Origin of the sequence: Desulfovibrio sp. JC010 (assembly GCF_010470675.1) — a bacterium.
Taxonomy (GTDB): Bacteria; Desulfobacterota; Desulfovibrionia; order Desulfovibrionales; family Desulfovibrionaceae; genus Maridesulfovibrio.
In genome coordinates this window covers 344,551-459,893 of record NZ_VOIQ01000001.1, presented here as the reverse complement: position 1 = coordinate 459,893, position 115,343 = coordinate 344,551, and the positions used below count along the sequence as shown (strand labels likewise).

Below are 115,343 nucleotides of genomic sequence, written 5' to 3'. Positions count from 1 at the left end.
GTAAAATAAAAAAAGGCCGGACGTCCCATAGGGATAGTCCGGCCTTTGGAATGACTATTTTTTGTTTTTCATGGCTTCTTGAAGCTTGTCGCCGAGCAGGCCTCCGAAACCGCCTGCGCCACCGGAGGTGGAGGAGGTTTTGGGAGCGGATTTGCGGGAGGCAGACTTCTTGGGTGCGGACTTGGCGTATTCTTTCCAGTCGCTGTCGCCATCTTCTTTTTTAGCATCGCCTGCGGTGAGGGTCACCTTGCGGTCGGCAGTGTTGATCTCTTCGATGGAGATTTTAACCTTGTCGCCGGGCTTAAGGGCTTCAAGCTCAGCCTGCTTTCCGGAACGGGTGATGCGTGACATGGGCAGCAGTCCGGTGATGCCGGGAGCGAGGTTGATGAAGATACCGAACTCAGCACGGTTCTCCACGGTTCCTTCAACTTCCTGACCGACCTTGAAGCTGTCTTCCATGTCTACCCACGGATCTCCGGCAGCGTCTTTCATGGACAGGCCGATACGGCGTTTGACCGGATCAATGTCTTTAACCATGACCGCTACTTCGTCACCGGGGGTAACTTCGTCAGAAGGCTTGTGCACGCGCTTGGTGTAGCTCATTTCGGAAACGTGGACGAGGCCTTCGATGCCGGGTGCGATTTCAACGAATGCACCGAAATCGGCACAGCGGACAACGGTACCGCTGATCTTGTCGCCGGCTTTGAACTTGTCGCCTACTTCGTCCCACGGGTCAGCCTGCAGCTGCTTGAGGGAAAGGCCGATTTTGAGACCTTTGCCGTCTTTGCGCGGCTCCATGGAAAGAATGCGCACAGTTACTTCATCGCCGGGCTGGACAACGTCCTCGGGCTTGGCGGAACGGGACCAGCTCAGTTCGGAAACATGAACCATGCCTTCCACGCCGGGAGTAAGCTCAACAAATGCGCCGAACGGCATCAGCTTGGTGACTTTACCTTCCATGACAGCGTCAGGCTGGACGTCCTGCATGAATGCTTCACGGGCTTTTTCCTGTTCCTGTTCGAGAAGGACTCTTCTGGAAACAACAATGTTGCGACCGTTTTCTTCGAACTTGATGACCTGAAAATTGTGGGTGCTGCCAACGTATGCTTCAGCATCTTCAACAAAAGAAGTGTCGATCTGGCTTACGGGGCAGAATACCTTGCGGTGCATCATTTTAACTCTGAAACCGCCTTTGCAGGTTTCTGCAACCTTTCCTTCAACCGGGACTTTGTTCTCGTATGCTTCACGCAGCATGTTGAGTCCGCCCGCGCCGGACATGGCTTTGGAAAGGACGATTTCATTGTTGTTCATGGAGATAACGTAGAGTTCCACGCTGTCTCCGTCCTTGACGGTCAGTTCGCCTTCTTCATCGGTCAGTTCATCACGGTCGACAACTCCGTCCACCTTGGACCCGGTGTCAACAAACACGGAATCTTTGGTGATGGAAATGACGGTTCCTTTGATCTGGTCTCCGACCTGAAGGTTGTCGTTGGATTCGGACTGGAAGGCTTCAAACAGTTCGGCAAAGTTCTCTTCGCCATTGGTTTCCAAGTTTTTCTCGGACATGCTCTTGGTTCTCCTGAAAGGGCAAATTGGTCCCGGCAAGGTAGGTTTTTTATAGTGCCGTGGACAATGGGAACCTAACGGGAAACTCCGCAATTTTCAAACGATTTATTCATATATTTTTTATGGCCCTTAACACCACTGAAAAAGGGTGGTCAGAATTAATTCCAACCACCCTGTTTATCAATATGGTTTTTGGGGATTACCCGATCATTTCAAGGAATGCTTCAATGCGCACGCGCAGTTGTTCGGTATCAGCGTCGGAATAATCTGTCTCGATGTGCAGGTAGGGCATCTTTTTGTCATCCTGTACATATTTGCGGATATTTTCCGCCTCAACATTGTAGGTATGGCAGGCCTGCCAGGTGAGATCTACGATGGCATCTGCTTTGAAATCAGCGATCATGGTGTTCAGGAGATCGATTCGGCCGGGGTTGGGGGACATGATCGAGCATGGTGTGGCAAGGTATTTTTCCGCCAAAGCCGTGATGGGAGCCTTTTCAGTATCCACCTGCATGGTCTTTTTGTAGCCGGTACAGTTCTCAAAGGCCACTACAACGCCGCCGGCTTCTTCAATAAGCTGGCAGACCTTGTGTGAGCCGAGGCCCATGGGAACGCCGGAAATAATGACGCGGGGACCCTGTTTGGTCTCTTCCTGCGGTGCCTTGCCTACTTCATCAACGATTGCTTCAAGGCATTCCACAGATTCCTGCTTGGAGGCAAAGAAGCCGGACTTGAAGACAATTTCCATCATTTTCATACCGGAAATGGGGGCAGGATTTTGCTGGTTCAGGTCCATAAGTCCTTTGAGGGCGGCAGCTTCACGGTTGGTGAGTTTGATGGCCTCTTTGAGCATCTCATCGGTGATATTGATTCCGCATTCCTGCTCGACCCGTTCCTTGAAACGGACAACTTCACCTTCCCAGAACGGTCCGGTCACATCCAGTTCCTGATTGTGGGGCAGATACATCAGGTGCAGCGGCTTAATCTCGGCCATCTGCTCAAACATCTTCTTTTTACCATCGCATGTGGAGTCTGCAACAATGAGGTCAGCCGATTTGAAATACGGGCAGGAATCTTCCACGGCGAAGCCGAAGCTTGATTTAATCAGCGGACAGAGGTTGCGGGGCAGTGTTCTTTCCGCGGCGGGAATGGGATCATTGCGGGTGCCGCACAGGCCGACCACAATTCCTCCGGCTGCCAAGGCAATTTCAACCGGGGAGTAAAGACAGTAAAACCCAAAGACTTTCGTCCCTTTCTCTTTGGCCTGTGCAACTTCTAAAGGATTTTTTTCCGCTCTCGTAGTCAGTTTATCAATGGATGTGTAGCTCATCTCGTTCCCTCTTTGGTAAAAGATTTATCGTTAGTTATCTGGATGCAATCAGAGCAGCCCCGATGGCCCCGGCGAATGGGGCTAGAACCGGGGTGTTGAGTTCAACACCTATGGCTTCGGAAAAACATTTTGCTAATTCCGCATTCCTTGCAGTTCCTCCGGTAAAGGCAATGGTTGGTGTAAAGGATATTCGCCCGGCAAGGCTGGTCAAACGCTTTGCAATGGAGACTACTATCCCGGCAGCCAAATCTTCACGGGAAGCACCGGATGCCGTCAGGCCGATAACTTCTGATTCAGCGAAGACGGCGCACATGCTTGAAATGGGAACAGGTGTGCCCTTTGCTGCAAAGACACCGAATTCATCGAGGTCGATTCCCAGTGCCGTGGCCATATTGGAAATGAAGCGACCAGTTCCGGCAGCGCACTTATCATTCATGAGAAAATCACGAACGTTGCCCTGCTCATCAAGGGCAATCATTTTGGAATCCTGTCCGCCGATATCCAGCACTGTCATGGCTTCGGGCACTAGATGCTTTGCACCGAGCGCGTGACAGGATATTTCCGTTACCTGTTTATCGGCGGCTGCCATTTTGCGCCCGTATCCAGTGGCAACAGTCCGGCTTATCAATGCGCCGGGAACGTCCAATTTTGAGAGGGCGTCCTCCAATGCTTCCCGGGCTGCTTCTTTGGGGGCCCATCCCGTAGCCCTTTCGGCAACAGCCACAACTTCTTTGCTCACGCCATGGATAATGGCAGCTTTGGTTGCTGTTGAGCCGATATCCAGCCCGGCAAAAAAAAGTGCAGTCTCGCCGGATGGGTCACAAGGCGATTCGTTCGAGTCCTTCCGGTTAATTGTTTCATCTATCGTGCGCATTCAGCCTCCCGATTTGATAATCCGTTTACCATTACATCACGTCTTTCGATGTCTCCAATCAAAATAATAGATATAAAGAGGTTGTACTTATCAGGTCTGCCGATGTTCCGAAGTCTGAATGCTGGTCTAATTTCCGGCTTTAATATAACTCTCCCTCCAGAGAATAAATGTGAGGAACAAATTGAAGAAATCGGATGCAAATTTTTACGCTGACGGCCTGACCCCGGATCGGGAATTCAGCGCAGCCTATATGGATATGCGCAATCTACGCTCCCTGCTGCAAAAGAAGCCGGAATTCGCGGACAATGAAATCGTCCACGCGGTCTGGGATGTGATCATGGAGCAGCGTTACAGCTCCCAGCGCATGTCTCAGCTGCTTTACCGGGAATGCGCCAAGGCCCTTGCCGCAATCGGTCACGGTTGTCCGGATTGTGCGGTTTCCCATTCCGCTCTGCAATTACAGGTTCAGGCTGCATCCAGCTGTAAGAAATACGCATCAATTGAAGCTTCCGGCGGGCTGGGGGTGTTGCCTTTTGATATTTCCCTGCTGGATCCCCCGAAGCCGTTTTCCGGTTTCGCTCCTTCTGTGAAATGGGAAACCCTGCTCAAGAATGCCGAAGTGGTCGGTGAACCCGTTTTTTCCGGGCGTAGCGCGGTCATGCAGGCTGCGGGCGAAAAACGTATTTTTGCCGTTAAAATTCTGCGCAAGGGCGAAGAGCCGCAAGGGTTGCATCTCGAAGGTCGCTGGATGGAACGGCTTTGCAATGAATCCGAGACAGAAGGCGTGCGTTTCGATTGTCCTCAGCCCTACACCATCGGCGGGCACGTGGTTTTTAAGCTCGAAGGGTTGCCCGAATCCGCACCGGAAAATCTGCACGAAGAACTCTACGCCATGGCTTACCACGCCCACAGCGACTATTTCGTATATCCCAATGATGACCGCGAGGATAAACGCTGCTGCGCTGAAGAAATGCTGGAAATCATGGGCCGCAATTCCTTTTTACTCGGACAGCTGGCCGGGCGGGGCATAGTGCATGATGCGCCTATTCCTCTTTTTCATAACCGGGTGCAGGCCACGCGACGCACGGATGAGGGTGTCTACGAATGGCGCAGGTTCGGACGCCTAGACCGCTGGCTTGATTCCTGCCGCTACCCCAATTTCGGACGTTCCGGTCTGCGGGATTTCGAACATCTGCAGGTCATGAAACCGGGCCGCGATCCATTTTACTGGGCCATCGGTTCACATTTCATGTCCATCCTGCTGGTGCTGGGCAGCTGGTTCCGGGTGCAGGAACCGCAGCTCTGCGGACTTGATGCCGACGAAGAACCAATCGATGCCCGCCATCTTTTTGATGCGGATTTTTTCGAACAGGCCGTTAAACACTGCTTTGACAAATATTACCAAGGCTTTACCGGAAAAGAATTTCAGAACGAAATAAACCTGCACATCCCGGAATTGGTGCAGGATATGATCAATGAAATGGGCGTGGACCGTCACATGTTCGAATTCATGCGTGTGGTGGATCAGGAAATTTTAGAAGATGATGAGTTTCGTAAATATCTCATCAAATGCGGCATGGCAGAGGATAAGGCATATTCCATAGAAAAGAATAAGGAAGACATCCCTCTGACCACCGGGCCGCATCTCGGTGACTTCAACAGCACCATATCATTGCCGGAAATTATCGAATGGTCGGCCATGGCTGCCGGGTGCTGTATTGCTTCGCGGGCGTTAGGAGATAGGTGGGGGTAGTGAAATAAAGTTTTTCTTGTTTTAAAACGTCAAAAGCTATATTGAGGTGTGAGGCCGCAGCCGATGGGTTCCTTTCTTTCAAACTGCGGTCAGGAGCAAATGAAAGGAACCGCCAATGGTTTCATTTGCAACAGCTCTTATCTGGCTTTTGAAAGGAATACTTGTGGGCTTAGGCTCGTGGGTAATCAAAAAAGTACTGGATGCTGTAGTGAAAGAAGACGAATAGTCTGAAACGCGACACGGCCACCTGCCGGTCGTGGTAGGTGGCCGTGTCTCACACATGTAAACTAGAGGCATAGGCCCATCGGTAAGACCTTGCTCCGGGGTGGAAGTGTGACCGCACTTCCACCCTTTTTATTTAGATTAAGTATTCTTTGTTCAAATATCAAGTGCGGAGTTAAATTTTATCTCACCTCAAACTCCACAGCATCCACGCGCCCGATCTCATCACTTACCGAAATCCTGTGTTTTCCAACGCTTACTTCGGTGAACAGCTTCTCATCAAATTTACCCTGACTAACCAAGCGTCCATCCAGAAACCAGTACAAAGTCCCGCTGTCCGGTCCGGCTTCGGCTTTGAGTCCGATCTGCTGGAATTTCAGCGGGGTGTCCTTGCGCAGCAGGTAGGGCGTGCCTGCTGCCGGGGAGATGATCTTGGGCGCGATTCCTGCCGGGATTAAATCACAATCAGGGGCCAGCGGCGGCATGTGCGGTACTTCGAGACTGTTTTCCGCCCGCCAGCGGGCCAGCTTGGCCGGGATGGTGCGGATGATTTTTGTTTTGATGCCTTTGCGTCCAAGACATTCTCCGGAAATGCGGTAGCCGCTTTTTGAATCCACGAAAATCTGGCGGCATTCTTCGCAAGGGTGCAAACGTGTTTTGCCGGAAAGGGTGCGCATGGTAGTACGCTCAGTGCAGAACGGGCCGGGAAGCTGGCGGCTGTGTCCGCAGACTTCCACTTCGCTGATACCGGAACCTTCCGGCGGCGGGGGCAGTTTACCGCCCGGTGCGGCCAGACGGAGCAGGTCAAAGAGCAGCGGCCCGGCATGTACTGCGCCGGAGATCCCTTTGCGCGGTCTGCCGTCCGGGTTGCCGACCCAGACCCCGGTGGCGTAATCCCCGGAAACACCCACGGCCCATGCGTCGCGATGCCCGAAGGATGTTCCTGTCTTCCATGCCGTTTCCGGCATGTCGCGGGTCAGCATCCAAGTTTCGTTCATTTCCGGTCTGCTTACCGAAGAAAGCATTTCAAGCACCAACCATACTACTGCAGGCGAAAGAATTTGGGTCCCGAGTTTGTTTATGGTGGCAGTGGCGGTAAAAGGCTTGAATCTGCCTCCATCCGCCAAGGATGCATAAAGATTGGTCAGCTCGGTCAGCTTGATTTCACAGCCGCCCAGCGCGAGAGGCAGGCCATATTCCATGGGAGCTTTATCCAGCGTACTGATTCCGCCTTTTTTGAGCAGGTCGATGAATTCCGCCACCCCGGTTTTGGCAAGGGTGTTTACCGCCGGGATATTTAAAGATTTTGCAAGTGCCTGCCGTACAGTGACCTGCCCGTGGTACATGTGGTCATAGTTTTTGGGTGAATATCCGGCGTAATCTACCGGGATGTCATAAACAAAAGATGCCGGGACCAGTTTGCCCTGATCAAAAGCCAGCCCGTAGATGAAAGGCTTGAGGGTCGATCCGGGGGAACGTTTTTTATCTGCCAGATTGATGGACCCGCCGAATCCTTTTTCAAAAAAGTCCGCTGAACCGACCAAGGCACGTATCTCGCGGCTGGGAATGTGGATGATCACGCAGGCTGCGTTGTCGATGTCGTCTCCGCGTAAGCGGGCCACGTGGGTTTTAACTTTTGCCTGCGCAGCATTCTGTAATTCTGAATCAAGTGTTGTGACAGTCTCAGGAATTTGTCCGTTACGCTCCAGAACCATGCGACAGAAATGCGGAGCTTCCAGCGGAACAGAACGAATGGAGTTCGGCAGGGGCAATTTCATATTGCGTTCAATTTCATCTGGCGGGAAAACTCCCTTCTTCGCCAACTGATGCATAACCCGGTTGCGGCCTTCACGGGCCTGCTGCGGATTGCGCAGGGGATCGTAAAACACCGGACCGCGCGGGATAGTGGTCAGTAAAGCTGATTCCCCCAACGATAAATTATCCGGCCCATGTCCGAAATAAAAATGGGATGCCGCGCCCACGCCGACGATATTTCCGCCGTAGGGCAGCATGTTCAGGTAAATTTCTAAAAGCTCGTCATTGGAATGATGCAGTTTGAGCTGTAAAGCCCGGAACCCTTCAATGGTCTTGGCCCAGAGCGTCCGTTTCTTCGGCTCAGTCATGCGCGCAATCTGCATGGGAATGGTAGAAGCCCCGGATACCACTTTTCCTGCAGCAATATTCATAATCGCCGCGCGAAAGATCGAAACCGGATTTACCCCCGGATGATATTCAAACCACTGATCCTCAGAAGCCAGCAGAGTCTTCTTCAATACCGGGGAAATCTTCGCAAAATCCGCATGCATGCGCCGCGCCCCGTCCGGGGGCAGGAAAATACGTAATACCTTACCATCCCGGTCTTTTACAACCGAGGCCACGGGCGGGTGCAGCTTGTGTTCTGGAAAGGGAAAGAGAAGATCAAGCACAAAAAAACTAATGATGAGAAAAAGGACCAACCCACCAAGTATAAATAAATTCTTCTTTTTCATCACGGCCTGAACTTAACTAACGGTACAACTAAAAGGTTTTGAAGGGATGGGGTCTGGGGAAGGGGAACTTTTGCAAAAGTTTCCCTTCCCCAGACGCCGGAGACATCACTCAATACTCATCTTACCTAATGCCGTTGCTGCGGATTTTTCAGGATCGTACATACCTTCCACCTGCACCGGGGGCACTTTGAACTCCCCGCGGGTGACGGCGCGCAGCAGGGTCACGTTCTCGATCTTGCCCTTGGCGGGGATGTCGGAAAAGACCAAGATGCGGTCATCGCGGATATCCACGTGATCGGGACTGACGTTACCCTTGGCGATCCACGGCAGATCCTCGCGGGTGGCGAGCTTGGTGTTCTCCGGCTCAAGACCGGACGGCAGCAGACAACTGATCACCGCATTGGCTACAGGCTTGGCAGTGGAACTGACCACCGTGCGCATGGCTACCAACTGTCCCTGCTTGATATCGTTTACGTCGAGGGGCTCACCGTCACGTGTGAGAAACTCCCGCTTGATTTCAAGTCCGTTGGAATATGGCTCCCAGCTTTCGATGCTCGGCACGGCTCGGCTGTTGATGGACCAGACAAAGGTGCCTTCCTTGGGAGCAGATTCAAGCTCAATGGAAAGCGGAGCATCGCCAGCTACAATCGCCTGTGCAGTTTCGTTGGTTTTGAACGATGCCAGTTCTTTACCTCCACTCATGATTTTCCCGGCAGGGTGCGGCGCGGATTTGGTCTGAGCGAAAAAACTGCCCAGCGCGACAAAACCGAGCGCGTTATCCTGAGTGATGTTGCGTCCGTTGTCGGCCATGAGATTGTAGAGTTTGTCGGCAAGCTGCGGGATGGCGTCGTCCTTGCGATCGGCCTCCATGCGCACCAGCAGTTCAAGGGCGAGATCACGGACTTCGGAGCTGAGATGCTCGTCTTTGTCCTTGCCTTTAAGCGGTGCAGGCTTGGCGGAGATAAGTTCCCGGTATGCGGCCATGTCGCCGGAAGCGGCAAAGGCTCCGGCCAGCAGGGTCAGGGAGAGTTTGTCCATGTCCGCTGCCTTGCGCTCGCGCAGATAGTTCATGGGACCGTGCATGACCTTGCCGGAACGGGCCAGCACGTACTGGGCGTAGCAGGGCAACAGGTATGAATAGCCGTCGCGAATTGTATCGGCATAGTTGTTGGAGACAAACCGCTTGGCGCGGTTGAGGAGCATGGAATCCACCTGATAACCGGAGATTGCGGCCTGTTGCAGGAAATGCAGCACGTAGACGGATACCCACGGCTCGGAGCGATGTCCTCCGGGCCACATGGCAAAACCGCCGTCCGAGGTCTGCATCATGGAGAGCCTGCTCAGAGCGGACTGAACCATGTATTGCGGGGATTCCTTTTTAAAGGATTGCGGCGAAAGCTCGCGGGCCAGTTCCGGAAATTTCAAAAGCGGGAAAGCCTGTGAAACAGTCTGCTCTGCGCATCCGTAGGGATATTTGAGCAGGTAATCGAGTTTCCCGGCCAGCCTGATCATGGGCTGGTTGCCGATGACGATGGTGCGCTCGGCTGTTGCCACGCGCATGCCTTCCAGCTTGGCAGGAAACACGGTCGATTTATCTTTTATGAAACCGGACTGTGCTGAACGCTGCACAGGCAGGGCCGCGCGGATGTTCAGGTCGATAGATGTCCCGGCCATTTCATTGTTGCCTTCCACTGCGAATTTGAAGGTTGCAGGGCCGAGATCCGTTCCTGTTTCGGTTTTGAAGAAAGCGGTTTTCTGTCTGGATTGCGGAACTATGAATCCTTCAAGTCCCATTTCATTGTGCAAGGCACCGCTGGTTTTGATAGCAATGCTAAAATTGCCGTCTTCCGGGGTATCGTTGCGCACGCTGACCGGGATATCGAATATTTCTTCCGGGGCCAGAAAACGGGGCAGGGTCGGGGTGACCATAAGCGGCGAACGCACGGTCATGATTTTTGAGGCCGAGCCGAATTTCTTACCGTCGCTGACTACAGTCATGATGCGTAACGCACCGCTGAATTCAGGTATTTCAGCATTGAAGACAGCCTTGCCGTGTTTGTCCGCAGTAATGATCCCGGACCAGAAAGTGACCGGCTTGACCCTGCGGATGGCGGAACTGCCTGCAAACTGTTTCATCATGGCCAGTTCCCTGCCGCCGCCTGCCGCGGATTTGTTGATCGGTCCGGCATCGGGCATGAGCAGCCCGAAGGTATCAGACCAGCGCACGCCGAGGGCGCGTTTGGCATAGAAGTAGTCAAAGGGGCTGGGAGTTTTTTGATTGGAAAGACGCAGGATGCCTTCATCCACAGCGGCAATGGTCAGCTTGGCACCGGGTTTGGTCTGTACCTGCAAGGCCACGGTCCGTTCGGGGCGGGTGGTCTTAGGACAGGTGATGTCGATGCCCAGCCTGTTGCTTTCGCGGTCCACGAAAAGAGGCACCGCACCTACCGCCCGGGCACTGGACCCGGCTTCAAGCTTGTTCACCGTGCGGATCAGGGTGGCGGTTACGTAAGCGTTGGTGCTGATTCCTTTTTGCACCGGAACCTTGATGGTGGCGGTATTGCCTTTGACCTCAAGGGTCTTGGTCCAGCGGATGGTGTTATCTTCAATGGCAATGAGCATGCGTCCGGCAAAGGGAGTGCGGATCTGGTACTCGGCCATTTCGCCGGGCTTGTAATCGCCTTTGCGGGTGGGGATGATTTCAAGGCGGGCCGGGTTTTCCAAGGCCCACGGGGAATAGCCCCAGCCGCCGCAGAAAAAGTCAGCCTGTGCGGAAACCCCGGATGCGGGATCGCTGAGGATAACGCGGTAGCTGCCGAATTCCGGCGGGCTGACCTTGAATGATCCCGTGGCGTCGGTTGCGGAAATTTCGCGGGTTTCCATTAGTTGCGGGTCGCGTTCGGTGACATATTTATATGAACCGGACGGAGTGGCCCGCACAATGGTCTGCCAGCGGTCGCGGTAAAGCTTCATGATCAGCTTTCCGGCCTTGGTTTTTTCGCCCTGCGGGGTCAGGGTCACGTAATCGAGTTTGACGGATTCGCCTTGCTCGTAGCCCTGTTTGTCCAGCATTTTCAGGCCGGGGAAGAATTTTGAAATGAGTACAGCATCGGTTTTGCTGGCGGTAACCCCGCGACCTCCGGTCTCGCTGACCCGTGCGGTGAGCCGGGCCTGAATGGCTGAGTCGGATTTGAGACTGGACGGAATGGCTGCGGAGAAAGAAAACTTGCCGGACTCGTCCAGTCTGGCTTCTGTTTTCAGAATTTCGCGGGGTTTGAAGCTGCTCTTATCTGTGTTGAAGCGATAGGTCTCGTAGCCTTCAGGATTGAACTGGGCCGGTTCCAGCATTACCCGTGCAGATACCGGAAGGTCTTCCGCCGGGGGACCGAACAGATAGCGTCCTTCAACTTCGAAATTCAGGTCCTGACCTGCGGAGGCAGATTTTGCGGTGATGATTTCCGCGCTGATGCGGTCGGGCATGAAGTCTTCCACCAAGTAGCGGAAGTTGCCGATCCGTTCCTTTCCGGCCAGCAGTTTGATGTTGAATTGTCCGGTAGGCGAGTAGTCGGGGACGGCCCGTTTGAATTCAATCATGCCCTGATCATCGGTGTGCACGGTGCGGCGGAAAAGTTCCCGTCCGCGCTGGTCGGAGTAGATCAGAATCACGGGCATTTTCTTGGGCGGCTTGAGGCTGCGGTCGCGGACCACGGCAACGCCTTTTACAGTCTCACCGGGACGGTAGAGGTTGCGTTCTCCGTAAGTGAAGGCGGTCAAGCCTTTAGGAGAGAGTCGTTGCCCGGCAATATCAAGCCCGGCCCGGTCGGTGGCAAAACGGTCCATGAGCATGAAAGTCATGTCGTTTTTGCGGGTAACTACAGCCATATACGGGCGGCCGAGGTCCTTGCGCATTTTATTTTTTTTGATGACCAGTATGCCGCGTGAATTGGTGGTCCCGGTTGCAATGAGCTGGTTGCGGTTGCTGATCAGCTGTACTTTGGCATCAACCACGGGCTTGAGATTGGAAAGAGAGGAAATCCAGAACAGGGTTTCATCATCGCCCTGCTTGGCGACCACTCCGAGATCTGTGATCATGACCCAGCGTTGTACGCCGCGCCCTTGCCCCGGGATTGTGGCCGCAATACGGTAAAGTCCCTTGCCTCCTTTGGCAATGAAGCTTTTTACGGACAGCGGAGTGGTGGTTTTTAAGTTCTTTTTGCCGGAGGTTTTAATCCTGCCGGAGAAAATTCTATTACCCAGAGCAGCGGAAATGCCGCCGCCGTAGGTGTTGGGATCAAAGGCCATGTACCCGTAATGGGTGAAGAGCGAGAACAGGTTGTTAGGGAAGACCCGGTCCACGGTGACGTTTACTTCACGGGTGTTAACGGTTTCTATACCGAGGGTCTTGTCTCCGGATTCCGAGAGAAACATCCCGGCAGAAGAAAAGTCGGCGGTGGGGGATATGTCCGGGATGGAGATGTTTTCGGTGATTGTTTTTTCGAGCAGCGCACCGTCAGCTGCGGCAAGTCCTTTTTTCAGGGTGACGGAATATTTTTTACCCGGCTTGAAGGGGCCGGAGAGGATCAGTTTTTTACCGGACGCAGCTGCGGAAACATTGAGCGCGGGATTGATGGAGAGCATCTCAAGTCCCTGCGCCGGGATTACCGGGCTGGAAAAGCCAAGTTCCAACCGGGCCCCGGAAAGGCTGCTTGCAGCTTTGTAACCGGAATAGCCGAGCACGGGATCGAAAACTATTTCGATTTTCTTTTCATAATCTTTGCCCAGCACCATGGCCCCGCGTCCATCGGGCAGATCTTTGTTGATTTTGAGGACGTATGTTTTCGGCTCTAATTCCTTCTCGACCGGAGCACTTACAAAGCGTTGGTAGTAGTCATCATAATTGGTAGTGATGCTTAAGGGGATATCCTTACCGTCCGGTCCGCTCAGGGAAAGATTTTTGAGGGTGTTTTCCGGGGTTACGTAATTGCTGAAATTGATGTGGCCTTCAATGCGGACCTTTCGGCCTTGTCCGGGCAGCGGTTCCGTGCGCAGGCCGATCTCTTTGACTCCGAAGCTTCCGGTCTGCACGTTGAATTTTGTTTCCCCGCGAAGGATCTGGCCGTTCAGCAGGAAGTTTTCAGGCTTCATTTCAATGGTGAAGCGGGTGTCGCCCTTGAACGCCGGGTCGGCGGTGAAGCGCAGGGCATAGGGGTTGATCCAGCGCCATTCTCCTTTTACTTCCGGGGTGATGGTTGCCGGGGCTTTTTTCAGGGCATAGGAAGGTGCTTCCGGGCCGATGGGCATATCAAAGGCAAGCAGCAGTTGTGAATAACCCTGACTGTCGAGACTGACGTCGGTGACCTTTACGCCTTCTCCCGAGTTCATCCTTGCGGAGACTGATTCATGTTTGGTCTTGAGCAGACCTGCCGCCTGAATCATGCAGATCATGAGCAGCAGAGCGATGATGATGTTTTTTTTGTCCTTGAACGGGGTTGGTCCTCTGTCCATGGTGAAATCCTCTTTTTATATATACTATTAATATTGCGTCCGTTTAGTGAATGGATGATGCCATTTTTTTGCAGCACCGTCATCGTGGAAAATATCCAGTCTCCGGATAATAGCACGGCATATCCTTGTTTGTCCGTATCTTCAGTATTGTTTGCAAGATGGTTGTAACTATGTATAGTTATAAAAAATATATTAGTTATGGTTAAGACAGGAGTGTGACGTTGGAAAACCACAATATTGCCATTGTCGGGTTGGGAAGAGTAGGTAAAGCTTTTCTGGAAAAAGCTATGTCCAATGAGAGTGTGATGACCGTAAAGGCGGTCTGTGAAATGTGTGATACTCCGGGCCGGAAACTGGCCGAAGAAAAGGATATCCCGGTTGTTGATCTGGGCGGCATTATTGAAATGGGTATCGATATAGATGTTATTTTCGATCTTAGCGGAGATGAAAATGTTTCCCGTATCCTGCAGGAAAAGCTGGTTGAAGCCCGCAACAGCTATACCCAGGTTGCCCCGGCCCGGCTGGCCCGGCTGGTCTGGTCCCTGATTGCCGACGGCGAATACCTGCCCAACCTCGGCAAAACCAAAAGCCAGATCTATGCTGAGATGCTGCTTGAAGGGTAGCCGGAGCAGGGTCTAGGTCAGTATGGGCAGGCTTATGGTGAATCTGGTCCCTTCACCGGGAGTGGAGTCCGCTGTTATTGTTCCCCCGTGATTCTGGGTGACGATAAAATAGGACACAGAAAGTCCCAGTCCGGTTCCGACCCCCGGTCTCTTGGTGGAATAAAAGGGTTCGAAGACTCGTTTCAGTTTGTCGTTGTCCATGCCCGGACCATTGTCTTCAATTTCCACACGCACGAAGTTCTCATCAGAAGAAGTCCTGATGGTTATGGTTGGAATTTTGTGGGTGTTCTTTTCTTCAGACAGGGCCTGAGCCGCATTTTTGATCAGGTTGAGGATAACCTGACTTATTTCCATCTCCGTAAAATTGAACATGGGTGATGAGTTGAAATCACGGATGATATTTATTTTTTTAAAGTCGTATTTTGTTTTGAAATCGTAGTCGTTTGATGCCAGTGAAATGGCGGTCTCAATTACCGGTTCAATTGTCCCGCTGGATTTTGCGGAAGTGCTCCTGCGGCTGAAATCAAGCATTGATTTTACAATTGCTGCCGCGCGCGTGCCGGCCTCCTGAATGCTGCGCAGATATTCGTTTATCCCTCTTTTATCCATATAGTTACGCAGATTATCCAGATCGATGTCGCACTTTTCAGCAACTGGCAGGTTGCTTTTCAGTGTCGGCGATGTCCTGCGGATTATGTTCTGGGTGACCTGCATGATGATTCCCAGCGGATTATTGATCTCGTGAGCCATGCCTGCGGCCAGTCCGCCCACAGACATCATTTTTTCGGTCTGGACCATAATTTTCTGCATCTTTCGTCGTTCGGTGACATCACGCATTACCACAAGCAGTTTTTTGTCCCCGCCTATGGAGGCTACTCTGGCAAGGTTGTCGGTCCAGAAAGGCTCTCCGGTGCTTTTTCTGACCATCCATTCAAAGTGTACGGATTCACCGGAAAGAGCTTTGTTGAACAGTTCAGCGGCGTACTTGCTGTCGTAAGGCGGGCTGTTGAAACTGATTATCTCCGGGCTCATGCCGATGGCGTCCATTCTTTCCATTTTGAAGAAATCCAGAAAAGCCTGATTCACATCAGTGAAAACCCTCTTCTGCAAATCCAGAACACCGATGGCATCTTTAGTGGAGTTGAATATTTCGCGGTAGGTTATTTCGGATTTTAGCAGTTTTGTTTTTGCGGATTCCCTGCTGTCGATCATGCTGTTGGCCAGTTCTGCCATTTTATCGAATTCGCTGAAGTCGATTTTTGAGCGGTCTATTTTTGTGGTGGATCCCGTATCCTTGCGGAAAAAGTTTTCAAGTGAATTGAAGTTATCCGCCAGCATGGTTTTGAAGTGTCCCGAAAAGAAGATGCTGACCAGTGAAATCAGAAACGCAAGGGCCAGTACTGCCGCAATTTGGAAAAGCAGCGTGTTCCAGAGTTTTTCTTTGCGTTCTTTGAGCAGGAATTCCAGTCTGCCGACATCTATGCCGTATGACAGAAACCAGCCCCATTCCGGAACAGATGAGCAGTAACTCAATTTCTTGTATGACTTGATAGTCGGGCTGAAGGTGGGGGTTTTGTAAGTAATAAAGCCGCCGCCTGTCTTGGCTGTCCTGATCAGGTCCTTGATTATATATACTCCGTCCTGATCTTTAAGGTTAAGCAGATTCTTGCCTTTTGACACTCCAAGCAGAGATCTCCCGTCAAAGGTTCCCGCGAAAATTTCATCTCTGCCCCGGTGCATCAGGGAGAGTCTGCCCAGTATTTCATCCTGAGTCCTTCTGGTGACCGTATCGTAATATATTCCTGTTCCGATGATCCAGTTGAACGGTTTGAATAATTTAATGAATGATGTTTTCTGGCGCGGTGTTCTGTCCTTTCCGGGGCGGGGCCACGTGTATTCTATGTATCCTTCATCTCTTTGTGCAATGAGGTCGATCATATCCTGAATGATCAGTTTGTTGTCCTGCGTTTTCATATTCAGGACGTTCTTTTGTCCTATTTCAGGCATTCCCTGATTCAGCAGACCTGTTCCATCCATTGTCAAAATGAACAGGTATGAATCGGAAAAATCGAAAACCATGGCGTTGAGAGTCTTTTTGATAAGGTTTTTCAGCTCCTTTTCATTCATTGTCTCTTTATATGTGGCGTAAAGATTCTCTGCCAGACTATGGGCTTCCAGAATGGCGGCTTTGATATTTTTTATGCTTGTTTTCTGGTTGTTGTTCAGGGTGAATTCAATTGAGTGCTGGACCCGTGTAACTTCTTTAACCAAACGGTCTTCGACTCCGCCGAAAATTGAAGTTTCAGACTCAAGGATTTCCCGCTGATAATCAGTGATCATAAAATATACCGTCAGCCCCCCGAAAATGAAAATAGCGGAGAAGCACAGGGAGAGCATATAGCGGGACAGTGTGGAGACAATGCTTTTCATATGAATACCGTGTTTGTTTGGTTCCGGATCAGATTAAGAAATTGAACGGAACATGAGTCATCACTTTTGATAGTAACACTCCGGGCAGGCGGTAACAAGGAAGTATTGCCGTATCAGGCTTAAAAAATAGATTTTGTGGATGTGCGGGGGATGGGTATAAAAAAAGGGTTACGATCATTTGATCGTAACCCTTTGAATTTACTTAGTGGCGCGCCTGAGAGGATTCGAACCTCTGACCTACGGATTCGTAGTCCGGCACTCTATCCAGCTGAGCTACAGGCGCGCGTCGAGAAAGAGTGTTTATGTGTATTTCCGAGAATGGTCAAGGGTAAATGCAAAAAAAATGAAAAAAAGTTGTTTTGGATTATTTGGGGAGAGTTTGATTTTGAATTTCAGAGTTAACTGACTGAGTGTGTCTGAAAATGAATTACAAAAGAAAAAAGGGTTACGATCATTTGATCGTAACCCTTTGAATTCACTTAGTGGCGCGCCTGAGAGGATTCGAACCTCTGACCTACGGATTCGTAGTCCGGCACTCTATCCAGCTGAGCTACAGGCGCGCGTTGAAGAGGGTTCTATGGAGAAAGCCTCTTAAGGTCAAGTGTTATTTTAAAATAAATTAGTGTTTTTGTGAATTTATTATTTGGCTACAGTCTGTATTGGTCCGTAATATGTTGTTATTGTTCTGTTTTTGATTGAGTGTTGATTTTGGGGAAGTTTTTTGTGCTTACAATGGACATATCCGGTAGAATCCACATGGCCGCGCAATCCGGGAAATGTTTATCCATGAATTCATTTCCTTTTTTGGGGCCCATGATGAATATCGTGGTTGCCAGAGCGTCGGCGGTTTCCGCGTCCGGCGCGACGGTGGTGGTGGCGATGCTCGCAGCGGATGATTGCAGCAGTGCCGGATCAAAGATGTGGTGTTTCCGTGTTTTTTCGTCTTTGGATACCGGGGTGATGAACTGATAATAATCACCTGATCCGCAGACCGCGCTGTTTTTTACCCTGATATGCCCGATGATTCCTTTTCCGCGCGGGTTGCGGATACCGATTGACCACTCCCGGTCACCGAAAACCATGAAATCGCCCCCGGCTTCGACCATGGCGGTCTTGATCTCGGAAGCTCTCAGGTGATCCGCGGCAGCATCAATAATGGTCCCTTTGGCGAGACCTCCCAGATCAAGGGCCATTCCTTTCTTGGGCAGGAAGACCCTGTTCTCAGCCGGGGCTATTTCCAGCAGACGGTAATTGATCAGCTCTTTGTGTCCGGCAAAGCGGCTTTTATCCAGAGCATAATAAAACGGGGTGGTGGTAATGGCTCCGATTGTTATGTCAAAGCTGCCGCCTGATTTTTCACTGATTTCAAGGCCGCGTTTGATGGTTTCAAAAGCCTTTTCCGAAACACGCACACTTTTTTTGCCCGCTTCATGGTTGACCCGTCCGATTGAGCCGCGCTTGTCGCGGTGGTCTAGGTCTTTTTGCAAGCGGTGCATTATGGCGATCGCTTCTTTGGCATTTATCCGGATGTCTTTGTTTTTGACTTCAGGGATGGTCAGGTTGACCACTGTACCCATGGCTACATCGCTGTAGCGGAAAAATTCGTCGGATTTTTCCTGTTTTAAATTCAGGGGGATGAGCAGGGTCAGCACTATTGCACATAATGCAGCTGTGGCAAGTCCGGCCTTTTTATGCCCTTTTTCCCGTATGCCCTCAGATATTAAAAAGATCGTGCACAAACCCCCGGCAATGGCGGTCAGTTTGAACGGTGTGCCCACGTCTCCGCTGGAGCTGACCATAATTCCGCAGAAAAGCGGCCCGGCCATAAAGCCTATGTTGGCAGCCATATTAGCATATCCCAAAGCCCGGCCTTTGGCGCAGCCCAGCTCCGAGCAAACGGCCATGGATGGGGGCATGGAGATTGCCGCCCCTATGCCGGACAGGATTCCGGTAAAGATGAATCCGGGTATGCCGGAACATCCACCGAGAATATAAAGGGCCAGAGCACTGATCAGCATTCCCGCAGAGGTAGTCAGTTTGCGGTCAAATCCGGCCAGCAGCCGTCCTGAAACGGGCAGCAGCAATACGGTCACCAGACTGGGGATGGAAAAGAGTAAAGCAGTGCTGCCGGGGCTGAGTTGCAGTGATGATTTGAGCAGTACGGGATAAAAAGCAATGAGGCTGCCGATGCCCATGCCGCGTCCGAAAAGGGCGGCCAGTATACTCAGGAAGTGACTCAGGCCGGGGGAAATATCTCCGGTGCAGTCCGGTTCAGCAGTGCTGGTAGGCAGATGCTTTGCGCAGAGCATGAAAACAATGAACGCAAGCCCCATGAAACCGGACATGGCTCCGAGCACGGGCAGGTAGTCCTTATCTATATATAATAGGCCGCCCAGCAGTGGGCCGAGCAGGAAGGATGAGTTCATCACTGCCGAAAGCAGGGCAAAACGGGAGGATAGTTTGTCGCCATCCATGGAAGCACCGATGGCAGCCATGCTCACCGTGCGCACTGTTCCGGCGCAGAGTCCGAGGATAAATTGGATAACGTAAAGGGTCTCGATGACCGGGTGGAGCAGGTAGAGCAGGGGGAGCAGAATCGCCAGCCCGCAGGAAAGCAGCAACGGCTTGGTGCTGCCGTTTTTGTCAGCGTAGTTTCCTGAAAGGGGGGCGATGAGCAGCTTGGCCAGAAAATATCCGGCAAAGCCGCTGCCCAGCCACATTCCCCCGGCCTTTTCGTCGAGGTTCATCAGCGGCAGGGTGAAGGTGAAAACCCCGGTTCCCATGGAAGCGGCAAAGACCGCCCCCATCAGCAGGGGAACATTGAGTCTGCTCAGTCTTTGGCTAAGCTTCGAGTTATGAATCGGCATGCTTCTTTAAAAAGATTGTCTATCTGGAACGGGGTCAGGAATTCAGTTCGGACCGCCCCGACAATATGTCCGTAAACCAGATAGCTGGTCTGCGTCAGCGGAACCTCACGTACGGAGTCGTCCTCCATTCCCTGTCTGATGTAATCTTCAATCTGGTCAATAAGTCTTTTAAATTTTGCTGCAATATGGGTACGGTCAAGGTGCGGGTATTCGTCACTGAAAGGGGAGCTGCGCAGCAGGGTCGGGAAGGTTGTCCTGTGGCTGTCGGTAAAGTCGAAATAGGCCTGTACGAATATGCCCAGTGCTTCAAGCCCGTTTTTACCCTCTTTGGCTTTGTCGGTGAGTACACCCAGCATCTGGTCGATGAGTTCCCCGCCTGCTTCAAGAAATAAATTGTCTTTGTTGCCGTAGTAGTGCGAAACCAGCCCTGAGGCAACCCCTGCCCGGTCAGCCACCATTTTTAAAGTCGTTGCTGTGTATCCATGTTCTCCGAACTCTTCTTGTGCGGCCAGCAGGATCTTTTCTTTCTTGGTCATTGTGAGGCTCCGTTGTTGAGCTGTTGCAGGGGCATCGGGGACTTTTTTTACCATTGTAACAACTGGTTCGGTTGAAAAATTCCTTAATAGATTAATAGTCGTCATTAGGAAAATTAACAAGGCTGAAACAGATATTCTTCAATTAAAATAATATATTTGTTCCGTTTTTTTGCTCTTTTTGTTCTTCTGATAAGAGGAATCTCTCTTGTAATGGAAACAACATCGCGTATTGAAACGAATAAAAGTTAGTAATAATTTTTAGCTATTTCGTAACACGAGAGCTTGTGAACAAAAAAACAAGCAGAAGTCAACAAAAAATTGAAAATTGATTGACCAGCCAATTAGGTGGTGTTAGAAAGATTACAACTAAGTGACAAGGTGGTCCAGCCAAAGATGCATGGATCGCATATTTGACAATGTGAGTTTCAGGTTTTGTGATCTGGTTTAATTAAAGTCTCCCCGAAGAAGCGTGGATGTGATGGGTTTACAATTCAAACTCTTCGGGTGCCGAGGGATGTATGCCAGTTTTCAGTCAAAACATATTCGCGAAGAACGGGGTGGGACCTGTTTTCCGGGAATCAGGAGAGTGCTGTATTCAGGGCCGTCTGGTGCTTTGGAGTCAGTTGCTCCTGTTGCTCGTACATTGTCTTTGGAATTTCTTTTCCATGAACTCTTCTGCCGGACCTGCGCCCGTATTCTCCGGGCTAAACAACTGTTCGGCTTCCATAATACCTTTCTCTGCAGTCTCTACAAACAGCCCGTTTCCGCATGCGGTAACGGATAATTCAGTGTGCTCTTTGCGCAGGTCTCTTTCTCCATTTTCGAAAATATTCCTTTCAAAAGGGATTATGCCATTTAAGCCGGGTATTTAATCCGGTTCCCGGCCGTATTTTATAGAATTCGGTCCGGGCGGTTTTTAAGGGAAGTGGAGCTGTCTGCTTAAGGCAGGCGGCGGATAGGTACCACAGTACTCATGCTGATGAGGTCATGTTGGTAATCCATTAATACGGGAGTAGTCCCGTCAAAGGAGGATGATTATGGCTGTAAACGTAGGTATGCACGTGGCGCGCCCGGGTAAGCGGGATGCGGTTCTCGACTGGATGCAAATGCTTACCGGAGCCGGGCTTGTGGCCTTTATGTGGTGTCACATGATTCTGGTTTCTTCGGTGGTTATTTCTCCCAAGATCATGAACGGTATTGCACATTTCTTTGAAGCCACGTATATGGCTCAGGTTGGTGGTCCTTTGATTTTCTTGACTTTTTTGCTACATTTCGCGCTGGCAGCCAGAAAGATACCTTTCCGTGCGGAAGGGCAGTCAACCATTTGGCAGCATGCACAGATGCTGGGGCATCGTGATACCTGGCTTTGGGTTGTCCAGGCTGTTACCGCAATGATCATCCTCGTGATGGGTGCTGTCCACATGTGGGTTGTGCTCAATGATCTTCCCATTACTGCCGCAAAGTCGGCGGCCAGAGTTTCCGAAGGCGGATGGATGCTTTTCTATCTGGTCCTTCTGCCCTGCGTTGAGCTTCATGTCAGCGTGGGATTCTACCGCATCGGCGTCAAATGGGGATTCATCAGGACTGAGAACAGGAAACAGGCCAAGAAGCTTGAATCCATTCTCTTTGCGACCTTCATGGTCATCGGCATCATCACCCTGATCAGGTTCATCACTTTAAGTTAAACGGGGTTCTTAAATGCAAACATATTACTCAGATCTCCTTGTTATCGGCGCGGGCCTTGCGGGCGAGCGCGTGGCTGTGGAGGCGGCCCAGGAAGGTTTTGATGTAACTTGTCTCTCCATTGTCCCGGCACGCCGATCCCATTCATCGGCAGCACAGGGCGGCATGCAGGCCGCATTAGGGAACTGTGCCAAGGGCGAGGGAGACAATGTAGACGTTCACTTCGGCGACACTGTTCGCGGTTCCGACTGGGGCTGTGACCAGGAAGTGGCCCGTCTTTTCGCAGACGCAGCTCCCATCGAGATGCGCAGACTCGCACACTGGGGTGTGCCCTGGAACCGCGTTGTTCCCGGTAAATCCTTCTATTTCAAAGGTGGCGAGAAATTTGAAAAAGAAGAAAAAGAAGAAAAGCGCGGCCTGATTACCGCACGCTCCTTCGGCGGTACCGCCAAATGGCGTACCTGCTACACTTCTGACGGAACCGGACACGCGGTCATGTGTACCATGGACAACCGCTGTGCCGAACTCGGAATTGATGTTTTTGACCGCAAGGAAGCTATCTCCCTCATTCATGACGGCGATAAATGTACCGGTGCGGTTGTCCGCTGCCTGCGCACGGGCGAGCTGGAAGTGTTCCTTTCCAAGGCCACTGCCATCTGCACAGGCGGCTTCGGACGTATCTATAAAGCAACCACCAACGCGGTTATCTGTGACGGCGGCGGGCATATCATCGCCCACGATACCGGGGTTGTACCCATCGGTAACCCGGAAGCAATCCAGTTCCACCCCACCGGAATTGTCCCCACCGATATTCTGGTAACTGAAGGTTGCCGCGGTGACGGCGGAACCCTGCTTGACGTCAACGAAGAGCGGTTCATGAATATCTACGAACCGGAAAAGGCCGAGTTGGCCTCCCGTGACGTTGTTTCCCGCTGGATGACCCACCACATGCGCGAGGGCAAGGGTGTTAAATCCGCTTACGGCGAACACCTCTGGCTGGATATCCGTCATCTCGGTGACAAGCACATCTCCACTAAACTGCGCGAAGTTGATGAAATCTGCCATCACTTCCTGAACGTTGACCCCCGCAAACAGCTCATCCCGGTCCGTCCGACCCAGCACTACACCATGGCCGGCGTACGTACCAATAAAGATGGTGCGGTTTACGGTCTCAAGGGTCTGTTCTCCGCCGGTGAAGCAGCCTGCTGGGATATGCACGGCTTTAACCGTCTGGGCGGTAACTCCCTTGCGGAAACCGTTGTTGCTGGCGGGATCATCGGTGTCAAAATTGTTGAATTCCTTAAAGGGTACGAAACCGACTTCAAGACCGCTCTTGTTGCGGACGCCGTCAAGAAACAGCAGGATCGCATCGAGAACCTGCGCAGCGGTGCCAACGGCAAGGAGAATGTCTATAAGGTCCGTGAAGAAATGCAGGACGCCCTCATGGAAGGCTGCTTTGTATTCAGAAATGATGCCGGACTCAAAAAATGCATCGACACCTTACAGGGAACTCTTGAAAAAGCGCGCAATGTCGGCCTTGTTTCCGACGGTCTGGGCGCAAACCACGAACTGGCTGCGGCCCTCAAGATTGAAGGTCAGGTCAAGCTCGGCCTGTGCATCGCCAAGGCTGCCCTTGAACGTACTGAATCCCGCGGCTCCCACAACCGTGAGGACTACACCGCACGTGATGACCAGAACTGGCTGAACCGTACTCTCGCTTACTGGCGTGAAGGCGCGGACATGCCTGAACTGCAGTACGAGGAAGCCACTCCCCACTACGAGATTCCTCCGGGAGACCGTGGTTACGGCGGCGGTACCATCATCGAAGCCGACAAGGCCGAGATTGAAGCCAAGACTATCAAGAAATAACCCCTGACAAGGATATTAAAATGAGCAGACAACTCGAATTTGATATATTCCGTTACAATCCTCAGGATAAGGGGTCGGTTCCGCACATGCAGACCTTTGTGCTGGATGAAACCGAGAATATGACCCTGTTCATCGCGCTGAACCGTCTGCGCGAAGAGCAGGACCCCGGCCTGATTTTTGATTTCTGCTGCCGCGCGGGCATCTGCGGTGCCTGCGCCATGGTGGTCAACGGTAAACCCCGTCTGGCCTGCCAGACCAAGACTGTGGACCTGCCCAGTCAGATTACCCTGCTGCCCCTGCCTGTATATCAGCTGATCGGTGACCTTTCAGTTGATACCGGTTCATGGTTCAGGGAAATGTACCAGACCACAGAATCATGGATTCACACCAACAAGACCTTCGATCCCACCGCTCTTGAAGAGCGCATGGAAAACGAAGTTGCCGAGCAGATTTACGAACTGGAACGCTGCATTGAATGCGGCTGCTGCGTTGCCGCCTGCGGTACCGCCCGTCTTCGTGACGACTTCCTCGGTGCCGCCGCACTCAACCGTGTGGCCCGTTTCGTAGTTGACCCCCGCGACCAGCGCACCGACCGCGATTACTTTGAAGTTATCGGTAATGATGAAGGTATCTTCGGCTGTATGGGACTCCTCGGCTGTGAAGATGTCTGCCCCAAAGGCTTGCCTTTGCAGAACCAGCTCGGTTTCCTGCGCCGCAAGATGGGTATCACCGCAATCAAGGAAATATTCAGGAAGTAAGCTATGCGTACCATTAAAGCTGAACAGGTTATCGATGCCGTGGCGAAAATGTGCGTAAGCGCAAACCGCTACCTGCCCGAAGACGTGAAAAAGCGTTTTGAAGAATGCGCTGCTGCCGAGGATTCCCCGGCGGCCAAGGAAGTCTTCAAGCAGATCAAGGAAAACTGGGAGCTGGCTGCCGAATCAGGTCTGCCGCTTTGTCAGGATACCGGACTGGCTGTCTTCATTGTTGAGATGGGCGAAGATGTGCGTGTGGAAGACATGAACATCCGCGAGGCCATCAATGAAGGCGTCCGCAAGGGGTACGATGAAGGGTTCCTGCGCAAGTCCGCCTGTGATCCCCTGACCCGGGCCAATACCAAGGACAACACCCCGGCCATCATTCATTTTGATATCGTCCCCGGTGACAAGATCAAAATCACCTTTATGGCCAAGGGCGGCGGTTCCGAGAATATGAGTCGCGTAACCATGATGGCTCCGGCCATGGGCTGGGAAGGCATCAAGAAGTTTGTCATCGAGCGCGTTGCCGAAGCCGGACCCAACCCCTGTCCCCCGACCATGGTCGGTATCGGCGTGGGCGGTACCTTCGAATACTCCGCTCTGCTGGCGAAAAAATCGCTCATGCGCAAAGTGGGTGAGCCTCATCCCGATCCTGAAATGGCCAAGCTTGAAGCTGAGCTCATGGAAGATATCAACAAGCTCGGCATCGGTCCCATGGGCCTTGGCGGCAAGACCACCGTTTTTGACGTCAAGATCGAAATGCGCCCCTGCCACATTGCGTCCCTGCCGCTGGCGGTGAACATCCAGTGCCATTCTTCAAGGCACGAGGAGGTTGTACTCTAATGGCTGAATACAAGCTGAATACTCCGCTGACTGATGAAGATATGGTCCAGCTGAGGGCCGGGGATGTGGTCAAACTGACCGGAACCATCTACACCGCCCGCGATGCTGCCCACAAAAGACTTTGCGACCTGCTAGACGAAGGCAAGGAACTGCCTTTCGACCTAAAAGGTTCGGTGGTTTACTACGTCGGTCCCAGCCCGGCCCCTCCGGGCAGGCCCATCGGCTCCGCAGGACCGACCACAAGTTACCGCATGGACACTTACGCACCCCGGCTGCACAGCCTCGGCCAGAAGGCCAGCATCGGCAAGGGTAAGCGTAACGATGAGGTCAAGCAGGCCCTGAAGGATCATAAAGCTGTTTATTTCGGAGCAACCGGCGGTGCCGGAGCTCTGCTTTCCATGTGCATCAAGGAAGCGAAAGTTATCGCCTTTGATGAACTGGGTCCCGAAGCCATCCGTGAACTGACCGTTGAGGAATTTCCTCTGCTGGTCATCAATGATACCCACGGTGGCGAACTGTACGCCGTTCCCGACCGCAAGGCGGCTGGTGTTGAATAATAATTTTGTTAATTAAGGAGAAATATTCATGGCTCTTTTCACTAAACAGGAAGCTCTTGATTACCATTCCAAAGGTAGAAAGGGTAAAGTTGAAGTCGTTCCCGTAAAACCCTGCGATACCCAGAAACACCTCTCCATGGCTTACAGCCCCGGTGTTGCTGAATCCTGCAAGGAAATCGCGGAAGATAAAGAAAAATCCTACCTCTACACCGGTCGCGGCAACCTTGTTGCTGTTGTTTCCAACGGTACCGCAGTTCTCGGTCTCGGTAACATCGGCCCCGAAGCGGGTAAGCCGGTTATGGAAGGTAAGGGCGTTCTCTTCAAGGTCTTTGCAGACGTTGACGTTTACGACATCAACCTCGATGTTTCCGATCCTGACGAACTTTGCGCCATTGTTAAAGCTATGGAACCCACCTTCGGCGGTATCAACCTCGAAGATATCAAGGCTCCCGAATGCTTCTACATTGAAGAAAAGCTCAAAAAAGAAATGGATATCCCGGTTTTTCATGATGACCAGCACGGTACCGCCATCATCTCCGGTGCAGGGCTGATCAACGCTGCTGAAATCACCGGTAAGAAAATCGAAGACATGCGTCTGGTTGTTTCCGGCGCAGGTGCTTCCGCAGTAGCCTGCACCAACTTCTACAAGTCTCTGGGCATCAAACCTGAGAACATCGCCATGTTCGACTCCCGCGGCCACATCAACAACAGCCGTGAAGGTCTCAACGAACAGAAGCAGTCTTTTGCCACTGACAAAGAATACAAGGATCTCGCTGACGCCATGAACGGTGCTGACGTATTCCTCGGACTCTCCGTCAAAGGCATGGTCACCAAAGATATGGTTAAATCCATGGCTGATTCTCCCATTATCTTTGCCATGGCCAACCCCGATCCTGAAATCTCCTACACCGATGCCAAGGAAGCACGTCCCGACGCCATCATGGGTACCGGACGTTCCGACTTCCCCAACCAGATCAACAATGTTCTGGGCTTCCCCTTCATCTTCCGTGGTGCGTTGGATGTAAACGCTACCGCCATCAACGAAGAAATGAAGATTGCAGCAGCGAACTCACTGGCAGCCATGGCAAAGACCCCGGCTCCGGATTACGTCTGCGAAGCTTACGGTGTGGACAAGCTCGAATTCGGTATCGACTACATCATTCCCAAGCCGCTTGACCTGCGTCTGATCGAATTCGAATCAGCAGCAGTTGCGCAGGCCGCCATGGATACCGGTGTGGCCCGCAAGAAGATCGACATCGAAGAGTACAAGAAAGAACTGCGCGAGCGTCTGGCTGCTTCCAGAGAACGCGTCGGTGATTTCATCAAGTCTTACGACTTGGATATCTAGGTTTAGGATGGCCTCCGGCGGCCCTGCCGGGGGCCTTAAACCCTTTTGGAAAAGGGTTTAAGAATCCCAAAACTTTTTAGCTGGGCTTCGTCATTTTATTTGGCAAAGCGTCAGTTCTCTTAAAAAGTTTTTTTGCGAACAAACTTTTTCGGTCCTGTGCGGCCGAGAGGGTACAAAACTGGTGGTGAGGTCCTGTATGTAAAGTATCGGCTGTGTGTACGGATTCAGGCAGGATGGTTTGAACTGCGCTGACAACCCGCAAAAGTGCTGACTGCTAACAGCACTGACGGGGCAGTGGGAATCTCCTTATCCGGCATGACGGCCACAAGCTCAAGTGAGGGACTATGAGCGATCAACAAGATAGTGGTAACGGACGTAGAATCGGTTTTTTTCTGGGACCGATAGTATTCCTGATTATGTTTTTAATGCCCGTGCCTTCCGGTATGGAACCAAATGCGTGGAAGGTCGCGGCAGTAACAGCCCTGATGGCGATCTGGTGGATCACTGAAGCGATCCCCATTCCCGCAACTTCCCTGATGCCTATCGCACTCTTTCCGCTTCTGGGTATCATGAAATCCAAAGCGGCCTGTGCTCCTTATGCTAACCATCTTATTTACCTGTTCATGGGTGGCTTCTTTCTCGCCGTGACCATGGAAAGGTGGAATCTGCACAGACGCATCGCCCTGCATACTATTAAAACCGTCGGTACCAGCCCGAACCGTATGATTCTCGGATTCATGATTGCCACCGGTTTTCTTTCCATGTGGGTTTCCAACACAGCAACAACCATGATGATGGTGCCCATCGGTCTCGCGGTTATCCAGCAGGCCACCGGTTTTGATTCCAAGACCCTCAGAGCCTGTGCTACCAGCGGTCCTGAATCCAACTTCGGTAAATGTCTTATGCTCGGTATCGCCTATGCTGCTTCCATGGGCGGTGTCGGTACTATCATCGGTACCCCCCCGAACACCGTTATGGTCGGCATGGTCGACAAAATGTACGGCGTACAGATCGGTTTCGGACAGTGGATGCTCTACGGTGTTCCCCTTGCCGCTCTTATGATCGGTATTTCCTGGTGGATTCTTACCAAGGTCCTGTTCCCGTCCAAGGGTCTGGAACTGGCCGGTGGTGAAGCCATCATTGATAAGGAAATCGAAGCTCTTGGACCCATGTCCAAGGAAGAAAAATACATCGTCGCAGTCGGTTGTTTCGTAGCTGCTTTCTGGCTCTCCCGCGGTTTCCTGAAAAAGATGGCATTCGTGCAGGAACTCTGGCCCAACTTCGGCTTTGTTCATGATGCAACCATCGGTATTCTCGGTGCGGGTATCCTTTTCGCGATCCCGACCAACTTCAAGAAAGGTGAATTCCTGCTTGATTGGAAAACTGCGGTTAAGATTCCCTGGGATGTAATCCTGCTCTTCGGTGGTGGTCTGGCAATCGCCAACGGTTTCTCCAAAACCGGACTGGCGACCTTTATCGCTTCCAGACTGACCATGCTTGACGGCCTGACCATTCTGGCCTTCGTAGCTATCGTGGTCGTTATCACCATCTTCCTGACTGAAATCACTTCCAACACCGCCACCGCGACCCTGCTTGTCCCAATCATGGGCAGTGCGGCAATCGCCATGGGCGTTCACCCCTTTGCAACCATCATCGGTGCCTGCGTGGCCGCATCCTTTGCATTCATGCTCCCGGTTGCAACCCCGCCAAACGCGGTTGTTTTCGGCTCCGGCTGTGTGTCCATCAAACAGATGGCCTCGGCAGGTTTCTGGCTGAACATGATCGGCGCGGTTTTGATCACCTTCTCAGTGGTCTACCTGCTGCCGGTGCTCTGGGGTATTGATTTAAGTGTCCTCCCCGACTGGGCTGTTATGCCTAAGTAACACCCCCTACGTTTCCGGGCGGCTAGTTCCGCCCGGAAACATATTTCCTCAAGCTGTTTAATATAAACTTCTTTTGAAATTTCTCTGCGACCGCATGGTTGCGGATTCCATACTTGCGTCCGAAATTCGGACCGGGAGACACCGGATGTGCCGCAAGCATCCCCCCGGCAGGGTCACAATTTGTTTGCCCGAATAAAGGCAGCATGGCGGACCTCATCAGCACCTCCCCAGAGTGGCCGCTGCCGGGTGTCTCCAAAATAGACACTTTTTCCGTCTCCCATTTACGTGATTAAAAATAAAAGATTTGGTATTGATACACTCACATGCTGTAACTGAATCAGGAGAAAGAATGTCAAAGAGCTTGTACATTGCGGCAACTGAGGCCCGGAGTGGGAAATCTGCAATCGTCCTCGGAGTGATGCAGCTGCTTCTGACCCACCTGCGCAAGGTGGCGATTTTCCGGCCCATCATTCACGACAATTTCCGGGACCGTGACCATGATATTGATCTTATCCTGCGCCATTTCAAACTTCCGCAGGATTATGACACCACCTACGCCTACACCCAGAGCGAGGCCACCCGGCTGCTCAATGACGGCAAACAATCCCTGCTCATGGAAAATATCCTCGACCGTTTCAAGGAGCTGGAGGACAATTACGACTTTGTTCTTTGTGAAGGTACAGATTACCTCGGCGGTGAAGCTGCGCTGGAATTTCAGATGAACCTTGATGTAGCCAGCAACCTCGGCAGTCCTGTGCTGGCGGTGCTCAATGCCATGGACAGTTACGAAGATGAGATCTGCGATCTTGCCAACCGCACCGTAGCCATGTTTGAGGAAAAGGGACTGGATGTCATTTCGGTCATGGTCAACCGGGCTTCAAAGCATTTTTCCCCGGAGCTTGCGAATAATCTGCGCGGTTGCCTGAAGAGCAAGAACAACCCGCTGGTTTACGTGCTGCCCGATGACAAAAGGCTGGGCAATCCGACCATGAATGACGTTGTCAAATGGCTGAACTGTAATGTGCTTTACGGTAAAGACCGCCTTGATACACCTGTTGATAATTATGTGGTCGCGGCCATGCAGATTGAGAATTTCCTGAAATACGTCAATGACGGCAGTCTGATCATAACCCCCGGCGACCGTTCAGACATAATCCTCGCCAGCCTGTCCTCGCGTCTTTCCGATTCATATCCCAATGTTTCGGGAATCCTGCTTACCGGGGGAATCAAGCCGGCCATGACCGTGCATCATTTAATAGAAGGGTGGAAGGGCGTTCCTTTGCCCATCCTCGTGGCACCGGGGCATACTTACAAAACCGCCCAGATTCTGCGCGGGCTGCACGGCAAGATTGATCCGGAAAATCAGGCCAAGGTGCTTTCGGCCATGGGGCTGTTTGAAACCTGTGTTGATTCACATGAGCTGCAGCAGAAGCTGGTTTCCAGCCGTTCCACCCGGATCACACCTTACATGTTCGAGCACACCCTGTTGCACAAAGCCCGTGAGGATAAACGGCATATTGTACTTCCTGAAGGCAAGGAGGAACGCATCCTGCGTGCTGCGGACATCCTGCGCCGCCGTGATGTTGTCAACCTGACCCTGCTCGGCAATGAAGATGAAGTGCGCCATGCTGCTTCGGATATCGGTATCAGTTTGAACGGTATTGAAGTTGTCGATCCGGTTAATTCCGAGCATTTTGACCGTTTTGTGGATGAGTATTTCGAACTGCGCAAACATAAGTGTATTGTGAAGGATGATGCCCGTGACCGCATGAGCGATCCTACATATTTCGGGACCATGATGGTCTATACCGGAGTAGCCGACGGCATGGTTTCCGGCTCCATTACAACCACTGCCCAGACCATTCGTCCTGCATTTGAATTCATCAAGACCAAACCTGGCTTTTCCATTGTTTCCAGTGTGTTTCTCATGTGCAACAATGATAAGGTTATGGCTTACGGTGATTGCGCGGTAAACCCTAATCCCAATGCACAGGAACTGGCCGAAATTGCCATCAGTTCCGCGCACACTGCGGAAATCTTCGGAATAGAACCGCGGGTAGCCATGCTTTCTTATTCCACCGGAGAATCGGGTAAGGGCTTGTCGGTTGATAAAGTCAAGGAGGCAACCAAGTTGATCCGGGAAATGGCACCGGAAATAGCAGTGGAAGGACCGCTGCAATATGACGCCGCCGTGGACCCGGAAGTTGCCGCTGAGCTCATGCCGGACAGCGATGTTGCCGGACAGGCCAGCGTACTCATTTTTCCCGATCTCAATACCGGGAACAATACCTACAAGGCCGTGCAGCGGTCACAGCCGGAATCAGTTGCCATCGGTCCGGTCCTGCAGGGTTTGAAAAAACCGGTTAACGATCTCAGCCGCGGCTGTACTGTGCGTGATGTGGTCAATACCGTGGCAATTACCGCCATTCAGGCCATAGCGGAAAAAAATAATTCCGGCGGTTGAAAATATTTTCAAGATTGAATGTCTTTTCAAGGGCTTTCTTCTGCTTTAGGGCAGGGTTTAGCCCTTTTTTAATGCTTATATTTCAGATGGTTTGAATTTCCGATCAATTTTTTTGCATTAAGCACCCCTGAAGTCCCTAAATACGGGTAGGCAACGCATATGGTCGTGTGCTATACTTTTCGGCGCACGCCTTCCCAACCATAAGACACGGAGTTTAAAAGAATGGCAAAAAAAATGAAAACTATGGATGGTAACCAAGCTGCTTCATACGTAGCTTACGCTATGTGCGAAACCGCCGCCATCTATCCCATTACCCCTTCATCCCCCATGGCCGAACTGGCTGACGAGTGGGCTGTTCAGGGTCTGAAAAATATTTTCGATACCACCATGGAAGTACGGGAGCTGCAGTCCGAAGCCGGTGCTGCCGGTGCCCTGCACGGTGCGCTTGCTGCGGGTAACCTTTCCTGTACCTTCACCGCATCTCAGGGTCTGCTGCTGATGATCCCCAACATGTACAAGATCGCGGGCGAACTGCTGCCCACCGTCTTTCATGTTTCCGCCCGTGCTGTAGCCGGACAGGCCCTGTCCATCTTCGGTGACCATCAGGACGTCATGGCTACCCGCCAGACCGGGTTTGCAATGCTGGCATCCAACTCCGTACAGGAATCCCTCGACCTCGCTCTTGTTTCTCATCTGGCGACTGTTGAATCCAGCATTCCTTTTGTACACTTTTTCGACGGCTTCAGAACTTCCCACGAAGTACAGAAGATCGAACTGATCGATTACAACGACATGGCCGCCGCCCTGAACTGGGATAAAGTCCGTGACTTCCGTGACCGTGCACTCAACCCCGAGCACCCGCACACCCGCGGTACCGCCCAGAACCCGGATATCTATTTCCAGGCCACTGAAGCCATCAACCCCTACCGCGACGCTGTTCCCGGTTATGTTGAAGACGCCATGCTCAAGGTTAAGGAAATTACCGGGCGTGAATATAAACTTTTCGACTATGTAGGTCATCCCGAAGCAGAAGACGTCATCGTCGCCATGGGTTCCGGCTGTGAAGCCATTGAAGAAACCATCGAGAAGCTGGTTGCTGACGGCGAAAAAGTCGGTCTGGTAAAAGTCCGCCTGTTCCGTCCGTTCTCCATCGAACATCTCGGCCGCGCAATCCCCGCCACCTGCCAGCAGCTCACCGTTCTGGACCGCACCAAAGAAGGCGGAGCCATCGGCGATCCCCTGTACCTTGATGTCTGCACCGCACTGAAAGAAATGAACATCGACCTGCCCGTGCATGCCGGACGTTACGGCCTCGGTTCCAAGGAATTTACTCCTGCAATGGTCAAGGCCATCTACGACAACATGAAGTCCCTGTCTCCCAGACACCACTTCACTGTAGGTATCAACGACGACGTTACCCGCCACTCCATCGAAGTGGGCGAGAGCATCGATACCACCCCCGAAGGCACTGTGCAGTGTAAGTTCTGGGGTCTCGGTTCCGACGGTACTGTGGGCGCCAACAAGCAGGCCATTAAAATTATCGGTGACAAAACCGACATGTACGCACAGGGTTACTTTGCCTACGACTCCAAGAAGTCCGGCGGTATTACCGTATCCCACCTGCGTTTCGGTAAAAGCCCCATTAAGTCCACTTACCTTGTTGAAATTGCGGACTTCATCGCCTGTCACAACCCCAGCTATGTAAAACTTTACGACCTGTTGGACGGTATTCGCGAAAACGGAACCTTCCTGCTCAACACCAGCATGGGGCTTGAAGAGCTGGAAGCCGAACTGCCCGCAAAACTGCGCCGCAAGATTGCTCAGAACAAGCTTAAGTTCTACGTCATCGACGGTGTTAAAATCGCAGGTGATGTCGGTCTCGGCGGACGTATCAACATGGTCATGCAGACCGCGTTCTTCAAGCTGGCAAATGTCATCCCCTTTGAAGACGCAGTCAAATACCTCAAAGAATCCATTCAGGATGCTTACGGCAAAAAGGGCGAGAAGATCGTCAACATGAACAACGCCGCAGTTGATCAGGCCGAAGCAAACCTTATTGAAATTAAATATCCCGAAAGCTGGGCCACCGCTGAAGATGAAGAAGCAGTTGAATCCTTCGAACCTGAATTCATCACTGACGTTGTTAAGCCCATCCTCGCCCAGAAAGGTGACGAACTCCCGGTCAGTGCATTCTCCCCTGACGGACGTTTCCCCATGGGTACTTCCCGCTTTGAAAAGCGCGGTGTAGCAATCATGGTCCCCGAATGGATCATGGATAACTGCATCCAGTGCAACCAGTGCTCCTTTGTCTGCCCGCACAGTGCCCTGCGCCCCGTTCTTGTAGATGAAGAAGAAATGAAGATTGCACCTGAGTCCTTTGAAACCATGGATGCCAAGGGCAAAGGCATGGAAGGTCTCAAGTACCGCATGCAGGTCAACGCCCTTGACTGTCAGGGCTGCGGCAACTGCGCCGACATCTGCCCGGCCAAGGAAAAAGCTCTGGTCATGAAGCCGCTGGCTACCCAGACCGAAAAAGAAGTTCCCAACTACGACTTCTCCGAAATCATATCCTTCAAGGACCGCATCCTGCCCCGCACCAGCGTTAAGGGCAGCCAGTTCCAGCAGTCCCTTATGGAATTCTCCGGCGCATGTGCCGGTTGCGGTGAAACACCTTACGTTAAGGTTCTCACCCAGCTCTTCGGTGAACGCATGATTATTGCCAACGCCACCGGTTGTTCCTCCATCTGGGGCGCATCCGCACCTTCCACTCCTTACTGCGAGAACCTTGAAGGTCACGGACCCGCATGGGGTAACTCCCTGTTCGAAGATGCCGCTGAATACGGCTTCGGTATGGAAATGGCTATCTCCAACCGCCGCGAACGTCTGAAAATGCAGATGGAACAGGCTCTTGAGCTGGACATCACCGACGAACTCAAAGCAGCTCTCAAAGGCTGGATTGAAAACAAGGAAGACGCTGCCAAGTCTCTCGAATACGGCGACCAGCTGCGTGAGCTCCTAGCTGTAGAAGCTGACAACTACGACCTGCTGCTTGAAATCGAAGAGCAGGAAGATATCTTCACCAAGAAGTCCGTATGGTGCTTCGGCGGTGACGGCTGGGCCTACGATATCGGCTTCGGCGGTGTTGACCACGTTCTCGCTTCCGGCAAGGACATCAACATCCTCGTTATGGATACCGAAGTGTACTCCAACACCGGTGGTCAGGCTTCCAAGGCAACTCCGCTCGGCTCTATCGCCAAGTTCGCAGCTGCCGGTAAGCACACCTCCAAGAAAGACCTCGGTCGCATGATGATGAGCTACGGCTACGTTTACGTTGCCTCCATCTCCATGGGTGCCAACAAGAATCAGGTCATGAAGGCTTTCCTCGAAGCTGAGTCCTATCCCGGACCTTCCCTGATTATTGCTTACGCTCCCTGCATCAACCAGGGTATCCGCAAGGGTATGGGTAAAACCCAGCTCGAAGGCAAGCTTGCGGTTGAGTCCGGCTACTGGCCGCTTTACCGCTTCGACCCCCGCCGCGAAGAGAACGGCGAGAATCCGCTGGTTGTTGAATACAAAGAGCCTGACGGAACCCTGCAGGAATTCCTTTCCGGCGAAAACCGTTACGCAATGCTTGAGCGCATGATGCCCGAAGCATCCAAGGAAATGCGCGCAGGTCTCGAAAAAGACTGCAAGCAGCGTTACAAGCTTCTCAAGCAGCTTGCTGAACTTGATTACTCTGACGATTAATCAAGCCCGCAGCAGAAATACCTGATAAAATTGAGGCCCCCGTATCCGATGGATGCGGGGGCCTTTTGATGTGATTTGATGCGCTACGCGCTTTTGACGATTTGATTTCGCCTTCAGCGGGACCAGAAGGGCTAAACCCCTCTGGACTCCCTAGTTGTTGTATGTGGGGAGTCTTAGGCAGACTGGCTTTCAAGCAGCGCCAACTCAGCTTGCAGTGCGGCAAGTTCCACTTCCTTGGTCTTCAATTTTTCTGCAGCTTTTTCATCGTTGGTGGCTTCGGCGCGGAGTTGTGTGATTTCATCCTGCAGTGTTTCGATTTCATCTTCTTTGTCTTCTACATCGTCAGTGCTGTCGCTGGATGCTGCCTGCTGGCCTCCTCCTGCTTTACCCGCACCTCCGGGACCTCTGTCCCTCCCGCCTTGGCCTTCTTGCTTGCCTCCGGGATTGCCGCCTTCTCCTTCAGGAGGCATGCCTCCCGGGGGGATTCCGCCGGGGCGGGGCATATTTTCCGGGTCAATGTTGTTTTCCTCGGCAAAACTTTCCATGGTGTCCTTCAGGTCTTCTTTCTGGTCTTTGGTCAGGTCGCCGGGGTTCTGGGCACCGTATTCTTCCAATTTTGATTTAAACAGCTCCATGGCTTCTGCTGAAATTTTAACGGTATCACCGTCTTTAAGCCTTTCATCAATGGCTTTGCGCTGTTCTTCCTGCTCGTTTTTGTTTAATTGGAAAACGCCAGTGGCAGACGAGTTTCCCAGTGAATCAATTGTGACCATCATTGCCTCCTTGAAAGTGTGTAAAATTAATATCGACTTAATTTCAGCAAGTGTTTAGCCAACGTTTATTAAGTTTGAATTAAGAATTATTAAGTTTGCAATAAGGCGTGAGCCGCTTGCAAAAAGAACCGTTTCAGGCAACAAGGAAACCACTTTCTTGAAGGAGTCTGATTTTGACTGATATTAATGCGTCCACCCCCCTTGACGCCAAGGTTGCTCATAGCGCAGGCTTGATGTCCGGTATGCTGGAAATGTATCCGCCGCAGCGGATTGCCGTGGCGTGGACCGGGGGTAAGGATTCCACGGTGGTGCTGGCCCTCTGGCGCGAGGTACTCAAGAATAAGGGCAAGGAAGCATCGCTGGTGCTGGTTCCGCAAGCTCTGTCCATTGATACCGGGATCAAGTTTCCAGAAGTAATGGCTTTCCGCGACCTCACTGCCCTGAAATGGGGAGTGGACGTGAAAGTTCTCCGGCCTGATATTGATCTCGCCAGTTATCCGGTAGCCGAGGACCCGGTGAAATGTTGCGCCGAGCTAAAGATAAAGCCCCTGCAGAAAGCCATAGAAGAATTTGAAATCGACCTGCTCATTACCGGAATCCGCAGGGATGAACATCCCAGCAGGGCAGGGCGCAGATATATGGAAGTGCGTGATGATCCCGACCACACCCTGCTTAATCCCATCCTTGAGTGGACTGAGATGGACATCTGGTCGTTCATCACCATGCACCAGATTCCTCATTGCGAACTTTATGATCAGGGCTATCGTTCGTTAGGATGCAAGCCTTGCACTGTTAAGGGCGGAGAGGGTGAGCGAGCCGGGCGCAGCAGCGAAAAAGAACGCAATCTGGAACAGCTTACTTCCATGGGATATTTTTAAGAAGAGTTTTGATGCGCTTCGCGCTTGTGATGAAAAGATTTTGCCTCCGGCGGCTTAAACCCTTTTGCAAAAGGGTTTAAGAATCCCAAAACCTTTTAGTAGGGGAGGCTAAGTATAAAGAGAGTAGAAAATTATGAGAGTAAATTTTTGTTTGTCATCTTATGAAGTACATGATTCATGGAAAGGATTTTTTAACCTGCCCAGAATGATGGAGCTGGACCGGATCAGCTCATCTATTGGTAAAGACTTTACTCCCAATGCGGATAAAGTTCTGCGTTTCTGCAAGACTGACCTTTCCAAAATGAAAGTCATCATTCTCGGGCAGGATCCGTATCCCCAACAGGGTGTTGCTACCGGCAGGGCCTTTGAAGTGGGTGATATCAAAAGCTGGAACGATCCGGTGAATAATTCACTGGGCAATATGATCAAGCTTTTCCATAAAAATTACATGGACATTGATGAAGTGCTCGGCATCGGCCCGGTGCGAAAGGATATTGCCGAGGGCAAATTTCCGCTCCTGCCGCCGAAGAAGCTGTTCCCGCATTTGGAGGAGCAGGGTGTGCTCTTTTTAAACACCGCCCTGACCTGCAAAATAGGTGAATCCAACAGCCACCGCGATATCTGGCAGAATTTTGCAAAAGAACTGCTGCGTTTCATCCACAAAGCCAACCCGCAGGCCAAATGGCTGCTTTGGGGCGGCAATGCCTGCGAAATGGGTGATTTCGTTCCCGCCGCAAATAAGCTTGAAAGCCACCACCCCATGCTTTACGCCAAGAAGCCCGGCTCATTCCTCGGCGAAAACCACTTCGCCAAATGCCCGGAAATCAACTGGGTAAAATAAAATGATAGACGCGAAGCGTTAATAAAAGGTTTTGGGATTCTTAAACCCTTTTGCAAAAGGGTTTGAGGCCCCCGGCAGGGTCGCCGAAGGCATACTTGGCTCTTATATCAATATATATTATGCTACCGCGCACGTTATTTCTTAATGAGCTTAGAAACTGAATAAATCAGGTGAAATATGATCAATAGAAAAAAGACCCGTGAGCTGTTCATCGGGGATGTGGGTATTGGCGGTGACAACCCGGTAAGGGTTCAGTCCATGTGCAACACGGACACGCGCGATGCCCTTTCCACCCGCGCCCAGATCGACGCGCTGGCCGAGGCCGGATGCGAGATTGTGCGCGTTGCCGTTCCTGATCAGGAAGCTGCGGCTGCATTGCCCCAGATCCGTAAAGGTTCCCCGGTGCCGCTGGTGGCTGACATCCATTTTGATTACCGTCTGGCTCTTGCCGCCATTGAGGCGGGAATCGACGCCCTGCGCATCAACCCCGGCAACATCGGCGATGAAAAGCGGGTGGATGCTGTTGTTTCCGCAGCCAAGGCGAATAATATTCCCATCCGCATCGGCGTGAACGGCGGCTCGCTGGATAAATCCCTGCTGGCTAAATACGGCGGCCCGACCCCGGAAGCCATGGTTGAAAGTGCACTGGAACACGTGGGGATGCTGGAAAAGAGAGGATTCTACAACACCAAGATTTCCCTCAAATCCTCCTCCGTGCTGAACACCATCGCCGCTTATAAGCTGCTGGCTGAGAAAGTGGATTATCCGCAGCACGTGGGAATCACCGAGGCCGGGACTCTGGTGCGCGGCGCGGTCAAATCTTCCGTTGGTCTGGGTATCCTGTTCTGGGAAGGGCTGGGCGATACCATGCGTGTTTCCCTGACCCATGATCCGGTGGCGGAAGTGGGCGTTGCATGGGAGATTCTGAGATCATTGGGACTGCGTGAACGCGGTCCTGAAATTGTTTCCTGCCCCACCTGCGGACGTACTGAAATTGAATTGATTGATCTGGCCCAGAAGGTTGAAGACAACCTGCGCGGCGTTGAAGATGTATTTACCGTGGCGGTTATGGGCTGTGTGGTTAACGGTCCCGGAGAGGCTAGAGAAGCTGATATCGGCATTGCCGGAGGCCGGGGTACCGGACTTATTTTCCGCAAAGGTGAGATTATCCGCAAGGTTAAGGGCGATGAAAATCTGCTGCCTGAATTTATGAAAGAAATCGAAATATTCCTGAAAGAAAAGAGAGGACAATAAATGCGTTTAAGCCGTTACTATATTCCCACATTGAAAGAAGATCCTTCCGAAGCGGAAGTGGTTTCCCATAAACTGCTCATGCGCGCGGGCATGATCCGCAAGCTGACCAGCGGTATCTACAACTACCTGCCGCTGGGCCTTAAGTCCGTGAACAAGGTTGCGGGCATCGTGCGCGAAGAAATGAACCGTGCGGGCGCACTGGAAGTGCTCATGCCCATGGTTCAGCCCGGTGATCTCTGGGAAGAGACCGGACGTTGGGATTACTACGGCAAGGAACTGCTGCGCGTGAAAGACCGTCACGGTCGTGACTACTGCCTCGGACCCACCCACGAAGAAGTCATCACCGACCTCGTGCGCGGCGAAGTAAAATCCTACAAGCAGCTGCCTCTCAATCTCTACCAGATTCAGAACAAGTTCCGCGATGAAATCCGCCCCCGTTTCGGCCTCATGCGCGGCCGTGAATTCATCATGAAGGATGCTTACTCCTTTGATAAAGATGAAGCCGGTGCAGAAGAGTCCTACGCGAATATGTTCGAGGCTTACAAAAAAGCTTTCACCCGCATCGGGCTGAATTTCCGTCCCGTACAGGCGGATTCCGGTGCCATCGGCGGTGATTTTTCACACGAATTTCATGTGCTTGCCGATACCGGTGAAGATACCATAGCAGTCTGCAAGGATGAAAAATGCGGCTACGCTGCCAACCTTGAAAAAGCCAAGGTTGCCGCCCCGGCTGGCGAATCCATGCTTGAAGCTGACTGCCCGGCAATCGAAGAAGTTGCCACTCCGGGCAAGCACACTGTGGAAGAAGTCTGCGAATTTCTCGAAGTAGGTCAGGACAAGCTGGTCAAGACCCTGCTTTTCACCGTGGACGGTGAGCCTGTAGCTGCACTGGTACGCGGTGACCGCGAACTGAATGACGTCAAGCTGCGCAACCTCATCGGCGGCAATGAAATCGAAATGGCAACCGAGGAGCAGGTCAAGGAATGGACCGGAGCACCTGTCGGTTTTGCCGGACCTGTGGGCATCAAGGTTGAGCGTATTTTCGCCGACCATGAACTGCTGTCCGCTACCGACTGGATTGCCGGAGCCAACAAGGGTGATACCCACATCAAGCATCTTTCTCTCGGCCGCGACTGCAAAATCGAGCAGTTCGCCGACCTGCGCGTGATCACCGAAGCAGATCCCTGCCCTGAGTGCGGCGCGGCTATCGAGTTCACCAAGGGTATTGAAGTAGGTCACGTTTTCAAGCTCGGTTCCAAGTATTCCAAGTCGATGGAAGCCACTTTCCTTGATGAAAACGGCAAGACCCAGCCTATGGTTATGGGCTGCTACGGCATCGGCGTATCCCGCATCGTTGCTTCCGCCATTGAGCAGAACAATGATGAGAACGGTGCTATCTTCCCGCCCACCATCGCGCCTTTTGAACTTTGCGTGATCTCCCTCGGAGGCAAGGATGCTGCTGTTAATGAAAAAGCAGAAGAACTTTACAATGAACTCATGGAAATGGGTATTGATGCCGCTTACGATGACCGCAAGGAACGTCCGGGCGTGAAATTCGCAGATGCTGACCTGATAGGCTACCCCATGCAGCTGGTTATCGGCGGCAAGGGCCTTAAGAACGGTATTGTGGAAGCCAAGAACCGCAAAACCGGAGAAAAAATCGAACTGCCCCTCGAAGGTTTCATGGAAGCTTTCAAAACATGGCGTGCCGAAATCTGGCAGTCATGGGGTTTGAACTCATAAATGTCTCCGACGGCTGGGGAAGGAAAAACTTTTGCAAAAGTTTTCCCTTCCCCAGACCCCATCCCTTTCAAAACCTTTTAGTTTGCATCGTATAAATATTTTTAAGACGGCAAAGCCCTATTAAAACGTTTTGGGATTCTTAAACCCTTTTGGAAAAGGGTTTAAGGCCCCCGGCAGGGTCGCCGAAGGCAAAAATGAAAATATTTTCTGTAACTGACATTACCCGTGCCGTTAAGGATGTTCTGGAAACGGAATTTCCGTTTATCTGGGTGCGGGGTCAGGTTACGAATCTGGCCCGGCCTGCGTCCGGGCATATTTATTTTACGCTCACTGACGGTGACGCGGGCCTTTCTGTGGTCTGGTTTAAAGGTAACCAGCGCATGGGCGGTGACGGCGAAGAGTCCGTAAATCCGCTCACCGGGGAGATTGAATCCGGCGGTCCTCTGGAACTTGAGGACGGCATGGAAATTCTCGTTGCCGGACACATGAATGTCTACCCCCCGCGCGGCGTGTACCAGCTGGTGGCTGAACTGGTGCAGGAGCAGGGCGTAGGCGACCTGAAGCTTGCCTTTGAAGCCATGAAACGCAAGCTGGCCGAGAAAGGATATTTTGCCGAAGACCGCAAAATGGAAATCCCCCGTTCCCCGAAAAGGGTGGCGGTGGTCACCGCTCCCACGGGCGCGGCAGTGCGCGATTTCCTGAAAATCGCCGAAGCGCGTGGTACCGGGGCGGAGATAAGAATCTATCCCACACTGGTGCAGGGTGATCTCGCGCCTGCACAGATCGCGCAGGCTCTGGACAGGGTTTACGATGACGGCTGGGCCGAGGTAGTGGTGCTCATTCGCGGCGGCGGTTCACTGGAAGATCTTTGGGCCTTTAATACCGAGCAGGTGGCGGACGCGCTTTTCCGGGCCACTGTTCCGGTGGTCTGCGGGGTGGGGCATGAAGTGGATGTTTCCATTGCCGACTACGTTGCTGACAAACGGGTGGCGACCCCCAGTCATGCGGCGCAGGAACTCTGGCCTCGGCGCGAGACTTTGATGCAGACTGTGGATGAGCTGGAAGGTTCGCTTAAGCGCAGTTTTGAAAATTTTCTGAACAGACGTGAATCCCGGCTGGAAACCCTGCAAAAGGGACTCAGCTGGCTATCACCTGCCCGGCGCATTGAACGGCTGCTGACCTCCTTTGATGAAGAAGGGGAAAGGCTGTACCGGGCTGCTGAAAATTTCATCAATGCAAAGAGTGACAGTGTAAAAGCTTTGTCACAACGCCTGTCCTTTGCCTTTGGCGGGGACCGGATTGAACGCATGGAACACGATCTTGCCGGACTTGAATCCCGGCTGTCCCGTGCAGCAGATATTTTTTTGAAAGACAAACTGGCTGAATTTGAAAATGTGTCCACCTCACTGCGCATGCTGGATCCGGAAAGTCCGCTGGAGCGGGGCTATGCTCTCGTAACCGTGGAAAAGAGCGAAGCATTTTTGCGCAGCCCGGATGAAGTTGCAGATGGCGATGCTATCCGGGTGCGGGTCAAATCCGGTGAGGTCAGGGCGAGGGTTACATCTGAATAATTCTGTGGAGATTATTGAAAATGAATGGATACAAACAATTTCGTATTGCTCTTCTTACTCTGTTTCTGCTCCTGCTCTGCGCGTCCACTGCGCTGGCTTCAGTATTTCTGGCCTATCCGAAAAATGTCGGTCTCGGTGAACCGTTTATGGTCCGGGTTACCTCGGATAAACCGCTGGATTCCGTCTCCATTAAATGGAAGGGCAAATCTGTTGAGCCTGAAATCCGCAGCTGGAAGGGGCGTTCAGTGGCACTGGCAATGTTCGGCACAGACGTGCTTTTTGATAAAACTGGCAAGGATAAACTGGTCATCAAAACGGTATCTAACGGCAAGGAACGTTCTTTCGGCAGAACAGTAAAAATTCATAAAAAGAAATACAAGATCCAGCGGCTGACCCTGCCGGAGAAAATGGTTACTCCGCCGCAGGAAGTTTACGATAAGATCGCGCAGGACCGTAAGGAAGTAAAAGTTGCCAAAGAGGTGATGACCGCTGACCGTAAATGGTTCGTACCTTTTGATCGTCCCACCAAGGGGGCGCAATCAAGTCCCTACGGCGCACAGCGCATTTTGAACGGCAAGCCCAAGAATCCGCATCGCGGTCTCGATTTTCGGGGCGCAAAGGGAACTGCCATCAAGGCCATGGCCGACGGCAAGGTGGTTCTGGTGGGCAACCATTACTACGCCGGAAACTCCGTGTATGTTGACCACGGTAACGGGGTGGTTACTATGTATTTCCATCTTTCACGGATAGATGTTAAGGAAGGCGAATCGGTTGAACGGGGCCAGCTTATCGGCGGCATCGGCTCAACAGGAAGGGTGACCGGACCGCACCTGCATATGAGTGTATCAGTGCAGGGCAGGCTGGTTGATCCCAACTACGTAATGCATAAAACAACCGATCAATTGCTCGGTATAAAATAAAGATTTTAAGATTCGAAGCGGCGAAGCCCTAATAAAACGTTTTGGGATTCTTAAACCCTTTTGGAAAAGGGTTTAAGCCCTCGGAGAGCCGCCGGAGGCATCTTTGAAAAAAGATAATACATTCGAAAATCGCTTGGACCGCTTGAAGGCGATAGTGTCCGCCCTTGAAAAGGGCGACCTGCCTTTGGAAGAAGGCGTGGCCCTTTTTAAAGAAGGGCAGATTCTTTCCAAGGAATGCGCCAAACAGCTGGAAAAGGCCCGTAACGAAGTAAAAATAGTCACTGACGGCGAAGTGGAAGATTTCGACGTTGATACAGAAGAGGATACAGCGGATGACAGTTAAAGAAAAACTCGCGGTACATGCTGCGGATGTTGAGAAATATCTGGGTGGATGTCTGAAAGATATGGGGATTCCAGAGAATCTTCTTGAGTCCATGGAATACAGCCTGCTGGCGGGCGGCAAAAGGCTGCGCCCGGTTCTGGTGCTGGTCTGGGCCAAAATGCTTGGAGCAAAGAAAGAGGCAGTCATGCCTTTCGCAGCCAGCCTTGAGATGATCCATACCTATTCGCTGATCCATGACGATCTTCCGGCCATGGATGATGATGATCTGCGTCGCGGTAAGCCTTCAAACCACAAAAAGTTTGATGAAGCTACCGCTATTCTGGCCGGTGACGGTCTGCTTACCGAAGCTTTCGGCTTCATGGCTAAAGCTGACGCCCCTGCCCAGTACGTGGTTGAAGCCATCGCGCTGATGGCAAAATCCGCAGGTTGTCCGGGCATGGTCGGCGGTCAGGTTGTGGACATGAGCTACACCGGACGTGAAGGCGTGACCCTTGACGAACTCAAGGTTATGCATTCCATGAAAACCGGGGCACTCATTCTTTCTGCTTGTAAATCAGGCGCAATTCTGGCTAAAGGAGCAGAGGCGACCGAAGATGATGTCCGCAGAGCTGAAGAATACGGACGTCTTATCGGTGTGGCGTTCCAGATCGTGGACGATGTTCTGGATGTTGTCGGCGATGAAGAAACCCTCGGCAAGCCTGTGGGTAGCGACATCGAGCAGGGTAAATCCACTTACCCCAGCCTGATCGGACTTGAGGAAAGCAAGGAACTGGCCCGTAAATATGTTGATGAGGCCGTGGAGCTGCTTTCTCCCTATTCCGGTGAAGAGGCCGAGTTCCTCGCGGAACTTGCCCGTTATATCGTGGACCGGGTTTACTAGGTTAAGCCGGTTTCCGGTGGGATAAGATTTTTTATACGTTCTAAAGTTAACAGTGTTAAGTAGTGTGCGCCAAGCAGTGGATTCCAGAGGGAGTAGGGGAGTTTGCTGTTACACTGCTTGAGTTTTACATAGATTGAAACCAGTGGTGAGGTTCTTTCGGATATGAGTAAAAATGAGAATTCCTGCGGATGCGGAAAATATGAGCTGCTGCAGAAAATAAATAATCCTGCGCAGGTTCAGGGTCTGAGCGATGAAGAAATGGCTCAGCTGGCAGATGAACTGCGTAAATGCATAATCAATACTGTATCCGTGGGCGGCGGCCATCTGGCTCCTTCTCTCGGTGTAATTGAGCTGACTCTGGCCCTGTTCAAGTGTTTCGACCTTGAGCGGGACCGTCTGGTCTGGGATGTGGGTCATCAGGCTTATGCCCATAAGATTCTGACCGGACGGTACGAGGAGTTCCATACCCTGCGCCAGAAGGACGGCATCAGCGGCTTTCCCCGTATGGCTGAGAATTCCTATGACCATTTCGGTGTAGGGCATTCCAGTACTTCCATTTCCGCTGCGCTGGGTATGGCTGTGGCCAGTGATCTTGAGGGTGAAAAACGCAATTGTGTGGCCGTAATCGGTGACGGCTCCATGACCGCAGGACAGGCTTTTGAAGGTCTGAACCAGGCCGGGGGTATGAAACGCAAGATGGTGGTTGTGCTTAACGACAACGAAATGTCCATTTCGGATAACGTTGGCGCGCTTTCCGCATTCCTGAGCCGTAAACTTTCCCACCCGGTCATGAACCGTTTCAAGAAGGATTTTGAATCCGTCCTCAAGCAGATTCCCAAGATCGGTGATGATCTGGCCATGTACGCCAAGCGCGGTGAAGATTCCTTTAAGAGCTTCTTCACTCCGGGCATGCTTTTCGAGTCTCTTGATTTTACTTATCTCGGTCCCATTGACGGGCATAACATGGATGATCTGGTCGATGTTTTCGAGCAGGTCAAAAAGATCGATAGCCCGGTGCTTGTCCATGTGCTGACCAAAAAAGGAAAGGGATATACCCCGGCTGAAGACAACCCCACCTATTTTCACGGTGTGGGCAGCTTTGAGCCGGAAACCGGACGGGCCAAAAAATTCAAGGGCGGTCTGCCTTCCTATACTGAAGTTTTCGGCAAGACCCTCTGCAAGCTGGCGGAAAAGGATGACAAGATCGTTGCCATCACCGCGGCCATGCCCGAAGGAACCGGAGTAAGTCCTTTCCGTGAGCAGTTCCCGGACCGTTTTGTGGATGTGGGCATCTGTGAACAGCACGCGGTGACTTTTGCCGCCGGACTGGCAACCATGGGCTTCAAGCCTGCGGTGGCTATTTATTCCACCTTCCTGCAGCGTTCTTACGATCAGGTGGTGCACGATGTCTGTCTGCAGAACCTGAATGTGAATTTTTTCCTTGATCGCGGCGGCCTGGTCGGTGCTGACGGTGCCACCCACCACGGCGTTTTTGACATGTCTTACATGCGCCATATTCCGAACCTGATTTTCATGGCTCCCAAGGATGAGGCCGAGCTTTCACGCATGGTCCGTACTGCCATTGATTTTAACGGTCCTGCTGCGGTGCGTTACCCCCGCGGTGTAGGTATCGGTGCCATTCTTGAAGAGACCCCCAGTCCTCTTGAAATCGGTGAGGGCGAGCTTCTTCGTGACGGATTTGACGGTTTGGTTATTACCGTCGGTTCAAGGGTCTGGCCTGCAGTGGAAGCTGTGGAAGAGATTGACGAGGAGCATGGCAAAGCCGTGGCCGTTTTCAACGCCCGTTTCATCAAGCCGCTGCCGGAAAAACAGATTCTGGAGCTGGCCGGAAGGTTCAAGAAAATCCTCATTGTGGAAGAAAACGCCAAGGCCGGCGGTTTCAGTTCCGCAGTGGTGGAGATGCTGGTGGACAATAACGCCATTGACGGTCACGAGATCAAGCGTCTCGGCATTCCCGATGAGTTCATCGAGCACGGCACCCAGCTGGAACTGCGTAATGAGCTCGGCATTGACACCGCAGGCATGAAAGAAACCATGATGGAGATGCTGGGGCTGGAATAGGAATGCCTCCGGCGGCCCTCCGGGGGCCAAAGAACCCTTTTGCAAAAGGGTTCTCTGGACTCTCCCAAAACCTTTTATTAGGGCTTCGCCGCGTAGGCTGAAAGACCATTTTAAATCAAAAAAAACCGCATTCAGAATTGAATGCGGTTTTTTGATTTAAAGCCTGATTAAATGTTAATTTTCGCGCAGGGCATCCGAAATTACGGGCGCATTAATTATCCGTTCAAGCTGTTCCTGCAAAGCCTGCGGAACAACTTTCATGGCATGAGCAGGAGGATTCATCATGCTGCCTCCTAATTCGTCTTCGCCTTTCAGGGTTGTTGCAGCCACTTTTTTACCGGACTCGTCGTATACGGTAGCTCTAAAGTCGTAATGCATGGCAACACTGTACATGGTGTCGGATTTCCAGTTGAGGATAGAGACGAGCAGAGCCCGTTTTTTATGATCGGCAGTTAATTTTTCCACTGCCCGTTCAGTGGTTGTCAGCGGAGAGATTTCCGCTTTGTTGACCTTGTAGCCCTGTTTTTCCAGACCGGCGGCAAGTACGTTTAAGATATCGTCAGCAAGCGGTTTGCCGCTCTGGGTGCTTACATCGAAAGGGTTGCCGAAGCCGCCGCGCTGGAGTCCGATGAAATCCTGAGTTTTGTCACCGTCAACAATGTACTCGCGTACATCCTGAACGCCCAGAGCCACTTCCTGATCTGAGGAGTGTGTGACTTCCGGAACAGCGGTTGCCAGATCGTATTTGTTGCCGACCGCGCAACCGGTCAAAGTCAAAAGAGATAGAATACAGATTAAAAGCAGTCTTTTCATGGTGATAATCCAAAAGCAGTTAGAGGTTTTTGCACTTCACGCCGCTTGTATATTATCAAAATAATAAAGTCTACTTTTTTAAATAAACAAGTTTTCAGTTGGTAGTTTTAAGCGAAAAACAGTTTGTCTGATTGATTAAATCTTCAGCAAAACGGGTCCGTTTTCAGGCGGAAGTTCTTCCGGTGCTCCTTCTTTCAAGTAAGCCCGCACATCTTCAGCCAGTGCAATTACGCCTTTTTGCAGCAGGGTTTTGCCTGCTTCCTGCGCTATGAGATTGAACAGTTTCAGGTATATTTTTGCGTCACCGGAACGCACTGCGTCGGATGATTGGGCACTGATGTCGCTGCGGAAAGCACCGATGGGAGTGTCCCGGCACATGGCGATTCCGCTGATTCCCGGCAGCGCGCCGGAAAGTGAGACCTCGTCACCGTCATTGATCTTTACCCCGTCAATATCATCCACAGGTGAGCCGTTTACGAAGATCGCCCGCACCCTTGTTTCGGCATAATCCGGGTCCAGACCTATTGTTTCCACCATGAAATCACGAACACTCATACCGGAAGTAGCGTGGATGAAAACGCCCTTTTGCAGCAGGGTGATTGTTCCCGGTATTCCGGCCTGCATTGTCACTGTCTTAAGATTTTCCTGCATGGCAGTCCTCGCAAATTGATAGGCTGAATTGTGTGTTTTTTGATATAATTTGCTGTAATTATTGATGATAATGCTCTTGATTTTTGAGGTTGTCAAATTGCAGAAATGAGAAAAGCCATGCCGAATGAAATTAACGGCAAGGCTTTATGATTTAGCAGGAATAACCCTCAGGGAGTCCAGAGGGCCTTAGCGTTCCACTCTCTATTTCCGTAAGACTCGAACTTTCAGTTCTCGCCTAACGGCTATAGGTCTTTGGACGCCGGAGGCCCTAAATGCACAATTTATGATTTTTGTTTCTTCTTTTGTTCTTCCTCACGCAGGGCGCGGCGCAGAACCTTGCCGACCATGGTCTTGGGAAGTTCAGCGCGGAATTCAACCTGTCTGGGAACCTTGTATCCGGCAAGCTTGTCCCGGCAATAGGCGATGACTTCAGCGCGGTCCATGGATTGGCCTTCCTTGAGGACTATGTAGACCTTGATGATTTCACCGCGGGTCTTGTGCGGCAGGCCTACAGTTACGGCTTCCTGAATTTTGGGATGCTTGTAGAGTACTTCATCCACCTCGCGGGGGTAGATGTTGTAGCCGCTGGATATGATCATGTCCTTTTTGCGGTCCACAATGTAGAAGTAGCCGTCTTCATCCATGTAGGCGATGTCTCCGGTGTAGAGCCAGCCGTTACGCAGGGTCCCGGCGGTCTCGTCCGGTTTGTTGTAGTAACCTTTCATTACCTGTGGCCCGCGGATGACCAGCTCGCCCATTTTTCCGGGAGGAAGCTGCACACTGCCCACTTCCATGTCCACGATGGCGGCATCCGTGGAAGGTACGGGAACTCCGATGGAACCCGGTTTTTTGATCCCTTTAAGGGGATTGAGGTGAGTCAGGGGAGAAGCTTCGGTAAGCCCGAAACCCTCCACAATGGTTGCCCCGAAAACTTCCTTGAACTGTTTGATTCCTTCCACCGGCATGGGAGAGGAACCCGAGATACAGTATTTTACAGATTTAACATCGTATTTTTCCAGTTCTTTCTGTTGCAGCAGGGAAATATACAGGGCCGGGGCACCGGGGAAAATGGTCGGCTTGAGTTTGTGCATGGTTTTGAGCACGTCAAGCGGAACGTAGCGCGGAAACGGAATCATGGTCGCACCCAGCAGGGTGGGAAAGTTCAAACAGACAGTCAGTCCGTATATATGGAAATAAGGCAGGATGCCCATTACAATTTCCCTTTCCTCGCCGAGATTGCTGAGCACAGCATGGGCCTGCTGCACGTTCGCACCGAGGTTGGCGTGGGTCAGGTTGCAGCCTTTGGAAAGCCCGGTGGTTCCGCCTGTGTATTGCAGCATGGCGGTATCTTCCGGCCTGATGTTTGTGGCGCTGTAGCGTTCCTTGCCGGCCCGCAGAATGTCCCACTTCAGGATTGACGATTCGTTGTAGGGGACTTTGGGAGAGCTTTTTTCCCGCATGCATTTTACCTTGTAAAGCATGTTCAGGGGAAATTTCAGGGTGTCGGAAATTCTGGTAACCAGATATTTGCGTACCGGGAGTTTGTCGCGCAGTTTTTCCACCTTGGACCAGAGCAGGTCGATGGTGATCAGCATCTTGGCCCCGGAATCATTGAGCTGGTGGACGATTTCGGTTTCCATGTACAGCGGGTTGGTCAGGGTGACCACAGCTCCTGCTTTGAGGATTGCGAAGTAGGTCATGATCATCTGCGGGGTATTGGGCAGCATGACGGCTATACGGTCGCCCGGCTCAATGCCCAGCTTGCGCAGGTTTGCAGCCATGATTTCCACTTCGCGCTGCAGCTTGTCGTAAGTGATTGACCAGTTTTGGAATTCAATGGCCTTGCGTTTGGGCCATTTTTCAGCTGTCAGGTCCAGATATTCAAATATGGGCCGATACACGAAATCAATTGTCTGGGGCACATCCGGATCATAATGATCCAGCCATGGGCGTTTAATCTCCACTCCTAACCTTCCCTTATTCAATACATTACTGTTGCCGCTCCGAAACCGGGACGGCCGTCATCCCCCCGCATAGGGGATGTCGCTTTTCCTTAAAAGAGGGGCGAGTATATTGATCAGTTTAAATTCTTGCAAGTTTGTATGTAAGCTATTTCCGGGCCGATCTGGAGAACAGTTCCAGCAGGTAGGAAGTAAGGGCCTGAGTGGCTCCCTGTCCGCATTTTGCATAGGGACAGCCCAGTTCGTAAGGCACTTCCATGGGCCTCGGGGTGCCGTGGTAGACAACGGTGTCACGTCCGGCCTTGGATTCTTTGATCAGGACCTGCATGGTAATGAAACAGGTGTTCGGCCCGCTGCGGATACGCTGAATTTCCGGGGTCCATTCGTTGATCAATACCGGGTATTCTCTGAAAAAAGGATCTCCGTAGAATCCTTCGTAGGCGAATCCTACGTGTTGTGAAGCTCCGGCTGCGGCCAACTTGGGCGAAATGGAGCCGATGCGTGCTTCAATGAGGTAATTGGCGGCTCCGTTAGGAGCATAATGGTAGCCTATGCCGTCAAGGGCCTGAATGATGTTCTGCTCCATGGGCACCACACCCGCTTCCACTTTGTGCGGCATACCGTTGCCTTTCAGGTCAAAAAGAATAACCTGCACATTGAATGAGCCGGGGGTGGGGTTGAATACCGTCATGGGGACAGCTGGTTTTGTTTCGTGTCCGGCGCAACCGGATATAAAGATCAGCAGGAAACAGCAGAAGAGTTTTACAAGACCGGAATTTTTTAACATAACTACCCCTTAAATTGTGTGAACGATACTTTGCACCAGTTGTATATTAAAGTGTGGAGCCTAGCAATAACAGACGGAAAGATTGAATACAGTCCTTCGCAAACTTAAAGAATATGTGTATTTATTTTGAAAAAGAAGATATTCCCTTGATATAGGCCGGACAGGCATCTACAATATGGGCTATTTCGTGTGAAAGGCTGAACAAGGGATTGATTTCTGGGGAGTCTGAAAATGCTGGATAATGAAATATTACTGGATACCGGTACTAATGAGTTCGAAATTATTGAATTTTTCATCGATGATCTTTGCGAGGGCAAAGGTGAGCGAGATTATTTCGGCATAAACGTGGCAAAAGTGCTTGAGGTGGTTGAGGCTCCCAAAGGACTGGAAGCAGCCGAGGGCGCACCGCATCCCAGTTATCTGGGAACCATGTCCCTGCGTGATATTATCCTTCCGGTTATTGATCTTGCGGTCTGGCTGGGCATTGAGCGCAAGGAGTCCGAGAACGAGCTTATCGTGGTTACCGAGATGAACAACGTGATCACCGGTTTTCTTGTAACCGGGGTAACCCAGATTCACCGCATCGGCTGGGCGGACCTGAAGACTCCCAACAAGTACATCGCCGACATGCATACCAACTGCATAACCGGGACTGTGGAGATCGAGGACCGCTTTGTGTTGATGATCGACCTTGAGCGGATTCTCGGTGAGCTTGATCCTGAAATGGCTGAAAGAAGTGACGGCAAGGTTTACTCCACTTCGGAAAAAATGACCGCCGTGCTGGTTGATGATTCCGTTTCAGTGCGGACCCTGCTCAATAAGAATTTCGAGTCCGCCAATTTCGAGGTCAAGCTTTATACCAACGGACAGGAAGCTCTGGAAGCCTTGAAGGCCATGAATACAGAAGCCAAGGAAAGCGGTGGCTCCATCATCGATGTAATTGATATTGTTGTTTCGGATATTGAAATGCCCCAGATGGACGGCTACACCCTGACCAGGAGTATCAAGGAACATGCGGACCTTTCTCAGCTTCCGGTAATTCTTTTTTCATCGCTGATCACCAAAGGGCTTTACCACAAAGGTGAGAAGGTTAAGGCCGATGACCAGATTACCAAACCGGAATTCAATGAACTTACCGGGCGGGCAATTGCTCTTGTTGAGAAATACAGGGAGAAACGATTGTCGGCTTAATGTCCGTGACTGTTGAGACAATATGTTTAAAAATTAAATCCCCTTCGTTGTTATGCGAAGGGGATTTAATTTTACTTTTTAGTCCAGCCGCGCCTTTTCATGCATTTTTCAAATGTATTTTCGTAGGCGTAGTTTTCGGAGAACTCAGCTTCGTAGGTGGTGGGTTCCGGCGGTTCTCCGTCGGTCTGCGCCCCTACGGGAACATTCTGTTTGTTGTAGTTCTGGCAGAATTCACGGTCACGTTTGAAAATTTCTTTTTCCTTGGCCGGATCGGCAATGTTCGGATTGTGCCATGAGCCGCAGCCGCCCAGCATAAACAGGGCTGCGGTCAGCAGGATCAGTTTTTTCATCAGCTACTCCTTTAAAATTACTCCGCTTTGAGGTCGCGGTTCATCAGGTCGCACACCGCTGTTGCGGGGTCTTTGTCTTCGTAGAGAATTTTGTAAACCTGTTCGGTTATGGGCAGCTCCACGCCCAGTTTTTTTGCCAGCAGGTGAACAGACTCGGTTGTTTTAACGCCTTCGGCCACCATGCGCATTTTCAGGATTTCGCTCAGCTTCAGCCCCTGTCCGAGCTTGAGCCCTACCTGTCTATTGCGCGAAAGGTCACCGGTGCAGGTCAGTACAAGATCACCCATACCGGAAAGCCCCATGAAAGTGGAGTGCTTGGCCCCCATTGCTTCCCCCAGTCTGCCCATTTCAGCAATTCCCCGGGTGATCAGGGCTGCACGGGTATTGTGCCCGAATTTCAAGCCGTCGGCCATACCTGCGGCAATAGCCATGATATTTTTAATGGCCCCGCCGATCTCCACGCCCCGGTAATCGGGATTGGTGTAAATCCGCAAATAGGGTGTGGAGAAAAAATCCTGCACTTCTGCGGCCAGCTTTTCATCTTCACAGCCGAGTACAATGGACGTGGGCAGCTCGGAACTAAGCTCATAGGCAAAAGTGGGGCCGGACAGGTGGGCGAATCTTGGATTCAAACCTTCCAACGCCTCATGAACCACCTGCGACATGGGTGCTCCGGTGTTCAGTTCGATCCCTTTGCTGGCGCAGATAACCGCTGGGTTCTTTGGGAAATACTGTTTCATTTCAATCAGGGCACTGCGCAGGAACTGGCTGGGGACAACCAGAACGTAGTAGTCGGCCCCGGTGATTATTTCCTCGGCATCGCTGCTGGCTTTCAGGTTTTCCGAAAGTTTGAAATCAGGCAGAAATACGCTGTTGTATCCGGTGTTGTTTATCTCGTCGCTGAGTTCCTGTTCACGGACCCAGAGATGGGTATCAAGTCCTTTTTTGGCCAGAGTGTTGGCAAGGGTGGTCCCCCATGCTCCGGCTCCGATAACTGCTATCTTCATTCATTATCTCCTTGAGAGTTGTCTTCAGCGTGAATTCTTGAATCAATTCAGTGTTAACTCCCGTGGTAAAATTTGGCAACCTGTTCAAAAATGAAAGGGGGTTAGCGTTTACGAAAAAGAAAAATTGCATGGATGAGTGGACCTGTATATTCTCATGTTGCTTTGAGAATCTTTTGCAAGGACAGTTTCATGATCCATATTGAAAAAACAACCCCGCGCTTTACCCTGATCCTGACAATCCAGCGCATGGGCAAAGATTTAAATGTATGCCTTTACGGTGGCGACTCTCCCCATATCGGAGCTGTGGCTCTGGCAGTTCCCCATGCGGGACTACGTGACCCGGAAAAGGCAGATGCTTCGGTTTCTCTGCTGACCGTTACCGGGCATAAGGAAGACGAACTGGCCCGCAAAATTTCATACACGCTGGCAACAGCGTCCAATTGTACTGTGTCCGCAGTCTGCGGAATTCATCTGGAGAATGCCGAAAAACAGGAAATTGCTGAGGTGCTTGCCGTAGCTGATCAGATGCTGGAGCAGGCCCTGCAGGAATTAGGCTGATTAATTCGGTACTTTTTTCACTCCCAGCTTGGAAAGGCGTGAATCAAAGGTTGATCTGTTCAGGTTGGCGACCTTGGCCGCACGGGAGATATTGCCTTCGCATTTTTCCAGCAGGAATTTAGCGTAAGCCCCTTCAATCTCATTCCATGTAAGTCCTTCCATGTCGATGTTGGAGTCAGTGCAGCCGTCTTCAAGGAAGGGAGTGTAGTTTTCCTGTGCCCGGTCAAAAGGAGCTTCGCACCACCACTGGTTGTCACGGATATATCCGGGCAGGTGTTTGGCTTCCACCATCTCGTCATGGCAGAGTACCATGAGCTGACGGATGAAGTTTTCCAGTTCACGTATATTGCCCGGCCAGCGGTAGGAGCGGATCAGCTTCATGGCATCGGGGCTGATTTTTTTACGCGCACAGTTCATGAATTTGGCTTCGCGATTGATGAAGTGCTCAGTCAGGAAGGGGATGTCCTCCTTGCGGTCGCGCAGAGGCGGCAAATGCAGGGGCAGCACGTTTAATCGGTAAAAGAGGTCCTGACGGAATTCACCGTCCGCAATGGCTTTTTCAAGGTTCTTGTTAGTGGCCGAGATGATGCGCATATTGATTTTGCGGGACTGCGGTGAACCCAGCGGCTTGATCTCATTTTCTTCCAGCGCACGCAGCATTTTGGCCTGCAGGCCGTATTCCATTTCCCCCAGTTCATCCAGAAAAACGGTCCCGCCGTTGGCAGCCTCGAATAACCCGGCCCTGTTCTGTGAGGCTCCGGTGAATGCTCCCTTCACGTACCCGAAAAGCTCCGATTCCAGCAGCTGGCCCGGAATGGCACTGCAGTTCTGGACCATGAGCGGCATGTCCCTACGGTGGCTGCGACGGTGGATTTCCTTGGCAATAAGTTCTTTACCCGTGCCGGATTCACCATAAATGAGGATGGGGTAGTCGGTGACCGCGTAGCTGTCCACCAGCTCCATCACTTCATTAAATGATTGGCTGACCCCGATGATGAAGCGGCCGGAGTACATGGAATCGATAGTTTCGGTAAGCTGTTCCACCTGCTTTAGCCGTTTATGCTGGATCAGCGCGTTGGACAGGGCAATGGAACCGATATCGATCATATCCTGCAGGATTTTCATGTTTTCCGGTTGCAGATTAAGTCTTTTACCGCCCGCGCTGGTGTCAATAATCTGCAAGGCTCCGTATATCTCTCCATTAGTCAGGAACAGGGGAAAACAGAGGATCAGCTTGCTCTTGAGTTTGAAATTGTCTTCCACGCCCGTGTAATGACGCTGGTCCACCCCGCCTTCGGCAATGGTCATTTCTTTATTTTCAAGAACCCAGCCCACAATGCTTGTCTGCTTGGTGCTTAAGGTCATGCCTACCACATTCCGGCTTTCCACTCCTTCAGCTTCAATGCACTGGATGCGGTCTCCTTTTTTTATCCATATGGAACCGCGTTCCACATTCTGCAGATTAAGAATCAGCTGCAGGAAACGTTTCTGCAATTCTTTGATGGAGAGTTCTTCGGCCAGTTCTTTAAGAAAGCTAACGTAGGGCATTTACCTGTCCTGTTTGTTCGGTTGCGTGTCCGGGTACTTTTTCACAAGCATTACCGAAATATCGTAATAGGCTGATTAAATCAAATGGGTTTCTGAAATATCAGGCAGAAAATTTGGTGGTTAAATAGTGTATTTCCAATAAAATAGTGTGGTTAGCTAATGTGGCACGGTTGATGCCTTAAGAAAGCTAAAGGCAGGGGAAGTCGGAAGTAAATCAGGCAAGCACAACCGTAATCAACAGGAGAACATTATGGGTTTCTTTTCATGGATCAAGAAGAAGGCTGCACAGGTAAAAAGTTTCGTAACCAAGAGCTACAAGACTGCCGCTGCATTTGTGACCAAAAAGTACAATGAAGCTGCTTCCTTTGTGAAGAGTACTGTGTCTACTGCGTCTAGCTGGTTCAAGGGGATTAAAAACGGAACTGTGAAACTGACAGCGGAGTCCATAGGAGGAGCGGCCAACTGGCTGGCCGGAAAGGTCAGCACCGCCGCCAAGTGGGTGGGCAATACCGCCCTCACCGCATCCAACTGGGCCAAGAAAAAGTACGCCACCGCCAGCAAGTGGGTCGGCACAACCTACAATGAAGGCAAGAAGTACTATGACACAGCTAAAAATTTTCTGACCGGAGCCAAGGCTGTAGCTGAAGCCAAAAGCGGTTCCCTGAGCAGTGCACCCGCAAACGGACAGTCACTGGCTTACAAGGATTACACTGCACTCAGTGCATCCAGCACCGGGGCAAATGTAAGCGGAACTGAAGAAAAGAAAACTCAACTCTTGGCAAGTTAGTACAAATTGTGACCCGGAGAGCCCAAGGGCTCTCCGGGCCCCAGAGGGGAGGGGCTTATGGCACGCACCAGAGAATTAAATATTTCAGCACTGTCCAATCTTGCGGCAGTGTTTTCGCATTACAGCCTGAATGTATCTGCAGAAGATCTGCGGCAGGAGTATGATCTCGGCGGAGAAACTGTGACAACCTCCCGTTTTCTGCGCATGGCCCGTGAGAACGGGCTGGAAGCGGGAATCCGCAGGGTGGGCTGGAAGAGGCTGCATAGCCTTGAAGAAACCTTCCCGGTGCTGGGCGTTTTGACTAACGGCGATACATTGGTTTTTTCCGGCTTTGAGCAGGGCGAAACCAAGGATGATGACCGCCTTGTGCTTTTCACCGGGGAAGGATTGCAGTTTGTTTCCCGTGCCGAGATTGAAGAAATCTGGACCGGGGAGGTCATACTCTTCAAGACCGTGAAGCAGGAGGGCGAGAAACGGTTCGGGTTGCTCTGGTTCGGGGCGCAGGTTCTGTTTGAGAAGCGTATTTTTACCGAGGTGGTCATTATTGCGCTGGTGCTTAACCTGCTCGCCTTTGCCATTCCGCTCTACTTTCAGAATGTAGTGGATAAAGTGCTGGCCCACCATGCTGTTACCACTTTGCACGTCATGGGTATCGGCGTGGTAGGCGCGGTGCTTTTTGAAGGCGTGCTGCGGTTTCTGCGGGAATATCTGCTCCGGTTTGCCACCTCGCGCATTGATTTGCGGCTGGCCATGAATACTTTTGCGCGGCTGGTGCGGCTGCCGCTGGATTTTTTCGAGCGCAGTTTTGCCGGGGTGGTGGTCAAACACATGCAGCAGGTGGAGCAGATACGGGAGTTCCTGACCGGGAATATGCTGGAAACCATGCTCGATGCCACGGCCCTGCTGGTTTTCCTGCCAATCCTTTATCTGTACAGCCCACAGCTGACCTTTATCGTGCTCGGTTTCGCGCTGGTCACAGCTATCTGCATCGGACTGATGCTTGGTCCCTTCTACGGAAGACTGCTGCGGCTTTATGATGCCGAAGGTAGAAGGCAGGCCCTGCTGGTAGAAACCATCACCGGTATGAATACGGTTAAGTCGCTGGCTCTGGAACCTTCGCGCAACAAGCGTTGGGAAGACGGTTCGGCGCAGTCGGTCTCCAGCAATTTTTCAGTGGAGAAAATGGCCGCTGCCGGGCAGGCCATCATCAAGACCCTTGAACGGCTGATGACTGTTTCGGTCATCTGGGTGGGGGTGAGTTCAGTGTTTGACGGCACCATGACCGTAGGTTCGCTGATTGCATTTCAGATGCTTTCCCAGAATGTGACCACGCCGCTGATCAGACTGGTGGAGCTGGTTCACGAATACCAGAAAACCCACCTCGCAGTGAACATGCTTGGCGAGATCATGAACCGCAGGCCGGAACCGGGTTTTGACAGGAGGGGCATTCGCTCGGAAATCAAGGGCGGGCTGGAAATCAACCAGTTGAGTTTTTCCTATGTTCCGGGTGAGAATCCGGCACTGGACAGCATCGACCTGAACATAAAGCCCGGTGAAGTGCTGGGTGTGGTCGGGCGCAGCGGATCAGGCAAAACTACCCTGACCCGGCTCATTCAAGGTCTGTATCCGGTCCAGAAGGGCAACATATCCTTTGACGGTACAGAAATCCGGGAAATGGATATCCGCCATCTGCGCGATTCCATCGGCGTGGTGCTGCAGGAGAATTTTATTTTCCACGGCAAGGTGCGCGAGAATATCGGACTGGCCAGACCGGGGGCGGATTTTGAACAGATCGTAGAAGCTGCCAAGCTGGCCGGGGCGGACGAATTCATCCGCAAGCTGCCGCAGGGTTATGACACCGTGCTGGATGAAAACGGGGCCAACCTTTCCGGTGGGCAGAAACAGCGTCTGGCAATAGCCCGTGCACTTATGAAAGATCCCGGACTGATCATCTTTGACGAGGCGACCTCGGCTCTTGACCCTGAAAGCGAATACCGCATTCAGGAAAACCTCGAAAAGATCGCCGAGGGCCGCTCCATGATCATCGTGGCCCACAGGCTTTCCACACTGCGTCACGCGGACCGGATAATAGTCATGGAAGACGGGCGTATTGAAGCGCAGGGATCGCACAATGAACTGCTTATGGCCTCGCCCATCTACAGGAACTTGTGGGAAAAGCAGACCAGAGGGATGGAGGCAGCATGAGACGTAGACACAGCTTAAAAAATAACGAACTGGAATTCCTGCCTGATTCCGTAAAAATCCGTGAACGCAGGGTTCCGCTGGCAGCACGCTTTTCCCTGTTTACCATCCTTGGCCTGATCGCTTTCGGCATCACATGGGCCTGTATCGGACGGGTGGATAAAGTTGTCATCGCCAAGGGTAAAGTTGTTACTTCCGATCGTCCGGTGGTCATCCAGCCCATCCAGACCGCGATTATCCGGACCATGAATGTGAAGGAAGGTGACGTGGTGGAAGCAGGGCAGGTGCTGGCGACTCTTGACCCGACCTTTTCCAGCGCGGATGAAGCGGAGATAGTCAGCCGCGAGGAATACCTGCTGGCACTTTCGGAGAGGGTGGAGGCCGAGCTTGAAGGCCGCAGCATCGAGGCCGCAGCCAGTCCGCTGGTACAGGGGCAGGTCCGGCTCATGGCTATCCGTATGGAACAGCAGAAATTCCGGCTGGAGTCGCTGGACAATGAAATCGATACACTTGAGCGCAAGGTGGAAGCTGCTGAAGCGGAACAGGACCGTCTGCGCCTGAGCCGTAAAAGTCTGCGCGAGATTGAGGAGACCTATAAGGGACTTTTTGAAAAGAAAATGTGCTCCAAGCTGGAATATCTTAAGGCCCGCGAGGACCGCCGCGAGCTTTCGCGGCAGGTTGCCGCTGCCGGGGCCTCTGCCGCGCAATTGGTGGAGCAATTGGAAAAAGCCCGCGCTCAGCGCGTTTCACAGGAAAAGGATTACCGCGCGGAATTGACCAAGGCATTGGTTGAGGCCCGTCAGGAGCTTAATGAACTCAGGCACCGGCTGGTCAAGGCCGAGCGTATACGTGAGTTGGTGGAAATCCGTGCCCCGCGCCGGGCCGTGGTTAAGGAGACTGCCCAGCTTGCCGCAGGCTCCATCGCCCGTGAAGCCGAGCCGCTAATGGTTCTGGCTCCGCTGGGTTCAACCCTTGAGGCGGATGTGGAAATCAATGCTCGCGATATCGGCAGGGTTTATAAAGGTGTTCCGGTACGCATTAAGCTGGAAGCACTCCCGTTTCAGCGTTACGGAATCCTGCTTGGCAGCGTGGCGGTGATCAGTCCGGATGCTTTTCTGGAGCAGTCCGGTGAAGGCGGAGAGAAGGTAGTCTATCGGGCCAAGGTTAAAATCGGGCAAAGCGAATTGCGTAATGTTCCGGAAAACTTCAATCTTATTCCGGGTATGCAACTGGCTGCGGAAATGCAGGTCGGCCAGCGCAGGCTGATCACCTATTTCCTTGATCCGATTATTCGCGGGTTTGATGAATCTTTTCGGGAAGGGTAAAATTTGAAAGGGCGGGCAGAACTCGCCCTTTTCTTTATGTAGATCTTCTGGCCGTAGCCAGTGCCAGCCCGGCACCCATGAAAAGGGTCCCGAAAATACGGTTCTGCATGAGTATTCTTTTGGGAGTGGAGAAAAAGCGGCGTGCTGTTCCGGCAACGCACATGTAGCCGATCATGACAAAAGCATCCACCAGAAGTGTTGTCGCGCCCAAGACGAGATATTGCATTAAAGCCGGAATTGCCGGGTCGATAAATTGCGGAAGAAAGGCGGCCAGAAAGACAATTGATTTCGGATTGCTCAGGTTGACCATCATACCTGTTTTAAAGAGCGATCCGGCAGATGTTTCATGGATCAGATTGCTTTCCTGAGGGATCACGGCCCGTTCTCTCCATTTCTTAATTCCCAGCCAGATAAGATATCCGGCCCCGGCATATTTCAGGGCTTCAAAGAAAAATACGGATGAGGCCAGCAAGGCACCCAGCCCCGCAGCCACACAGATTAAATGGATAAGCAGCGCGAATTGAAGGCCCGCAATGAGGCATAAAGTTTTTCTGGCCCCATAACGCATGGAAGTGCTCATGGAAACAACCGCACCTGCTCCGGGCGAGAGGCTGAAAATAATAGAAACAGCGACAAAAGATATCCAGATGGAAAAGGGCATGGGCACTTCCTTTCATTAAAATACAGGTTTGGTTGGTCGAGTTCTGCATACATTTTTTCAGCGTCTTTTAAAAGCGGCGGTATACATAACTGAAAAAGCCCCCGGACCTAAGTCCGGGGGCAGCGCATTCTGATCACAATCAATTAAGTCTTGGTTGTGACGCCGTCAGAGGCGGTTTAATTCTGCGGGTAAGCAGTGTTGTCGGGCAGAATCTTCCACCAGTTTTTATCCAGACGTCCTGCTTTCACAGCGTCATCATACCATTCGACAACCAATCCTTTCTTGAATCTCATCTTATCCTTAACGAGCTTGTCGAAAGGTACGCCGGCCAGCTTCTGAGCCTTTTCCTTGGTGGAGAAATCAGGCACTTCGTAGTTGGTTACACCGTGGTTGGCGAGAATGTTCTGAAGTTCCAGACGGGCCTGCATGGCCTTGTTGTTTGCTACACCAAGGAGACGCAGGGTCTCGCCGGGAGCGTGGAAGAAGGAACCATGGCTGGCGATGGAGTAATCCCAGAGCCACTGTGCGGAACGAATGGTATTAATGGGCTTTCTCATTTCGTCTTCGGTTGCGCCTACTTCCCATGCCTTTTTGGCTAAAAGGTGCGCATTGGCAAGGCTGTTCATGGCGATGACGTTCAGCTGGTTCTTACGCTTCAGTTTTTCTTCTACGATCTGCTTGAACTCTTCCTCGCTCTGGCGGTGACAGGTCAGGCAGGAGTTTGCGATGTTGTTGAGAGGGCTCTGAATCTGGTGGTCAGAGAACTTTACGCTGCCTTCCTGAGTGTAAGGCATGTGGCAGTCCGCGCAGGAAAGGCCGCGCTTGTAGTGAATGCCGGTGGTGAAGATTTCATAACCGGGGTGCTGGGCTTTAAGCATGGGAGTCTTACTCAGCTTATGAGTCCAGTCTTTGAATCCGTATTCGTTGTAGTATTCTTCCATGTTTTCGGCAGCGAGGCCCTTGGCCCACGGGAAGGTTACTACAGCGGCAATCTGCTTGTTGCCTGCCTTATCGGTGTAAGGGGTCTTTTTGAAGTAGTATTCAGAGTGGCACTGGGCACAGGCAAGTGAGCGCATATCCTGAAAAGTAAGGTCTTCCAGTTTTTTGCCGCTCGCTTCGAGGCCGCGCTTGAGGTAAGGTCTTGAGATCTCAAGCTGGCTAGTCTGACTGTTGTGGCAGTCTGCACAGCCGATGGGGTTCACAATTTCGCTACCCATTCTTGCCCATTTTCCGGTGAAGTATTCAAGCTCACCGTCTCTTTCCATGAGGCGCGGAACATCAGATGATTTACAGGACCAGCAGGCCATGGGCATGGGGCCGTCATTGGGACCTGTGGGTGCGCCGGTGCGCAGGGTGTTGATGTTGCTCTGCAGAGCGTTGAAGTGTCCGCGGGGAGCATTATAGTCTTTGGCGAAACCGTAACCGGACCAAAGAATTGCCAGCTGGGGATATTTTTCCACCAGATCTTCAATCTTGTTACTGTCTCTGGTTTTTTTCCAGGTGTCATACTGGCGGGGATATTCCTTACCCCAGATGTCGCTTCTGGCTTCTACTCCCTTTTCTTTAATCACCGGAGCGGTGTTTAGCAGAACCTGTTCAGTTTTCTTAGTTTGGATTGAAAGCAGCATGTAGGCCATGAAGGCTATTGCGATAAGAGCCCCCACCAATATGATAGTATTTTTCTTCATTGTTCCCCCATTCATCTCAAAAAAAATTATTGAGTATACTTTACGCCAAGTCTTACGGGTGCGGCATTAATGCTGCGTACTTTCCCGTGCGGGACATAGCGGTGGCAATGCCAGCATTTTCTTTCCCCTAACGACTCGCTGTCAAACGCATGGTAGCGGTCGACATTTTTGATGAGTGTTTTTGAAAAGCTGGAATGACATCTGATGCAGTTTTCCTGAACACGCCGGGCTCCATCATCTGTAATGAGCATGCGTTTCCCGTAGGTGTTCAAGGTGAATGCGACAGAGTGGTTCCATCCGTCGCGGGACTTTGACGCATATTTGTCGATGTAATTCTCCACCGGCAAATGACAGTCAACACATTGGGCGCGTTGAGCGTGGGAACTGTGCTGCCATGTTGCGTAATAACTCTCCATGACATGGCAGTTGATACAGGCTGTGGAATCATTGGACATGTAAGAAGTGGCTTTGGACTCTTGGACCAAATACACCCCCATTACCACAGCGACTGTTACACTTGCCAGGGCACAGAACCGTAGAACCGAGTTAAAGTTCATAGGCACCTCTCTCTACAAGTTTACTTTGGCCTCGTTAACATTATTCTATAGAGTTTTGTTGCTTTAATTTCCTCCTTGTTTGGGGATAAAAAGATTGCACTACTCATAATATCTCATATCTGTGATTTTTAATCTATGACTTAAGTCAAAAAAACAGGTGTCTTTTCTGAGGGCGAGCGGCAAAACAATTATTTCGTCCTCAGCACTTGAGCATGAAACAATATGCGGGTATCACAGGCTGACCAAAGAAAAGACCAAGGATGGAATATGGCGATAAAATTTACTGAACTTGAACATAATATTCTGGCACTGGCGGGCACCAATCTTTCATGGAGTGCAACTCCTTATGCCGACATTGCCGAACAGGTGGGCTGCAGCGAGCAGGAAGTGCTTGATCTTCTGACCCGTCTTAAAGACGACAAGATCATCCGCCGTTTCGGCGCGACCCTGCGGCACCAGAAGGCCGGGTACGGCGCAAACGCCATGGTCGCATGGCGGGTGACCGAGGATCAGGAACCGGAAAAGGTCGGCGAATTCATGGCCGCACGTCCTGAAATCAGCCACTGCTATCTGCGTCTCACTTACGAGGACTGGCCGTACAACCTTTATACAATGATCCACGGCAAAGGACCGGATGATTGTAAAAACGTTGTCGCCGAGCTGGAAAAGCAGACCGGGATCACCGATCACTGCACCCTGCGCAGTCTGAAAGAGCTGAAGAAGACCTCCATGGTCTATTTCGAAGAGAAATAATTTTTACACGGGGAGTACGAACTCATTTTCCCCGCACACCCAAGCACCTTATCGGCGAAGCCCTAATAAAAAGTTTTGGGATTCTTAAACCCTTTTCCCAAAAGGGTTTAAGCCCCCGGAGGGCCGCCGGAGGCTTCTTTAATCAAAAGCGCGAAGCGCATCAAATTTCTTAAAAGGAATCTCACATGACATCATCATCTGAACTTTTTGGTAAGGCACAGGAACTGCTGCCCGGCGGTGTTAACAGCCCTGTTCGCGCCTGCAAATCTGTCGGCTGCGATCCTCTTTTCATTGAAAAGGCTGAAGGCAGCCGCATGTGGTCCGTGGACGGTCAGGAACTCATCGACTACGTCATGAGCTGGGGGCCGATGATGCTCGGCCACGGTTACGAGGCAATTAAAGAAGCCGCCCACAAGGCAGTAGATATGGGCGCAAGCTACGGCGCACCTTGTCCCGGTGAAATCGAGCTGGCCGAAGAGATCATCAAAATGGTTCCTTCCATCGAGATGGTGCGCATGGTCAACTCCGGTACCGAAGCAACCATGTCCGCACTGCGTCTCGCACGCGGCGTGACCGGCCGTGACAAGGTTCTTAAATTTGAAGGCTGCTACCACGGTCACAGTGACTGCTTCCTCGCCAGCGCAGGTTCCGGTCTGGCAACTTTTTCTATCCCCGGCACCCCCGGTGTTCCCGAAGGAACCGTAAAAGATACCTTGCTTGCTCCTTACAACGACCTTGATGCTGTTAAAGCCGTCTTTGAAAAAGAAGGTAAAAATATCGCCGCAATCATCGTTGAGCCTGTGGCAGGCAACATGGGCCTCGTGCTGCCGAAGGAAGGATTCCTCGAGGGGCTGCGCGCACTTTGCGACGAGCACGGCGCATTGCTGATTTTTGACGAAGTCATCACCGGATTCCGCGTAACTTCCGGCGGCGTAGGTCCCCGTTTTAACGTTACCCCGGACCTGACCACCCTCGGTAAAATCATCGGCGGCGGTTTCCCGGTGGGCTGCTACGGCGGCAAGAAGGAATACATGAGCCGTATTTCTCCCTGCGGTGATGTTTATCAGGCCGGAACACTTTCCGGTAACCCCGTTGCCATGGCTGCCGGTGTTGCGACCCTGCGTTCTTTGCAGCAGCAGGATTACGATGCACTTGAAGCACGTACCCTCAAGCTCGCTCAGGATATGAAAGCAGCTCTGGAAGCCAATGGTTTCAAAATTGTCCTGAACCATATCGCTTCCATCTTCACTCTGTTCTTCACTGATCAGGATGTAACTGATTTTGAATCCGCCAAGACCGGCGATGCTGAACTTTACTCCAAGTTCTACCGTCACATGCGTGAGCAGGGCGTGAATCTCGCACCATCCAGCTTCGAGTGTACTTTTACCTCCTTCGCACACAGCGAAGCAGACTACGAAGCCACTCTGGAAGCTGTTAAAAGCTTTAAAGGCTAAGAAGCCTCCGGCGGCTGGGGAAGGGAAACTTTTGGGAAAAGTTTCCCTTCCCCAGACCCCATCCCTTCAAAACTTTTTAGCGGGCTTCGCTCCGTCCGCCATCAACCGCCAAGGCAATGCCATGCCTGCTAACATCGCAATATTTGCTCTCACTAAAAGGGGGGCGCAACTAGCTCATAAACTCGCTGCGTTACTCCTTTCTGATTGCTACGTTTTAGATCGCTACGCCTCCGAATCCGACATTCCGTTCACTTCCCTCAAAGACACAGTTGCCGATAAGTTCCACAAGTATGAAAGCCATGTTTTCGTGGCTGCCTCGGGCATTGTGGTGCGCATGATCGCGCCGCTGTTGAAAAGCAAAGATGTGGATCCGGCTGTGGTTGTTGTGGATCAGGAAGGGGAGTTCGCTATTAGTTTAGTCTCCGGACATCTGGGCGGGGCCAATGAACTGGCCCGGCTGGTGGGCGATAAGATCGGTGCCGTTCCGGTGATAACTACGGCTACGGACTGCGCAGGGGTGCCTTCCATGGATCTGCTGGCCCGTGATCAGGGGCTGAGTATTGGCGATATCGGTTTAATTAAACATATCAATGCTGCGCTTCTGGATGGGGAGCAGGTTCCGGTCTATGATCCTGACGGTTTTTTGGACATATCCGCTTTCAGTGCTTATTTTTATGTGGTGGACGATGTTGATGTGTTGTCGGAGTCTTGTTGCGGTGTTGTTGTGGACTGGCGTAAGCACAAATTGCCTGAGCGGTGCTTAGCTCTTTATCCGCGCTGCCTTACGCTTGGTGTGGGCTGTCGGCGCGGGGTTCCTGCGGATGAAATTCTGGAGCTGGTTCGCAGTGTTGTTGCTGATAATGGCATTGCTCTTGAGTCAATTTTTTGCATGGGCTCCATTGATGCCAAAAGCGATGAAGCCGGGATGATCGAAGCGGCTGAAATTTTAGGGCTGGATTTGAAATTTTTCAGTGCGGCGGAACTTGATGAAATTGAAGTTGCCAATCCTTCGGGTATGGTAATGAAACATATGGGGGTCGGCGGTGTCTGCGAAGCTGCGGCAATGAAACTGGCGGACTCCACTGAAATTCTGATACCCAAGACAAAAAGTGCGCGGGTGACTGCGGCAATAGCAAGGAAAATATGAGTAAAGGTTGTATAAAAGTGATCGGGCTTGGTCCCGGAGATGAATGTCTTCTGGCTCCGCAGGCCCGGCAGGCCATTGAGGACGCGGATGCTGTGGTCGGCTATACCGGATACGTGAAGCTGGTTCCGCAAAAGTTGCTGGAAGGGCGGGAAGTTCTCTCCACAGGTATGATGGCCGAGGTGGAACGTTGCCGCAAGGCAGTGGAGGCCGCTGTAGAAGGGCGTAATGTGGTCATGGTCTGCAGCGGGGATCCGGGTATCTACGCCATGGCCGGGCTGGTTATGGAATTGCTTGAAGCTAGCGACTTGTTCGATAAAGTTATTTTTGAAGTCGTGCCGGGAATTCCTGCGTTCGGTGCGGCTGCGGCCCTGCTCGGTGCTCCGCTTATGCACGATTTTGCTTCCATCAGCCTCAGTGATCTGCTTACCCCGTGGGAAAAAATTGAAAAAAGGCTGAAAGCTGCGGCTTCTGCCGATTTTGTCATCGCCATTTACAATCCGCGTTCTAAAAAAAGGGCCGGACATCTTGGTGAAGCTGTTGAAATTTTAAAAAAATATCGTGAAGGAAACACCCCGCTGGGTATCGTGAACCGGGCATATCGTGACGGACAGCAGGTGCGGGTGGTTACTCTGGACAGTCTGGATGTGAATGATGTTGATATGCAAACGGTTCTGATTGTTGGAAATTCTTCTACCCGGGAGGTTGCGGGGAAAATGCTCACCCCGCGTGGCTACGCCAACAAGTATGACATTTGATTCCGGGTGTGATAACTATTTGATACCGCTAATTTTAATCAGTGGATTTTTTCACCGTGCTTGACATGGTTTTTTATCTAAATTAAATCCACAAGAAGACTGTAATTAGGTTAACGTTATTTTAAGGAGGAACTGAGGATGAAAAAGACCCTGCTTATCAGCATGGTAACAGCTGCTCTGGTTTGCGCTTTCGCTCTGCCCAGCCTGTACGCTGTTGATGCACCCGGTGACATGGTTCTGAAGGCTCCCGCTGGAACCAAAATGAAAAAGGCTCCGGTGGACTTTTCTCACAAAGGTCACGCAGCTATCGACTGTACCAAGTGTCACCACACCTGGGATGGTAAAGCTGCTGTGAAAAAATGTTCTGCTGAAGGTTGTCACGTAGACACCAGCAAGAAAGGTAAAAAGAAGCCCACTTCTTTCTACTCCGCTTTCCATTCCAAGTCTGAAATCAGCTGCGTAGGCTGTCATAAGGCTCTGAAGAAAGCTAAAAAGGCAACCGGCCCCACCAAGTGCGGCGACTGCCACCCCAAGAAAAAGAAATAAGTTTTCTTGATGTGTAATTAAAAGGGGGCTTTTGCCCCCTTTTTTCCAAATTTTTTAAGAGGGTAGTCTATGACCCCGGATTCACCGGATACTAAAGGCGCGGAAGAGGTTCTCGACCTTAATGATGTTGCTGAAGAGGTTGATGCCAGCTTTGAGCAGGAACTCGAAGACCTTTTTTCTGAAGACCTTGAAATTGAAGAGCCTGAATTGACCATGGATGATTCAGACGATCTTCTTGTGCTGGACGATGTTGCTGATGATGGCGATGATCTGCTGGTGCTGGATGATGTCGTGGAAGAGGCTTCCGGTGATGATATCTTAGAGCTTGATGATGTTGTTGAAGCAGGGGATGACGACGCCCTTGTGCTCGATGATGTTGTCGAAGCCGGAGAAGATGTCCTTGAGCTTGACGACATCGTGGAAGAAGCCGGGGATGATGCTCTCGTGCTTGACGATGTGGTCGAAGAAGTGGCTGCTGAAGACGTCCTTGAGCTTGATGACATAGTTGAAGAAACCGATGATGTGCTTGATCTCGGTGAAATTGCTGAAGAAGCAACAGAAATTTCCGAATCCTCGGCAGCCGGGGTTGCAGAAGAGCCTGTAGCCGAAGCTGATCCGATGGATGATATTGATTTTGATCTCGGCGAAGCCGAGGTGCTGGCTGCTGCCGGTGCTGAAGGCGGTGAGCTTGATGAAGACGGCCTTGACGGTCTCATCGATGACCTCGGCGGTGACGCGACCGTTGCCGAGGACGATGCCGAAGATGTTGATTCGCTTTTTGAAGATGACGCTGAAGTGGATAATCTGGATTCTCTGCTTGATGAAGCTGCGTCCGATGAAGATGAAGAACTTGACGGTCTGCTTGGCGATGTTGAGGACAGTGTTGAAATCGGTGATCTCGGCGAAGATGTGCTGGCTGATGAAGACATTGAAGGTTTGCTCTCTGAAGACCATGAAGAAGTTGTGGAGCTTCAGGAAGAAGGGCTTGATATGCTCGAAGATGTAGCAGAGCCGGTAGCTGAAGTAGCCGAACCGGAGCTGGTTGAGCCTGAAATAGCAGAGCCTGAGATTGCCGCCCCGGAAGTTGCCGAACCGGAATTGCTTGCCGGGGATGTTGATCTGGCGGCTGACCTTGAAATGGTCGCTGATGAAGAGCTTGATGCCGAAGAAGATGATCTTGATCTCGGAGAATTGCTCGAAGATACAGAAATAGATTTTTCCGACCTTGACGCGGAACTGGAAGCCGATGACAGCGAAGCTGCTGTTGACATGGGTGAACAGGCCGCGATTATCGAAGAGCTGGAAGAAAAGGCGGCTTCCGCAGCCAAGCGTTCCGAAGCTCTTGAAATTTCGCTGGGAGATGCCGAAGAGCGCATTGCTGTGCTTGAGCAGGCTCTTGAATCAGCCACCGAACGTATTTCGCAGATTGATTCCATTGAATCAAATATGGCTGCTTTTGCTGAAAATATGCGTCTGCTGGAAGAAAAGATGGCTCAGGGCAGCGGAGTTGAGGATGCTGTTAACCAGCAGCTCAGTGAAGCTTTGAGACCGGAGTCCGCAGCAGTTGTAGCCATTGCCGCAGCCGCTGCTGACGAAGTCGGCGACAGGGTGACTGACAAGATTCAGCTGGGACTTCGTGAAGTCCGCGCCGATGCCGAAGAGCGCATCGCTTCCATAGAAGGCAGGCTGGATGAAAGCCCGGACCTTGAGCCGCGTATCGCAGCAGCTGAAGCCAGACTGGAAGAACTTCCCGACCATGAGCCGCGTCTTGGCGAAATTGAAGAGAAGATTAATTCCCTGCCTGATGTGGAAGAAGTGGTCAGCAAGTCCCTTGAAAAGGAACTTGATCCTGATTCCCCCGCTTTCTACCGTATTAAGGGCCGTTTGACCGAAGATATCGAAGATTACCTTGCTCCGCGTCTGGTTGAAAAGATTGAGAGCATGAAGGGTGAACTTGAAGAATCCTTCAAGGCTTCGGTGGAAGAAATGTTGGCAGACAAGCTTGATCGTGCGGTCCCGGCTGAAGCTGCCCGGATTATCCGTGAAGAGATTGCGGCACTTGCCCGCGAACTTGAAGATTAATTTCAGCTTTATTAAAAGATCTCAAAGATCGGTCCGGCGGACAAAAGTCTGCCGGACCGATTTAATTTATATGGATTGGGTGGGAAAAAGCAGGTCGACTATTTGGAGGTCTCATGCTAAAGAGCCTCACAAAAGAAGGGTGCTTAACAGGTTTTCTTCTTTTTACCCGCCCGGCGCCCTACCTGTGGAGGTCGTGGCCATTTCCCACCGGGCGGGGTTTTTCAAGCCTAATCAAGGATATATACCATGGATAAAATTCAGAAGCAGGCTTTGCAGGTCGCTAAGGAAATCGTAGTAAAATTCATCGAGGTAGGAAGAATTTCCCCCTCCAATTTTTCTGAGCACTTTAATGCCATCCATGCTGATGTTGTTGCTTCCGTTGTGGAGCAGGAAAACAAGCTTGCCGGGACTTCCGAAGACGGCAAGGGAGATGCAAGGTAGATGGCGCAGGAATCGCATCAGGAGCATGGCAGGAAAGTACAGGATATGTTCGGCAGAATTGCCGGATGGTATGACTTCCTGAACCATTTTTTGAGTGCCGGGCAGGATATTTACTGGCGTTATCGTCAGGTAAAGCTTGTGCGTCCGGGCAAGAATGGTCTGGTGCTTGATCTTGCGGCCGGAACCCTTGATGTTTCCGTGGAGATGCTGCGTCAGTACCCGGATGTGAAAGTTCTGGCCATGGATTATACCCACCAGATGCTGGCCTGCGGTAAGACCAAAAAGCTGGAAGGCAAACACGTCGAACGCAGCCGGAGCATCGCCTCGGTTCAAGCCGACGGAAGGGTTTTGCCTTTGCCGGATAACTGCCTTGACGGAGCTACAATTTCTTTCGGCATCAGAAATATTCTTCCCCGTGAGGATTGCTACAGGGAAGTCCTGCGTACGCTCAAACCCGGCGCACGTTTCTGTATTCTGGAATTCGGTTCCGGAAGCAAAAAAATCTGGAAGGGTGTTTACAATTTTTACCTGAACAAGGTGTTGCCCCTGCTGGGCAAGGTGGTTTCCGGTGATTCCGGGGCCTATTCTTATCTGGCGGACACAATCCGGGCCTTCCCGGATGAGCGGGCCCTTGCTGAGGAATTGCGCGAAGCAGGTTTCGGACGTGTGATGTTCATCCCGTTACTTTCAGGGATTGTCTACATCCACGTGGCCGAGAAAACCGGAGAGTAATGCTATAAATCTGTCAATGACTGACCGAAAGAGATCAGCAGCAGACCGAAAATCATGGCGATGAGTCCAAGAATGCGTAACTGCCGCGGACCGCGCTCAATAATGGAAATAAGGATTCTGGGCATGCGCTCAGAAAAGACAAAATAGGGAATCCCTTCAATAATGAAGGCCAGACCAAGGGCGGACAGAAGAAAGGACCAATCGATATGCATAATGAATGATATGTATATGTGCTGGTTGATTATGTCTACCCTTAACGAAACAGAGTTGTTTTATTAAATTTTAAGGCCGGAATTATTATACAAGTGTTTTAAGGGCTTATTTTGTTATCTAAGAAATAAAGGACAAAAAAGTTTATGATTAAATTCTCTGACATTGAAGCAAAGAACACAACTATTGCTGTGGTGGGACTCGGTTATGTGGGGCTGCCTCTCGCTGTCGCCCTTGGCCGTAAATTCAAAGTGCTGGGTCTTGATATTTCCGAACAGCGCGTGAAAGAATTGAACGAAGGATTTGACCGCACCAACGAAGTGCTGGAGACCGACTTCCACAACTATGTGGAGTTCAGCACCGACGGTTCCCGTCTTAAGGAATGCGGTGTAATTATTGTTGCCGTACCCACTCCCATTGACGAAGCCCGCAACCCGGATCTGCGTCCTGTTGTCGGAGCTTCCACCATGGTCGGCGAGAACATGGCGGCCGGTTCCGTGGTGGTTTACGAATCCACTGTTTACCCCGGACTTACCGAAGATATCTGCGTACCCATTCTCGAAGAGAAGTCCGGTCTCAAGTACGGTGCTGATTTCGGTGTCGGTTATTCTCCCGAGCGCATCAACCCCGGTGACCGCGAACATACCCTGCAGACCATCGTCAAGGTCGTAGCCGGTAACAATGCTGAAGTTGCAGAACTGCTGGATAAGCTCTACTCTTCCATCATTACCGCCGGTACCCACCGTGCGTCCTGCATCAAGGTTGCCGAGGCCGCCAAGGTTATTGAAAACACCCAGCGTGACCTGAACATCGCGCTTATGAACGAACTTTCCATGATTTTTGATAAGATGGACATCGATACTCTCGATGTTCTGGAAGCAGCGGGAACCAAGTGGAATTTCCTGCCGTTTCGTCCCGGTCTGGTAGGCGGACACTGCATCGGTGTCGATCCCTATTACCTGACCACCAAAGCGGAAGAGATCGGCCACCACCCGCAGGTAATCCTTGCAGGTCGTAAGATCAACGACTCCGTGGGCAAGTTTATTGCCGATACCACCATCAAACAGATGATCAACGGCGACAGCAAGGTCAAGGGTGCCAAGGTCGGTGTTCTCGGCCTGACCTTTAAGGAAAATGTTCCCGACCTGCGCAACACCAAGGTTGTTGACGTTGTGGATGAGCTGGAATCCTTCGGTGTTGATGTGTTGATTCATGATGCTTACGCTGATCCCGAAGAAGCTGTTGAAGAATACAACATCAACACTTCTTCCCTTGATGAGTTCAAGGATCTTGAAGCAGTCGTGCTGGCTGTATCCCACGATGAATACCGTGAACTGGATTTCGATACCATCAAGAGCTGGTTCAGAAATCCCGAAAACGCACTGATTATCGATGTAAAATGCTTTTTTGACCGCAAGGAACTGGAAGCAGCGGGCATCAGGCACTGGAGACTTTAGTTTTTGAAACCGATTCTTTTTGTTACGGCAACAGCCAAGGAGATGAAAGCCGCGCTGGGCGGTGTCTGCAAACTGCCCGCTCTTAAGCAGGGCCGGGTTGCGGAGTTCATGTTCGGCGATCGTCCCGGGCTGTTGCTGGTAACCGGAATCGGGGTTATTAATACTTCTTTCGCGCTGGGGCAGGCTCTGGCCGGAAATGATGTGGGCATGGTTGTGCTGGCCGGAATCGCCGGGACATTTAATGCAGAACCTTTTCCGCTCTGTTCAGCCTGCGTGGTTAAGAAGGAAATCTGGCCCGAGTACGGGCTGAAGAAAGACGGTCATGTCGATCCCAAGGGACTGGGGTTCAGTCTCGCGGAGATCGACGGGCAGCCTGTCTGGAACGAGGTCAAACTTTGTTCCGGAAAAAGTCTTTTTGATTCAGGACTTGACCGATTTGAAAATCTGCCCGAAGCTGTGTCATTGACTGTGAGCGGAGTGACCGCCACAGCGGAGGGTGCTGCCGCATACAGAAATGAATATGCGGCGGATATAGAAAATATGGAAGGTTTTGCGGCTGCGTATGTGTGCGCCCTTGTCGGGGTGGGGCTATGCCAGGTGCGGACTGTTTCGAACCTTGTGGGTTCAAGAGATAGTGATGATTGGGATTTGCGCGGTGCTTTGGCCGAACTGGGCCGGGTCTGCTCAGTTCTTCTCAAGTGATTCCCTAAAACTGTTCTTGTTCTCTCGCAACCGGGGTAATTCATACGCGGATGATTGAGTTATTAGCCTATTTTGAAAAGGAACTGCCTCTGATTAACGATTTCCTTGATAAGGAAACCGCTAAGCTTGAGGGATTGGTTAAAGATGTTGCAAGACATGTTCTGCTTGCTCCGGGCAAGAGAATCCGTCCTGTGCTGACCATTCTTTCCGCCCGCGGACTGGGGTATGGAAAAGATGATATCTACCCTCTGGCCGGTTCTCTGGAGCTGCTTCATGCCGCTACCCTGCTGCACGATGATATTTTAGATGATGCAGACCTGCGTCGTGGTGTGGAAGCTTCCCATCTGGTTTTCGGCACCACCGAAACTATTCTGGCAGGGGATGTTCTGCTCGCACTGGCTAACAGAATAGGGGCGGATTACGGCAAGCCGCGTATCAGTTCCGTACTCGCTTCCGGCATTATGGCGACCGTTGAAGGTGAAATTCTCGAGATCGCCCATATTTCCGAGCCGTTGATGGATCGTGATACCTACATGGATATCATCATCGGCAAGACCGCTCGTTTGATCGAGACCTCCTGCAGGCTGGGAGCCATCCTCGCTTCGGATGACCGCGAGAAAGAAGATGCGCTGGGCAATTTCGGCCTGAACATGGGTATTGCCTTCCAGCTTGTTGACGACGCACTTGATTATGAATCCCCGGCGGATGATACCGGAAAACCCGAAGGCGGAGATCTCAGGGAAGGTAAAATCACTTTACCTTTGATTCTTTATCTTGAGATGTTACAAGAAAAAGAGGCGGAGCAGTTACTTGCTGAAATCAAGAACCGGACTCTGTCGGATGAAAAGCGCGAACATGTGTTAGCGGAGATCAGGAAGCACGGACTGGGCTCCCGCACCAGGACCTACGCTGCTGAATATGTGGAGAAAGCCAAATCGTGTTTGGCTCCGCTACCCGAAAGTGAAGAAAAGCAGGTGCTGAAACAGGCCGCTGATTTTGTGCTGACCCGTAAAAAGTAGGTCCCGGTAAAAGAGAGGAGCTGTAGTTATGAGTCTGGAAGATATTCTTGAATCACCGCGCTTGATGATGAAACTCAGCTTTCCTCCGGTCATGCTCCAGCTCATGCAGGAGGCCAGCAAGCCGGAACCTGATTTTGCAGTGCTCGGCAAGATCATCAGCATGGACCCGGCTCTTTCCACCACAATTCTTAATCTTGTCAATTCCCCTTTTTACGGCCTGTCGCAGGAAATTACCGATTTTAAACGGGCCGCAGTGGTTCTCGGCACCCGTGAGCTTCTGAATCTGGCGGTGACCATCACCTACCAGAAGCATATCTGCACCAATCTGCAGAATGACAGTTATAAGATTTACAATGATTGGATGCTGACTGTCTGGGGAGCGATTTCCGCACAGCTTATTGCCTCCCGTATATGCCCTGAACAGGCGGATCAGGTTTATCTCTGCTGCCTGCTTAAAGATATTTCCCTGCTGTTCCTGCGTTGTGCCGCCCCCGGTGAGTTGCCGGATGATATTTCAAAAGATTCGGTCACCCGGTCCTATTCAGGGCAGGCGGAAACTGAAAATGACATCTGGGGTATGAATCACGGCGGACTGAGTCAGCTGCTGCTTACCCGCTGGAAGATGGACCATCTTAATTGCCCGGCCCTGCAGCATCACCACGCCCTTGATGAAATCGATACTTTTGATCTGCCGACTCAGGCCGTTATTCTGGCTACCAGATGGGCTGAAATGGAATTGGGTAACGATTCCGCTCCCTTTAATGTTTTGCAGTTTGAAGTGCAGTTGCAGCGTTCCCTTGATATGGATGAAGAAGCCATTGAGGCTTTTCGTGAGGTCTGCCGGACCAAGTTTCAGTCCATGCTCAAGATACTCGGTATGGCCGACGGGGAAGAGGATGCTCATTTTTACAATCATTCTATCAAAAATCTTCAGTCCAGCTATTTTCTGAGCCTTGAGCTACTTACTGCCGAGGGCGGAGTGGATTCCATTGCCCGGACCATCGGCAGGCACCTGAAACTCAGCTGGGATATTGTCGGTTGGGAGCTGGCTCTTAAGTCTCCGCACACGGATAAGTATAAATTATACCGGGTTGCTGAGGGTGAGGGACTGAACATGGTCGCCGCAGATTGTCCGCTGGATGAAATCCCATGGCAGAAACGCGGAGCAGCGGAGGATATCGTCAGCAGGAATATGCTTCTGGGCAGGTTCCGGTTTGATTCCAAGAGCCTCAGTGCTGAAGATCTGAAGAGCTTGAAACTTTATTTCCGTTTTATCGGTCAGGCTTATGAGCACTATTGTGCAAAGCAGCACCTCATTGAAGACCGGGCCGAGACCCTCGAAACCCTTCCGCTTGGCGTAGCCAGTTTGGATATACAGGGCGATCTGATTGATATGAACGAGGAAATGGTCCGGCTGCTGGGCGGGGCTTCAATCTCCGGCAGTAAAAATTTCAATGAACTTTTTAAGCTAGGGCTGGGGGCCGGACTGGGGGCCAGCTGGGATACATTCCTCAGCGATGACTCAAGAAGTTCATTCAGCAAAATCATCTGCGCCAGCCTGCGCACCGGGGGCATGCCGCGAGATGCCTGCCTTTATGTTTCGGCCTACAAACAGGACCGGGGCGAGGAACATCTGATTTCTCTGGTCATGGAGGATATCCGGGAAATTTCCGAAAGCCAGATTCAGGCCCTCAAGCAACGCGATTTTCTTGAAGGGCTGGTAGATTCCATGCGTGACGTGGTGCTCACTGTGGATAAACGGGGACATATAACTTACGCATCGTCCCGTTTTTCCAAGATTTTTCTGGGGCGCAATATTTTTGAAATTGCCAGCCCCGTTGAAACATATACCGGTCGCTGGGGATCGGATATGTTTGATAGGGAAAAGACTGTTGTGGAAGTTCTATTAAAAAGAACTGATACAGCAGGGCGTCCTTTTGAATTCGTCATCAGCAAACTGGCCGGGCCGGGTGAGAAGAGTCTGATTGTCGCCCGTGATCTTACCGCCATCCGCAGGCTTGAAGATAAGCTTAAGCGGCAGGCGGTGTTTGACGGATTGACCGATCTTTTCAACCACACTCAGTTTAACACCCTGCTTGCCCGAGAGATCAACCGCAGCAGACGCACCGGGCGTCCTGTGGGGCTGCTTTTCTTTGATCTGGACGGCTTCAAGGCTGTTAATGATACTGAAGGCCATCAGGTCGGCGATGATGTTCTTAAGAGTGTGGGCGAGATTCTGCGTAATGAACTGCGTTCCGGTATGGATTTTCCCTGCCGTTACGGCGGGGATGAATTCGGGGTCATTGTTACTGAAGTCCGGGCTGAGGCTCTGGAGAAAATCGGGAACAGGATCAGGCTCCGGGTGGAGAAGAAATTTTCTGGTAAAGTCACTATCAGCGGCGGGCTAACCGTGCTCAAGGAAGGGGATACTTCCGCAGCCATGTTGAACCGCGCTGATAAAGCTACATATGAAGCCAAGGATTTGGGCGGAAATGTACTGGTCTGGGCCAAATAGGCTCGGACTTTTAATCATTAAGAGGAGATAGCCATGCTCTGGCGTGTCGAGGTCGCACTTAAAGACCATGTCCGTGATGTCCACGGACACAAAGTTTCCAATAAAATCAAGGAAGAACTCGGTCTTGAGGCCGGTGAAGTCCGGACCATCAAAGTATATACTGTAGAGGGTCTTGAAAAAGACGAAATCGAAAAGGTTCTGGAACTGGGAGTGCTGCACGATCCGGTTCTGCATACCCCTTCGCTGGAACCGCTGGCAAAGGATTTTGCATGGAATCTTGAAGTGGGCTTCCGTCCCGGTGTTACCGATAACGAAGGCCGCACCGCCAAGGAATCAGTTATTCTGGTTACTGAACCTGCCGACGTTGAAGCGGTGAAGGTTTACACCTCCACCCAGTATCTTTTTGCCGAAGATCTCGGTCTGGAGCAGGTCAGCCATATTGCCAAGGACCTGCTGGCCAACGAACTCATCCAGCGTTACGAAATCCGCTCGGCAGACGAGTGGATCAAGTCTCCCGGATTTGAAGCCAAGGCCGCCCGGGTTACCGGCAAGGCCAGCGATGAAGTTCAGATTATCGATCTCGCAGCCATGTCCGATGACGAAATGATGGCCTTCAGCCGCGAGAACACCCTTGCCCTGAGTCTTGAAGAATTCCACGGTATCCGCAGTTATTATGCTGATCCCGAAGTGGTTAAGCAGCGTGAGGAAATGGGACTCACCGCCCGGCCCACCGATGCTGAACTGGAAGCTCTGGCCCAGACCTGGTCCGAGCACTGCAAGCATAAAATTTTCAGCTCCAAAATCTCATACGAAAACAAGGAAACCGGGGTTTCCTCCACTGTAGACAGCCTCTACAAAACCTGCATCATGAACACCACCAAGGAAATCCGCGCTGAAAAAGGCGATGATGATTTCTGTCTCTCCGTGTTCAAGGATAACGCAGGCGTTATTAAATTCAACGACAAGCTCAACGTCTGCGTGAAGATGGAGACTCATAACAGTCCTTCCGCTCTTGATCCCTATGGCGGAGCATTGACAGGGATTGTCGGTGTCAACCGTGACCCCATGGGTACCGGACTGGGCGCGAACCTGCTTTGCAACACCGATGTTTTCTGCTTTGCTTCTCCCTTCCATGAAGGCGAGCTGCCCCCGCGCCTGCTGCATCCCCGCCGCGTTTTCGAAGGCGTGCGCGAAGGTGTGGAGCACGGCGGTAACAAATCCGGTATCCCCACTGTAAACGGCTCCATTGTTTTTGATGAAAGATATCTCGGTAAGCCTCTGGTTTACTGCGGTACCGTGGGAACCATGCCCGTTGAATCCGCCGGTCGCCTCAGCCACGAAAAGCAGGCCATGCCCGGTGACATTATCGTCATGACCGGGGGCCGTATCGGTAAGGACGGCATCCACGGAGCAACCTTTTCTTCCGAGGAACTTCACGAAGGTTCCCCGGCAACTGCGGTGCAGATCGGCGACCCCATCACCCAGCGTAAGATGTACGACTGCCTGATGCGTGCCCGCGACATGGGCCTGTACAACGCCATCACCGATAACGGTGCGGGCGGCCTGTCCTCTTCCGTTGGTGAAATGGCTGAAGACTGCGGCGGTTGTGATCTCGACCTCGCCAAGGCCCCGCTCAAGTATGACGGTCTCAAGCCTTGGGAAATCCTTGTTTCCGAAGCACAGGAACGCATGACTCTCGCAGTTCCGCCGGAAAAGCTGGACGAGTTTATGGCTCTGGCCGATGAAATGGACGTGGAAGCAACCGCGCTTGGTACCTACACCGACAGCGGCCTCTACAACATCCGTTACGGCGAAAAGCCCGTGGCCTGTCTGCGCATGGACTTCCTGCACGACGGCGTACCCCAGATGAAGCTCAAGGCGGTCTGGGAGCGTCCTGAAATCGAATTCAGCGGAGAACCCGAAGTTGCTGATCACACCGAGCTGCTTAAGGATATGCTCGGACGTCTGAATATCTGCAGCAAGGAATACGTCATCCGCCAGTACGACCATGAAGTGCAGGGCCGCAGTGTGGTCAAGCCGCTGGTGGGTGAGCAGGAAGACGGTCCCGCTGATGCCGGCGTGCTCCGCCCGGACTTTGATGATGACAAAGGTCTGGTCGTTTCCCACGGTATCTGCCCCAAATTCTCCGATCTCGATACCTACTGGATGATGGCCAACGCAGTTGACGAAGCCATCCGTAACGCGGTTGCCGTTGGTGGTGACATCACCCATATGGCCGGTATCGACAACTTCTGCTGGTGCGACCCGGTCCAGTCCGAATCCACCCCGGACGGACACTACAAGCTGGCCCAGCTGGTTCGCGCCAACCAGGCCCTGTCCCATTTCTGCCGTGCTTTCGGAGTGCCCTGCATTTCCGGTAAGGACTCTATGAAGAACGACTACAAGGGCGGCGGCGTAAAAATCTCCATTCCGCCGACAGTTCTGTTCTCCGCAGTGGGTATTGTTCCGGACATCAACATGTGCGTGACCTCCGACTTCAAGAGGGCCGGAGAATTCATCTACGTGCTCGGTCTGACCCGTGACGAAATGGGCGGCTCTGAAATCGCTTCCCAGCTCAACTTCGTCCACGACAAAGTTCCCCATGTTGAAGCCCTCACAGCCAAGGCCCGTTACATCACTCTTAATCAGGCTATGCGTCAGGGCTTGGTCAGCTCCTGCCACGACCTTTCCGACGGCGGTCTGGGTGTGGCTCTTGCCGAGATGTCGCTGGGCGGCCGCATCGGTTGTGAAGTGGATCTGCGCTCCGTACCCACCGAGTATGGCATGTCCACCCTGTCCACACTTTACAGCGAATCAGCATCCCGTTTCGCAGTAACCGTGGCTCCTGAGAATGCTGGCAAGTTCGAAGATCTCTTCGCAGGTCAGATTTGCCAGCGCATCGGTATGACCATGGGCGGCAACTCCTTCGGCCTCATGGAAGGCTCTGAAGGCATCATCCGTTGCAAGACCGAAGACCTCGCTACCGCTTTTAAGGAAACCCTGAACTGGTAGCAGGGTAGTTAAATAGAAATTGAAGGCCGCGTTTCCATTGGGAGCGCGGCCTTTTTTGCCTTCGGCGACCCTGCCGGGGGCCTTAAACCCTTTTCCAAAAGGGTTTAAGAATCCCAAAACGTTTTAGTAGGCTTTGCCGTTGGGGGCCATGGGATATTTTCCTCCTTTTGTTTTCTCCGAAATAACCCGAAACCGTAACCGAACCGTGGGACTGTTACAGCCTCCTGTCCTTATTTAAGAGGCAAAAATTAACTGCACGTCAGGAGGTTTTGCCATGAAAGGTTCTAATGTGAGGGTGGACCTGCATGTACACTCTAAATATTCAACCCGTCCGTCCCAGTGGATTCTGCAGAAGCTGGGCTGCCCGGAGAGCTTTACCGAACCGTTGAAAATTTATGACCGGGCCATGGCGCGGTCCATGAACATGGTCACCATTACCGATCACAACACCATCAAAGGCAGTCTGGAAATTGCCCACCTTGATAACGCGTTCATCAGTGAAGAGATCACCACATATTTCCCTGAAGACGGCTGCAAGCTGCACGTGCTGGCCTATGATATTACCGAAGAACACCACCGCGAATTTCAGAAGGTGCGTGAGAATGTTTTTGATCTTGTTCCTTACCTGCGTGAACAGTCCATTGTTCACGTGCTGGCCCATCCGCTATTCGCAGTTAATGAAAGGTTGACCCCGGAGCATTTTGAGCAGGCTTTGCTCCTCTTCAACACCCTTGAGCTCAACGGCACCCGCGATGAAATGCAGAACGAAGCCCTGCGGACCATCGTGAATAACCTCACTCCTGAAAAAATCGACCGTCTCGCCAATAAACATAATATTGAACCTTACGGAAAAACCCCTTGGGTCAAGGGACTCACCGGAGGGTCGGATGACCATTCCGGCATCAACATCGCACGTGTTTACACCGAATTTGTGGATGTTAACACTCCGCAGGAGATGCTTAAGGCGGTCAGCGAAGGCAGGGGCATGGTTCAGGGTAAAGCAGCCACCCCGCACACCATGGCTCACAACCTCTACGGCATTGCCTACCAGTTTTACAAATCCCATTTCGATTGTACAAAGCTGCAACGCTCGGTTGAGTGTTTCCGTTATATAGATAACGTGCTTGATCCCGGCGACAAGGAAAGTCCCTCCATCCTTGATAAGCTGCAGAATTTTATCTACCGCCAGCGTTCCAAAAGCTATTTCAAGACCTCAGATTCCGTGCAGGCCGCGCTGCTGCGTGAAGCCAACCGCATTGTTGAAAGTGATGAGCGGGCCCGCAACATAAGCTGCGGATTTAAATACAGCCCGGAAGAACTGGAAGATGAATGGTTCCGTTTTGTAGGTAATGCCACAGACAAGGTCCTTTCCGGTCTCGGTGATAAGATTATCAACAGTGCGCTGGGCGCGAATCTTTTTGATGTCTTTCATACCATCGGTGCGGCAGGTTCCCTGTACACCCTGCTGGCTCCGTACTTTGTTTCCTACGGCCTCTTTGCCAGTGAACGGGAATTCGCCCGGGACTGCCTCACAACCTTCGGGCACAAGGACCCGTTGGAAGGGGAGACCAAAATTGCCCATTTCACCGATACCTTCAGCGATGTGAACGGTGTGGCCCTGACCCTGCAGCATCAGCTGGATGTGGCCCGCAAGCATGACAAGAAACTTACTGTCATAACCTGCGGCTCCGATGGAGGTTCTACTGATCAGGTGGTAAATTTCACCCCGGCAGGGGAGTTTGAACTTCCTGAGTATCCGGAACTTTCTTTTAAATATCCGCCTTTCCTGCGGGTTCTGTCCCACTGCCTTGAAAACAATTACACCCTGCTGCATCTGGCTACTCCCGGTCCGGTAGGGCTGGCCGGGCTGGCCGTGGCAAGGCTGCTCAAGCTTCCGGTACACGGCACTTACCACACAGCCTTCCCGCAGTATGTGCGGGCCTTTACCGATGATACCGGGCTGGAAGACATATCCTGGAAATTCATGATCTGGTTCTACAACCAGATGGATACGGTCTTCGTTCCTTCCGAAGCCACCGGAGACGAGTTGGCCGAGAAGGGCGTCAAGCCATACAAGATCAAGGTTTATCCACGTGGAGTGGACACCAGCCGCTTCACCCCTGAAAAGCGCAACGGTTTTTACAACAACCGTTTCAAGGTCAAGGAAAGTATCAAGCTGCTCTACGTGGGGCGTGTTTCCAAAGAAAAGAATCTCGACATACTCACCGATGCTTTCAGGACTGTCTCATCCATGCGCCCGGAATTACACCTCGTGGTGGTCGGTGACGGCCCATATCTTGAGGAAATGAAAGCAAGACTGGAAGGCTGCCCGGTAACTTTCACCGGATATCTGGACGGCGACGAGCTTTCCTCCTGCTACGCCAGCTCTGATGTCTTCGTCTTCCCCTCCGCAACAGACACTTTCGGCAACGTGGTCTTAGAAGCGCAGGCTTCCGGTCTCCCGGTCATCGTCACCGACTGCGGCGGCCCTTGCGAGAATCTCATCGAAGATACCACCGGGCTGATTGTGGAAGCCGGAAATTCCGATGCCTTAACAAGGGCCATCGTCCGCTTGGCCGATCATCCTGAACTTCTGCAGTACATGAAAAAGAGCGCGCGTACTTACACTGAGAAACGCTCCTTTGATGCGGAGTTTTTGAAGACTTGGACTTTGTATGAAGATTTGTCCAAGCGGGATGCTATTCAGCATTAAGATTTAAGATACCTGCCATACAGAATCAGCCCCCGTGGACTTTTGTCTGCGGGGGCTGATTTGTTCTGGTGACAAAAAAAGGCCCGGCAACTAACGTTGCCGGGCCTTTTAACTCGTCTGTATATCAGAACTATTCTTCGTCTTCTTCTGCGTCAGTGATGGCGCATTCAGTGGTCAGCAGCAGGCTGGACACGGAAGCGGAGTTCTGGAGAGCAATGCGGGTAACCTTTTTGGGGTCGATAACACCGGCCTTGATGAGGTCTTCGTATTCGCCGGTTCCTGCGTTGAAGCCGAAACCGTCTTTGCCTGCGGCAACTTTTTCTACAACAACGGAACCTTCGAAACCTGCGTTGCCGGCGATCATGCGCAGGGGCTGCTGTGCAGCACGGCGGATGATGTTGATGCCGGCCAGTTCGTCGTCGTTGCCTGCTTTGAGGCCGTCGAGGACTGCGGAGCAGCGTACGAGAGCGGTACCGCCACCGGCTACGATGCCTTCTTCTACAGCTGCGCGGGTAGCGTTGAGTGCATCTTCCACGCGGGCTTTCTTTTCTTTCATTTCAACTTCAGTAGCAGCACCTACTTTGATTACTGCAACACCGCCGACCATCTTGGCGAGGCGTTCCTGAAGTTTTTCCTGATCGTAGGAAGAGGAAGAATCAGCGATCTGAGCTTCGATCTGCTTAACGCGGCCCTTGATGTCTTCAATGTTGCCTGCGCCGTCTACGATTACGGTGTTTTCCTTGTCGATGCGTACGCGTTTAGCGGTTCCGAGCCCTTCAACGGTCATGGCGTCGAGGGAGAGGCCGATGTCTTCGGAAACAACAGTCGCACCGGTGAGGGTTGCGATGTCTTTGAGCATTTCCTTGCGGCGGTCGCCGAAACCGGGAGCCTTGATAGCGCAAACGTTGAGGTTGGCGCGCAGTCTGTTTACCACGAGGGTAGCCAGTGCTTCGCCGTCCACGTCTTCTGCCACGATGAGCAGGGGACGGGACATTTTCAGAACCTGCTCAAGGATGGGGAGCAGATCTTTCATGTTGGAAACTTTCTTTTCCACCAGAAGAATCATGGGATCTTCGAATTCGCAAACCATTTTGTCGGTGTCGGTTGCGAAGTAGGGGGAGAGGTAGCCGCGGTCGAACTGCATGCCTTCAACGACGTCCAGCTCAGTCTTCATGGACTTGGCTTCCTCAACAGTGATAACGCCTTCTTTACCTACTTTATCCATGGCTTCGGCAAGGATTTCACCGATGGCGGAATCGCTGTTTGCGGAGATGGTACCGACCTGCGCGATTTCAGCTTTGTCGCGGGTGGGCTTGGCAAGTTTGCCGAGCTCTTCAACAATAGCTTCAACAGCGGAATCGATGCCGCGCTTGATGGACATGGGGTTACGGCCGGCAGCAACGAGCTTAACGCCTTCTGCGAAGATGGACTGGGCCAGAACGGTAGCGGTGGTGGTACCGTCACCTGCGATGTCGTTGGTTTTGGAAGCAACTTCCTTAACCATCTGTGCGCCCATGTTTTCGAACTTGTCTTCAAGGTCGATTTCCTTGGCAACGGTCACACCGTCTTTGGTGATGGTGGGTGCGCCCCAGGATTTTTCGATAACAACGTTACGGCCTTTGGGACCGAGGGTAACTTTTACAGCTTCTGCGAGAGTGTCCACGCCTTTTTTGAGACGGTCACGTGCAGTTACGTCAAATTCAATAGTTTTTGCCATGTCTTATATTCTCCTGATCTGGAAAAAATTAATTTATTGAGGGGATATTATTCGACGATTGCGAGGATTTCGTCTTCGCGCATGATGATGAATTCGTCAGCGTCGATTTTCAGTTCGTTACCTGCGTACTTTGCAAAGAGAACAAGGTCGCCTGCTTTAACGGTCATGGGGTTGTTGTCTTTACCGGGACCGGCTGCAACAACTTCGCCTTTCATGGGTTTTTCTTTTGCGGAATCGGGGATGATGATGCCGCTGGCGGTCTTCTGCTCGGTTTCTACACGCTTGATGAGTACGCGATCCTGTAAAGGCTTGAGATTCATGGTTCCTCCAGAATAAATAAACTTTTTAGATAAGATTAAGTAATCCGCGTGATTATGGCGGATCATACTTTTAAATTTCAAAGCCTGCGTCTCTCAGCAGGCCGGATGCTTCCGTAGAAGCTCACATAAACTAAGACAGCCTGCGCATATGTCAACACCATGACTTGAAAAAACTTGCGCTTTTTTTGCGGGAAATTATGTGCTCTCTGCGTCAATTTTGAGACAATGGTTGATTTTGGGGGTAATTCGCTTGACATCTGCCCGCCATTCCCTGTAATCCGCCACTTCCGACCCGACAGTGCCGCCCCTGCACCGTTAATGTGAGACCTTATCTGTGTAATGATTGTTTCGTGAAATTGTGTCTCTCAAAGTTAAGATCTGCTTTTCGCTATGGCTTTTTCCAGCGTTCTGGTGTAGTGGGCTTTTAGGGGTACGGACATCCGCAGCCGCAAGCGCGGAATAAAATACTTTTGAAGGAGTTAATTATGAGTAAAACTGTTCTTGTTAAGAAAATCCGGGAAAAACTGGAGCTGAGTGCAAAAGACGCATCTGCAGCACTGGACGGAGTCCTCAGCGCAATCGAAGACGGCCTTAAAGAAGAAGGCAATGTTACCCTTACAGGTTTCGGTACATTCAAAACCGTAGAGCGCTCCGCACGCACCGGACGCAACCCCCAGACCGGCGAAGCCATCCAGATCCCCGCTTCCCGCGGCGTCAAATTCACTCCCGGAAAATTCCTCAAGGACGCAGTTAAATAATTCTGGTTCTGAAGAAGTTTTAAAAGCCGTTTCCGGGTAACACCGGAAACGGCTTTTTTTATGTGTAAATAAATAATTATACTCATAATCTTCCTCTCACTCCGCTGCGATCCTGTTTTCCTATGATCAAAAATGTCATGCATTTATTAATTATAAAATCTAGTTGAGTTTCAAATTTTCGGAGTTGAGATATGAAATCTTTGTGGAACAAACCCTTCGGGTACAAGCATGTGCTCGATATCAGTATGCCTCTTGCGGTGAGCATGGCCTCCACCACCATCATGCAGGTCACCGACCGCATTTTTCTCGGCCGCTATTCCATGGAGGCCATTGCCGCTGCACTGCCTGCGGGGATACTTTCCTTCATGTTCATTTCCTTTTTCATGGGAGTGGCCAGTTATATTAATGTATTCATCGCCCAGTATACCGGAGCCAGAAAACCTGAGCGGGTGGCTTCCAGCCTCTGGCAGGGGATTTATTTTGCCCTCGGTTCATGGCTGGTGCTGGGAATCATGGGATTCTGGCTGACTCCTCTGCTGGAAAGCGGAGGGCATCCCCCGGAAGTGCTGGAGCTTGAGATCCAATATTTCCGTATCCTCATGCTCGGAGCCGGACTTCCGGTGCTCGATACCGCGCTTTCCGGTTTTTTTGCCGGGCGCGGGCTGACCCGTACGGTCATGGTGGTCAATATGATCGGTGCGGCAGTGAATATCCCGCTGGACTACGCGCTCATCAACGGAGTCTGGATTTTTCCTGAGATGGGCATTCGTGGGGCGGCTATTGCTACTATCGTGGCCATGGCTGTTATCGTTTCAATATATATTCCGCTGATTTTCAATCGGGAAAATGAGAATGCCTTCAAGACCCGCAGTAATTTTCGCTTTGAACCGCAGCTGTTCAAGAGGTTCATTTCTTTCGGGCTGTCCAACGGAGTGCAATTTTTCCTCGACATCTTTGCGATCACTTTCTTTGTATATATGGTCGGGCGGCTGGGAACGGTTATTCTTGCGGCCAGCAATATTGTGCTTTCCATCGACGGTGTCTCGTTTTTTCCGGCTTACGGCATTGCCGTGGGCGTAAGCACGCTGGTGGGGCAGGCCATCGGGCAGGGCAGGCCGGACTATGCCCGGCGGGCCACTAAATGTGCCCTGCATATCACCACGCTCTGGATGTTGTTTATGGGGATTATTTATCTGGTCTTTCCGGAGCTGCTTCTCTCATTGTTCCGTCCGGAAAATATTACGGATGCCGTCTTTGCTGATGTACTTGATTACGGAACCCATTTTCTGCTTTTTACCGCGGCCTATATTCTTTTTGATGGCACGGCACTGGTCTATGCCGGTGCTCTAAAAGGGGCCGGGGATGTTGTCTATGTTATGAAAAGTATCGGCGTGTGCTGTATCGCAGTGATGGTAGTTCCCTGCTATATGGGGGTGGAAGTCTTCCCCCTTGGGCCTTATTTCCTGTGGGCTATCTTTACTTTATATGTGGTTATTCTGGCCGGAGCTTTTTACTGGCGGTTCCGGGGCGGGAAGTGGGAAGATATGAAAGTTATTGAGTAATAAAGAAGGCCGGGTTGATTTCAACCCGGCCTTAAAAATTCTGTAAGCTTTGATTTATGTTTCCTGCGTAGCAAGCAGCATTTCAGGTCTGACTTTTTGCAGGAATCCGTATGCCGAGGCACAGATGAAGCCCTCGATAATCATGATGGGAATGTGCCCGTAAACAATCATCTGGGCCGCAGTGGCAAAGCTTTCGTCAGTAAATGACAGGGCTAGTGCGGTCAGGATTGCGGAGAGACCGATGGAAACGGCTCCGCAAAGGAAAGCCCCGATGCTCATGCTGAAGAGGTTCTTCTTAAGCAGCGGGCGGAACATGTAATGACAGGCCACGGCGGGCAGGGCCATGATGGCGGTATTTACGCCTATGACTGTCAGCCCCCCGTATTGGAAGAGTACGGCCTGAAGCAGCAGTCCGGTCAGGATGGCCGGGAAGGCCGCCCAGCCCAGCAGCAGTCCCATGAGACCGCTCAAAATAAGGTGTGCACTGGAAGGTCCGATGGGAATGTGGACCAGCGAAGCCACGAAAAATACCGATGAGAGCAGGGCTACGGAAATAAGTTTTTCCGAATCAAGTTTCCTGAGCCCGATCATGGTGCCTGTGGCCGCCACAACAGCTCCGCTTGCCAGTACAGGCAGTGAAAGTATCCCTTCTGATATGTGCATACGCTTGTTCCTTATTCTAAATGAGTAAGGCAGAGTCGGTCCTGTTTCTTCATTTATGAGGTTTTGTCTGCATACTTTTTTTGAAAGTATAGCACAGGCAGGGGCGTGTCAAGCGGGTGTGCACAAAATCAGCCTTTTGTCTGAGTTCATGAAAGTGGCCTTTGTCAGATGAAATTGTCCAGTATTTTAAGGAGTTCTTTGTTGTCAAAAGGCTTGGATAGGTAATTGTCCATTCCTGCGGCCAGAAATTTTTCCCGGTCTCCTTTCATGGCGTAGGCGGTCATAGCGATTATGGGGATATCTTTTATTGATTCCCCGGCCTCTCCGTTGCGGATGGCCCGTGTTGCATTTAGTCCGTCCAGTACCGGCATCTGTATATCCATCAGGATAAGGTCGTATGATTCGGTGGAAATTTTTTCCAATGCGCGTTGTCCGTTTTCAGCTGTGCTGACTTCGCACCCGGCCATTTCCAGTTGCCGGGCGGCCGCAAGCCTGCTGATGGCTTCGTCCTCCACCACCAGTATCCGCAATTTTCCGGTGGATAATTGCGCTTTGCTCTCCTTCATTTCCCACGGACAGGTCTGGGCTGGTGTGCCGAAGGGGATGCAGAAATATACTGTTGTCCCTTTGCCCGGTTCACTTTCAATTGCAATATTTCCGCCCATTAACCTGACCAGCTGTTTACAGATGGTCAGGCCCAGTCCGGCACCCTGATGGGGGCGGCTGAGTCCTTCACTGCACTGGGTGAAAGGGGCAAAAAGTTCATTCATCTTACTGTCCTGAATTCCGGGACCTGTATCACTTACGCTGAAAAGAATCTTTATCTCTTCCGGGTTTGTAGGCGGGAGAGGGTAGGTCTCAATGGTGATTTTGCCGGATTCGGTGAATTTCATGGCGTTGCCGAGAATATTGGTCAGTACCTGCTGCAACCGGGCACTGTCACCCTGCACCCGCACTTTTGTATCAGGGTGGAGAGACAGGTTTATGGAAAGTTTTTTCTGACGGATGACCGGACGGTAAAGATCGACAATATGATGCAGGAGTTCCGCCAGATCGAAGGGAGCGGCTTCCATACTCAGCTTGCCTGCTTCCACCCTTGAAAGGTCAAGGATGTCGGAAAGCAGATTTGTCAAACGTCTGGCACCCATGACCGCCAGATCGATATATTCCTGCTGGTCCTTGTTTTGCGGGGTGGATTTCAGCAGTTGCAGCATGCCCAGTATGCCGTTCAGCGGGGTGCGGATTTCATGGCTCATGTTGGCAAGAAATTCACTTTTGGCCCGGTTGGCGGATTCAGCCTGTTCTTTGGCGTGTACCAACTGGGTGTGGGCTTTTTTTACTTCGCTCAAATCCACGTCAATACAGTACATATACTGGCTGCCGTCAGGGTTTTCCTGCATCACATGGGCGGAGTAGACCGGCACCGGGCTGCCGTCTTTTCTCAGCAGTTCAAGTTCTCCGGCTGGAATGCGGATTCCTTTTTCATGCCAGTCCCTGATGTGGCTGATCACGCCTTCCCGCATGTACTCAGGGATAATCAGATCCTCAAGCTTCCTGCCGAGGGCCTCCTCACGGGAATAACCGTATAATGCTTCGCTTGCCGTATTCCAGAAAACTACCTTGCGCTCACGGTCATACCCTTGCACGGAAACCATTTCCACGTGATCGATCAGTTTGCGGAAACGTTCCTCAAGGTAGCGGGCACTGCCGTATAGCCGCTCTTCAAGAACAGCAATCCTTTTCTCTTTTTCCTGCAGCTCGGCTAGCAGTTTTTCTTTGCTTCGTTCCATGTTTGTAATCCCGGCTTTAGCGTGAAGGGCCAATTTAATAATGCCACAATAAGTCTGTTAAGTTCAAGGCGGCATTTGTTGACTCGGGAAAAATAGTCTCTGCCATTTTTATGACTACGGCCAACGGTGAGTTTGATGCTAATAAAGTCTTGTAAAACTAGTCTTTTGCGGTCTTTATGTAAATTGATTTTCGCTGGTATGCATGTTGCTTCTTGGTAGAAAGGAGGTAAAATATGCAGAAAAAACGACTTTCGGAAAAAGCTATTCCCATATTGTTTGATGTGGTGGTCTGGGGCGGTTTTGCAGCCTTTCTAGCCGCAACCTATGTTGCTTGGAAGACCTTGGCGGACAGATTTCCCGGACCGGTGAACACTCTTTTGGGGCTGTTCCAGAACTTCATGGCCTGACCGATTTTGCCTTCTGCCGGGCTTGACTTCATGTGATCCGGGATTACAATCAAGTTAAGTGAAAATGAAATCCTGTTTCAGCGGAGTGCCCGATGGAAAATATAATTGTATTTGGAGCGATTGCTTTGGCGGTAATTTATCTTGCCAGAAAATGGTTCGGCAAGGGGGGAGGCGGTTGCGGCTGCGGTTGTGATTGCCCGGCGTCTAAAAGCGGTGACAGTTGCTGCGGTGATACGGAGAACTGCATAACTGATCTTCGACAAAAGTAGTAAAATAAAGTTATGTTCAATTTTTACAGCGGTTTAGTTTGTTTGAGGCCGCTTGGAGCTGACCCGGAATATTTACTGATGGACTGGAGCCGCCCGCGACAAGTGGGCGGCTTTTTTGTTAGTGTCGGGCATAGTGCAAAATTGATTTGCTGTTTCGTAATTAGCTACTTTTAAAGTAGGTTTTTTGCTGAACGAAAAAGAAAAGAGGGTTTAAACACAAAAATGTAAATCGTTTTGTGAAATAATGTTCAAATGTGTTGTTTTTTGCTTGAAATGAGGTTCGGTAACGAACTTTAAGAGGGCGTGAAGTAGTGATCTTTTGTAGAATAAAGCTGCGCCTATGCATAGTTGCTTTAATGGAAAACAATGCTCTCCGGTGGGGTAAGTTTATATAAAACAGTTGTTTATGCGCGTGTCTCTTGAGGCGGGGAGTTCTATGGACGGCGAATCTGCTGCTCACAGAGGGCTATTTTACAACTTATCCATTTAAATTTTTTTTAGCCACTCTTTTTTGCTGAAATTGTCAGAGGATTGTGTTAAGTCATTGTTACTTTCAGCTCGTCACATTGCCGCATTTTATTTCAGGCTAGACGAATTAGTTCTCGTAAATTACTGGTTTCCTTTTAAAATTTGGGTTTTAACAAGAATGTTTATCTGCAGACTTCCCCGTTTGCGGAGCACTATTACATTCTCAGACCATAGGGAGGGGAAGTGGCCAAGAAGAAGATTAGGTTCATGTGTACTGCCTTCCGTGACGGCTTTCAGTCCGTTTACGGAGCCAGGGTCAAGACCGATGATTTCCTGCCTGCTGTTGAAGCAACAAGAGAAGCAGGGGTTGATTGGTTCGAAGCTGGCGGGGGCGCACGGTTCCAGGCCCTCTACTTTTATTCTAATGAATGTGCCTTTGATATGATGGACAGGTTCCGGGAGACCGCAGGTCCCGATGCCGACCTCCAGACCCTCGCCCGCGGGGTGAACGTTGTCGGACTCGAATCCCAGCCCAGCGATGTCATCAAGGCTCATGCCGATCTCTTTGCCAAGCACGGCATCACCACCATCCGAAACTTCGACGCGCTTAACGACGTCAACAACCTGATCTACAGCGGCCAGTGTATTGCTGATGCCGGACTGAAGCATCAGGTGGTTGTTTCCATGATGGAACTCCCTCCGGGATGTTCCGGCGCGCACGATGCCGCTTTTTACGAGAAGACCCTGCGTCAGATTCTTGATGCGGACATTCCTTTTGATTCCGTATGTTTTAAAGATGCATCCGGCACATCCACCCCGGCCAAGGTTTACGAGACCATCAAGGCCGCCAAAAAGATGCTGCCCGAAGATGTACTGCTCCACTTCCATACCCATGAGACAGCAGGGATCGGCGGACTCTGCTATCACTCGGCTATCGAAGCTGGCGCTGATGCCATCGACCTGTCCATGGCTCCCGCTTCCGGCGGAACCTGCCAGACCGACATCATCACCATGTGGCATATCCTGCGCAACACCGATTACACCATCGATGTTGACATTGATAAAATCATCAAGGCTGAAGACGTTTTCCGCGACTGCATGAAGGACTACTTCCTGCCGCCCGAAGCGACTCAGGTCGATCCTATGATCCCCTTCAGCCCCATGCCCGGCGGCGCACTGACCGCGAACACCCAGATGCTGCGTGACAACGGCCTCATGGACAAATATCCCGAGATTATCCGGGCCATGAGTGAAGTTGTGCGCAAGGGTGGATTCGGTACTTCCGTTACCCCGGTTTCCCAGTTCTACTTCCAGCAGGCATTCAATAACGTGATGTTCGGTCCCTGGAAGAAATTTGCCGACGGTTACGGCAAAATGGTTCTGGGTTACTTCGGCAAGACCCCGGTCGAGCCCGATGCGGAAATCGTCAAGCTTGCATCCGAGCAGCTGGAACTTGAGCCCACCAAGAAGACTCCGCTTGAAATCAACGACGCCGATTCCTCCAAAGGTCTCGCGCCTGCTCGTGAAATCTGCGAAAAAGAAGGTTTCGAGCTTACTGATGAAAATATTTTCATCGTGGCTACCTGTAAAGATAAAGGCGTCAGCTACCTCAAAGGTGAAGCCCGCGTCGGTATCCGTTACAAGAAAGATGTTGAAGCCGAACAGCTCAAGAAGCTCGGTGCTTCTGTGGGCGGCGGTTCCGGTTCCGGTCCGGTTAACGTTACTGTGGACGGCCAGTCCTACACAGTTAACGTGGACGGCTCCACCGCCACCATCAACGGCAAGTCCTTCAACATCGGTGCCGGTGATGCTCCCGCAGCAGGCGGCGCGGCTCCCGCTGCACCCGCAGGTGCTACCGAACCTGTTGCCGCTCCCATGCCCGGCCTGATTATCCGCACAGCTGTGGAGCCGGGAACTGCGGTTCAGGAAGGCCAGACCATCCTGATCATGGAAGCCATGAAGATGGAAATGGAAGTTAAGGCGCACAAGGCCGGAACTGTTACCTCTTTCTCCGTTACCGCGGGTGATCAGGTACAGCAGGGACAGCCGCTCGCCCAGATGTCCGTTTAATCTCCTGACCTCTAATCTATAAGGAGATAAGTTATGCAACAGATGTTGTTCAGTTGGGACAACGTGGTCGCAGGTAACGGCGTGGCTCTTTCCATCACAGGTATGTGCATCGTGTTCACAGCCCTGATTCTGGTCAGTGTCTACATCGCGCTGCTGCCGAAGCTTGCCGCGTTCTTAAATAAGATAATTCCGCCTTCCGCCCACCACTCCGGGCCGGTGGCCAATGCTCCCGCCCCGCAGGTCCAGACCGGACCTTCGGAAGCGGAAATCGTGGCCGCCGCAGTGGCGTATCTGCATAAAAACAAGGGCTAGACGGACGTTATGGATATACTTCTGCACTTCTTAAGCACAACGGGCTTTGCAGAGATGACTCCGGGCAACTTCATTATGATTGTCATCGGGATCATCTTCATCGCCCTTGCTATTATTAAGGATTACGAGCCGCTGCTGCTCCTGCCCATCGGGTTTGGTGCAATCGTGGGCAACATCCCCTCTATCGCCGGGATGCCGCTCAGCGTCTATGACGAAGGCAGCGTGCTTTATTATATCTACTTCGGGGTCAGCGCAGGGATTTTCCCGCCGCTGATCTTCCTCGGCATCGGAGCTATGACCGACTTTTCATGCATGCTCTCAAACCCGAGGCTGGTACTGCTCGGCGCAGCAGCCCAGATGGGTATTTTTGCAACCCTCATCGGAGCCATGTATATGGGCTTCACCCCCAGTGAGGCCGGTGCTATCGGCATTATCGGCGGGGCGGACGGGCCGACGGCCATCTTCCTCTCCTCCAAGCTGGCACCGCATCTCCTAGGGGCTATCGCCATTGCCGCGTACTCGTACATGGCATTGGTCCCGGTTATTCAGCCTCCGATCATGAAGCTGATGACCTCCAAGAAAGAGCGTCTCATCCGCATGAGCGCGCCCCGTGAAGTTTCCACCCGTGTGAAAATTCTTTTTCCGGTGGGCGGCTTCATCATCACCGCGCTTATTGCTCCGGGCTCACTTGCTCTGGTGGGTATGCTCTTCTTCGGTAACCTGCTTAAAGAATCCGGCGTAACCGAACGTCTGGCCGAGACTGCGCGTACCGCGCTTATCGACTCGGTAACCATTCTGCTCGGTTTCTCCGTGGGTGCATCCACTCAGGCTCAGACCTTCCTGACCCCTGACAGCCTGCTTATCTTCGGGCTGGGTGCTGCCTCCTTCTGTGTTGCTACTGCCAGCGGTCTGGCCTTTGCTAAACTCATGAACGTGTTCTGCAAGGACAAGATCAATCCGCTGGTCGGTGCTGCCGGTGTATCCGCTGTTCCTGACTCCGCACGAGTCGTTCAGATGGTCGCCCGCGATGAAGACCCGCATAACTTCCTGCTCATGCATGCCATGGCCCCCAACGTAGCCGGGGTTCTCGGTTCCGCAGTCGGCGCAGGTGTTCTCTGGTCCGTTCTGGCAATGTAGGAGAAATCAGCATGAATAAGCTTTCCAAAAAAATCGAGATGACCAAACGCAAACGCATGACTGCGCTTGCCAATCCCGGTAAACCGGAAAGCAAGCCGACCACAGCAGGTCGCAACTGATCCAACAAAGGCGCATTCCCTTAGCAGGGGATGCGCCTTTTCATTTATGATACCCCGGCAGGGGGAAGTGTGAACGTTATTGATCCTATTGCGTGGAAATTTGCGAAGCCGAACAGGGAAGCTGTTCATAAGGGAAAACTTATTAATTATAAGTAAATGAACAGTGGCAATTTATCGCAAATATCGTTAATGGGCCTTTTCAGAAGTTGTTGAGACTTACATTTTCTTTGGAGGAAAAAACAGTGGCTAGTCAGTCAACCTACGAGTTTTACAAAGATGACCTTTCCAAGATTCCGCCTCTGCGGGCAATCGCGGAAACTCTGCTTGCAGATAAACGGGTAAGAAAAGTGAGTGCTGCGCAGGCCTATGAACTGGCCCGTAAGCAGTGGGATGTGATGGAGACAGACCATCCTGTCTATCCTGAAGCGGCAAAAAGACTCGGCCTGCCCGAGGGCGCAAAGCTGCTCAACCATTGCCACGGAAAGATTGTCGGCCGTACTGCATTGGCGCGCCGTTTTTACAACAAGCTGAACGGTCCGGACCAGCGCAAGGTGCTCGGTGATTTGAGGGAAGCAATCTCCGACATGCAGGAACGTCCGCTGATAAAAGCCGAAGCAGTTGTCGGGCTGGATCAGGATCTCATGATCAAGGCCACCATCCTCGGCGGTGAAGACGATGCAGCCAATATTTTCAACTGGCTGGTCAACTTCACTCCTTTTGATGAAGTGGCTGAAGAATACGCCAAGAGCGCGAAACTGCCCATTCAGGATATCATCATTATAGGTGACAACCTCTGGCGCAACGACGATACTTTCTACCACAATCAGGGCAACCCGCAGCTGGCTCTTGTGGATGAAGAATGCAACGTCATCTACAATTTCGGCATGCGCTATTTCGGTGAGCGTAAAAAAGGAACTCTCACCCTGGCCTGGACTTCCGGTATCCGTGTAGGCATGGCTGCCTGCCATGGCGGTATCAAGGAAATTGATTTTGCTGCCTGCGCGGACAAGAGCATGAAAAAGCTGGGCAAAAAGTCCATCGCTTTTTTCGGTTTGTCCGGTACCGGTAAATCGTCCCACACCAACTCCCATGACAACGGCGGTACCCTGCCCAAGGGATTTGCCAAGAAAGTTCTGCACGATGACGCTTTTCAGATTGATACTGAAAACCGCGTCTGCCGCGCATGGGAACCGACCCTTTTCGATAAGACCGATTCCCGTCCGCTGGGTGATCCGGACTGGAAATACATGGTCTCGGTCATGAACCACGCCATGCTGGAAATTGACGGCAAGGTCATGCCGCTGGGCGAGGATATCCGTAACCCCAACGGTCGTGCTCTTATCGACCGTGATGTTATCGGCGAGCACGTGAACCGTTGTACTTTCCCGGATTCCCTGTGCTGGCTCATGAAAGATACCTGCCTGCCGCCGATCATCCGCTTCACCGATACCTATCTCGCGGTAGCCATGGGTGCGGCCCTGATGACCAAGCGCAACCTCGCTGAAAACGTTTCCGAGGAAGAGCTTAAGAAGCTGGTATTTATTCCTTACGCCAACCCCTTCCGCGTGTACGAACTCTGGCAGGACGTTGAAGCCTTCGCCCATGTTTTCGACAGCGGAGCACACGGTTACAGCTTCAACTCTGTGGGTTTCTGGCGTTCTTCCGATACCGATCTCAATCCCATTCCCCTGCAGACTTCACTGACCCTGCAGACCATGATCCTGACTGACCAGCTGGAATGGGAAAATTGGGACCTGCTGCCCGGTGCACAGATTCCCAAGCGCAACTGCATGGAGCGGGTGCTGCCCGGTTTCTACGATACTTACAACCCGGCCAACGTAGAACACCGCGCCGAGTACTTCCAGACCCTCAAGGACCGCTTTGCACAGCGCAGGCATTTCCTTGAGCAGACCGAAGATCTCAACTGCAAGCCGCAACTGCTGGCTAAATTGACCGACGCCCTGCATATCAAGGGTTGGTTTTAGTCCAAGAAGTTAGAATAAATTAAATGCCCCGCAAACGTCAGTTTGCGGGGCATTTTTACGTTAAATAAAAGTGTAAGCTAGCAATTCGGCACAGACACAGCCAAACCGCCCAGCGAAGTCTCTTTGTATTTGCTGTTCATATCTTTTCCGGTCTCAGCCATGGCTTTGACAACCTCGTCATAACTGACCTTGTGGAATTTCTCGTTCTCAACGGAAGCGATCAGATAGGCATTGTAGGCACGGACAACGCCCATGGCGTTGCGCTCAATGCAGGGAATCTGCACGTAACCGCCCACGGGGTCGCAGGTGATGCCGAGATGGTGCTCCAGCGCGGATTCGGCTGCGTTTTCCGTGCGCCAGAAGCGGTGTCCGTTGGCGTAGGCGATAAGTCCCGCAGCCATGGCCGAGGCCACGCCTATTTCGCCCTGACAGCCAACTTCGGCTCCGGCGATGCTGGCGTTATGTTTGGCTATGAAACCGAGCGCAGCAGCGACCAGCATCCCTTCGCGTACTTTTTCTCGGATGACCCCAAGATCTTCTTCAAGAGCATAAACCGCAGCAGGAATTACGCCCGCAGAACCGGAAGTGGGCGCGGTGACCACGATGCGTCCGGCTGCATTCTCTTCGGATGCGGCAAAGCCGTATGAGTTCAGGCGGAGCAGGAATCCATCGGCACAATTGGGCTGGGAGCTGTTTTCAAAAAGCCGTTTGGCCTTACGCTGCAACCCGATGGGTCCGGGCAGGGTGCCTTCGGACGCCAGCCCGTTGCGTACCGCCTGTTTCATGGCATCAAGGATGGCATCAAGCTGTTCGTATACTTCACCCTCGGATATTCCGGTGATGGCAGTCTCGTTGGCAATGATGGCCTGATGCATGCGTAATCCCTCTTCTGTGAGGATTGCTTTCAGCTCATCCATATTTGAATATTGATGCGGAGGAACCCGGGGGATTTCTTCCTGCTGTCCTTTCCATTTGATGAACCCGCCGCCGATGGAGTAGTACTCCTGCTCGAAAAGGATTTCTTCTCCCTTGCGCAGACGCAGGAGCAGGGTGTTGGCGTATGGGAAGTCGTTTTCCACTTCGGCGAATATTACATTTTTTATACTCAGGGGCAGGGATACCTTGCCGCTTTCAAATTGACGGGACTGACCGTCGGCAAGGGAATCCAGAAAATCGCATTCAACATTGTCCGGGCGGAAGCCCAGTAATCCTGCTATAACCGCCCGGTCTGTGCCATGGCCCTCGCCAGTTGCACTCAGGCTGCCGTATAAGCGGACTTCTAGATTGTCGGGCTGCTCATCAAGCGAAAGATCGGCTACAGCATTGTGAAAGTTATATCCGGCTTTCATGGGACCGATGGTATGTGAGCTGGAAGGTCCGGGGCCGATTTTGAATAGTTCGAAAACAGAAGTGGTAATGGCAGTCATGACTCCTCCTTGACCGTGGAAATTGTTTATGAAATCTATCACTAGCACAATGAGTGACACCTAACAACGCAGATTCCGTTTCGGAGGTTACAGGTATGTATATAGTAAGTGGTTGTCTTGCCGGACTTTGTTGCCGTTATGACGGCGGAGATAATGCTGACGAGCGGGTCATGAAGCTTGTTGCCCAAGGCAAGGCCATTCCGGTCTGTCCTGAACAGCTTGGCGGGCTGACCACTCCGCGTCCGCCCTGTGAAATCGTGAATGGAAAAGTGCTCAGTAATGAAAAGGCGGATGTGACGGGAAATTTCATGCGCGGAGCAGAAGAAGCTTTAAAGCTGGCACAGCTTGCAGGCAGCAAAAAGGCAATTTTAAAAGCCCGTTCCCCATCCTGCGGCATTGGAAAAATTTATGACGGCACCTTCAGCGGGACGCTGATCGAAGGCGATGGCTTGTTCGCCGCCATGCTGCGCAAAGAAGGTTTCGAACTTGAGACTGAATAAAAATATCCCGAAAATCCAAAAAAGATTTTCGGGATATTTTTTTATAAAGCAAGATTAGCCTTACAAAGCGGCGAAGCCTAAAAAAGGTTTTGAAGAGTCCAGAGAAACTTTTACAAAAGTTTCTTTGGTCTCCCCGAAGGGGCCGCCGGAGGCATTCTTAATGAGTAATCTTATCTTCTTTAAGAAGCTGCTGGGCTACGCTTAAGTCGTAGAGTGACAGCGGGTTGCGGTCGGAGCCGCGTTTCTTGTATTCTTCGGCAGCTTCCATGATTACGTCATAGGGCAGCCATTCGTGCTTATCCCAGATAACGGGGTTGTCGTTGGACCAGAGCCTGAACTCGATGGAACCCTCATTTTCGCGCACGTACATTTTCGTGTCGCGGGTCTGCAGGGACGGGTAGTAGTAAAGTCCGCGTTCGTCTTTCATTATATATTCCTTACAGTTTACGCAGTGAAAAGGATTTGCCGCTGGGGGTGGCGATAATGCCGTATCCTTTGATGAGAACAGTCATGGGACGTCCGAAAAAGAAATCCATGGATTCTTCGGGGAGTCCGGCCTTTTCCATGACAAGCTCACGGACAGAAGCATCGAAAATCAGTATTTCCCGCAGATCTGCCTGCAGGTCTTCGCTATCTTCCCAGTTCTCTATGGCTGCAGCGGCAAGCTCGGACATTTTTACAGGATCGCACTTTTTATCATGCTCTGTGATGAGCTCAAGTACGGGATGTCCTTCAGGAAGAATGTCTTTTCTGGAGAGGCGGTCCTTGCTGTAAATTTCCATGAGCGGGTCCGGGTCTTCGCAGAAAAGTTTCTGGCATTCAAGAGGGCGGCTCTTGTATATGCGGCAGACATTTGATGCCTGAGCAAGAAATTTACATATCCATTCACCGCCGGCCCCTTTGACTTTGAGAATTTCTTCATCAAGGGGAAGGACTGCACCCTGCGGCTGGTCGTAAGCCAGTTCGCCTTTACGAAGGGTAACAATATCAGTGAGATCAATACCGTCGGCCTCTTTGAGCAGAGGCAGGTCCTGAGAGTGAAGTGCCGGGCCGCCTTTACGGCAGCAGGTACCGCATTGTTTGCATTCATTCATATTTAAAGAATCACTTTTTCAAGTTTATGTTGCTGGTTATCGAAAATTTTTGTAGGAAATATCTGCTACTGACGCACCTTGTGTTCGGGATGAGTAAATACGCTGAATCCGGCTTGCTTGGCAAGTCCGAGTTTGTCAATTTTGATAATTTGAATCATGTATTGACAACTTGCTGTCTTGGCGTGTTAGTTAATTATCCACACAATAGGTTGTGTTTTTTTTCACTTAAGGGTATCTTTCCCTCCCCTTGCATCGTAAAGATCGAAGGGGTCTCACTAAGAGAGGAAAGCAATCGGGCGATGCCGGTATATCCGGCTGACATACCGAATGCCTAATTTGTATTGGTAGGTATATCTTATTAAACTTTATGGAGGTTTAAGGGAATGGCGAAACACAAAACTCCCTTGTTGGACGAGCTTGAAAGCGGGCCATGGCCTAGCTTCGTGTCCGACGTAAAACAAGAAGCCGAAGTTAGAGCAAAAAACGAGAAGGGCGTGAATTATCAGATTCCCGTCGAAGTTTGTGATGACCTTCTCGGTGTTCTCGAGCTGTCTTTTAACGATGGTGAAACTCACTGGAAACACGGCGGTATCGTTGGCGTTTTCGGTTACGGCGGCGGCGTTATCGGTCGTTACTGTGACCAGCCCGAAATGTTCCCCGGCGTAGCACACTTTCACACCGTTCGTGTTGCTCAGCCCACCGCTAAGTACTACACCACCGAGTTCCTGAACAAGATCATCGACATTTGGGACATGCGCGGTTCCGGTCTGACCAACATGCACGGTTCTACCGGTGACATCGTCTTCCTCGGTACCACCACTCCTCAGCTCGAAGAAATTTTCTTTGAACTGACCCACAATGCAGACGTTGACCTTGGTGGCTCCGGCTCCAACCTGCGTACTCCCGCAGCTTGTCTCGGTATGTCCCGTTGTGAGTATGCATGTTACGACGCGCAGGCTCTCTGCTACGACATGACCATGGAATACCAGGACGAACTTCACCGTCCCGCTTTCCCCTACAAGTTCAAATTCAAATTTGATGCTTGCCCCAACAGCTGTGTATGTGCTCTCGCACGTTCCGACTTCTCTGTTGTAGGTATCTGGAAAGACGAAATCCGCATCGACCAGGAAGCTGTTGCAGCTTACGTTGGTGGTGAGTTCAAGCCTAACGCTGGCGCTCACTCCGGCCGTGACTGGGGTGCATTCGACATCCAGAAAGAAGTTGTTGACCTCTGCCCCGGCAAGTGCATCAAGTACGCTGACGGCAAACTGGAAATCAACGACAAAGAATGTATGCACTGCATGCACTGCATCAACACCATGCCTCGCGCACTGATGATCGGTAACGATCGCGGCGCATCCATCCTCTGTGGTGCTAAAGCTCCGATCCTCGACGGTCCTCAGCTCAGCTCCCTCCTCGTTCCCTTCATCAAGGTTGAAGAACCTTTCGACGAAGTCAAGGAAGTTGTTGAAAACATTTGGGACTGGTGGATGGAAGAAGGTAAGAACCGTGAGCGTCTCGGTGAGACCATGCGTCGCATGGGCTTCCAGAAGCTTCTCGAAGTTACCGGTATCAAGGCTGATCCCAGACACGTTCAGGAACCCAGACACAACCCCTACATCTTCTGGAAAGCTGAAGATGTTGATGGTCCTTGGGAACGTGACGTTAACGAATACAGAAAAAGACACCAGAGATAATACGGGAGGACAGACATGGCGTTCGTTTCTTCTGGCTACAATCCAGACAAACCGATGGAAAACCGGATCTCGGACATTGGACCTCGCGACTTCAGAGAGTTCCTGCCCCCGGTTATCAAGAATAACTACGGCAAGTGGCTCTACCACGAAATCCTTGAGCCGGGCATCCTGGTTCACGTTGCCGAATCCGGAGATGAAGTATACACAGTCCGCTGTGGTACCGCTCGCCTCATGAGTATCACTCTGATCCGTGAGATGTGCGAAGTTGCAGACAAACACTGCGACGGCTACCTCCGTTTCACCACCCGTAACAACGTTGAGTTCATGGTTGATTCCAAGGACAAAGTTGCTGCGCTGAAAGACGACCTGCTTTCCCGCAAGTTCGAAGGTGGTTCCTTTAAATTCCCCATCGGTGGTACCGGTGCTGGTGTATCCAACATCGTTCACACTCAGGGTTGGGTTCACTGCCACACCCCCGCTACCGATGCTTCCGGTACTGTTAAAGTCATCATGGATGACCTCTTTGATGAGTTCACCGGCCACAACATGCCCGCACCCGTGCGTATCGCTGTTGCTTGCTGCCTGAACATGTGTGGTGCTTGCCACTGCTCCGACATCGCTGTTGTCGGTATTCACCGCAAGCCCCCCATCATTGACCACGAGTACCTCGACAACCTCTGCGAAATTCCTCTGGCAGTAGCTTCTTGTCCTACCGGTGCAGTTCGTCCTTCCAAGGTCGAAATCGACGGTAAGCAGTACAAGACTGTTGCTATTAAGGAAGAACGCTGCATGTACTGCGGTAACTGCTACACCATGTGCCCCTCCCTGCCCCTCTCCGATAAGGAAGGTGACGGTATCGCACTGATGGTTGGTGGTAAGGTTTCTAACCGTATCTCCATGCCTAAGTTCTCCAAAGTTGTTGTTGCATTTATTCCTAACGAACCTCCTCGTTGGCCCACACTTACCAAGACTATCCGCCAGATCGTGGAAGTCTACAAAGCTGAAGCTAACAAGTACGAGCGTCTGGGTGACTGGGCAGAGCGTATTGGTTGGGAACGTTTCTTCGAAAAGACTGGTATCGAGTTTACTCCCCACCTTATCGATGATTTCCGTGATCCCGCTTACTACACCTGGCGTCAGTCCACTCAGTTCAAGTTCTAATTTAGTTCGAATTGAGAAATACGGGGCGCGGCATTTTGCCGCGCCCCTTTAAAAAGAAAGGGGCTTATTATGCCGATCGATATGGATTCCGCAAAGGAAGAAATCCTTGCTTTCTTGGAAAAGAAAACAGGTGCTAAAAGTAAATTTTACTTCAACGACTTCACCAAGCTCTTTCCTGATGCAAAGGGTCGCGAAGTTAAGAAAGTTCTGACCGCTCTTGTTAAAGAAGAGAAGGTTGAATACTGGTCCTCCGGCTCTACTACCATGTACGGCCTGACTGGCGCTGGTAAGCAGGGTGGAGCTGAACACGAAGATTAATTTTTCGTTCAGTTTGACTCTTAAATGCCTTGTCCCTTGGGACAAGGCATTTTTTTGTCTTACCCAGTCTTTGCATTGGCTCTTGGTAGTAATTTTCCTTGTCTTTTTTGCGCTGAAACACTACTGAATCCTTTGTGTATAAAGGCATGAGTTAGAATCTTAAGGGCGTGAGCAGCGAAATGAATTTTCCAAGAATCGTATTGGCCGGACTCAGCGGCGGCACAGGTAAAACCATAGTCACCCTCGGTCTTTGCCGGGCCTTCCGTAATAAGGGCAGGGCGGTCAAGCCGTTCAAAAAAGGTCCCGACTACATTGATGCCCGCTGGCTGGGCCTTGCTTCCGGGCAATACGCCACCAATCTCGATCCCTTTCTCATGTCCAACGATAAGCTCATCTCCCTTTTTCTGGAAAAAGGACAGGGGGCGGATATTTCCATTGTGGAAGGAAACCGCGGCCTTTTCGATGGAAAAGATGTAGACGGTTCCTGCTCTACGGCCGAGCTGGCCCGGATCATCAAGGCACCGGTCATCCTCACTATTGACTGCACCAAGATGACCCGCACCGTGGCCGCCATAGTTGCCGGGTGCAAAGCTTTTGAAGACGGCTTCAATCTCGCCGGGGTCATCCTCAACCGCACAGCCGGGGAACGCCACCGCAATATCCTCAAAAATTCCATCGAAGCCTACACCGATATCCCGGTGCTGGGCATGCTGCCTAAACTGAAGGAAAATCCCATTCCCGAACGGCATATGGGGCTTGTTTCCAATACCGAATACGGTGCTGTGGACAAGGCTCTTGATACACTCGGTCAGATGGCGGAAGATTGCCTTAATCTTGATGCCATTTCCAGAATAGCCCAAGAAGCTTCAGCGGATTTAAATTCTGAACAGGATGCATGGGACGGCATAGAGCTTTCCAGCGAAGCCAAGCCCGTAATCGGCGTGGTCCGTGATGACGCGCTATGGTTTTACTACGAAGAAAACCTCGAAGCCCTGCGCCGGGCCGGAGCCGAAGTTAAAGAAATTTCCCTTATCTCACCCGAACCATGGCCTGAAATCCACGGCCTCTATCTTGGCGGCGGTTTTCCGGAAACATTGGCCAAAGAAATTTCCACAAACACATCCATTCGTGATCATGTACGCAGTCTTGCTAAGTCCGGGCTGCCCATTTTCGCCGAGTGCGGCGGATTCATGTATCTGGGGCGTGATGTTGAGTATGAAGGGCAGAAGTACAAGATGTCCGGGGTGCTCGATCTCTCCACCCGTCTATGCCCGCGTCCGCAGGGGCTGGGCTACACTTCTGGAAAAATTGTCCACGAGAATCCATTCTTTACCGCAGGAACCGAGGTCATCGGCCACGAGTTCCACTATTCACTCTGCGTGGACAACAATGAACCCGCGCCTAAATACGCCCTCCACATGTCCCGCGGAAAAGGCATGGCTGACGGCCATGACGGACTCATCCGCGACAATATCTATGCCGGGTACAACCACATACACGCCCTGAGCATGCCCTGCTGGGCCAATAATTTCGTCAAAGCTGCTGAAAAATTTAAAGGCTAGGATGCCTCCGGCGGCTTAAACCCTTTTGCAAAAGGGTCTAAGAATCCCAAAACCTTTTATTCGGTTTTGTCATTCCTATATTCGAAGACCGTCTTAACATGTTGTTTGCGAAGCATACTGAAAGTTTTCCCTTCCCCAGCCGCCGGAGGCATTAAAATTAAGGCATAAAGGCTCTAGCTATTCTGAAAATATCGTCGTAGCTTTGCTTGGCGCGGATACCGAGGCACATTTCAGCGGCCATATTCATTTTTGTTTTGGAATATTCCAGAATCTGGTCCGACTGGACCTTGAGGTTCGATTTGAGGATGCGGTGATCGAAGCCGTCAATGACCTGTGTGATGCCGTTGGCGTAGAAGGGAGTCTTGATGTGCGGCACCAGTTGCTCAAGCTGCTGCTTGCCCTCTTTGCGGCTGAGTATGATGTGAAACAGCATTTTGACCAGCATGCGGTCCGGCTGTAATTTATGGTCGAATTCAAGAAGTACAGTAGGGTCGGACTGTTTATCGAAAAGACCGTCCACCAGCCCGTGGGCGAGGGTGAATGCTTTTTTTTCAGAAATTACGGATACCGGAAATTGCGAAGCCATGCGTACAAAGCTGATGCGCGGGTTTTCCTGTGAAGACATGGCCAGCAGGGCGATCTGCATAGTAGAAAGCTTACGTGCGTATTCTCCGGCAAGGGTTACTGCCTTGGCTTCAGCCAGACGGCGCACTGTTGTTTCGTCCAGTTCGGAAAATGCAGTTTCCAACAAAAATTTGATGTAAGGTTCGCGGGTATAGCGTATCTCTTCTTCAAGGACTTTTCTGCTGCGCTTCACATCAATGAGTTTTTTGATGGAGAGCCAGTAAGCGGCCAGCCCTTCGGCGGGCATTTCCAGAATATCAAAATCTTTTTGTTCTTCCATGGGATTTCCTTGTATTTCCTGTGCACAGATTGTAACTGAATTTGTCCGGGAAACATAGTCCGCCCGGTGCAGTTTTTTTGTTTAAGGAATCTTATAAACAGGTAAAGAATATGATTGTATTGCCGGAATTTGATACTACAGCTTTCAGAATAGGACCTCTCAAGGCCAACTGGTACGGTCTGATGTATATGATCGGTTTTGCCATTGCATGGACACTGGGCCGTTACCGGGCATCCAAACCGACCAATAACTGGACCGGGCAGCAGGTGGATGATCTTATCACCTGGCTCATTGTCGGTCTGGTCGTCGGTGCGCGGCTGGGCTATTGCCTGATTTATGAACCGGCATACTTTCTGGCCCATCCGGTGGATATTTTTGCGGTCTGGAAGGGCGGCATGTCTTTCCACGGCGGTGCTGCGGGTGTTGCCATAGTTGCATGGCGATTTGCCAAATCCACCAACAGGACCACCCTTGATGTGGGTGATTTCCTTGTGCCGCTGGCTCCGCTGGGATTGCTCTGCGGGCGCATGGGCAACTTCATCAACGGTGAACTATGGGGCCGGGCCACCGATGTCCCTTGGGGCATGGTTTTTCCCAGTCCCCGTGCAGGTGGCGTACCCAGACATCCTTCCCAGCTTTATGAAGGAGCACTGGAAGGGCTGTTGCTTTTCCTGATCCTCTGGTTCTGGTCATCCAGGCCCCGCCAGCGCGGAACCACTACCGGTATATTTCTCATGGGCTACGGCTTTTTCAGGGCCTTTGTGGAATTCTTCCGCCAGCCGGACCCCCAGCTCGGCTTTATCGCTTTCGGCTGGCTGACCATGGGGCAGCTGCTCTGTGTACCCATGATTCTGGCAGGCCTTGCCCTTTTTGTCTGGGGGCTGAAAAAAGGTCCCATCCCGCCTGCTGCTGAAGCTGGCTGATTAAGACTAATATAAATGCAAATTAATCCCGTATTCCAGAATAATGGAATGCGGGATTTTTTTATGGCTGAACAATGAACATTCAGTCTTGTTTCTATAAAGAAATGTTGTTTTTTGTTTTATTTCGGTTATAGTTCTAATTGTAAAAAACTAATTTAACCCCGAATGAATTATGCCCGAACAACCGAATTCAATAGGTGTCGTAACCGCTGCTGAAGGCGAGGTGTTCGCAAAATCCGATTCCGGAATGCGTGCCCTTGAGCCGGGCAGTGAGATTTATCAGGGCGAAGATCTGGTCACCGGATCAGGTGGTAATGTTGAAGTTCGTTTTATGGACGATACCCTGCTTTCTCAGGGTGCTGATTCGACTATCTCCCTTGATGATTATGTTTTCGACCCTTCCGGTGCGGAAAGTCCTGACCTGATGTTTAAGATGGCTCAGGGTACTTTTCGCGTGGTGACCGGAAAGATTGCCGAGCAGAACCCGGAACGGTTCAAGCTGGGCTCTCCTCTTGCGACCATCGGAATTCGCGGCACCGTCGTGGTAAGCGAAATCTCCCCCGGCGGCGAGAAGATCGGGGTTGAGGATATTCATGGCGGTAAGGCCCTGCTTGTACAGGGGCTTGACGGGTCCATACGTATGATTGCTTCCCCGTTGGGTATGGTTGATATTTCAGCTTCCGGGTTGTTGGGCGATGTGCGTCCCATGAGCATGCAGGAACTTAATTCCTTCCGCTCCATTGCCCCGGCTTCAATCCGGCAGGAACAGGAAATCCAGCAGCAGCGGCAGGAAGAACAACAGGATACCCCTGATGATCCCGCACAGGATGGCGATCAGGGACAAGATGATCCCGGCGGCGGCGATCCGGGCGGTCCCGGCGGCGAACCAGAAGGTGGCGGAGTTTTTGGTGCTGGAGGGGTCATTGATCCCGGCGGCGGAGTTGTCTTAGGGCAACAGGGGGTTCTCGGTCCTCCAATGCCCAGCGAGCAGCCTGTTTCAGGAGACCCCGGAGGAGAACTCAGGGGAGTTCAGGAGAGTGGCAATGGGCAAGCTGGCGGTCAGCGGGATGTCCCCAAAAAACTAGATGAGCCTCTTGATCCTGTAGAACCTCAGCAAGCCACAACAACCGGAGATGACACCTCCAGCAGTGATTCCGGCAGCGATACCACCTCCGGCGGAGGTTCGGGCGGTGATGTTGTTACTTATGTAGGTACTTCCGCTAACGATACCCTGACAGGAACTGAACGGGCGGAAACTTTCTGGGGTTATGGCGGGGACGATACCATTGAAGCCATGTGCGGCAACGATACTTTGTACGGCGGTGAAGGGGACGATACCCTTTACGGCGGGCACGGCAGCGACACCCTTGATGGTGGCGCGGGCACCGACACTATTTACGGCGGCACTGACAGCGGTATCGATTTCGTGGATTATTCCGGCGAGACTGCAGCTGTAACAGTTTATCTAGGTGGTAACGAAGGCAGTGTCACCGGCAGTGGTGCTACAGATAAAATTTATGACGTCGAAGGTATTATCGGCGGTTCCGGTGATGACCACATGACCGGGGATAACAACAGTAATACTTTTATCGGCGGTCTTGGAGACGATACTTTTTCCGGTAACGACGGCGTGGATACTGTTGATTACCGTTCATGGACCGAGGGTATAGAAGTCATCTGGGGAGGTGGCGGAGTTAATATTACTGTCGACGGTTCAACTGAGTCGGATGAGATTTACAGTATCGAAAGGATTCTCGGCAGTGCCGGTAATGATACCATTACTGGAAACAGCACTGACAATACCATCGGTGGTGGAGATGGCAGTGACAGTCTTTGCGGTGGGGCCGGGACCGATTTTCTGGACTACAGCTGGGTAGACAATGGGACTGGAGTAACTGTTTACGGGTATTACACTGAAGATTCGGTTACCCATTCCGGTGATAAAGATACTGTCAGCAGTTTTAACGGAGTTATAGGTTCGGATTACGGTGATGTGATCAACGGCGATGCAGAAAACGGCAGCGCCTCTACTACGATTTTTGCCGGTAGCGGTGATGACATTGTCAATGGACATTGGGAAGGCCATAATTATATCTATGGTCAGGCTGGTGATGATGTGCTGACCGGTGGCGGCAATAGTGACACTCTGGAAGGCGGCATCGGTAGGGATACCCTCGAAGGCGGCGACGGGGCCGATAAGTTTTACTACGCAAGCGTGAGTGATATTACGGGGGCCTCAAATATTGATAAAGTGACAGATTTCGATCGCAGCCAAGGAGATCGATTTGAATTCAGTTTAGCCAATTTTACCAAGGATGGTTTTGCCTCTGTGGACGGGTATAGCGGAACATTGTCCGGAGGCGAGACCGGATCATATTTCATCTGGGACAATACGAATAAGCAGTTGATTTACGATGCCGATGTGGAAAGTGACGGATATGAAGTTGTTGCAGATGTTGATGGTCTCCAAGGTATGTTTGAAAGCGATATCGAGTTGATTGGAGGCGGGGGACCGTAATTATTGAATTTGTTATATATGCCTAAATAACAATAATTTATATATGCTGTTTGGGTGCTTGTTTGCCTTGAAAAAGTAAAAAAAAGATTTATCATACCAGTATGGTCTAATTTTTACTTGCGGGGTGAAGCATGTCCCCTGAAACTGCCGCTCATAACGCCATCGGCGTAATCCTCACAGTCCATGGTGAGGTTATGCTTAAGTCTTCTGAAGGCTTGAGAGTGGCAGAGTCCGGCTCTTCGGTTTTTCAGGGTGATGAACTTATTACCGGAACTGACGGACAGGTCGAAGTCCGTTTTGTTGATGATACTCTCCTTTCTCAGGGCTCAGAGTCCTCCATTCTTTTTGACGATTTTATTTACGATGAAACGGATAAATCTTCTTCGGACCTGTTCTTTAAAATGGGTGCCGGGACTTTTCGCATGGTCACCGGAAAGATTGCCGAACAGAATCCGGAACGTTTCAAGCTCGGTTCTCCTCTGGCTACCATCGGTATCCGCGGGACCGTAACTGTTCACGAAATCGGCTCTGACGGCGAAAAGCACGGTGTAGAAGATATCCACAGCGGCAGGGCTTTGCTGGTCCAGAGTATTGACGGCAGCCTCCGTCAGATCAGCTCACCTCTTGCATTGGTTGATATTGCAAGTTCGGGATTGATGGGTACAGTCAGGCCTATGACCGTTGATGAATTTAACCAGTTTCAGTCCATAGCTCCTGCTGCAAGGGAACAGGAGCAGGAAATCGAAGATGTGCAGAGTGGTGAACAACAGGAGCAGCAGGACGGTGAGGATCTGCAGGGCGAGGTCGGCGGGGAGCCGGATGCAGATGCTCTGGGGAGTGGGGGGGTGCTTTCAGCTGGGTCAGGAGTTTTTGCCGGGGTAAATATTGTGGATTCTAGTTTGCTGGCGGTGGCAGAGCAGGTGTTTGAAGCTCTGGCGGAAGGAGATGTAGAGACTGCTGTGCAATTGCTTGAGGCTATAGATGAAATTCAGGAAGATCTATTGGCCACTGACGGTACAACTGAATCCACCGACCCACTTGATGACGGTTCGTCAACAGATACTGACGATGAAGAAATTACTGAGCTTGTGGAAGGGGGTGACGATGAGCCGGAGCAAACCGAGGATGAAACATCGAGTGGATCTGAGCGTGGAGATGGTATTGTCTGGGATTACGGCACCGATGATGCCGATAATTTGGCCGGGGATTCACAGGTCAACTATATTGACGGTAAGGGCGGAAATGACACCATAGACGGCAAGCAGGGTAATGACAGCCTGATCGGTGGACTCGGTGACGATACCATCTACGGCGGCAACGGAAACGATACCATTGATGGCGGAGATGGCAGCGATACCATCTATGGCGGTCAGAATGTGGATTACATTTTGGGTGGTGCCGGTGATGATTTGATCTACGGTGGCCAGAACGGTGACGACATGTATGGCGGAGACGGCAATGACACTGTCTCATATGAAGGAGGCTCCGCAATTCAGGTGGACCTGGCAGCAGGAACAGTTTCAGGAGGATCCAATACCGATACCCTGAACAGTATCGAGAATATCATTGGTACCGATAATAACGATGTGCTCAAAGGTTGCAGCGGTTCTAATTCTTTGAGCGGTGGTGATGGCAACGATACCCTGACCGGAGCCGGGGGCGCGGACTACCTTTCCGGTGGTGCCGGAAATGATACCTTTACGTATAATTCCGCTGCAGAAGGCGGGGACACTATTACCGGATTTGTGAGTGCGGATGACGGGTTTTATTTTTCTTCATCTTTCGATTCAGGGTTTACCTTTATTAATGTCACTCCCGGAGTCGGCAATTCATATGACGGTATAACCGGGACGACCACTGCTACCGCTTATTTTGTTTTTGATTCAGATAATGATCAGCTCTGGTATGATCCTAACGGCAATGAGAGCAACACCGGGCATTCCCTGATCGCTACTGTTTCCGGTGCGGATGTTTATGCGAGTGATATCTCAGTTGAAATTCTTGCGGATGGGTGATTGCATTGTTTATGTAGAAATTGACAGCTGTGTATGTAAGCTGGGTGTGAGGTGTTATTTTTCAATGTGTTTTGCCTGTTTTTGAATGTGTCGTGTCTTTGTTTTGTGCTGAATGTGTGTTTTTGCCAGTGTTGTAGTTGGTGTATGGTTGTGTGAATTTGTTGACTTGCTTTCTTAAAATAGATTATTATTCTCTTAAGGTGGACTAATTTTAAAAAAGTAGAGGGGTCGTCATGCCTCCCGAAGCAGGTCAGGAATCAATCGGTGTAGTGCTCGCTGCCAACGGCGAGGTTTTTCTGCGTTCAGAATCAGGTGTCCGGCAGGTTGAGTCCGGAGCTGAAGTTTTCCGGGGCGAGGAGCTCGTTACCGGATCAGGCAGCACGGCGGAAGTCCGTTTCGTGGACGATACCCTGCTTTCGCAGGGTGCTGATTCCGTTATTTCACTTGATGATTATGTTTTCGATGACTCTGCTTCCGATGCTGAACTGCTCTTCAAGATGAGTCAGGGGACTTTTCGTCTGGTAACCGGAAAAATCGCAGAGCAGAACCCGGACCGTTTTCAGGTCGGAACTCCTCTTGCTACTATAGGCATTCGCGGCACAACCATTGTCAGTGAAATCATGCCCGGCGGCGGGCAGAAGATCGGTGTTGAAGAAATTCATGCCGGTAAGGCCCTGCTGGTCCAGTCCATAAGCGGCGAGATCAGGATGATCGCCAACGCCCGCGAGCTGGTTGATATCGCCATGTCCGGCCAGCTCGGCACAGTGCGCCCCATGAGCGTGCAGGAATTTAATTCTTTCCGTGAAATCGCGCCCACTGCTATCCGGCAGGAGCAGGAAATCCAGCAGCAGCGGCAGGAAGAACAGCAGCAGGATGATCCTCAGGACGATCCGGATCAGAATCCGGACGAGCAGGGACAGGATGCACAGGGCGGCGATGGTGATGTAGAAGGCGGCGAAACCGGAGGACCGGCTATTCCCGGTCAGGGTGTTCTTGATCCGGGTATCGGGGTGGTTGTCGCTGGCGGTATTGGTCAGGTCGGTCCGTTTGCAGGTGGTCTTGGACCGGATCTCCCCCCGGGTGCTTTGGCTGAGATCGAAGGTCTTGCCGGGGAGATTCTCGGTGCCATTAATTCCGGTGATATAAATACTGCCCAGAATTTGCTGAATAATCTTCAGGGTGAAATTGATGATGTAATTGATGAGCTGATTGGGAGTGGTGAGACTTATACAAGTTCTGAAGGTTCAGACGCACAGACTTATACCTCCGGTGACGGAACCACCTTTATCTTAGGCGGTTCAGCCGACAACTCTTATACCGGAACTTCGGGGGCTGACTATTACGATGGTCAGGGCGGTAATGACTATATCAGCGGGCAGATGGGTAATGATGTGCTCCATGGTGGCCCCGGCAATGATACTGTCATCGGCAATGAAGGCAATGACGTTCTACGCGGCGGAGCCGGGGAAGATACCATTTCAGGTAATTGCGATAATGACATAATCCATGGCGATGGTGATGACGATACTATTTATGGCGGTAAGGGTGCAGATTCCATGTATGGTGGAGACGGCTGGGATACCGTATCATTTTCAGACATAACTCCAACCCTTGAACCGTACATAAATATGAATACGGGGATTGCCTCCATCGACCATGTAGAAGATTTCTTTACTAACTTTGAAGCTGTGGTCGGAACTGATGTTGATGGTGTGGGGGATTATATAGAAGGGGATGGTAATGATAATGACCTTTTCGGTCTGAGAGGGGATGATACTTTGAAAGGCGGTGCCGGGGATGACCGTATTGAAGGCGGTGCCGGAAATGACGAACTGTACGGCGGTGCGGGAAGTGACACTATTTCCGGCGGCGGTGGAGCTGATACTATAGACATAAGTGGTGATTCTGTCACTGATAAGCTGATTTATTATTTACCTACTGACGGCGCAGACAATGTCACCGGTTTTACTTCCGGGGAAGACAAATTTGTCTTCGACAGCAGTAATTTTACCGTGGGCGGAACACCTTATGTTCAAGATAACGGCTATGATGGAACGACTGGTTCGGCAAGTGGTGGTCAGTTTATTTATGACGCTGATACTGATGGCGGCAAGCTCTGGTATGATGACGATGGAGACGGGGGAAATGCTGGAGTGGTTATAGCTACCGGCATAGGATCAACATTTAATGGTGCAACAGATATTGATTTTAATTGAGTAACTTTATTGCTGAATTGTATAGAAAGCCGCCTCCGGGCGGCTTTCTCTTTTGCTCTCTTGCCAAATTTTCTTGCCAATCCCACTTTTTTCTTATCTAAATATACTTAATGACACCTGAAACCGGGACATGCCCGGATGCTGAAATTGAACCTGTGATTTAAAAAAGGAAGGTGGAGCATGAGCAGAATCGATGAAATCCTCGGCAGGATGGATGCGCTGGAAAAGGAATTGCGCGTTGAGCTTCGTGACATAAAAAGTGAGTTTCTCTATACCGTGCAGGAGAAGAAAGTCCGCTTCAGCGCGGAAGTGCGCGAAGCGCACCGCGAGCTGGCCGCCAAGTGGAGCGATTATGTTTATGACTCCGGGGTCTGGGTTATGCTCACGCTGCCTTTTATTTTTATGCCGCTCATCCCGGCCCTGATGATTGATGTGGCCGTCTGGCTCTATCAACTAATGTGTTTCCCGGTCTATGGCATTCCCCGTGTAAGACGGCGCGATTACGTTGTCATAGATCGTCACAGCCTGAAGTACCTGAACTTTATCGAGAAGATGAATTGCTACTATTGCGGTTATTTCAACGGCTTGATCGGCTTTGTGCGCGAGGTTGCAGCTCGCACCGAACAGTACTGGTGCCCTATCCGCCACGCCCGTCCGGTTAAATCCGTGCACAGCCGTTACCGTCACTTCTTCCCTTACGGAGATGCTAAAGGGTATCGCGAGGGGCTGAACAAGGTGCGCACTCGATTTGATGATGTATAGCTGAAAGACGAAGCGGCGAAGCCCTAATAAAAGTTTTTGGGAGAGTCCAGAGAACCCTTTTGCAAAAGGGTTCTTTGGTCCCCGAAGGGCCGCCGGAGGCATCTATTAAATTATATCCTGCAAAATTCTCTTAAATCTCAAGGTCACTCCGCGCACGATTTTGCTTTGCGGGGTATTATCCCCGCCGGCATAAACGGCAACTTTTATGCGGTCTCGTGAACGGTAGGCTGTGAACCCGTCCTCCTCATCTTCCCATTTGATCTGGGTATCACCGAACTGGACGATAGCTTTACGCTTTCTGGCATATTTATCTACGATTCCGAGCATCACGTCCGCAACCATGATGTATGTATCCTGTGTCATGTACTGTCCGATAATGGCTCCAAGGGCTGCTCCAGATGCGGAACCAAGTACTAGGGAATCGAGATTTTGGCCCAAGCTGGCACCCATGTAGGCTCCGCCTGTGCCGCCCCAGAGGCTGATTTCGTCGACCATATTCTGGGATATCTGACCGGAATAGCGCAGGTTGATATCCAAGTGTAGAGAGTATTGTCCAGTTTTAACGACTTTGTAGCCTTTGTCCTCGTAGGCGTCGGCAAATGTTTTACGCAGGGCCTTAAGGTTTATCGCCGGGTCCCCGGAAGTATTGCGAATGGTCAGCTTGAGCACCGGAGTATCAAATTGTGAAGGATCGGCCATAAGGTTGCCGTTGGTCATGGAGCCGTAGAGTAAACCTGTCTTTTGTTCACGAACCATGCCCATGCGTTGCTTGCTGCGACACCCGGACATAAGCATCAGTGCCGTGAGGATTGCCACTGTTGTTATGATTAAGATTTGCTTTTTGTTCATTGGAGGCTCCTTACTTGCGATATTTTATTCCATATTGTTTGAGAAATTTGATCACTTCTGAGTAATGGACGGCGAAGGCGAGGTTGTCGATTATTGGACCTCCTAACTTCCATGAGTTAACGCCTACAATTTTGTTTTTATAGAACAGGGGGCCTCCCGAGTTGCCACGGTTAATCGCTGCATCGGTTTGAATATAACGCACGTCAATATCTCTAGAAGGTAGATGGTGGCTTGGTATCGACCTGTAGGCACTGAATACGCCACGGGTAATTGTGAAAGGCAGATCTTCCGGGTGCCCGATGGCTTCAAGGGTTACTCCGGCAGGTAGGCTGTTTTTAGTGTAAAATCGTACTGGTTTTCCATGAGCATTAATTTTAACCAATGCAAGGTCCCGGTACAAATCAAAAGCCATTACTTTACCGAATGCTTCCATATTATTGTGCATTTTTATTTCAACAAAACTACTCCCTGCCACCACATGATGATTAGTCAAGATAATGTTGCTGGTTACAAAAAAAACCGCTACCATATGACCTGCGATCCGGCCCTAGAACCATGACTGTGGAATCAAAACGAGGATCATTGCCGGTATCGGATTTATATTTATCGCTATAAAATGACGCTAATGCTTTGTTGCGATCATTAATAATTGTTTTTTGAATGCTGGCCATGTTGCGGTACTTTTTATCTTTTCCCTTGTGGTCCAGATAATAGTTGAGCATGTCGGAAAGGCGTATGGGAACAACCTTTTTCTCCCAGCCCCGGACTTCCTTGTCCGTATTGAAACGTTTGGTATAGGCTAGTTTGTCCGGGTCATCCGGTCGAATCCCATATGCGATTTTAAAGTTCTTTTCCTGAACAATATCAAAGAAGTCCGTGAAGTATGTGCGTGATTTACGGTCGATAATTATGTACTGTACCGAGGCTACTTTGGTTGTTCGCAGCGGCACAACACTGAAGCTGTATTTTTCATAGATGGGCTTGTCGATCATACGCGGGATGCTGGTGGCATTGGCAACTGCTTCATTGTATTTTTGTTCTTCTATTGCAGCCATGTGGGCGGCGGAGGTGATGTCGTTAGCCCCGAACCAGCCCAGAATGTGGGAGTTGTTGCGGTTGTTCAGTTCCTGCCGTTTCAGTTTAAGCTGTTCAAGACGCAGCTGGGCCTGATCGTAGGCATGGTTGTATCCTTCCTGATATCCGAGAATATTTTTACTTCGGTATGATTTGGGACGGAAAGTCTTTCGGTCGATTCTGGATACCACTTCGTTGATCAGGATGACCACATCCGCGTCCTTGGCTGTCTTGGAATTGAACATGGAAGTCTTTGCCAGTGTCTCGGTCTCCATAGGCAGGTCCACGTCAAATCCCAGACCGAATTCAATGCCATGTTCATGCAGCAGAGTTTTGCTGGTCACGCGCACAAAGGCGATTTTGCAGTCCGGTACTTCGGTAACCGGGAAGCCCTGTCTCTGGGCTTCCTTCATGGTTTTTATAACTGTGCGGAAGGACGGCTTTCTGCCCTTGGATTCTTTCTTGAGCAGCTCGCGGAAGTATTGGCCTT

88 protein-coding genes and 2 tRNA genes (1 of these 90 running past the window's edge) are annotated in these 115,343 nt (G+C 51.4%); 57 read left to right on the top strand and 33 right to left on the bottom strand.

What is annotated here, in order from left to right:
* Nucleotides 1–54: 54 nt before the first annotated feature.
* The 3 genes from FMR86_RS02050 to FMR86_RS02040 form a co-directional block, all read right to left on the bottom strand.
* Complete coding sequence (locus FMR86_RS02050; RefSeq protein WP_163349397.1) at nt 55–1,566, bottom strand: 30S ribosomal protein S1; 1,512 nt, start codon at nt 1,564–1,566, stop codon at nt 55–57.
* A gap of 199 nt (nt 1,567–1,765) precedes the next feature.
* Nucleotides 1,766–2,896, bottom strand: a complete 1,131-nt coding sequence (locus FMR86_RS02045) for a double-cubane-cluster-containing anaerobic reductase (protein ID WP_163349396.1) — start codon at nt 2,894–2,896, stop codon at nt 1,766–1,768.
* A 34-nt stretch (nt 2,897–2,930) separates the two neighbouring features.
* Complete coding sequence (locus tag FMR86_RS02040; protein WP_163349395.1) at nt 2,931–3,770, bottom strand: acyl-CoA dehydratase activase; 840 nt, start codon at nt 3,768–3,770, stop codon at nt 2,931–2,933.
* A 181-nt stretch (nt 3,771–3,951) separates the two neighbouring features.
* On the opposite strand from FMR86_RS02040, the gene FMR86_RS02035 reads away from it, so the two are divergent.
* Entirely contained in the window at nt 3,952–5,523 is a 1,572-nt protein-coding gene (locus tag FMR86_RS02035) for a SidJ-related pseudokinase (RefSeq protein ID WP_163349394.1), read from the top strand.
* 404 nt (nt 5,524–5,927) lie between these two features.
* Here the strand turns inward: FMR86_RS02035 and pbpC are convergent, their stop codons facing one another.
* Nucleotides 5,928–8,234 (bottom strand): penicillin-binding protein 1C, encoded by a 2,307-nt coding sequence (gene pbpC, locus FMR86_RS02030; protein ID WP_163349393.1) that lies wholly within the window; start codon nt 8,232–8,234, stop codon nt 5,928–5,930.
* A gap of 105 nt (nt 8,235–8,339) precedes the next feature.
* Nucleotides 8,340–13,739 (bottom strand): alpha-2-macroglobulin, encoded by a 5,400-nt coding sequence (locus FMR86_RS02025; protein WP_163349392.1) that lies wholly within the window; start codon nt 13,737–13,739, stop codon nt 8,340–8,342.
* Between the two features lie 215 nt (nt 13,740–13,954).
* Here FMR86_RS02025 and FMR86_RS02020 point away from each other — a divergent pair, with 215 nt between their 5' ends.
* Complete coding sequence (locus FMR86_RS02020; protein WP_373682440.1) at nt 13,955–14,362, top strand: hypothetical protein; 408 nt, start codon at nt 13,955–13,957, stop codon at nt 14,360–14,362.
* A gap of 12 nt (nt 14,363–14,374) precedes the next feature.
* Here FMR86_RS02020 and FMR86_RS02015 read toward each other — a convergent pair whose 3' ends face one another.
* From FMR86_RS02015 to FMR86_RS01995, 5 genes are all read right to left on the bottom strand, one after another.
* Nucleotides 14,375–16,792, bottom strand: coding sequence for a cache domain-containing protein (locus FMR86_RS02015; RefSeq protein WP_163349390.1), 2,418 nt, complete (start codon nt 16,790–16,792; stop codon nt 14,375–14,377).
* 206 nt (nt 16,793–16,998) lie between these two features.
* Nucleotides 16,999–17,075, bottom strand: a tRNA-Arg gene (locus tag FMR86_RS02010).
* 200 nt (nt 17,076–17,275) lie between these two features.
* Nucleotides 17,276–17,352, bottom strand: a tRNA-Arg gene (locus FMR86_RS02005).
* Nucleotides 17,353–17,469: 117 nt separating this feature from the next.
* On the bottom strand, nt 17,470–19,659 hold the full coding sequence (locus tag FMR86_RS02000; protein WP_239057110.1) for an MFS transporter: 2,190 nt from the start codon (nt 19,657–19,659) through the stop codon (nt 17,470–17,472).
* Nucleotides 19,623–20,195, bottom strand: coding sequence for a TetR/AcrR family transcriptional regulator (locus FMR86_RS01995; protein ID WP_163349389.1), 573 nt, complete (start codon nt 20,193–20,195; stop codon nt 19,623–19,625). Before FMR86_RS01995 ends, FMR86_RS02000 begins: the two co-directional genes overlap by 37 nt.
* Before the next feature lie 1,037 nt (nt 20,196–21,232).
* Here FMR86_RS01995 and FMR86_RS01990 point away from each other — a divergent pair.
* The 9 genes from FMR86_RS01990 to nifJ all read left to right on the top strand — a co-directional run bounded on the left by FMR86_RS01990 (nt 21,233) and on the right by nifJ (nt 35,347).
* Nucleotides 21,233–21,880, top strand: a complete 648-nt coding sequence (locus FMR86_RS01990; RefSeq protein ID WP_163349388.1) for a succinate dehydrogenase/fumarate reductase cytochrome b subunit — start codon at nt 21,233–21,235, stop codon at nt 21,878–21,880.
* Between the two features lie 13 nt (nt 21,881–21,893).
* Entirely contained in the window at nt 21,894–23,747 is a 1,854-nt protein-coding gene (locus FMR86_RS01985; protein ID WP_163349387.1) for a fumarate reductase flavoprotein subunit, read from the top strand.
* Nucleotides 23,748–23,767: 20 nt separating this feature from the next.
* Complete coding sequence (locus FMR86_RS01980; RefSeq protein ID WP_163349386.1) at nt 23,768–24,505, top strand: fumarate reductase iron-sulfur subunit; 738 nt, start codon at nt 23,768–23,770, stop codon at nt 24,503–24,505.
* Between the two features lie 3 nt (nt 24,506–24,508).
* Nucleotides 24,509–25,348 carry a fumarate hydratase gene (locus FMR86_RS01975; protein WP_163349385.1) on the top strand — a complete coding sequence of 280 codons (840 nt, stop codon included), beginning with the start codon at nt 24,509–24,511 and terminating at the stop codon, nt 25,346–25,348.
* Entirely contained in the window at nt 25,348–25,905 is a 558-nt protein-coding gene (locus FMR86_RS01970; protein ID WP_163349384.1) for a Fe-S-containing hydro-lyase, read from the top strand. Before FMR86_RS01975 ends, FMR86_RS01970 begins: the two co-directional genes overlap by 1 nt.
* Before the next feature lie 28 nt (nt 25,906–25,933).
* Nucleotides 25,934–27,253, top strand: a complete 1,320-nt coding sequence (locus tag FMR86_RS01965) for a malic enzyme-like NAD(P)-binding protein (RefSeq protein WP_163349383.1) — start codon at nt 25,934–25,936, stop codon at nt 27,251–27,253.
* Nucleotides 27,254–27,597: 344 nt separating this feature from the next.
* Entirely contained in the window at nt 27,598–29,136 is a 1,539-nt protein-coding gene (locus FMR86_RS01960) for a DASS family sodium-coupled anion symporter (RefSeq protein ID WP_163349382.1), read from the top strand.
* A 349-nt stretch (nt 29,137–29,485) separates the two neighbouring features.
* On the top strand, nt 29,486–31,600 hold the full coding sequence (gene pta / locus FMR86_RS01955; protein WP_163349381.1) for a phosphate acetyltransferase: 2,115 nt from the start codon (nt 29,486–29,488) through the stop codon (nt 31,598–31,600).
* A gap of 222 nt (nt 31,601–31,822) precedes the next feature.
* Nucleotides 31,823–35,347 carry a pyruvate:ferredoxin (flavodoxin) oxidoreductase gene (nifJ, locus tag FMR86_RS01950; protein ID WP_163349380.1) on the top strand — a complete coding sequence of 1,175 codons (3,525 nt, stop codon included), beginning with the start codon at nt 31,823–31,825 and terminating at the stop codon, nt 35,345–35,347.
* 173 nt (nt 35,348–35,520) lie between these two features.
* Here the strand turns inward: nifJ and FMR86_RS01945 are convergent, their stop codons facing one another.
* Nucleotides 35,521–36,123: a hypothetical protein gene (locus FMR86_RS01945; protein WP_163349379.1), complete on the bottom strand. Its 603-nt coding sequence runs from the start codon at nt 36,121–36,123 to the stop codon at nt 35,521–35,523.
* Nucleotides 36,124–36,293: 170 nt separating this feature from the next.
* On the opposite strand from FMR86_RS01945, the gene FMR86_RS01940 reads away from it, so the two are divergent.
* The 9 genes from FMR86_RS01940 (at nt 36,294) to dxs (ending at nt 46,632) form a co-directional block, all read left to right on the top strand.
* Nucleotides 36,294–36,998 (top strand): phosphoadenosine phosphosulfate reductase family protein, encoded by a 705-nt coding sequence (locus FMR86_RS01940; RefSeq protein ID WP_163349378.1) that lies wholly within the window; start codon nt 36,294–36,296, stop codon nt 36,996–36,998.
* Nucleotides 36,999–37,131: 133 nt separating this feature from the next.
* Nucleotides 37,132–37,839, top strand: a complete 708-nt coding sequence (locus FMR86_RS01935) for a uracil-DNA glycosylase (protein ID WP_163349377.1) — start codon at nt 37,132–37,134, stop codon at nt 37,837–37,839.
* Nucleotides 37,840–38,016: 177 nt separating this feature from the next.
* Complete coding sequence (gene ispG, locus FMR86_RS01930) at nt 38,017–39,093, top strand: flavodoxin-dependent (E)-4-hydroxy-3-methylbut-2-enyl-diphosphate synthase (protein WP_163349376.1); 1,077 nt, start codon at nt 38,017–38,019, stop codon at nt 39,091–39,093.
* On the top strand, nt 39,094–40,836 hold the full coding sequence (locus FMR86_RS01925; RefSeq protein WP_163349375.1) for a proline--tRNA ligase: 1,743 nt from the start codon (nt 39,094–39,096) through the stop codon (nt 40,834–40,836).
* A 194-nt stretch (nt 40,837–41,030) separates the two neighbouring features.
* Nucleotides 41,031–42,407 (top strand): exodeoxyribonuclease VII large subunit, encoded by a 1,377-nt coding sequence (xseA, locus tag FMR86_RS01920; RefSeq protein ID WP_163349374.1) that lies wholly within the window; start codon nt 41,031–41,033, stop codon nt 42,405–42,407.
* Nucleotides 42,408–42,427: 20 nt separating this feature from the next.
* Complete coding sequence (locus FMR86_RS01915) at nt 42,428–43,327, top strand: M23 family metallopeptidase (protein WP_163349373.1); 900 nt, start codon at nt 42,428–42,430, stop codon at nt 43,325–43,327.
* Between the two features lie 103 nt (nt 43,328–43,430).
* Nucleotides 43,431–43,670, top strand: coding sequence for an exodeoxyribonuclease VII small subunit (locus FMR86_RS01910; RefSeq protein WP_163349372.1), 240 nt, complete (start codon nt 43,431–43,433; stop codon nt 43,668–43,670).
* The gene (locus FMR86_RS01905) at nt 43,660–44,550 is read left to right on the top strand and encodes a polyprenyl synthetase family protein (protein ID WP_163349371.1); all 891 of its coding nucleotides are present in this window, start codon (nt 43,660–43,662) and stop codon (nt 44,548–44,550) included. Before FMR86_RS01910 ends, FMR86_RS01905 begins: the two co-directional genes overlap by 11 nt.
* Before the next feature lie 162 nt (nt 44,551–44,712).
* A complete protein-coding gene (dxs, locus tag FMR86_RS01900) occupies nt 44,713–46,632 on the top strand; it encodes a 1-deoxy-D-xylulose-5-phosphate synthase (protein ID WP_163349370.1) in 1,920 nt (639 codons plus the stop codon).
* A 174-nt stretch (nt 46,633–46,806) separates the two neighbouring features.
* Here dxs and FMR86_RS01895 read toward each other — a convergent pair whose 3' ends face one another.
* The 4 genes from FMR86_RS01895 to FMR86_RS01880 all read right to left on the bottom strand — a co-directional run bounded on the left by FMR86_RS01895 (nt 46,807) and on the right by FMR86_RS01880 (nt 50,844).
* Entirely contained in the window at nt 46,807–47,445 is a 639-nt protein-coding gene (locus FMR86_RS01895; protein ID WP_163349369.1) for a hypothetical protein, read from the bottom strand.
* 135 nt (nt 47,446–47,580) lie between these two features.
* Entirely contained in the window at nt 47,581–48,096 is a 516-nt protein-coding gene (locus FMR86_RS01890) for a hypothetical protein (RefSeq protein WP_163349368.1), read from the bottom strand.
* Between the two features lie 281 nt (nt 48,097–48,377).
* The gene (locus tag FMR86_RS01885; protein WP_163349367.1) at nt 48,378–50,060 is read right to left on the bottom strand and encodes a long-chain fatty acid--CoA ligase; all 1,683 of its coding nucleotides are present in this window, start codon (nt 50,058–50,060) and stop codon (nt 48,378–48,380) included.
* A gap of 145 nt (nt 50,061–50,205) precedes the next feature.
* Nucleotides 50,206–50,844: a hypothetical protein gene (locus FMR86_RS01880; RefSeq protein WP_163349366.1), complete on the bottom strand. Its 639-nt coding sequence runs from the start codon at nt 50,842–50,844 to the stop codon at nt 50,206–50,208.
* Between the two features lie 231 nt (nt 50,845–51,075).
* Between FMR86_RS01880 and FMR86_RS01875 the strand changes: the two genes are divergently transcribed.
* Nucleotides 51,076–52,035, top strand: a complete 960-nt coding sequence (locus FMR86_RS01875; RefSeq protein WP_163349365.1) for a chemotaxis protein — start codon at nt 51,076–51,078, stop codon at nt 52,033–52,035.
* A gap of 71 nt (nt 52,036–52,106) precedes the next feature.
* Here the strand turns inward: FMR86_RS01875 and FMR86_RS01870 are convergent, their stop codons facing one another.
* Together FMR86_RS01870 and FMR86_RS01865 are read right to left on the bottom strand one after the other, a co-directional pair.
* Nucleotides 52,107–52,385 (bottom strand): hypothetical protein, encoded by a 279-nt coding sequence (locus tag FMR86_RS01870; RefSeq protein WP_163349364.1) that lies wholly within the window; start codon nt 52,383–52,385, stop codon nt 52,107–52,109.
* Between the two features lie 17 nt (nt 52,386–52,402).
* Nucleotides 52,403–53,392, bottom strand: a complete 990-nt coding sequence (locus tag FMR86_RS01865) for an NAD(P)H-dependent glycerol-3-phosphate dehydrogenase (protein ID WP_163349363.1) — start codon at nt 53,390–53,392, stop codon at nt 52,403–52,405.
* Between the two features lie 189 nt (nt 53,393–53,581).
* Here FMR86_RS01865 and FMR86_RS01860 point away from each other — a divergent pair, with 189 nt between their 5' ends.
* Nucleotides 53,582–53,950 (top strand): hypothetical protein, encoded by a 369-nt coding sequence (locus FMR86_RS01860; RefSeq protein ID WP_163349362.1) that lies wholly within the window; start codon nt 53,582–53,584, stop codon nt 53,948–53,950.
* Here FMR86_RS01860 and FMR86_RS01855 read toward each other — a convergent pair whose 3' ends face one another.
* Complete coding sequence (locus FMR86_RS01855; protein WP_163349361.1) at nt 53,951–55,498, bottom strand: sigma 54-interacting transcriptional regulator; 1,548 nt, start codon at nt 55,496–55,498, stop codon at nt 53,951–53,953.
* Nucleotides 55,499–55,748: 250 nt separating this feature from the next.
* On the opposite strand from FMR86_RS01855, the gene FMR86_RS01850 reads away from it, so the two are divergent.
* Genes FMR86_RS01850 through FMR86_RS01840 form a run of 3 tightly spaced genes read left to right on the top strand, consistent with a single transcriptional unit; the run spans nt 55,749 to nt 59,812 of the window.
* Complete coding sequence (locus FMR86_RS01850; RefSeq protein ID WP_163349360.1) at nt 55,749–56,285, top strand: hypothetical protein; 537 nt, start codon at nt 55,749–55,751, stop codon at nt 56,283–56,285.
* A 57-nt stretch (nt 56,286–56,342) separates the two neighbouring features.
* On the top strand, nt 56,343–58,490 hold the full coding sequence (locus tag FMR86_RS01845; RefSeq protein WP_163349359.1) for a peptidase domain-containing ABC transporter: 2,148 nt from the start codon (nt 56,343–56,345) through the stop codon (nt 58,488–58,490).
* Nucleotides 58,487–59,812 carry an HlyD family type I secretion periplasmic adaptor subunit gene (locus tag FMR86_RS01840; RefSeq protein WP_163349358.1) on the top strand — a complete coding sequence of 442 codons (1,326 nt, stop codon included), beginning with the start codon at nt 58,487–58,489 and terminating at the stop codon, nt 59,810–59,812. Before FMR86_RS01845 ends, FMR86_RS01840 begins: the two co-directional genes overlap by 4 nt.
* Before the next feature lie 34 nt (nt 59,813–59,846).
* Here FMR86_RS01840 and rhtB read toward each other — a convergent pair whose 3' ends face one another.
* From rhtB to nrfH, 3 genes are all read right to left on the bottom strand, one after another.
* Nucleotides 59,847–60,473 carry a homoserine/homoserine lactone efflux protein gene (gene rhtB, locus FMR86_RS01835; protein ID WP_163349357.1) on the bottom strand — a complete coding sequence of 209 codons (627 nt, stop codon included), beginning with the start codon at nt 60,471–60,473 and terminating at the stop codon, nt 59,847–59,849.
* Between the two features lie 176 nt (nt 60,474–60,649).
* On the bottom strand, nt 60,650–62,161 hold the full coding sequence (nrfA, locus tag FMR86_RS01830; protein ID WP_163349356.1) for an ammonia-forming cytochrome c nitrite reductase: 1,512 nt from the start codon (nt 62,159–62,161) through the stop codon (nt 60,650–60,652).
* 26 nt (nt 62,162–62,187) lie between these two features.
* Nucleotides 62,188–62,718: a cytochrome c nitrite reductase small subunit gene (gene nrfH, locus FMR86_RS01825; RefSeq protein ID WP_163349355.1), complete on the bottom strand. Its 531-nt coding sequence runs from the start codon at nt 62,716–62,718 to the stop codon at nt 62,188–62,190.
* A 267-nt stretch (nt 62,719–62,985) separates the two neighbouring features.
* Here nrfH and FMR86_RS01820 point away from each other — a divergent pair, with 267 nt between their 5' ends.
* From FMR86_RS01820 to FMR86_RS01785, 8 genes are all read left to right on the top strand, one after another.
* A complete protein-coding gene (locus FMR86_RS01820; RefSeq protein ID WP_163349354.1) occupies nt 62,986–63,471 on the top strand; it encodes an Lrp/AsnC family transcriptional regulator in 486 nt (161 codons plus the stop codon).
* 185 nt (nt 63,472–63,656) lie between these two features.
* Complete coding sequence (gene hemL, locus FMR86_RS01815) at nt 63,657–64,925, top strand: glutamate-1-semialdehyde 2,1-aminomutase (RefSeq protein ID WP_163349353.1); 1,269 nt, start codon at nt 63,657–63,659, stop codon at nt 64,923–64,925.
* A 121-nt stretch (nt 64,926–65,046) separates the two neighbouring features.
* A complete protein-coding gene (locus FMR86_RS01810) occupies nt 65,047–66,072 on the top strand; it encodes a cobalamin biosynthesis protein (RefSeq protein ID WP_163349352.1) in 1,026 nt (341 codons plus the stop codon).
* Nucleotides 66,069–66,827: a precorrin-3B C(17)-methyltransferase gene (cobJ, locus tag FMR86_RS01805; protein ID WP_163349351.1), complete on the top strand. Its 759-nt coding sequence runs from the start codon at nt 66,069–66,071 to the stop codon at nt 66,825–66,827. Before FMR86_RS01810 ends, cobJ begins: the two co-directional genes overlap by 4 nt.
* Before the next feature lie 138 nt (nt 66,828–66,965).
* Nucleotides 66,966–67,373, top strand: coding sequence for a cytochrome c3 family protein (locus tag FMR86_RS01800; RefSeq protein WP_163349350.1), 408 nt, complete (start codon nt 66,966–66,968; stop codon nt 67,371–67,373).
* Nucleotides 67,374–67,442: 69 nt separating this feature from the next.
* The gene (locus FMR86_RS01795) at nt 67,443–69,455 is read left to right on the top strand and encodes a hypothetical protein (RefSeq protein ID WP_163349349.1); all 2,013 of its coding nucleotides are present in this window, start codon (nt 67,443–67,445) and stop codon (nt 69,453–69,455) included.
* 246 nt (nt 69,456–69,701) lie between these two features.
* On the top strand, nt 69,702–69,896 hold the full coding sequence (locus FMR86_RS01790; protein WP_163349348.1) for a hypothetical protein: 195 nt from the start codon (nt 69,702–69,704) through the stop codon (nt 69,894–69,896).
* Nucleotides 69,897–70,628 carry a ubiquinone/menaquinone biosynthesis methyltransferase gene (locus FMR86_RS01785; RefSeq protein ID WP_163349347.1) on the top strand — a complete coding sequence of 244 codons (732 nt, stop codon included), beginning with the start codon at nt 69,897–69,899 and terminating at the stop codon, nt 70,626–70,628.
* Nucleotides 70,629–70,630: 2 nt separating this feature from the next.
* On the opposite strand, the gene FMR86_RS01780 is transcribed toward FMR86_RS01785, so the two are convergent.
* On the bottom strand, nt 70,631–70,840 hold the full coding sequence (locus FMR86_RS01780) for a DUF2065 domain-containing protein (protein ID WP_015850645.1): 210 nt from the start codon (nt 70,838–70,840) through the stop codon (nt 70,631–70,633).
* 144 nt (nt 70,841–70,984) lie between these two features.
* On the opposite strand from FMR86_RS01780, the gene FMR86_RS01775 reads away from it, so the two are divergent.
* The 6 genes from FMR86_RS01775 (at nt 70,985) to FMR86_RS01750 (ending at nt 82,256) form a co-directional block, all read left to right on the top strand.
* Complete coding sequence (locus tag FMR86_RS01775) at nt 70,985–72,295, top strand: nucleotide sugar dehydrogenase (RefSeq protein ID WP_163349346.1); 1,311 nt, start codon at nt 70,985–70,987, stop codon at nt 72,293–72,295.
* 3 nt (nt 72,296–72,298) lie between these two features.
* A complete protein-coding gene (gene mqnB, locus FMR86_RS01770) occupies nt 72,299–72,997 on the top strand; it encodes a futalosine hydrolase (protein ID WP_163349345.1) in 699 nt (232 codons plus the stop codon).
* A gap of 50 nt (nt 72,998–73,047) precedes the next feature.
* Nucleotides 73,048–74,016 carry a polyprenyl synthetase family protein gene (locus tag FMR86_RS01765; RefSeq protein ID WP_163349344.1) on the top strand — a complete coding sequence of 323 codons (969 nt, stop codon included), beginning with the start codon at nt 73,048–73,050 and terminating at the stop codon, nt 74,014–74,016.
* A gap of 28 nt (nt 74,017–74,044) precedes the next feature.
* Nucleotides 74,045–76,531, top strand: coding sequence for an HDOD domain-containing protein (locus FMR86_RS01760; RefSeq protein WP_163349343.1), 2,487 nt, complete (start codon nt 74,045–74,047; stop codon nt 76,529–76,531).
* A gap of 33 nt (nt 76,532–76,564) precedes the next feature.
* Entirely contained in the window at nt 76,565–79,543 is a 2,979-nt protein-coding gene (locus tag FMR86_RS01755) for a phosphoribosylformylglycinamidine synthase subunit PurS (protein ID WP_163349342.1), read from the top strand.
* A 274-nt stretch (nt 79,544–79,817) separates the two neighbouring features.
* Nucleotides 79,818–82,256 carry a glycosyltransferase gene (locus FMR86_RS01750; RefSeq protein ID WP_163349341.1) on the top strand — a complete coding sequence of 813 codons (2,439 nt, stop codon included), beginning with the start codon at nt 79,818–79,820 and terminating at the stop codon, nt 82,254–82,256.
* 130 nt (nt 82,257–82,386) lie between these two features.
* Here FMR86_RS01750 and groL read toward each other — a convergent pair whose 3' ends face one another.
* Both groL and groES read right to left on the bottom strand, forming a co-directional pair.
* Entirely contained in the window at nt 82,387–83,973 is a 1,587-nt protein-coding gene (gene groL, locus FMR86_RS01745; protein ID WP_163349340.1) for a chaperonin GroEL, read from the bottom strand.
* 47 nt (nt 83,974–84,020) lie between these two features.
* Nucleotides 84,021–84,293 carry a co-chaperone GroES gene (groES, locus tag FMR86_RS01740; protein WP_163349339.1) on the bottom strand — a complete coding sequence of 91 codons (273 nt, stop codon included), beginning with the start codon at nt 84,291–84,293 and terminating at the stop codon, nt 84,021–84,023.
* A 485-nt stretch (nt 84,294–84,778) separates the two neighbouring features.
* Here groES and FMR86_RS01735 point away from each other — a divergent pair, with 485 nt between their 5' ends.
* Together FMR86_RS01735 and FMR86_RS01730 are read left to right on the top strand one after the other, a co-directional pair.
* Nucleotides 84,779–85,051 carry an HU family DNA-binding protein gene (locus FMR86_RS01735; RefSeq protein ID WP_015850656.1) on the top strand — a complete coding sequence of 91 codons (273 nt, stop codon included), beginning with the start codon at nt 84,779–84,781 and terminating at the stop codon, nt 85,049–85,051.
* 191 nt (nt 85,052–85,242) lie between these two features.
* Nucleotides 85,243–86,613: an MATE family efflux transporter gene (locus FMR86_RS01730; RefSeq protein WP_163349338.1), complete on the top strand. Its 1,371-nt coding sequence runs from the start codon at nt 85,243–85,245 to the stop codon at nt 86,611–86,613.
* 54 nt (nt 86,614–86,667) lie between these two features.
* Here the strand turns inward: FMR86_RS01730 and cbiM are convergent, their stop codons facing one another.
* Nucleotides 86,668–87,276: a cobalt transporter CbiM gene (cbiM, locus tag FMR86_RS01725; RefSeq protein ID WP_163349337.1), complete on the bottom strand. Its 609-nt coding sequence runs from the start codon at nt 87,274–87,276 to the stop codon at nt 86,668–86,670.
* A 164-nt stretch (nt 87,277–87,440) separates the two neighbouring features.
* Nucleotides 87,441–89,066 (bottom strand): response regulator, encoded by a 1,626-nt coding sequence (locus FMR86_RS01720; RefSeq protein ID WP_163349336.1) that lies wholly within the window; start codon nt 89,064–89,066, stop codon nt 87,441–87,443.
* 233 nt (nt 89,067–89,299) lie between these two features.
* Here FMR86_RS01720 and FMR86_RS20360 point away from each other — a divergent pair, with 233 nt between their 5' ends.
* The 6 genes from FMR86_RS20360 (at nt 89,300) to FMR86_RS01695 (ending at nt 95,833) form a co-directional block, all read left to right on the top strand.
* Nucleotides 89,300–89,473 carry a hypothetical protein gene (locus FMR86_RS20360; protein WP_203544746.1) on the top strand — a complete coding sequence of 58 codons (174 nt, stop codon included), beginning with the start codon at nt 89,300–89,302 and terminating at the stop codon, nt 89,471–89,473.
* Between the two features lie 92 nt (nt 89,474–89,565).
* A complete protein-coding gene (locus FMR86_RS01715) occupies nt 89,566–89,742 on the top strand; it encodes a FeoB-associated Cys-rich membrane protein (RefSeq protein ID WP_163349335.1) in 177 nt (58 codons plus the stop codon).
* A gap of 711 nt (nt 89,743–90,453) precedes the next feature.
* Nucleotides 90,454–92,280 carry a biotin/lipoyl-containing protein gene (locus tag FMR86_RS01710; RefSeq protein WP_373682437.1) on the top strand — a complete coding sequence of 609 codons (1,827 nt, stop codon included), beginning with the start codon at nt 90,454–90,456 and terminating at the stop codon, nt 92,278–92,280.
* Between the two features lie 33 nt (nt 92,281–92,313).
* A complete protein-coding gene (locus tag FMR86_RS01705) occupies nt 92,314–92,592 on the top strand; it encodes an OadG family protein (RefSeq protein WP_163349334.1) in 279 nt (92 codons plus the stop codon).
* A gap of 9 nt (nt 92,593–92,601) precedes the next feature.
* Complete coding sequence (locus tag FMR86_RS01700) at nt 92,602–93,729, top strand: sodium ion-translocating decarboxylase subunit beta (RefSeq protein WP_163349333.1); 1,128 nt, start codon at nt 92,602–92,604, stop codon at nt 93,727–93,729.
* Between the two features lie 361 nt (nt 93,730–94,090).
* Nucleotides 94,091–95,833 carry a phosphoenolpyruvate carboxykinase (ATP) gene (locus FMR86_RS01695; RefSeq protein ID WP_163349332.1) on the top strand — a complete coding sequence of 581 codons (1,743 nt, stop codon included), beginning with the start codon at nt 94,091–94,093 and terminating at the stop codon, nt 95,831–95,833.
* Between the two features lie 77 nt (nt 95,834–95,910).
* Here the strand turns inward: FMR86_RS01695 and FMR86_RS01690 are convergent, their stop codons facing one another.
* A complete protein-coding gene (locus FMR86_RS01690; protein ID WP_163349331.1) occupies nt 95,911–97,260 on the bottom strand; it encodes an L-serine ammonia-lyase in 1,350 nt (449 codons plus the stop codon).
* A 95-nt stretch (nt 97,261–97,355) separates the two neighbouring features.
* Between FMR86_RS01690 and FMR86_RS01685 the strand changes: the two genes are divergently transcribed.
* Nucleotides 97,356–97,760 carry a DUF523 domain-containing protein gene (locus tag FMR86_RS01685; RefSeq protein ID WP_163349330.1) on the top strand — a complete coding sequence of 135 codons (405 nt, stop codon included), beginning with the start codon at nt 97,356–97,358 and terminating at the stop codon, nt 97,758–97,760.
* A 157-nt stretch (nt 97,761–97,917) separates the two neighbouring features.
* On the opposite strand, the gene FMR86_RS01680 is transcribed toward FMR86_RS01685, so the two are convergent.
* Nucleotides 97,918–98,187: a hypothetical protein gene (locus FMR86_RS01680; RefSeq protein ID WP_163349329.1), complete on the bottom strand. Its 270-nt coding sequence runs from the start codon at nt 98,185–98,187 to the stop codon at nt 97,918–97,920.
* Between the two features lie 10 nt (nt 98,188–98,197).
* A complete protein-coding gene (locus FMR86_RS01675; RefSeq protein WP_163349328.1) occupies nt 98,198–98,854 on the bottom strand; it encodes a YkgJ family cysteine cluster protein in 657 nt (218 codons plus the stop codon).
* Nucleotides 98,855–99,237: 383 nt separating this feature from the next.
* On the opposite strand from FMR86_RS01675, the gene dsrA reads away from it, so the two are divergent.
* The 4 genes from dsrA (at nt 99,238) to FMR86_RS01655 (ending at nt 103,592) form a co-directional block, all read left to right on the top strand.
* Nucleotides 99,238–100,551, top strand: coding sequence for a dissimilatory-type sulfite reductase subunit alpha (gene dsrA / locus FMR86_RS01670; RefSeq protein WP_163349327.1), 1,314 nt, complete (start codon nt 99,238–99,240; stop codon nt 100,549–100,551).
* Between the two features lie 15 nt (nt 100,552–100,566).
* Nucleotides 100,567–101,712, top strand: a complete 1,146-nt coding sequence (gene dsrB / locus FMR86_RS01665) for a dissimilatory-type sulfite reductase subunit beta (protein ID WP_163349326.1) — start codon at nt 100,567–100,569, stop codon at nt 101,710–101,712.
* A gap of 69 nt (nt 101,713–101,781) precedes the next feature.
* The gene (locus FMR86_RS20520; protein WP_163349325.1) at nt 101,782–102,030 is read left to right on the top strand and encodes a dissimilatory sulfite reductase D family protein; all 249 of its coding nucleotides are present in this window, start codon (nt 101,782–101,784) and stop codon (nt 102,028–102,030) included.
* A gap of 179 nt (nt 102,031–102,209) precedes the next feature.
* Complete coding sequence (locus FMR86_RS01655; RefSeq protein WP_163349324.1) at nt 102,210–103,592, top strand: cobyrinate a,c-diamide synthase; 1,383 nt, start codon at nt 102,210–102,212, stop codon at nt 103,590–103,592.
* 157 nt (nt 103,593–103,749) lie between these two features.
* On the opposite strand, the gene FMR86_RS01650 is transcribed toward FMR86_RS01655, so the two are convergent.
* A complete protein-coding gene (locus FMR86_RS01650; RefSeq protein ID WP_163349323.1) occupies nt 103,750–104,496 on the bottom strand; it encodes a hypothetical protein in 747 nt (248 codons plus the stop codon).
* Between the two features lie 110 nt (nt 104,497–104,606).
* On the opposite strand from FMR86_RS01650, the gene lgt reads away from it, so the two are divergent.
* The 5 genes from lgt to FMR86_RS01625 all read left to right on the top strand — a co-directional run bounded on the left by lgt (nt 104,607) and on the right by FMR86_RS01625 (nt 112,930).
* A complete protein-coding gene (gene lgt, locus FMR86_RS01645; RefSeq protein ID WP_163349322.1) occupies nt 104,607–105,419 on the top strand; it encodes a prolipoprotein diacylglyceryl transferase in 813 nt (270 codons plus the stop codon).
* A gap of 172 nt (nt 105,420–105,591) precedes the next feature.
* Nucleotides 105,592–107,937, top strand: coding sequence for a FecR domain-containing protein (locus FMR86_RS01640; RefSeq protein WP_163349321.1), 2,346 nt, complete (start codon nt 105,592–105,594; stop codon nt 107,935–107,937).
* Between the two features lie 131 nt (nt 107,938–108,068).
* Nucleotides 108,069–109,952, top strand: coding sequence for a FecR domain-containing protein (locus FMR86_RS20675; protein ID WP_163349320.1), 1,884 nt, complete (start codon nt 108,069–108,071; stop codon nt 109,950–109,952).
* Nucleotides 109,953–110,185: 233 nt separating this feature from the next.
* On the top strand, nt 110,186–112,168 hold the full coding sequence (locus FMR86_RS01630) for a FecR domain-containing protein (protein ID WP_163349319.1): 1,983 nt from the start codon (nt 110,186–110,188) through the stop codon (nt 112,166–112,168).
* Nucleotides 112,169–112,348: 180 nt separating this feature from the next.
* Nucleotides 112,349–112,930 (top strand): hypothetical protein, encoded by a 582-nt coding sequence (locus FMR86_RS01625; RefSeq protein ID WP_163349318.1) that lies wholly within the window; start codon nt 112,349–112,351, stop codon nt 112,928–112,930.
* A 105-nt stretch (nt 112,931–113,035) separates the two neighbouring features.
* Here the strand turns inward: FMR86_RS01625 and traT are convergent, their stop codons facing one another.
* The 3 genes in view from traT to FMR86_RS01615 are tightly spaced (at most 10 nt apart) and all read right to left on the bottom strand, a layout consistent with a single transcriptional unit that may run on beyond the window.
* Nucleotides 113,036–113,779 carry a complement resistance protein TraT gene (gene traT / locus FMR86_RS01620; RefSeq protein WP_163349317.1) on the bottom strand — a complete coding sequence of 248 codons (744 nt, stop codon included), beginning with the start codon at nt 113,777–113,779 and terminating at the stop codon, nt 113,036–113,038.
* A gap of 10 nt (nt 113,780–113,789) precedes the next feature.
* Nucleotides 113,790–114,308: a S1C family serine protease gene (locus FMR86_RS20495; RefSeq protein ID WP_239057108.1), complete on the bottom strand. Its 519-nt coding sequence runs from the start codon at nt 114,306–114,308 to the stop codon at nt 113,790–113,792.
* Nucleotides 114,265–115,343: the 3' portion of a serine protease gene (locus tag FMR86_RS01615; RefSeq protein WP_239057107.1), read on the bottom strand. 685 nt of this gene lie beyond the right edge of the window; the window shows 1,079 of its 1,764 coding nt (coding positions 686–1,764); the start codon falls outside the window, past its right edge; its stop codon occupies nt 114,265–114,267. The genes FMR86_RS20495 and FMR86_RS01615 overlap by 44 nt, the downstream gene beginning before the upstream one ends.

Coding starts and splice junctions, on each gene's coding strand:
- FMR86_RS02050 (WP_163349397.1), bottom strand. CDS start 1,566: ATGTCCGAGAAAAACTTGGAAACCAATGGCGAAGAGAACTTTGCCGAA.
- FMR86_RS02045 (WP_163349396.1), bottom strand. CDS start 2,896: ATGAGCTACACATCCATTGATAAACTGACTACGAGAGCGGAAAAAAAT.
- FMR86_RS02040 (WP_163349395.1), bottom strand. CDS start 3,770: ATGCGCACGATAGATGAAACAATTAACCGGAAGGACTCGAACGAATCG.
- pbpC (WP_163349393.1), bottom strand. CDS start 8,234: ATGAAAAAGAAGAATTTATTTATACTTGGTGGGTTGGTCCTTTTTCTC.
- FMR86_RS02025 (WP_163349392.1), bottom strand. CDS start 13,739: ATGGACAGAGGACCAACCCCGTTCAAGGACAAAAAAAACATCATCATC.
- FMR86_RS02015 (WP_163349390.1), bottom strand. CDS start 16,792: ATGAAAAGCATTGTCTCCACACTGTCCCGCTATATGCTCTCCCTGTGC.
- FMR86_RS02000 (WP_239057110.1), bottom strand. CDS start 19,659: ATGCCGATTCATAACTCGAAGCTTAGCCAAAGACTGAGCAGACTCAAT.
- FMR86_RS01995 (WP_163349389.1), bottom strand. CDS start 20,195: ATGACCAAGAAAGAAAAGATCCTGCTGGCCGCACAAGAAGAGTTCGGA.
- FMR86_RS01990 (WP_163349388.1), top strand. CDS start 21,233: ATGGCTGTAAACGTAGGTATGCACGTGGCGCGCCCGGGTAAGCGGGAT.
- FMR86_RS01985 (WP_163349387.1), top strand. CDS start 21,894: ATGCAAACATATTACTCAGATCTCCTTGTTATCGGCGCGGGCCTTGCG.
- FMR86_RS01980 (WP_163349386.1), top strand. CDS start 23,768: ATGAGCAGACAACTCGAATTTGATATATTCCGTTACAATCCTCAGGAT.
- FMR86_RS01975 (WP_163349385.1), top strand. CDS start 24,509: ATGCGTACCATTAAAGCTGAACAGGTTATCGATGCCGTGGCGAAAATG.
- FMR86_RS01970 (WP_163349384.1), top strand. CDS start 25,348: ATGGCTGAATACAAGCTGAATACTCCGCTGACTGATGAAGATATGGTC.
- FMR86_RS01965 (WP_163349383.1), top strand. CDS start 25,934: ATGGCTCTTTTCACTAAACAGGAAGCTCTTGATTACCATTCCAAAGGT.
- FMR86_RS01960 (WP_163349382.1), top strand. CDS start 27,598: ATGAGCGATCAACAAGATAGTGGTAACGGACGTAGAATCGGTTTTTTT.
- pta (WP_163349381.1), top strand. CDS start 29,486: ATGTCAAAGAGCTTGTACATTGCGGCAACTGAGGCCCGGAGTGGGAAA.
- nifJ (WP_163349380.1), top strand. CDS start 31,823: ATGGCAAAAAAAATGAAAACTATGGATGGTAACCAAGCTGCTTCATAC.
- FMR86_RS01945 (WP_163349379.1), bottom strand. CDS start 36,123: ATGATGGTCACAATTGATTCACTGGGAAACTCGTCTGCCACTGGCGTT.
- FMR86_RS01935 (WP_163349377.1), top strand. CDS start 37,132: ATGAGAGTAAATTTTTGTTTGTCATCTTATGAAGTACATGATTCATGG.
- ispG (WP_163349376.1), top strand. CDS start 38,017: ATGATCAATAGAAAAAAGACCCGTGAGCTGTTCATCGGGGATGTGGGT.
- FMR86_RS01925 (WP_163349375.1), top strand. CDS start 39,094: ATGCGTTTAAGCCGTTACTATATTCCCACATTGAAAGAAGATCCTTCC.
- xseA (WP_163349374.1), top strand. CDS start 41,031: ATGAAAATATTTTCTGTAACTGACATTACCCGTGCCGTTAAGGATGTT.
- FMR86_RS01915 (WP_163349373.1), top strand. CDS start 42,428: ATGAATGGATACAAACAATTTCGTATTGCTCTTCTTACTCTGTTTCTG.
- FMR86_RS01905 (WP_163349371.1), top strand. CDS start 43,660: ATGACAGTTAAAGAAAAACTCGCGGTACATGCTGCGGATGTTGAGAAA.
- dxs (WP_163349370.1), top strand. CDS start 44,713: ATGAGTAAAAATGAGAATTCCTGCGGATGCGGAAAATATGAGCTGCTG.
- FMR86_RS01895 (WP_163349369.1), bottom strand. CDS start 47,445: ATGAAAAGACTGCTTTTAATCTGTATTCTATCTCTTTTGACTTTGACC.
- FMR86_RS01890 (WP_163349368.1), bottom strand. CDS start 48,096: ATGCAGGAAAATCTTAAGACAGTGACAATGCAGGCCGGAATACCGGGA.
- FMR86_RS01880 (WP_163349366.1), bottom strand. CDS start 50,844: ATGTTAAAAAATTCCGGTCTTGTAAAACTCTTCTGCTGTTTCCTGCTG.
- FMR86_RS01875 (WP_163349365.1), top strand. CDS start 51,076: ATGCTGGATAATGAAATATTACTGGATACCGGTACTAATGAGTTCGAA.
- FMR86_RS01870 (WP_163349364.1), bottom strand. CDS start 52,385: ATGAAAAAACTGATCCTGCTGACCGCAGCCCTGTTTATGCTGGGCGGC.
- FMR86_RS01865 (WP_163349363.1), bottom strand. CDS start 53,392: ATGAAGATAGCAGTTATCGGAGCCGGAGCATGGGGGACCACCCTTGCC.
- FMR86_RS01860 (WP_163349362.1), top strand. CDS start 53,582: ATGATCCATATTGAAAAAACAACCCCGCGCTTTACCCTGATCCTGACA.
- FMR86_RS01855 (WP_163349361.1), bottom strand. CDS start 55,498: ATGCCCTACGTTAGCTTTCTTAAAGAACTGGCCGAAGAACTCTCCATC.
- FMR86_RS01850 (WP_163349360.1), top strand. CDS start 55,749: ATGGGTTTCTTTTCATGGATCAAGAAGAAGGCTGCACAGGTAAAAAGT.
- FMR86_RS01845 (WP_163349359.1), top strand. CDS start 56,343: ATGGCACGCACCAGAGAATTAAATATTTCAGCACTGTCCAATCTTGCG.
- FMR86_RS01840 (WP_163349358.1), top strand. CDS start 58,487: ATGAGACGTAGACACAGCTTAAAAAATAACGAACTGGAATTCCTGCCT.
- rhtB (WP_163349357.1), bottom strand. CDS start 60,473: ATGCCCTTTTCCATCTGGATATCTTTTGTCGCTGTTTCTATTATTTTC.
- nrfA (WP_163349356.1), bottom strand. CDS start 62,161: ATGAAGAAAAATACTATCATATTGGTGGGGGCTCTTATCGCAATAGCC.
- nrfH (WP_163349355.1), bottom strand. CDS start 62,718: ATGAACTTTAACTCGGTTCTACGGTTCTGTGCCCTGGCAAGTGTAACA.
- FMR86_RS01820 (WP_163349354.1), top strand. CDS start 62,986: ATGGCGATAAAATTTACTGAACTTGAACATAATATTCTGGCACTGGCG.
- hemL (WP_163349353.1), top strand. CDS start 63,657: ATGACATCATCATCTGAACTTTTTGGTAAGGCACAGGAACTGCTGCCC.
- FMR86_RS01810 (WP_163349352.1), top strand. CDS start 65,047: ATGCCTGCTAACATCGCAATATTTGCTCTCACTAAAAGGGGGGCGCAA.
- cobJ (WP_163349351.1), top strand. CDS start 66,069: ATGAGTAAAGGTTGTATAAAAGTGATCGGGCTTGGTCCCGGAGATGAA.
- FMR86_RS01800 (WP_163349350.1), top strand. CDS start 66,966: ATGAAAAAGACCCTGCTTATCAGCATGGTAACAGCTGCTCTGGTTTGC.
- FMR86_RS01795 (WP_163349349.1), top strand. CDS start 67,443: ATGACCCCGGATTCACCGGATACTAAAGGCGCGGAAGAGGTTCTCGAC.
- FMR86_RS01790 (WP_163349348.1), top strand. CDS start 69,702: ATGGATAAAATTCAGAAGCAGGCTTTGCAGGTCGCTAAGGAAATCGTA.
- FMR86_RS01785 (WP_163349347.1), top strand. CDS start 69,897: ATGGCGCAGGAATCGCATCAGGAGCATGGCAGGAAAGTACAGGATATG.
- FMR86_RS01780 (WP_015850645.1), bottom strand. CDS start 70,840: ATGCATATCGATTGGTCCTTTCTTCTGTCCGCCCTTGGTCTGGCCTTC.
- FMR86_RS01775 (WP_163349346.1), top strand. CDS start 70,985: ATGATTAAATTCTCTGACATTGAAGCAAAGAACACAACTATTGCTGTG.
- FMR86_RS01765 (WP_163349344.1), top strand. CDS start 73,048: ATGATTGAGTTATTAGCCTATTTTGAAAAGGAACTGCCTCTGATTAAC.
- FMR86_RS01760 (WP_163349343.1), top strand. CDS start 74,045: ATGAGTCTGGAAGATATTCTTGAATCACCGCGCTTGATGATGAAACTC.
- FMR86_RS01755 (WP_163349342.1), top strand. CDS start 76,565: ATGCTCTGGCGTGTCGAGGTCGCACTTAAAGACCATGTCCGTGATGTC.
- FMR86_RS01750 (WP_163349341.1), top strand. CDS start 79,818: ATGAAAGGTTCTAATGTGAGGGTGGACCTGCATGTACACTCTAAATAT.
- groL (WP_163349340.1), bottom strand. CDS start 83,973: ATGGCAAAAACTATTGAATTTGACGTAACTGCACGTGACCGTCTCAAA.
- groES (WP_163349339.1), bottom strand. CDS start 84,293: ATGAATCTCAAGCCTTTACAGGATCGCGTACTCATCAAGCGTGTAGAA.
- FMR86_RS01735 (WP_015850656.1), top strand. CDS start 84,779: ATGAGTAAAACTGTTCTTGTTAAGAAAATCCGGGAAAAACTGGAGCTG.
- FMR86_RS01730 (WP_163349338.1), top strand. CDS start 85,243: ATGAAATCTTTGTGGAACAAACCCTTCGGGTACAAGCATGTGCTCGAT.
- cbiM (WP_163349337.1), bottom strand. CDS start 87,276: ATGCACATATCAGAAGGGATACTTTCACTGCCTGTACTGGCAAGCGGA.
- FMR86_RS01720 (WP_163349336.1), bottom strand. CDS start 89,066: ATGGAACGAAGCAAAGAAAAACTGCTAGCCGAGCTGCAGGAAAAAGAG.
- FMR86_RS20360 (WP_203544746.1), top strand. CDS start 89,300: ATGCAGAAAAAACGACTTTCGGAAAAAGCTATTCCCATATTGTTTGAT.
- FMR86_RS01715 (WP_163349335.1), top strand. CDS start 89,566: ATGGAAAATATAATTGTATTTGGAGCGATTGCTTTGGCGGTAATTTAT.
- FMR86_RS01705 (WP_163349334.1), top strand. CDS start 92,314: ATGCAACAGATGTTGTTCAGTTGGGACAACGTGGTCGCAGGTAACGGC.
- FMR86_RS01700 (WP_163349333.1), top strand. CDS start 92,602: ATGGATATACTTCTGCACTTCTTAAGCACAACGGGCTTTGCAGAGATG.
- FMR86_RS01690 (WP_163349331.1), bottom strand. CDS start 97,260: ATGACTGCCATTACCACTTCTGTTTTCGAACTATTCAAAATCGGCCCC.
- FMR86_RS01685 (WP_163349330.1), top strand. CDS start 97,356: ATGTATATAGTAAGTGGTTGTCTTGCCGGACTTTGTTGCCGTTATGAC.
- FMR86_RS01680 (WP_163349329.1), bottom strand. CDS start 98,187: ATGAAAGACGAACGCGGACTTTACTACTACCCGTCCCTGCAGACCCGC.
- FMR86_RS01675 (WP_163349328.1), bottom strand. CDS start 98,854: ATGAATGAATGCAAACAATGCGGTACCTGCTGCCGTAAAGGCGGCCCG.
- dsrA (WP_163349327.1), top strand. CDS start 99,238: ATGGCGAAACACAAAACTCCCTTGTTGGACGAGCTTGAAAGCGGGCCA.
- dsrB (WP_163349326.1), top strand. CDS start 100,567: ATGGCGTTCGTTTCTTCTGGCTACAATCCAGACAAACCGATGGAAAAC.
- FMR86_RS20520 (WP_163349325.1), top strand. CDS start 101,782: ATGCCGATCGATATGGATTCCGCAAAGGAAGAAATCCTTGCTTTCTTG.
- FMR86_RS01655 (WP_163349324.1), top strand. CDS start 102,210: ATGAATTTTCCAAGAATCGTATTGGCCGGACTCAGCGGCGGCACAGGT.
- FMR86_RS01650 (WP_163349323.1), bottom strand. CDS start 104,496: ATGGAAGAACAAAAAGATTTTGATATTCTGGAAATGCCCGCCGAAGGG.
- lgt (WP_163349322.1), top strand. CDS start 104,607: ATGATTGTATTGCCGGAATTTGATACTACAGCTTTCAGAATAGGACCT.
- FMR86_RS01640 (WP_163349321.1), top strand. CDS start 105,592: ATGCCCGAACAACCGAATTCAATAGGTGTCGTAACCGCTGCTGAAGGC.
- FMR86_RS20675 (WP_163349320.1), top strand. CDS start 108,069: ATGTCCCCTGAAACTGCCGCTCATAACGCCATCGGCGTAATCCTCACA.
- FMR86_RS01630 (WP_163349319.1), top strand. CDS start 110,186: ATGCCTCCCGAAGCAGGTCAGGAATCAATCGGTGTAGTGCTCGCTGCC.
- FMR86_RS01625 (WP_163349318.1), top strand. CDS start 112,349: ATGAGCAGAATCGATGAAATCCTCGGCAGGATGGATGCGCTGGAAAAG.
- traT (WP_163349317.1), bottom strand. CDS start 113,779: ATGAACAAAAAGCAAATCTTAATCATAACAACAGTGGCAATCCTCACG.
- FMR86_RS20495 (WP_239057108.1), bottom strand. CDS start 114,308: ATGGTAGCGGTTTTTTTTGTAACCAGCAACATTATCTTGACTAATCAT.